The following is a 115343-nucleotide window of genomic DNA, read 5'->3' as shown; positions in this document are numbered from 1 at the left end:
CGCAATCACGGCGCTCAGCTTACCGGGCCGGTGTCGACCATCGACATGCCGCAATTGGCTGTGGCGGGAAAAGGGCCTGAAGCCGTATCCGGCGCCCCCGCCGGCCGTTTGCCGCCGGCACCACCCGGCCTGCCGCCATTGTCAGACCCCTCTTGAAAAAAACGCAGTTGGCCCCATTTGCACATCAGTGGGCTTAAGCCCGTTTCTGGCGGGCTGCGTGCCCCTTTTTTTCCAACTGTCCAAATTTACGCACCATGAGCCAAACCGAATCTCAAGCCTCTGAAACCCTGGGCTTTCAGGCTGAAGTCAAGCAGCTGCTGCATCTGATGATCCATTCCTTGTATAGCAACAAGGAAATCTTCCTGCGAGAACTTGTCTCCAATGCGTCCGACGCCTGCGATAAGCTGCGCTTCGAGGCCATTGATCACCCGGATCTGTTCGAGGGCGACACCGACTTGCGCATTCAAGTTGAGTTTGACAAGGATGCCCGTACCATCACCATTAGCGATAACGGCATTGGCCTGTCGCGCGACGAGGCTGTTGCCAATCTGGGCACGATTGCCCGCTCTGGCACGCGCGAATTCTTCTCGCAGCTGACGGGCGACAAGCAAAAAGATGCGCAACTGATTGGCCAGTTCGGGGTGGGGTTTTATTCCTCCTTCATCGTGGCCGAAAAAGTGTCGGTCAGCAGTCGTCGTGCTGGCCTGCCTGCTTCTGAGGGCGTGCTCTGGGAGTCTGATGGCCAGGGTGAATTCTCGGTGTCGGCGATTGATCGCGCGCAGCGCGGCACGTCCGTTACCCTGACGCTACGTGCCGACGAAGACGAGTTCTTGTCGGGCTGGAAACTGCGTGATGTCCTGCGTCGGTATTCGGATCACATCTCCTTGCCCATCCAGATGAAAAAAGAGGAATGGGACGCCGAAAAATCCGAGCATGTGACCCGCGACGAGTGGGAAACCGTCAACCAGGCCAACGCCCTGTGGACGCGCAGCAAGTCGGATATCACTGACGAACAATACCAAGAGTTTTACAAGCACATTGCCCACGATTTTGACGACCCCCTGGCCTGGACGCACAACCGGGTGGAAGGCCGCAGCGAGTACACCCAGCTGCTGTATATCCCCAAGCGTGCCCCCTTTGATCTTTATGATCGGGATGCCCGCCGTGGTGTGAAGCTGTACATCAAGCGTGTGTTTATCATGGATGATGCCGAGCAACTGCTGCCGGCCTATCTGCGGTTTGTGCGGGGGGTGGTGGATTCTGCCGATCTGCCGCTTAACGTCTCGCGTGAGATCCTGCAAGAAAGCCGGGATGTGCGTTCCATTCGCGAAGGTAGCGCCAAGCGCATCCTGGGCCTGCTGGATGACCTGATCAAAGACAAGCCCGAGCAATATGCCGAGTTCTGGTCGCAGTTTGGCCAGGTGCTTAAAGAAGGGATGGGTGAAGACCCCGCCAACAAAGACCGGATCGCTGGCCTGTTGCGCTTTGCTTCCACCTATACCGACAGCCCCGTCCAGACCGTGTCGCTGGCTGATTACATCGGCCGTCTCAAAGAAGGCCAGGACAAGATTTATTATCTCAGCGCTGATTCCTATGCGGCGGCCGCTCATAGCCCGCACCTCGAAGTTTTCCGTCGCAAGGGCATCGAAGTGTTGCTGTTGTCCGACCGTGTCGATGAGTGGATGTTGTCCCACCTGCGCGAGTTCGAAGGCAAGTCGCTGGCATCGGTAGCCAAAGGCGGGCTTGATCTTGACGCGCTGGCTGACGAAGACGAAAAGAAACAGCAGGCCGAAGTGGCCGAAGCGTTCAAGCCCACCATCGAGCGTCTTAAGGCGGCATTGGGTGATCGTGTCAAAGAAGTTCGCTCTACCGCCCGGTTGGTGGATTCTCCCGCTTGCGTCGTGGTAGACGAAAACGAGCTGAGCCCGCATCTGCTGCGCATGCTCAAGGCCGCCGGCCAGGAGGCCCCGGATGTCAAACCCATCCTGGAGGTTAATCCACAGCATGCCTTGGTCAAGCGTCTCGAAGCCCAGCCCGATGCCACCTTTGGCGAGTGGGCGGCATTGCTGCTGGATCAGGCCATGCTGGCCGAAGGCGCAGCCCTCAAGGATCCGGCAGCGTTTGTGAAACGCCTGAACGCGCTGCTGCTGAGCGCCTGATTTAAACCAGCGCTTGCGCAAGGCCGGGTGGGTCCTCGCGGATCAGCCCGGCCTTGTGCTATGGAGTGTTGATGCATGGCCGTGGCCCGGTTTGTCTTATCCCGAGCTTCTGGCCATAATCGGCTCTTCCCCTCGTGATGTTGAACAAACCGGAGTCTTGCTGATGAAATCCCGTGCTGCTGTGGCCTTTGAGGCCGGAAAGCCTCTGCAGATCGTTGAGATCGATGTCGAGCCGCCCCGCAAGGGCGAAGTCCTGATCAAAATCAGCCATACGGGCATTTGCCATACCGATGCCTTCACCCTCAGTGGCGATGACCCTGAAGGCGTATTTCCCGCAGTGCTGGGGCACGAAGGCGCCGGCGTGGTGGTGCAGGTGGGCGAGGGCGTCACCAGCGTGGCGCCTGGCGATCACGTCATCCCGCTGTATACCGCCGAGTGCGGTGAGTGCCTGTTTTGCAAGTCCGGCAAAACCAATCTGTGCGTGTCTGTGCGCGCCACCCAAGGCAAGGGGCTGATGCCTGACGGCACCACGCGGTTTTCCTATCAGGGGCAGCCCATTTATCACTACATGGGTTGCTCCACCTTCAGCGAGTACACGGTGGTTGCCGAAGTCTCGCTGGCCAAGATTGATCCGCACGCCAATCCAGAGCAGGTTTGCCTGCTGGGCTGCGGGGTAACCACTGGTATTGGCGCAGTACGCAATACAGCCAAGGTGCAGCCAGGTGATACGGTTGCGGTATTTGGCCTGGGCGGCATCGGTCTGGCGGTGGTGCAGGGCGCGCGCCAGGCAGGTGCCGGCCGTATCATTGCCGTGGATACCAATCCCGATAAATTTGCGCTGGCCAAGGTGTTTGGCGCCACCGATTGCGTCAATCCCAAAGACCACACCGAACCCATCCAGCAAGTTATTGTCGGCATGACGGGCTGGGGCGTGGATCACAGCTTCGAGTGCATTGGCAACGTCAATGTCATGCGGGCCGCGCTTGAGTCCGCCCATCGCGGGTGGGGCCAGTCCATCATTATTGGTGTGGCGGGGGCGGGGCAAGAGATCTCCACCCGGCCGTTCCAGCTGGTCACCGGGCGTTCCTGGCGTGGCACGGCCTTTGGTGGCGTCAAGGGGCGTTCGCAACTGCCCGGTATGGTGCAAGAAGCCATGCGTGGCGATATCGATCTGGCACCGTTTGTGACGCACACCATGGGGCTCGACGGGATTAACCAGGCGTTCGACCTCATGCACGAAGGCAAATCGATCCGTTCGGTTGTGCATTACTGATTTACCCGGCCATCAGCCCCCCCTTCAATACCGGAGGGTGCGGGTTCTTGCGCCCTTTTTAAAGGATCATCCCCTATGACCAATCTTTCGGGTCAGGAAGCCCTGCGCTGTGTCGAGCAGCATGCCAGTTTTGGTGGACGCCAGGAAGTCTGGCAACATGAGTCTGCCGTCCTGGGCTGCACCATGCGGTTTGCCGTGTATCAGCCGGCCGCCGCCCTGCGTGGTGAACCCTGCCCGGTGTTGTACTGGCTGTCAGGCCTTACCTGCACTGAACAAAATTTCATTAGCAAGGCGGGAGCCCAGGCCTATGCCGCTTTGCACGGACTGATCGTGGTGGCCCCGGATACCAGCCCGCGTGGCCAGCAAGTGGCCGATGACGAGGCGTACGACCTCGGCCAGGGAGCAGGCTTTTATCTGAATGCCAGCCAGGCGCCGTGGTCGACGCATTACCGCATGCAGGATTACATCGCCCAGGAACTACCGGATTTGATCCAGCAGCATTTCTCAACGTCTGGCCGGCGCAGTATCTCCGGGCATTCAATGGGCGGTCATGGGGCGCTGGTAACGGCCATGCGCCATCCGGGCCGATACTGCAGTGTGTCTGCGCTTGCCCCTATTGTGGCGCCGTCACAGGTGGCTTGGGGGCAAAAAGCCTTTGCCGCTTATCTAGGTGATGATCGCTCCGGTTGGGCCCAATGGGATGCAGTCGAACTGATCCAGACAGTCTTGCCTGAGCGTCTGCCCATCCTGGTGGATCAGGGCTTGGACGATGAGTTTTTAACTGCACAGCTGCGCCCGGAGCTCTTGGAGGCCGCCTGCCAGGGCAGCAACCATCCTTTAACCCTTCGGCGCCATCCTGGGCATGATCACAGCTATTACTTTATTGCCAACTTTATCGGCGACCACATCGCGCATCACGCTGCAGCACTGAAAGCCTGATTTGGCTCAATCCGGGCGGCCGCGTCAGGTGGCTGCCCTTTACCGTTTACCCTGAAACCGTGCCCAGTCAAAGGCCTCGCCCGGATCTGTCTTGCGTCCGGGGGCGATGTGCTGGTGCCCCTGTACGGCGCAGATCGGGTGGCGGGTGCGGATCACATCGGCCAATTGATCCAGGCGTGCGTATTGCGCATCGGTGTAGGGCACGGTGTCGGCCCCCTCAAGCTCGATGCCGATGGAAAAATCGTTGCAGTGCTCTCGTCCTTCGAAGACAGATACACCCGCATGCCAGGCGCGCAGCACCGTGGGCACAAACTGGACAATTGCCCCGTCGCGGCGGATCAGGAAATGTGCAGAGACATGAACGTCGCGGATATTCTCAAACCAGGGGTCGGCATTGATATCCAGGCAGTTCTGAAAAAAATCGATGATGCAGTTGCCCTGAAACACGCCGGGCGGCAGGCTGATGTTGTGGATCACCAGCAGATAGGGATCTTCGGCGTTGGGCCGTGCGTCGTGGTTGGGCGATGGCCGATGCAATACCCCCGGCCCGGACGGCAGCCAGCCGTCTGCACCGATGGCAGGCAAAGCGCTAAAAAGCTGCTTGGCTGCCGGGGTGTCCGGTGCGTTTGCCATGGCGCCCTACTTTTTTAGCCCCAGGCGGGCGTGGTCGGCACTGCACCAGGTTTTGCCCTGGCTCATGTAGGCTTCGGATCGTGGCAAAAAAATGTGGCAGTGCGCACATCGCACCATCGATTCTGCGGCCAGGCGGGTGTCGGCGTCCTGGCGGCGGCCTGCGGCTTGCCTGGCGGCGGCCTTTTGGTGACTAAGGATGCGGGATACCAGCAGGACGGCCAGGATAATGACGGCCCATAACAAGAACTTACCCAAGAGAGCCTCTGTGGAGAATGACTTCGAGAACAAAACGGCTGCCTGTGTAGGACAGCAACAAAAAAGCAAAACCGGCCAGTGTCCAGCGCAAGGCGATACGCCCGCGCCAGCCCTTGATCTGGCGGCCTGCCAGCAGCACGCCAAAAGTGACCCACGACAGCAGCGTAAACACGGTTTTGTGGTCCATGGGCAGGGCATGCCCGGTGAGACGCAGGGACACGACAATACCGGTGATCACCGTTAGCGTCAGCACGCCAAACCCGATCCAGATCAGGCGAAACAGCAGTTGTTCGAGGGTCAGCAGGGCCGGCATGGCCCCCATGGCCCGATCCAGTGCGCTTTGTTGCCCCATGGATTCGATCGGGCGGTGCAGGTGGCGATCCAGAACCGTCATCAGCATCGCATGCAGGGCCGCCACTGTGATCAGGCCGTAGGCTGTCATGGCGATCAGCAGATGAACGCGCAGCCAGTCGCTGTTGGCGTGTGGTACCAGATATCCCTGTGGAAACACACCTGCCAGCAGGCTGATGAAAGCCGCTGCCGGCAGCAGTAATAGCAGTAAGCTATCCAGGCGCAGCAGAAAGTTTTCTATCCAAAAAACGATCATGCCCAGCCAGATGGCAGCCGACAAGGCCAGTGCCCAACTTAAATACAGGCCCTTGGGCACAATAATGGCTGCCAGCAACCCTATGCCGTGCAAGGCGATGGCGCCGAGCAGGCAGCTGCGGCCCAGGGCCGAGCTGGGAGTGACGTCTTGCGCCTTGAGAATGGGCCGCCATAATGCAATGCCCAATGCAGCGTAGGCCAGCGCGGCAAGCAAGTGAAATACAATGCTGACTGACATAGTCCTGTTGGTCTAAGGTGCACGGCGTGCACCGCAAAAGCATTCATTTTATGCGCAGGCCGACAGATCAACCAGTTTTGTGGAACCAGCCATGCTTGATAACCTGACCTCCCGTCTCTCGCGCATCGTCAAGACCATGCGCGGCGAGGCCCGCCTGACCGAGGCCAACACGCAAGAAATGTTGCGAGAGGTTCGTCTGGCTTTGCTCGAGGCCGACGTCGCCCTGCCAGTGGTGCGCGAGTTCGTCAGCCGCGTAAAAACAGCGGCGTTGGGGCAAGAAGTTGCCGGCAGCCTTAATCCGGGCCAGGCGCTGGTGGGTATTGTTCATAAAGAACTCACCCGCCTGATGGGCGCCGATCTCGGCACCGAGGCCGGCGAGCTTTCTCTGGCGGCTCAGCCACCAGCCGTGATTTTGATGGCAGGCTTGCAGGGGGCGGGTAAAACCACCACCACTGGCAAGCTGGCCAAGTGGCTGTCCGAAGGCAACCACGTCCAGCAGGGCCGCAAAACCGGGCGCAAAAAGGTCTTGGTGGTCAGTGCCGACGTCTATCGCCCGGCCGCCATCGATCAGCTCAAAACCGTGGCGGCGCAAGTGGGGGTCGATTTTCTGCCCTCCGATCCTTCGCAAAAGCCGGCCGATATTGCGCACAACGCGCTGGATCATGCCAAGCGCCATCATTACGATGTCCTGATTGTCGATACTGCGGGTCGTCTGGGTATCGATCAGGCCATGATGGACGAGATCCGTCAGTTGCATAGCCAACTTGATCCCATCGAAACGCTCTTCGTTGTGGATGCGATGCAGGGTCAGGATGCGGTCAATGTCGCCAAGGCGTTTTCTGATGCCTTGCCCCTGACAGGCGTGGTAATGACCAAGCTGGACGGCGACGCCCGCGGGGGTGCTGCACTGTCCGTGCGGCAAATCACTGGTAAACCGCTTAAGTTTGTAGGGGTTTCCGAAAAACTCGACGGCCTCGAGCCTTTTCACCCTGAGCGCATGGCACAGCGCGTCTTGGGCATGGGCGATATTGTCTCGCTGGTTGAGCAAGCGCAGAAAAATATCGATATTGCCGAGGCTCAAAAGCTGGCGGCACGACTTAAATCAGGCAATCGCTTCGACCTCAACGATTTTCGCGACCAGCTCCAACAGGTCAAGAAAATGGGCGACATGGGTTCTTTGCTCGAAAAACTCCCGGCACAGTTTGCCCAGGCAGCCTCCCAGGTGCAAGGCGGGCAGGCTGAAAAGCAGCTGGCACGTACCGAAGGCATCCTCAATTCCATGACCCCGCTTGAGCGTGCCAAACCCGAACTCATCAAGGCCTCACGCAAGCGCCGCATTGCCGCAGGGTCGGGGGTGCCGGTTCAGGAAGTCAACCGCATGCTCAAGCAATTTGAGCAAATGCAGGGCATGATGAAACAGATGAAAAAAGGTGGCATGGCCAAAATGATGCGCGCCATGGGCGGCATGAAAGGCCTTGGCGGCATGATGGGTAAAGGCGGCTTTCGATAAAGCCGGTTTGCGGCTTAGCCGCCGCCCACCGCCACCACGATTTCAAGCTGGTCGCCCTCGGCCAGCTGCGTTCTGCCGTGCAGGCTTTTGGGGACAATATCGCCATTGCGTTCTACCGCGATCCGCTTGTCCTGATAGCCCAGGTGCTGCAGCAGGTTCAGTATTGTCCAGGCGGCTTCGATCTGGGTGGCTTTGCCATTGAGTTTGATCGTCATGCTCATAAAGAAACCTCGAGGCCGGGTTGCCGGATGCGTATTGCCGCATCCGGTGGGCCTATAAAAAACGGGTGTGTTTGGCTGGCTAGGCAAACTGGTCTGTGGCTGCCAGCAATTGCTTGAGGATACCCGGTTCGTCAAAGGCGTGGCCAGCGTCGGGTACCAGATGAAAACCAGCTTGTGGCCAGGCCTGGTGCAAATCCCAGGCAGATCGGGTGGGTGTGCAGGCGTCGTAGCGGCCTTGCACGATCACTCCCGGGATATTGGCCAGTTTGTGGGCGTCACGCAAGAGCTGGCCTTCTTCCATGAAGCCACGGTGCACGAAATAGTGGTTTTCGATCCGGGCAAAGGCCAATGCAGAGGCGTCTGCAGCATGGGCCTGCACGTGTTCGGGATTGGGCAACAGGCTGATGGTGTGGCTTTCCCATTGGGTCCAGGCATGCGCAGCGGCCAGCTGCATTGCGGTATCGGTGCCGGTAAGGCGGCGGTGGTAGGCCTGAATCAGGTCGTCGCGCTCAGCTTGCGGGATTGGCGCCAGGTAGGACTCCCAGATGTCCGGAAACAGCCAGGAAGCACCTTCCTGGTAAAACCAGCGCAATTCGGCCAGGCGCAGCAGAAATATCCCGCGCACAATCAAGGCCTTGACGTGTTGCGGATGCGTCTCGGCATAGGCCAATGCCAGTGTAGAACCCCAGGATCCGCCGAACACCACAGCCTGATCTGCTTGCAGGATCTCTGTGCGCAGCCGCTCGATGTCGGCCACCAAGTCCCAGGTGGTGTTGTGGTCCAGGCAAGCCGAAGGCAAGGACCGGCCGCACCCGCGTTGGTCAAACAGCAAGACCTTGTACCGTTGTGGATCAAACACCCGCCGGTGAGTGGGCGAGCAGCCCGCACCTGGGCCGCCATGCAGAAAAATGGCTGGCGTGCCATTGGGGTTACCGCACAGCTCCCAGTACACCTGGTGGCCGTATCCTACGTCCAGAAAGCCATGTGCGTAGGGTTCGATCTCCGGATACATTTATAAAGCCTCGGTTGAGTGAGTGTCTGTTGTGGCAGGCCGCCGGGTAAAGATCAAATCCCATACCCCGTGTCCAAGCCGCAGCCCACGATTTTCGAACTTAGTCAGCGGACGGTAATCGGGGCGCGGTGCATAAGCTGGATACTGATTGGCCAGCATCGGCTCGGCCGACAGCACCTCCAGCATTTGTCCTGCGTAGTGTTCCCAATCGGTGGCGCAGTGCAGATAGCCTCCCGGTGCCAGGCGGCTGACCAGCAGGCGCACAAAATCCGGCTGGATCAGGCGGCGCTTATGGTGACGTTTCTTGGGCCAGGGATCAGGAAAATAAATATGTGCACCTGCCAGTGAGGCGGGCGCAATCATGTCGCGCAACACCTCGACGGCATCGTGCTGGATGATGCGGATATTCGGGATTTCGTGATCGTGGATGCGTCGCAGCAACGCACCAACCCCTGCATTGAAAACCTCTACCCCCAGGAAGTTGTCTTCCGGCCGGGCCTGGGCAATCTGCTGGGTGGTTTCACCCATGCCAAAACCAATCTCCAGGATGGTGGGTGCCGACCGCCCAAAGGTGGCGGTCAGATCCAGTGGTGTGCTTTGATAGGAAACCGACCATAGCGGGAGCCATTGCGCGATGGCGTGCTCCTGGCTGGGCGTGATGTGGGCCCGGCGATGAACGAAGCTGCGGATATGGGTGCTGCCCGAGGGTGCCTGGGTGGTGACAATTGGTGGTGGGGATTTTGGCGAATTCAAAATGAGGTAAACTACGGGGCTTCAGGGATTTTGCTGGTGTTTCATTTTACCCGCAAATCCTTGCATGTCAGTCGAGCCTCTCGATTGCGGGTGTAGTTCAATGGTAGAACGGCGGCTTCCCAAGCCTCAAGCGTGGGTTCGATTCCCATCACCCGCTCCACGTAGCACCCCCACATAAAGGCTTTCTGGGCTTTCTGTATGGTAGATTCGAGGCCGCTGTTTCATCCGCAACACTCCTTTCGCTTATGTGGCGTCTAGCATGTTGCATCCAACGGTTGAATCCGCAGCCGAAAGCAGTCGTCCGCACGGCAGCCATCTTCTCTATGCCCTGTTTGCCGAGAACGCCCCTGCGGTCAAATCAATGTCCGCACTGCTAAGACGCATCCGGCGAGCAGCATCCTGCCAACGATCGACAACCATGACTACTTCATCCACAATTTGCCGGGCCTGCACATCGTCCAGCCCATAAAATGCGGCCGTGCTGAGGACAGTCTCCAGGCTGGGTCGATTGTCGACGTCGTCAATATTCAAGACATGCTCTACCTTGTCGATATTCGGATTAACGTCAAAAGCAGGCGCGAGTCTCCATCCGGTCTCGCCAAGTACGAATCCGTGATTGCGAAGGTGGTCGTCGCGGTTGCCGACCGCGACGTTGAATGCGAGGCGCCTAAATAGCTGTTCCAAGTCTGCATCGGCATGCTCGGCGTCGCCCTGAGCTCGAATGAACTGCGCCAATTCCAGATAGCTCGTACCTTCACTTTGAGCCTTGCGAAGCAATGTCATTGCAGAGGCATAGAAGCGTCGTGAACCGTTGGCGCGATCGAAGCGTTGGACGCAGAAGGTATGGAAGTCGTTGTTTAGCTTGATGAGCTTCGCAGGCGGCACGTCTATCCCCGCTTTTTGGGCAAGTTGATGAACGATATATTCCCAAGCTCCGATGTCTCGATCGTCATCGTGTGCAGGAAATTTTCCGATCCAGAGTGAACCATCGGCTTCGGTAAAGTTGGCTTTTGGTCTTGCTCCGCCCAGAGACGCGCCAGGTGCGACGAGCACGGCGAGCCATTTTCGTAGCGCATCTAGATCGTCGATACGCCGGTTGCTGAGCTGGTAGGCCACGGCTTCCAGTTCTCGCAGCGTCGTTACCGGTGGAGCCGCCATTTTTTCGTCGCCAAGAAACGCTTCCGTACCTGGCCGGCGAAAGCGCAGCGCGCCTTGGCGAGTGAGGTCTTGCACGCCGATCAGGAAATCCCAGGCGTACAGCGTACGAGGAGAGCGTTGCTCATCCTTTGCCTGCAGGGCCTCGCGCCGCTTCATCAGTGTTTGTCCCCATCGGTCTGGTGACGAGTCCAGGAAGACGCCGAAGTTGCCTAGCTCGGGCTTGGGGAAGAAGGGGTGTTCATCCAGAGAGAGGTCTGGGTCCAGTGCGAAGGCGCGGGGGTCTTGTAGCCAATCGCGTTCGTAATGGAAGCGGATCTGGCCGCGATCATGGGCGAGCGTGCCGACTTGGCGTGCAGGGCCGAGATCGTCATCCAACCAGACTTCCAGGGTGTTGTCCCGCGCGATCATGTCGATTCCTCGCTGTTTGGGGCTGACGAGGGTTTGGTCGCTTTGGCACGAGTAGCCGTGCGGCGCTTGGGTGTTGGTTCAAGCGCCAGGTCCTGTAATTTACGACCAACCCTGTCGTCGGCTCCAAGCTGATTGAGGTCGTCCTCAAGACCAAGCGCGGCCAGAACCCGAACATAGGATCCCAGCGTAGCTCCAGGATCACCCGCCTCAACCTTGTACAAGGTGGTCCTTGAAATTCCTGCTCGTTGCGCTACGACGGCATTGCTTAGCTTGCGTCGCTTACGGGCAAGGCGCAGCCGCTCTCCCAGAGCGGAAAGGAGACGCTGTTCTTGAGGGAAGACGATAGGCGGTTTGCGTGGCATGTTCGCTATTATGGTCTATGTAAATATAATTTGTCCATAATAGCGTGAAATAAATTTTTTTGTCAGCGCCTAAAGAGAGTGGACAGCAGCCGCCCCCACACTGCATGCGTTGTGTGTCAATAAAATCCGGCACAACAGATCGATGCATCGCTAAGTATAGTCAGACATAAAGAGCGCCCACAAATTAGAAACCGGTACGGGATTGGGATCTTGCATTTCTTTCCAGATATTAATTATTGAAATGAGAACGATTCACGTTTAGAATCTCCCCATTTGCCCAGGGGCTAATGCCTGGGTGTGATTATTGGGGAAGCGTGAAATGGGAACAACAAATACACAGACGGCACGTGTCGGGAAACCGTCCAAACGCCTCATCTCTCTCGCCTGGCAGTGTGCGGAGGCGGCATGCTGAAGCCAAGCTGCTTGCCGGTATTCCGGGATATTGCTGTTGCAGGGTGGTGTGTGGCATTTATGCTGTCGCCTGCTCATGCACAGACCACCAATGTGAGTGCTTCGCCCGGTGGCGAGGACACATCGGTTGTCTCAGAATTGGATTCGGTCACGGTTGTTGGCACGATTGGCGATTTACAGAGCCTGGATTTCTATGCACCGCACTCCAGTGCTGTGATCAGCAGCCAGGATGTCGAGATGATAGGCGCCCAGACTCTTGACCAGGCTCTGCAATATCAGTCGGGCATTGTGAGTGAGCCCTATGGCCTGGACAACAAGACAGACTGGTTCCAGATCCGGGGGTTTAATGCCTCAGTCTCGCTGGATGGCGCGCCCACCACACCCAATGGCTATTTTGTCGGTAGGCCGGAAGTGTTTGGGTTGGAGTCCATTGAGGTAATCAAGGGGCCTGATTCTTTGGCGTATGGTGCCTCAGAGACGGGGGGCGTCGTCAATCTGGTGACCAAGCGGCCCCATAAGACGGAGTCCTTGGAAATGAACCTGGGCGGAGGCACTGGCAGCCGTGCAAGCTTGGGCCTCGATTACAACGGGATTGCCAACGAAGAGGGTAATGTTTATTACCGGATTGTTGCGCAGGCGCGTCGTGAGGACGGCATGCAGTACAACACACGCATGAAGAGCTATTATCTGGCACCCAGCGTGACATTCGATTTCAGTGATCGCACCTCGCTGACACTGCTGACTAGCGTCCAGCATGAAGACGGGATTCCCACCAATGGGTTTCTTCCTGGCTACGGCACTATTATCGACACCCCCTACGGCACAATCGACCGTCGGTTGAATGCCGGCGAGCCCGATTTCGATCGGTTCAAACGCACACAGGTAACAGCCGGCTGGTTGTTGCGCCATCAGTTCTCGGATGATTGGACATTTACGCAGAACTACAAGTTTTCGCGTATGAGCATAGATCGGCAGGATGTGTATGCTTCTTCATCCGATGGCGATCGCGGGCTGACACGCTTTTACAGCTATGCAAAGGGCAGCACACGGAATAACTATATTGATAATCGCGTGTCGGGCAAAATCCGTCTGGGCGACTCTGTGGAGCTGCTGCCTGTTGTCGGCTTTGATTACCTGAAATCCGACACCAGTGGTCAGAACAACCCTTATAGTAACGCTCCAAGCCTGGATATGTTTTCGCCCGTCTACGGAAAACCGTTTGCGGTGACGTCAACGCCCTATGATCTGAATACCAAACAGCTTGGTGTGTATGCGTCCACCCAGTTGCGCGTGGGGTCGCACTGGAATTTCAATGCTGGGTTGCGACACGACAGTGCCCAAGGCAGTGGCATGTCCGGCGGGGCCGATGCGGGCTACTCTGCCAGTCAAAATAGTGTCAATGTGGGCATGATGTACATCAGCGACTTCGGTGTTTCGCCTTATGTCAGCTATTCAGAGTCCTTTAAACCGCGGCCTGGCGTAGATGCGCACGGGAACATTTATCAGCCATTTATTGGCAAGCAAAAGGAAGTTGGCCTCAAGCTTGAGCCCGCTTGGCTGGGTGGCACCGTCACACTGGCATATTTCGATATCGAAGAAAAAAACGCCTTGGTGAATGATGCATCCGGCATCCAGACGCAGAGCGGAAAGAGCACGAACAAGGGCGTAGAGCTGCAGGGTGACTTCCGTATCGGGCCAAGCACTGCGGTGAAAGTGGCTTACACCTATAACCATTCCCGTCAGGACATCGATGGTGGCAAGACCATCCGTACACCGCTTATCCCCAGAAACCAGGCAAGCCTCTGGGTCAGCCATCAGCTCAATCTGCCGCATGGCAGTGGCCTGACAGTGGCTGCCGGTGTGCGCTATAACGGCCCAACCGAGGATCAGCAGTATTACCGTGGCGTCACGATTCCTGGCTATACCATCCTGGATATGATGGCCCGCTATCAGATCGATCGCCATTGGTCCTTACAGGTCAATGCGCGCAATCTGACCGACAAAACCTATGTCAGTGCTTGCAACTTCTATTGCTTCTATGGCAGCGGCAGGGTGGTGGATGCCCAGCTCCAATATCAATGGAAATAAGCGGTGATGCGGTGGCCGGCGCCCCCATAAAGGGGCCGGCTCAATGGACTGGTCGAGGGCTCTTCACGGTGGCGTTCCTGGGGATTGCCGCTGGGCTGCAGTTGGTGGATTTCGGGCTGCAGGCCGTGTCGCTCTCGGCCATTCAGCAAAGTTTCCAGGTCAGTGATACCGCGATTGGGGCGCTGCAAGGGCTGGCGGGTGTGCTGGTGGGCAGTGCCCTGGCTATTCCGCTGGCGCGATTTGGTGATCAGATCTCACGCAAACGCATGCTGTTGTGCCTGGTTGTCGTGTCTTCGATATTGATGGCGATGAGTGGCCTGGCACCAAATTTCCCTGTTTTCTTCCTGGGGCGATCAACGGCGGGGATCGCTGAGTTTGCGATGGTGCCGCTGGTGTATTCGATGATTCCCGATCTGGCGCCCGAACACCACCGGGTTGCCGCAAACTTGAGCTTTGCCGCACTGATGGCGGCAGGCGCGAGCGGCGGCTTTTATTTCAGTGGTGCCCTTCTGGCGACAGCCAGCGATTTCTTCGCTGGATCGATGGAGCCCTGGCGCAAGGGGTTCATGCTGCTTTCATTGGCAGGCCTGCCCTTGTTGCTGTTGGGTACGATAACGGTTGATCCGCCTCGGCTGGCTGCGGTAGGCGATACGATGGCTGGGTTGAGCCTGCGTCGTTTTCTGATGCGGCGCTGGCGGGCAATCGGGCTGTTTGTGGGTGTGGCGGGCTGTCTGATGATCGCCGTCCAGGCACTCAACCAGTTGCTGACCCTCGCGTTGGAGCGCCGTTTTGATGCTGAGCCCGCCCATATCGGCTACGCCATCGGCATCATCCTATTGGTGACGAGTGTGGGATGCCTTCCCGTGGCTGGCTTTCTGGACAGATTGATGGAGCGTCATTTTGGACAGGCGGTTCGGCCTCTGATCATGGGCCTGTCGACCATGCTCGCCTTGCCCGCCATTTTTTGGATGAATACGGTGCAGACACTGGATGGGGCCTTCGTCGTGGCGGGTGTCTTCTTGTTCATGACCTGCACCGCCAATGCACTGGTGCCCACCATGCTGCAGGATCTGGCTCCGCCCTCGCTGCGGGCCCGCATCTTCGCCCTGTGGAGTTTTGTGGTTTCGGTTTTCTGTGCCGCGGGGCCTTTGTTGGCCGGTGCGCTTTCAGATTGGCTGTTTGAACAGCATCTGCTTGAGGCAATCATTGCAGAGGCTGTTCCTGCGCTGGTACTCTCCGCGCTCTGTGCAGCAGGATCGTTTTTGCAGGGCTTGCGCGCACGCCGACCGCAGTTGGTTCCTTCCGTCTGACATGCCTGCTGGGCAGGCTTATCGCGAGCAGTGCGGGGTAAGCCCGGCGCAGCGGCAGGCGAAGGCCCAAAACAGGGCGGCAGAGGCGAATGCCTGATCCTGGTCGTCACTTTCCTGGTGGCCGCTGTCCGGATTCAAAACCAATATTGCGGGTTGGTCTCCGGTTGCCCGATGGCGGATGTTGGCAATCAGTTTGGCAGGCTCCCAGTAGGGGACACGATCGTCTTTCAGGCCCGCCGTGCACAATAATGGCGGGTAGTGCACTTCCAGGACATTCTCGTAGGGCGAGATGGCGGCGATGCTGTCGTAGGCGTGCGGATCGGCCAGGGGATCGCCCCAGTCGGGTCGCAGCAGCGGCACCAGCGGGTGGTCGGCGTCGCTAAGCGTATTGAGCATATCGACAAAGGGCACCTGAGCAATGACGCCGGCCCATAGTTCGGGTTCCAGGTTCATGGCGCCGCAAACCAGCAGCCCTCCGGCAGACACGCCCTGGGCGACGATCCGGCCGGGCGCGGCATAGCCGATGTCCAGCAGGTGGTGCGCGCAGGCGATGAAGTCGGTCATGGAGTTGCGTTTCTTTTCGCGGCATCCGTCCTGATACCAATGCCAGCCATTTTCCGAGCCGCCCCGCACATGCGCGATGGCGTAGCGAAACCCGGCATCCACCAGTACGGCGGCAGGCCAGGAAAATACAGGTTCGTAGGCAATGCCATAGGCGCCGTACCCGGTCAGGAGCACGGGCAATGCCGCATTGGCAGGCACATCCTTGCGCGACAGCACAGTCAGGGGGATCTGTGCACCGTCAGGGGCTGTGGCATGGAGACGCTCGAGCCGGTAGGCCGAGGGATCGAAGCGGCCCGGCGTCTCATCTCCGATAGCGTTGTAGTGCCCATCAAGCAGATCTACCTCCAGCCAGCGAGAGGGGCGGGCGGGTGTCTGGTGCGTGAAGCGTACCAGGCGAGTTTCATAGGCCTGCAAGGGCGCCAGGGCGATACTGTAGGCGGGCTGGTCAAACGCGATGGGTGTCTCTTTTCCTTCCGGGTGCATCACCACCAGACGCTGCAGTGTTTGGTGTCGCTCAATACGGATGAGTGCATCGGCAAACGGATGAACAGCCAGCAGTGTGATCCCTGGGCGATGGGGTACCAGCTCTGTCTGGATTGAGTAGTCTTGCAGGTTTACTTCAAGCAGCTTGCGATCGAAGGCGCCCTCTGCGTTGGTGAGCATGAGCAAGCGGCCGTTCCACTCGTCCATCGTGTAATGAACTCCTCGCTTGCGGGGCTGCACCATGCGGGGCGGATCGCTTTCAGTCGCGGCTGCAATGAGGTGAACCTCGCTGGTATCAGGCCCTGCCAGGGTCAGCATCACAAAACCACCGGCGGCGCTGCGTGCGACCTGCATGAACATTGCCGGGTCGTGCTCCTCGTGCAGGAGGGTGGTGTCGCCACATTCTATGGACGTGCGGTACAGGCGCGTGGGGCGGCTGTGTGCGTCGCGCCAGATCCAGAACACGGATTGCGAGGAGGGTGAGAAGACAAAGCCGCCATAGCCGTAGGCATCGGATTCGACCAGCGTACGGATATCCCCTGTCATCATGTCCAGCACGCAGATGCGATGGCGATCGTTTCCCACGAGATCCTCGGCCCAGGCGAAGTAGTGATCATCGGGGCTTGCCTGGTGGTCGGTTGCACGATAGTACGCGTGGCCACGCGCGCGTTCTGCTTCGTCCAGAAGTGGTTGAGCCTGGCCTTGAGCGGGATGGCGGGAGAAGATGCGGTGCGATTCTCCAGTGGGCATTTCACTGGTGTAGCGCCAGCTGTTGGCGGCTATGCCTGGCCTTGGTGGTGCGCTGCTTGTGGGTGCGTGATCTGTGAGGCGATCCAGAAACCACTGGATATCGGCATGCAGCGGGCGCAGGACCTCGGTTGCGTAGGCCATCTCTGATTGCAGGTGAGTGTGCAAGGCGGGAGGTAGTCCATCCAGCGTTCGAGAACCAGAGGGCGGGATGTATTTCATCCAGGCATAGGCATCCACCCGTGTGCGTCCGATCTGCGTGATCTCCTGGCTCTGGCGCGGTGCCTTTGGCGGGAGCACCGTTGAGGGATTGAATGAAGAGGTTCTTTTTGCCATGCGGATTATTGTGGATATTGCCTGGGTACTTGTGTCCCGCATTATCCCTGATGTCGCAGCAGGCGCAGGCCGTTGCCCACCACCAGCAGGCTGGCACCCACATCGGCAAACACCGCCATCCACATGGTGCCCAGCCCGATAACGGTCAGGGCTAAAAACACCCCTTTGATCAGTAGCGCCAGCGCGATGTTTTGCACCAGTATCCGGTGTGTGGCACGGGATAATCCGATAAACCAGGGGATCTTGCGCAGGTCGTCATCCATCAGTGCGACATCTGCGGTTTCGATGGCTGTATCGGTGCCCATGGCACCCATGGCGAAACCGATATCGGCCCGGGCCAGGGCAGGGGCGTCGTTAATGCCGTCGCCCACCATGCCTACGGGGCCGTGGCTTTGGCTTAGTTGGGTAACTGCCTGCAGCTTGTCTTCGGGCAGCAGGTTGCCCTGTACCTGATCAATCCCCACTTGGGCGCCGATGGCGGCTGCTGTGTGGGCATTGTCACCGGACAACATTGCTGTGCGCACCCCCTGGGCATGCAGGCTTGCAATGGCGGTGGCACTCTCAGGTTTGACGGCGTCTGCCACGGCGTACAGGGCCAGCACCTGCTGGTTATCAGCCAGCATGACAACGGTTTTGCCCTGTTGTTCCAGGGCTCCCAGGGTGGTTTCCAGTGCGGGTGAGCACAAACCTTGTTCGTGGATCAGGCGATGATTGCCCAGCCAATAGGTTTGCAGCTCGGTGGTTGCGCGGGCGCCGCGGCCAGGCAAGGCTGCAAATGAGGACACGACAGGCAGGTTTTCTGCCGATAAGCCTTGCGCCACAGCGCGGGAAACCGGGTGGTCAGACTGGCCGGCGATGCTTGCCGCCAGATCGACACATTGCTGTGCGGGCAGGGTGCCCAGTGTGTACTGATCGGCCAGGACAGGCCGTCCGTGCGTCAGGGTGCCGGTTTTGTCCAGGGCAATCCAACGCAGCAGGCGTCCTTGTTCGAGATGGACGCCTCCCTTGATCAGCACCCCATGGCGTGCCGCTGCTGCCAGGCCGCTGACGATCGTGACCGGCGTGGAGATAACCAGTGCGCAGGGGCAGGCAATCACCAACATCACCAGGGCCTTGTAAATCCACTCGTACCAGCCTCCCAGGCCGAGCATCGGTGGCAACACCGCAATGGCCAATGCCAGAAGCACCACCAGCGGTGTGTACACGCGGGCAAAGCGGTCAACAAAACGCTGGGTGGGGGCCCGTGCCGATTGTGCCGTTTCGATCGCCCGGATGATGCGCGCCAGCGTGGAGTCGCCCGACACCGCCAGCACCCGAAACTCGAGCGTACCTGTGCCATTGATGGTGCCGGCATACACGGAATCTCCGGCGCTTTTATCGACAGGCAGACTCTCGCCTGTGATGGGGGATTGGTCGACGGTGGATTGGCCTGACTCGATCTGGCCATCCAGGGCGATGCGCTCGCCCGGCCGCACACGAACCCGTGCGCCGGTTTGCACAGAGTCTGCTGGCGTGGTGTGCCAGCTGCCGTCTGTTTGCTGCACTAGCGCCTCATCGGGGCTTAGCCGCATCAGGCTCTGAACAGCGTTGCGTGCGCGATCCAGCGAGAGCGCTTCGATGCGCTCGGCCAGGGTGTAGAGCACCATCACCATGGCGGCTTCGGCCCATTGGCCCAGCAGCAACGCGCCTGTGACGGCAATGCTCATGAGGGCATTGATGTTCATCTGCCCGTTGCGTAGGGCTGTCCAGCCTTTGCGATAGGTGACCAGGCCGCAGCCCGCCACAGCCAGTACGGACAACATGGCGGATACCCACCAGGGGGTGTTCCACCAGTGTGCGGCTTCTGCAGCCAGTGCAGCCAGCCCCGACGCTGCCAATGGCCACCAGGGATCGGGGGTTTCCGGTGTGGCAGGGCGCCCTTCGATGGCTTGTTCGGGTGTAAAACCCAGGTTCCGGATGGCAGCCAGGACGGCATCCAGGGCATCTGGCGTGTGTACGACTGTCAGCACGCGCTGGATAAGATTGAATTCCAGCCGTTGCACCTGGGGGAGCTTGCCCAGTGCCTGACGGATCAAGGCTTCTTCGGTGGGGCAATCCATCTGCAGGATCCGCAACTGTGTGCGCAGGCCGTTTCCCTCGTGCCTTGGGGCCGCCAGCGTGTCGGTGGCCGCTTGGGGGCTGTGGGCGTGGTGAGGCCTGTGACAGCAGTGGGGCTCTGTGGGCTGGGCTGCGTGCGTGTGCGTGCAGGATGACATGGCAAATGCCTGTGATGCGGATTATGATGAGATTGAACACCCTGTAGTAACTACAAGGTCAAATCCCTCGAACCCTCAGCAGCAGGCACGCAAGTCATGAAGATCGGCGAACTCGCACAAGCCACAAATTGCCCCACAGAAACCATCCGTTTCTACGAAAAATCCGGCCTGTTGCCCGAGCCTGGGCGCACCCCGGGCAATTACCGTCAATATGGTGCTGCGCATCTCGAGCGCCTGCGCTTTATTCGCAACTGCCGCAGCCTGGACATGGCCCATGACGAGATCCGGGCATTGCTGGGCATGATTGATTATCCGGCACGCGATTGCGGAGATATCAACCAGTTGCTGGATGAGCACATCGCCCACGTACAGGTGCGTTTGCGTGAGCTTGAGGATTTGCGCGGGCAGTTGCTGCGGCTGCGTGGCCAGTGTCAGATTGAGCAGGCGGTGGACAGCTGCGGGATTGTGCAGGGCCTGTCGCGGATGCAAACCCCCGAGAAGCCACCTCATGCCACACATTTGTAGGCAAGCCTGTGTTTAGGCGCCCTGTGCGCAGACCCGCGTACTAGACGTGCCAGGCATCGTTAACGGTGTCTAAACCGGATCAAAATGTGTCATGACATCCAGCACAGGCAGGTCGGCCATGACACGCTCACGGGCGGCCACAGCAATGGCATGGCCGGCCTCGATAGTCAGCTGGCCGTCCATTTCGATGTCCACCTCAACCCACACCATGTCGCCCATCTTGCGTGTGCGCAGATCGTGGATGCCGCGCACGCCCGGAGTGCCCAGAATGCGCTCGCGGATGGCCTGTTCGGTTTCATCGTCGACTGCACGATCGACTAGGTCGTTAAAGGCTTGCGATGAAAATTTCCAGCCCATGCGGATGATCATCAGGCCCACGATCAAGGCGGCCAGCGGGTCGGCCAGTGGCAGGCCGGCCAGGTTGGCGCCGATGCCCAGTGCCACCACTAAAGAGGAGGCTGCGTCAGACCGCGCATGCCAGGCATTGGCCACCAGCATGGTAGAGCGCACTTTGCCCGCCACATGCAGTAAATAGCGAAACAGCAGTTCTTTGGACAGCAGCGCCAGCAGTGCCACATAAAAAGCGGCGGCATGCACCACCGGGATGAGGTCGGGTGCCTGCAGGCGCTCGAAACTGCGCCATAGCATCCCGATCCCCACGACAGCCAGCAGTACGCCGATGCCCAGCGTGGCCGCGGTTTCAAAGCGCAAATGCCCATAGGGGTGATCGGCATCCGGCGCCTTGCCGCTGTGCTTGTTGGCAAACAGCACAATGCCATCGGAGATCAGATCCGAAAGCGAATGGATGGCATCTGCCACCAGGGCCTGGGATTGCGCAAAAATGCCAATCACCAGCTGGACGGCAGTGAGCAGCAAATTGACCCAGACGCTGACCCAGGTGCTGCGGCGCGCGGCAGCCTGGCGCTCGGGGGTCTCTACTTGGGCGGCAGAAGCGGGTGTCATGCCCGCAAGTATACGGGCGGTTCAGCCCAGCTGCTGCAGTACACTGAAAACCTTGTCGGTCATACAGGATTGGCCCCGAATGCTGGTGCCCTCACCGCCTTTTTTCAGCCGCGTATGGCGTCTGGCGCGTCAGCTTCCCTGGCATTGGCTGATCAGTGAATCCGCATGCCTGGCTGGGCACCCTCCCAGGGCTCAAGCACATAGATGCCCGGATGTGCAGACTCATCCGCGTGGCTGGCAGCCAGCACCATGCCTTCGGAGACGCCAAAGCGCATCTTGCGCGGGGCCAGGTTGGCCACCACCACGGTCAGCTTGCCGGCCAGATCGGCGGGCTGATACATCGATTTGATACCCGAAAACACCTGGCGCAGACGGCCTTCGCCTACATCCAGAGAAAGGCGCAGCAGCTTGTCTGAACCCTCTACGGCAGTGCACTCGACAATCCGGGCGATGCGTAGATCGATCCGGCCGAAGTCCTTGATGTCGATGGTGTCGGCGATGGGTTCGCCGCCGGGCTGAACCACGGGCTCTGCCGGGGGCTCGAACAGGGCATCCAGCTGGGCAGGGTCGACACGCTGCATCAGGTGCTTGAACGCGGCAATCCGGGTAGGCAGTTGATCGGCGTCCGACCACACATAGCTGCGGGCATGGCCAAAGAGCTCGTGGGCCACCCGGTGCGTAAGCGCCGGCAAGACGGGTGAGAGCATCACCGACAACGCCTGGAAACCGGCCAATGCCCGTGAGCAGACGTCCTGCAAGGCTGCTTTTTGGGCATCGTCGGCCTGAGCCAGGCCTTTGGCCAGCACCCAGGGTTGGGCGGCATCGAATGCCTGGTTGATTTTGTCGGCCAAAGCCATGATGCGACGGATGGCGCGGCCATAGTCGCGGGCTTCGAAGTCGGCCTGAACTGCGCTGGTGCATTGACGCAACTCGGCCTGCAGCTCGAGGGTGTCTCCTGCATAGCCCAGCGCGCCATCAAAGTGCCGTGTGATGAAGGTGGCGGCACGGCTGGCAATATTGACGTATTTGCCGATGAGGTCGCTGTTGACGCGGGCAATGAAATCATCCGGATTGAAATCAAGGTCTTCGACGTGGGCATTGAGCTTGGCCGCAATGTAGTAGCGCAGCCATTCGGCGTCCATGCCAATATCCAGATAGCGCAGCGGTGAGATCCCCGTGCCGCGGCTTTTGGACATTTTTTCGCCGCTTACCGTGATAAACCCGTGCACGTGCAGCATGTCGGGTACCTTTCGGCCCGAAAACTTGAGCATGGCAGGCCAAAACAGGGCGTGAAAATACACGATGTCCTTGCCGATAAAGTGCACTTGCTCGGTGTCGGCATCCGGCGACAGCAGCTGTTCGTAATCCAGGCCCTGCTTCTGGCAGTAGGCCTTGAGAGACGCCAGATATCCAACCGGCGCATCCAGCCACACATAAAAATATTTGCCCGGTGCGTCCGGGATCGGGATGCCAAAGTAGGGCTCGTCGCGTGAAATATCCCAGTCGGCCAGATTGGCTTCGGCGCCCTCTGCGGTGCCCAGCCATTCGCGGGTTTTGCCCAACACTTCGCTTTGCAGCCGTGCGGTGCCGTCCTGCCGGCGGCCGGTGGTCCATTCTTGCAGGAAAGCCACACAACGGGGATCGGACAGCCGAAAGAAAAAATGCTCGGAGCTGCGCAACACCGGGCGTGCCCGGGTAAGCGTCGAATAAGGCTCGATGAGCTCGGTGGGGCTATACACGGCCCCGCAGGATTCGCAGGAATCCCCGTATTGGTCTTTGGTGTGGCAGCGCGGGCATTCGCCTTTGATGTAGCGGTCGGGCAAAAACATGCCCTTGACGGGGTCGTAAAACTGCTCGATTTCGCGGCTGTTGATAAAGCCTGCAGCCTTTAGTGCGCGGTAGATATCCTGGGACAGCGCGATGTTCTCGGCAGAGTCGGTGCTGTGCCAGTGGTCGAAGCGGACATGGAATCCATTGAGGTATTTTGGGCGCTCGGAGGCGTAGCGGGCCACCAGGGCTTGCGGCGTGATGCCCTCGGCTTCGGCCTTGAGCATGATAGGTGCCCCATGGGCATCGTCTGCGCCCACAAAGTGCACGGTGTGTCCCGCCATGCGCATGGCCCGTACCCAGGTATCAGCCTGGATGTATTCCATGATGTGGCCAATGTGGAAAGAGCCATTGGCATAGGGCAGGGCAGTGGTAACAAATAGGGTGCGCGGCATGGCGGGCGGGCTGACTAGGGAAAAACACTGATTCTATCAGCCCGCCAGAGATCACGGGATCTCGCGCATTTCGATGTCGGTGACATCCTGACGGCGAGCCGTTGGGGCCTCTGCGGACCATCGGCTGGATCGGTTGGGCATGGGCGGGCGCCGGCGCTCGGCCCAGTAGGCCTTGACGCCGAAGGGGCGCCCTTGCAGGCGCGCCACAATGTACAGCACTGCGATGGCCAGCAGTGTAGATGCCATGAAAATCATGGCCATGATCAGGCCAAAGAAGGCCAGAACCAGAAACAGGGCGGCTCGCAGGGTTTGCTGGATGATGTTCATATGAATAAGACCTCTGTGGCCGAAAAAAGTTGCAGGGGGTGGCGGCATGCGGGCCAACCCCGGTTGGTAATGATCATATCGGGGTCAATCCGCAGATTTCCAGGGGAATCCGCTATGCTTGTGGTTTCGATTGTTTTCATCGGGACGATTCATGAGCACCCCCCAGGAAATCCGCACGGTTTTATCGCGGGTCATTAACCCGGATACCCGAAAATCTCTGGCTGTGACAGAGGCCGATCTACAAATCCGGCCTGCCGGACAAGCCTTTGATATCACTGTAACGCTGGGCTACCCAGTATTCAACGGTGAGCCTGCCTTGCGCGAAGCTATCGGTCAAGCCCTGTCAGCCGCGGGGGTAACCCTTGGCCAGCTGGATTTCCAGTCGCGCATTGATACGCATGCCGTGCAGCGGGGCTTGCGTCCGCTGGATACGGTGCGCAATATCATTGCCGTGGCATCCGGCAAGGGCGGAGTAGGTAAAAGTACCACGGCCGTCAATCTGGCACTTGCCCTGCACGCACAGGGGGCCCGTGTGGGCTTGCTCGACGCGGATATTTACGGTCCAAGCGTGCCTATCATGCTGGGCTTGTCGGGCAAGCCCAAAAGCGCCGACGGCAAAAGCATGGAACCCATGGTTGGCCACGGTCTGCAAAGCAACTCCATCGGCTTCTTGATGGATGACGAGGCACCGGCCATCTGGCGTGGCCCCATGGTTACCCAGGCGCTAACCCAGCTGCTTTCGCTTACCAAATGGAACGATCTGGATTATTTGATTGTGGACATGCCTCCCGGAACAGGCGATATTGCCCTTACCATGGCGCAAAAGGTGCCCTTGACGGGCGCCATCATCGTCACCACACCGCAAGATCTTGCCTTGGCCGATGCGCGCAAGGGTTTGATCATGTTCCAGAAAGTGGATGTTCCTGTGTTGGGGATCGTAGAAAACATGTCTGTGCACGTGTGCTCCAATTGCGGGCACACCGAGCCCATCTTCGGGCAGGATGGCGGCCGTCAACTGGCAGCCACCTATCATCTGCCGTGGCTGGGTGGTTTGCCGCTGCAAATCGACATTCGCCAGGAAACCGATTCGGGTCGTCCCAGCGTAGTGGCATCGCCAGATGGCACGGCAGCAGGCCTGTACCACGAGATCGCCCACCGGCTGGCGGTTCATGTGGCGGGGCAGCCGCTGGATGATTCCAAAACCCGGCCCCAGGTTGTGGCCCGCAAAGTTTAATGCGGATACGGCGTGCCCTGATATCGGCATGCCAGCGTGTGCTGGCAAACTGCAGGCCAGGTAGTCGATGGGCAGCCACAAATATATTGTGGGCACCGAACGCGGCTGCTTGCAGCGCGCTGGCCTGTTTGCTGGCCAGCCCCTTCGCCCTGGCCGCACCGCCACAAGTCATCATCGATCCCGGCAGTTCGCCGCCCAAGGTGTTACAGGCAATTACCGATGCAGTGGGCGCCATTACCCGCCTGGCCGACGACCAAGACCTGCGCGAGGTCTCGCGTTTGCGGCGCCGTGCCTGGGATGCAGCGCACGCCGCCTTGCAGACGCAAGGCTATTTTGATGCCAAGGTGACCCTGGATGTCACCGAAGGGCCGCCTGGGCAAGGCGAGTTCTGGGACATCACGATTGATCCCGGCATACGCACCCGGGTGCGTCAGCTGGGCTTAAGCTTTAAGGGTGCCATTGCTACGCCTGCCTACCAGGGGCGGCGTGATGCCTTGCGCTCGGATTGGCTGCTCAAGCCCGGGATGCCATTCATCAACGACGATTGGCACGATGCCAAGGCAGGTTTGCTGCAGTCTGTGGCCGAGCAGGATTTTTACTTTGCCCGGCTTGATCCCACACAGGCAGTGGTCAATCCCGAGACCTCCCAGGCTGATCTGGCGGTCAATGTCGACAGTGGCCCTCCGGTAAAAATGGGCGAACTGCAGGTGCTGGGGCTAAAACGCGTACCTGAATCCCTGATCCGGCGCTATGTGCAATATCAGCCGGGCGACCCCTATAACCAGACCTTGCTGGAAGATTGGCAGCAATCTTTGCAGTCCACCACATTTTTTCGCGGGGCGTTTGTCACCATGGTCGATGGTGACGCCGATCCCACCTCCGCAGACGCTGATAAAACCAGCGATGAGACTATCCAGGATCAAAAAAGCAAGCCGCTGCCGCCCTCCGAAACTGAGCCGGTCACCTTGCCTGTGCGGGTACGGGTAACCGAGGCGCCGGCGCGTTATGCCAGCGGGTCATTGGGGGCGGACAGTGATCACGGCGTGCGCGTTGAGGGGCTATACCGCCAGAATGTCGTCTTTGGGCTGCCTGTCTGGATAGAAACCGGTGCGGGGGTTGATCGCGACCGCCAGCGTGCCTTTTTTGATGTGCACCTGCCGCCAAGCCCCTCGGGCTATAACGACAGCTTTGGTGTTTTATATGATCACTCCGACATCGAAGGGCTGGAAACCAGCCGCTCCGGCCTGGGGTGGAGGCGCAACCAACTGCGCAAGGCGGCGGGCGACAGCCGTGTCGAATATGAAACCACCTTGGCGGGCTTGCTGGCCTACGACAAAACCCGTATCTCGGGGGCTTATAAATACGAAGTCCCCAGCTGGGCCGCCACCTGGCAGTGGCTGCGGCGTGACGTCAATAACAAATATGATCCGCGTGAAGGCAACCTGATCGAGTTTGGGGTCGGTGTGGGTACCACGCTGGATGATGGCCAACCGTTTTACCGCACCAGCCTGCGTGCGCAGCAATGGTGGACAATTGCTGATCGGGACGTGCTCACGGTTCGTGGTGAAATCGGCAAGGTGTGGTCGCACACCAATCGCCTGCCCCAGGATTTTTCCTGGCGCACCGGCGGCTCGCGCACCATACGTGGTTATCGCTATCAAAGTATCGGCCTGCAACGCGGCGACGCCGTGATCGGTGCACCGACACTGGGTGTGCTCAGTGTTGAATACACGCATTACTTTACCGAGGTGTTGGGGGCCAATGTGTTTGTAGATGCAGGGGATGCAGCGCCCGCCTTTGATCAGTTCGACTGGCACCTGGGTTATGGCGCCGGGCTGGCGGTGAGAACCCCGGCAGGCCCCTTCTTTGTCGATTTGGCTTGGGCACAAAAAGACCGGCGCTTGCGTCTGCAGTTTTCTTTGGGGATCGCGTTTTGAGCCGGCTGTTGCGCATGCGCCGTGCGCTGGCCCGGAGTCTGCGCATGTTTGGGCTTTGGGTTCTGCCGCCGCTGGTGCTGCTCTTGGCGCTGGCGGTGGGCCTGGTCTGGTGGTGTGCTGCCAGCACGTCGGGCACCCAGTGGCTACTGCGTACTGCCGTCGGGCAGCTGGACGGTCGGATCCATGGCGTGCGGGGTACTCTCAGCGAGGGCATTTATGTGGATGGCCTGCATATTGTGCTGCCGCAGGCCGACATCCGCGTCACTGGTTTGCACCTGAAGGTATTATGGCCCGAGCTTCTCAACCGCCGTTTGCATCTTAATGACCTTTCCGCGGTTCGTGTCGATGTGGTGACGCAAGCGTCAGATCCTGATGCAGCCCCTTCCGAACCGTTCAAGATGCCGGCTTTGCCGCTTACCGTGCAGGTGGATCATTTGTCGTTGGGTGGTCTGGGTCTGCGCCTGGATGGTGCCGAGCTGCCTGTCCAGATCCTGGGGGTCTCCACCGCACTGACAATCAATGCAGACACTGCCAGCCTTGCCTTAAACCAGCTGCAACTGGCCCATGGCAGCACGCTGGTATCGGCCAGTGGCAACCTTGCCTTGCGTGGCTTTGCCGCGCCCTGGCCCTTCGAACTCAATTTGCATGCGCGCGGCCAGGATCGCGCCGCGGGCTCGCCCGTGTGCGTGCGGGCTGCTCTGCAAGGCACCCGCACAGAACCAGTTAAAGACAAGCAGGCGGCCTCTGTAAAAAACGCAGCCACCCATACGGCCAAGGATGCACCGGCTGGCTCTGTTGCGGATGCCCCCGGCCAGACCCCCGGAGCGCCGGATTTCACGGGCCGACCCAGCTGCCAGCTGGATCTCGACCTGCAGCTGGCGGGCTCTCTGGATGCGATGCATTTGCAAGCCCGGGGTGAGGGCGAAGGCCTGTCATTGACGGCCGAGGCCGAGCTCCTGCCCTCCCAGGCGTTTCCGCTGGGTCGCAGCAAGGTGCATCTGGCCTTGTCCGAGAGCGAGGGCCTTGATCTTCAGGTGCTGCCTGGTGCGGCGGACAGCCAGGGCGTGCGGCCCGTGGACATGCAGTTATCTGCCCGTGACCTTGTGCTGGATCCCTGGTTGCCCAGGGACGTGGGCGCGACACGGCTTAATCTCCAATCCACGGGAACACTGCACCTGACACCCACCCACCAGTTGAAAGATGTCTCTTTGTCTGTGGATGTGGGCAAGGGCAGTCGATGGAATGGCGAGCCTTTGTCCGGCCACGTGCGGCTGGGACGGTTGGGCCGTGCGCAGGGGGTACTGCTGGATCCCGCCACCGGCCCGCTGGACTGGCTCAGTTTGCGCGCGGACGACCTGGATCTGGCCCTGGATTTGGGGCCGGATCATCTGCGGCTATCCGGTGGTCTGGCTGCCGATCAGAGCAAACTGGTGGTGGACGCAAACATCCCGAAGCTGGCAGCCATCTGGCCTGGCTTGCCCGGCACGGGCCGCCTGAAGATCGACACCTCGGGCTCTGTGGCCAAGCATCAGCTCATCTTGCAGGCACACTATCAGCCGCCTGATGCACAGGCCGATATCCCTGGCCGGGCCCCGGTGGATGTCCAACTGAAAGTCCAGGGCGGCTGGCAGGCGGATGCCGGCTGGGCGGGGCAAGTGGCCAGCATCCAAATCGATCATGCCTCGGCCCGTCTGCGCACCGAGCGGCCTGTTGCCGTGCGGCTGGACCCCCATGGGCAGTGGCAGGTGGGCCAAGGGGTTGTTGATATTGCGCTCAAGGGTGAAACCCTCCTGAAACTGCAGCATCAGGAATCTGGTGGCTTGGCCGGGCAGTGGCACACACAGGGAAAAATCAATCCGCTGGTGATTACACCCAAGCGGATCAGCCAGTTGCAGGCGTGGCTGGGCCAGGCCAAGCGTGATCAGGGCGGTATCGAGACGGCATTGGCCAAACAGGCTGAAAATAGCCAGTTGCGCATGGCGCTGGACTGGAACCTCAAGCAAGACAAGGCGCTCGAAGGTGCGATCCATCTGGTGCGTCTGGATGGCGATTTGCTGGTACCGGGCGACATCCCCATTCAGTTGGGGCTCGAGACTGCCCGGGCTGATCTCGTTATTCAGCCTGGCGGTGGTGGCAACAGCAAGGCGTCCATGGACGTGCAGGTGGCTACCCGCGATATGGGCAAGATGCGGATTCAGGCTGATACGCCCATCCGCCGCACCGCCAGTGGTGGTTTTGGCATCTCCATGCAAGACGAAAAGCACATCCACGTCCAGGCCGAGTCTGAAGATCTGGCATGGGTCAACCTCCTGCTGGACGGCTCCATGGAGATCGGCGGCACCGTCCATGCCGATATCCGCGGGCACAGCCTGCCTGGCGGGCGCTGGTTTTTTAGCGGCCCCTTGCGTGGCGAGAACATGAGTTTTCTGATGCTGGATCAGGGGATCCGCCTGATCCAGGGCACGCTGCAGGCGCATATGGACGGCACAAACGTGGTGCTGGATCAGCTGCGGTTTCCTGCGGTGCGCCGGGTAACCCCCAAAGAGTGGCGCACGGCAACATGGATCGCAGAGGATCCAGATGCGCAAAACGGCTACCTCAAGCTTAGCGGGCAATGGAGTTTGCTGGAGCAAACCGGCGCGGTACGGATACAGTTTCACCGCTACCCGCTCCTGCAGCGGGCGGATCGCTACGCGATGGTCAGTGGACAGTTGGATATCGATGCCACGTTGCCGCGTATCGGCCTTCAAGGCAAGATCGTGGCGGATGCCGGCTGGTTTGATCTGGACATGCTCAACAATATTCCGGCGCTCGACAGCGATGTCGTGATCCTGAAAGCCGGAGAAAAAGAAGCGCCCAAGCCAGCGGCGCCTTCGCTGGACATGCAGGCCAATCTGGAGATTGATCTCGGGCCGCGTTTTTATCTCACAGGTTATGGGCTGGATTCGGGCCTGGTGGGCAGCCTGCAGCTGCAATGGGCGCGGGACAAGCTGACAGCCCTGGGTGCCTTGCGCACGCGCGGTGGCGCGATCAACGCTTATGGTCAACATCTGCAATTGCGCCGTGGCCGGATTACGTTTCAGGGTGATATCGCCAATCCGGTGCTGGATATCCGGGCCCTGCGCACCGATGTGGCGGTTCATGCGGGGGTGCAAGTGGTGGGTACTGCCCGTCGCCCACGCATCGACCTCATCTCCGAGCCCGATGTCAGCGAGACAGAAAAACTGACCTGGTTGCTGCTGGGGCATGGGCCTGATAATGGTGGAGCGGACATGTCTTTGCTATTGTCTGTGGGCAGTTCGTTTTTGTCCAAGGGCGAGCCCTTTTACAAGCGCTTTGGTTTGGACGAGCTCAGTATGCGCTCGGGCGAGCTGGGCAGCAGCGGCAGCATCTTGCCGGTAGAAAGTGTGGTTCGCAGCCTGGATACAGGAGCAAGCCCCATCGAGCAGCAATTTGTGCGGGCCAGCAAAACCTTGAGCACGGATCTCACCGCCAGCCTGGAGCAGGCCCTGGCACAAACCGGCACGGTGGCCCGCTTGAGTTATCGTCTGATGCGCGGGCTTCAGGCAGAGGTGACAGCCGGTACGGTCAGTGGTTTGGCATTGGTCTATCGCTGGTTCTCCATGGATTGATAAAATGACGCAATACTGAACAGAGGATGTCCATGAGCATCAAAAACGACCGTTGGATCCGCGGTGCGGCGCAAGCCGGCATGATCGAGCCTTTCGAGCCCGGGCAAGTGCGCTCCGTCAATGGCCAGAAGATTGTCAGCTATGGCACAAGCAGCTATGGCTATGATGTCCGCTGTGCCCGCGAATTCAAGATTTTTACCAACATCAATTCCTCGATTGTCGATCCCAAATCCTTTGATGCCGGGTCGTTTGTGGATTTTGAAGGCGATGTCTGTATTATTCCGCCCAATTCATTTGCATTAGCGCGTACAGTCGAATACTTCCGTATCCCGCGCAGCGTGCTTACCATTTGCCTGGGCAAAAGCACCTATGCGCGTTGTGGCATCATCGTCAACGTCACGCCCCTCGAGCCCGAATGGGAAGGCCATGTAACGCTCGAGTTTTCCAATACCACGCCCCTGCCGGCCAAAATTTATGCCGGCGAAGGCTGCGCCCAGATGCTGTTCTTCGAAAGCGACGAGGTTTGCGAAACCTCCTACGCCGATCGGGGTGGCAAATATCAGGGGCAACACGGGGTGACGCTGCCGCGCACCTGATCATTCACATTTAAAGCCCTGGCCAGGCATGTGCCAGGGCGGTTTCGGGCTGCGCAAGCATCCCACACGGTGGTTGCCATGAAATTTCGCTTTCCCATTGTCATCATCGACGAAGACTACCGGTCTGAAAATGCGTCGGGTTTTGGTATCCGTGCGTTGGCTTCGGCCATCGAAGCCGAGGGTGTCGAGGTGCTGGGGGTTACCAGTTACGGCGACCTCAGCTCGTTTGCGCAGCAGCAAAGCCGGGCCAGTGCCTTCATTTTGTCGATCGATGACGAGGAATTTGACGAAGACTCGCCCGAGGATGTGGCCAATGCCATCAAAAACCTGCGTACATTTATTGGCGAGCTGCGTTTTCGCAACGAAGACATTCCCATCTATCTGTATGGCGAAACCCGCACGTCGCAGCATATTCCCAACGATATCCTGCGCGAGCTGCATGGCTTTATTCACATGTTCGAGGACACCCCCGAGTTTGTGGCGCGCCATATCATTCGCGAAGCCCGCGCCTATCTGGATAGCCTGGCGCCGCCGTTTTTCCGCGAGTTGCTGGATTACGCCTCGGATGGCTCTTACTCGTGGCACTGCCCGGGGCACTCGGGGGGCGTTGCGTTTCTGAAAAGCCCGGTGGGGCAGATGTTCCACCAGTTTTTTGGTGAAAACATGCTGCGCGCCGACGTGTGCAACGCGGTAGACGAACTTGGCCAGTTGCTCGATCACACCGGCCCGGTGGCCGAGTCTGAGCGCAATGCCGCCCGCATCTTTCATGCGGATCACTGCTTCTTTGTCACCAATGGCACCTCCACCTCCAACAAGATTGTCTGGCACGCCAATGTGGCGGCCGGTGATGTGGTGGTGGTCGATCGCAACTGTCACAAGTCGATCCTGCATGCCATCACCATGACAGGTGCAATCCCTGTGTTTCTGCGGCCTACGCGCAATCACCTGGGCATCATCGGGCCCATTCCCCTCGAGGAATTCGACCCCGAAAACATCCGCAAAAAGATCGAGGCCAATCCGTTTGCCCGCGAGGCTGTCAACAAGCGTCCGCGCATTTTGTCGATTACGCAGAGCACGTATGACGGCGTCATCTACAACGTCGAGATGATCAAAGAAAAACTCGGCTCGGAGATCGACACCCTGCACTTTGATGAAGCCTGGCTGCCGCATGCCGCATTTCATGAGTTCTACGAGGACATGCACGCCATCGGGCCCAACCGTCCGCGCAGCCACGACACCATGATCTACGCCACGCACTCCACGCACAAGTTGCTGGCAGGGCTGTCGCAGGCCTCGCAAATCGTGGTGCAGGATGCTGAAACCCGCCACCTCGATCGCAATATCTTCAACGAAGCCTTTCTGATGCACACCTCCACATCGCCGCAGTACGCCATCATTGCGTCTTGCGACGTGGCTGCGGCCATGATGGAACCCCCCGGCGGCACCGCCCTGGTCGAAGAATCCATCCGTGAAGCACTGGATTTCCGCCGCGCCATGCGCAAGGTCGAGTCCGAATTCGGTAAAAACGACTGGTGGTTCAAGGTGTGGGGCCCCAACCGCCTGGTGGCAGACGGCATCGGTAACCGCGAAGACTGGATTCTGGGATCCGGCGACGAGTGGCATGGCTTTGGCGATCTCGCCGAAGGCTTCAATATGCTCGATCCCATCAAGGCCACCGTCGTCACACCGGGCCTGGATATTTCGGGCACTTTTGCCGAAAGCGGGATCCCGGCTGCACTGGTGTCACGCTATTTGGTCGAGCACGGTGTGGTGGTCGAAAAAACAGGCTTGTACTCGTTTTTCATTCTCTTCACCATCGGCATCACCAAAGGCCGCTGGAACACCCTGCTGACCGCCTTGCAACAGTTCAAGGACGACTACGATCGCAACCAGCCCCTGTGGCGCGTATTGCCCGAGTTCAGCCGCTCGCACAAGCGCTACGAGCACATGGGTTTGCGTGATCTCTGTCAGGAAATCCACGAAGCCTATCGCCTGTACGATTTTGCCCGCCTCACGACGCGGGTGTATCTCAGCGACATGGTGCCGGCCATGCGTCCGGCCGATGCCTATGCCCACATGGCGCACCGTGAGGTTGAGCGCGTACCCGTCGGCCAACTGGAAGGCCGTGTCACCGGGGTGCTGCTCACGCCGTATCCGCCGGGCATCCCCTTGCTGATTCCGGGCGAGCGCTTCAACCGCGATATCGTCGATTATCTGGAGTTCACCCAGGCGTTCAATCAGCAGTTTCCTGGCTTTGAAACCGATGTCCATGGCCTGGGCTGCGAAACCGACGCCCAGGGCGAGCGCCATTACTACGTGGATTGCATCCGCGAAACCTCCTGATATGGCCTGCCGTGCGTTTTAGTGATTCCGGCGTGCCGGCAGGCGGGGCCGCATGAGCCGCGCCCCATTCGATGTTGCAGTGATTGGCGCCGGGGCCGCCGGCATGATGGCGGCTGCCGTAGCGGGCCAACGCGGCCTGCGCGTTGTGCTGGTCGATCACGCCAAGCGTCTGGCCGAAAAAATCCGCATCTCGGGCGGCGGACGCTGTAATTTCACCAATCTGGGGGCCGGCCCTGCTCAGTTCCTGTCGCGTAACCCAGATTTTTGCCGCTCGGCACTACGGGGCTATGGGCCACAGGACTTTCTGGATCTGCTGCGCACGCATGGTGTGTCCTGGCACGAGAAACACCGCGGCCAGCTCTTTTGCGACGATTCCAGTGAATCCATCATCCAGTTGCTGCAACGCGAGTGCCAGCAAGGGCAGGTGGCCTGGCGCATGCCCTGCACCGTGCAGGCGGTTCACCGTGAAGCGGCTGCCTTCGTGCTGGATACGGATAGCGGCCCGATTTCCGCCACCCAGGTGGTGTTGGCCACTGGTGGCATGGCGATCCCCCAGCTGGGCGCCACAGATTTCAGCCTGCGTATTGCCCGCCAGTTTGGCCTGAAGATCGTCGAGCCGCGCCCGGCCTTGGTACCGCTTACCTTTGATGTGGCGCACTGGCAGCCGTATGCGGCGCTCTCGGGCGTAGCCCTGGAGGTCAGCCTGTCTCACGAGATGCGCCCGGGCGCTAAAGACCTTGCGTTGCCTCCATCGGAAGACTCATCGCCAGTGGCTGCGCAAGATGGCAAGGCGGCGGGCAGGCGCTCGCAGGCGAACCGCAAGCGTCGGCGGGGTTCCGCGCGGGCAGAGTTTCTGGAAGATCTGCTGTTTACCCATCGGGGCCTGTCCGGCCCCGGTATCCTGCAAATTTCCAGCTACTGGCAGCCGGGCGACCCCATCCGGGTTGATCTTGCCCCAGGTCAGGCCATGGGTGAGGCCTTGGTGGCCGCCAAATCGGGCAGCCGCCAAACCTTGCTGACGGCCCTGTCTGCCATCTGGCCCCGGCGTCTGGCAGAGGCCTGGCTGGCGCAAAGTGATGCTGCTTGGGCGGGCAAGGCTGCAGCCATGGGCGGCGCGGGTTCCGGGGCAGATGCTGCCGGCAACCTGGGCAGCCTGCGTCTTGCCGATGTGTCCGACCGCAATCTGCGCGCCCTGGGCGAAGGCATCCACGGCTGGACACTATGGCCCACCGGGACGGCAGGCTATAAAAAGGCCGAGGTCATGCGCGGTGGTGTGGATACTGCCGAGCTGGATCAACGCAGCCTGCAGGCGCAGCGCTGCCCTGGCTTGTACGTCATAGGCGAAGCGGTGGACGTCACTGGCTGGTTGGGGGGATACAACTTTCAGTGGGCCTGGGCGTCCGGGGTGGCCTGCGGGCGCGCACTCGTGTCTGGTGCTGTCCAGGCATAAGAAGACACTGCGCTGGTCGTAGGGGCGGCATGCAGCCGCGCTAGAATCAACGGCATCTGCTTTTCAGGATCTGCCATGAACGCTTCCGCCGCTACTCCCACCACTTCGCGTCAAAAACCTCTGGCGGGTATCCGCGTATTAGAGCTCGGCCAGCTGATTGCCGGGCCCTTTGCCGCCAAGATGCTGGGCGAGTTCGGCGCTGAAATCATCAAGGTTGAGCCCCCCGGGCAGGGTGACCCCTTGCGCAACTGGCGCTTGCTGCATGAGGGCACCTCTGTCTGGTGGCAGGTACAGTCGCGCAACAAGCAGTCGGTTACGCTGGATCTGCGTCAGCCCGAGATCCAGGCACTGGTTCGGCAGTTGGTGGCCGAGTGTGATGTTGTTGTCGAAAATTTCAAGCCTGGCACGCTTGAGGCCTGGGGGCTGGGCTGGGGCGATCTGCATGCCATCAATCCACGGCTGGTGATGCTGCGGGTATCCGGCTATGGCCAAACCGGGCCTTATCGCGACCGTCCCGGCTTTGGCGTGGTCGCCGAGGCCATGGGTGGGCTACGCCATTTAAGTGGCGAGCCTGGCCGTACGCCGGTACGCGTGGGAGTGTCGATTGGCGATTCGCTCTCGGCCCTGCATGGAGTGATTGGTGTCCTATTGGCCTTGCGCGCGCGTGATCGTGACGGCGAAGGGCAGATGATTGACGTGGCTTTGTACGAATCCGTCTTTAATATGATGGAAAGCCTGTTGCCCGAATACGCCGTATTTGGCGAAGTGCGTCAGCCCGCTGGCAGCAGCTTGCCGGGTATTGCGCCCAGCAATGCCTATGCCTGCCAGGATGGTTATGTGTTGATTGCCGGCAATGGAGACAGTATTTTCCAACGTCTGATGAAGGCAATTGGCCGTGAAGATCTGGGCCAGGATCCTGTGCTGGCACACAATCCTGGCCGGGTGGCACAGATAGCGCGCATCGATGCGGCCATCGGCCAGTGGGCGGCTGGGCGCACGCAGGATCAGGCACTTGAAGTGCTGAATGCTGCGCGTATCCCAGCGGGCCGCATCTACGATATCGCCGATATTGCCGCCGATCCGCATTACCAGGCTCGCGAGATGATTCTTGAAGACACTTTGCCAGATGGTACGCCCTGCCAGGTACCCGGCATTGTGCCCAAGTTGTCGGCGACGCCCGGTGGGATTCAATCAGCTGCACCGGCGCTGGGTGCGCATACAGAGCAGCTGCTGGACCATCTGGGTGTCAGCCCCGAGACGCGGGCACGCTGGCGCGAGCAGGGATACATCTGAGCCTGCCTGAGGAGTCCTGGCAGGCCAACGTATCTTGCCGGTGGCAAGTCCTAGTCTCTATTGCGGATTGTTGACCTGGCCTGTTTCAGGGTATATTTTGCCTTTGCTGTCACCCGATGTGGGTGGGAGAGCGCCGTCTGTTGTTTAGCGGCCGCCGAAGGCGCAATTCGCCCAGAATCGCTCAGGCACCCCGTACCATCCCCATGATGCCGCACGCGCATCGCAGCATTCTGGAGAGACTCGCCCGGTTTTACCTGGGGCGGGCGCCGAAGGTGAACCCCCGCTGTGTGGGGCAACTCTCAGGCAAAAGGACAGAAGGGCGCTGCCGGCAACCCTGCCGTTCTATCGCAATGGAGCCCTTCTCACCATGTCCCGGACACCTCTGTTTGATACCCACGTTGCACTTGGCGCCAAGATCGTTGATTTTGGCGGCTGGGATATGCCACTGGCCTATGGCTCGCAACTCGAAGAACACCACGCCGTGCGTCAGGCCGTGGGCATGTTCGATGTCTCGCACATGCTCAACGTCGACGTCACGGGTGCCTCCGCCCCCGATTTCCTGCGCCATTTGCTGGCCAATGATGTGGGCAAGATTGCCGGCACACCGGGCAAGGCTCTGTACTCGTGCATGCTGCTGCCCAATGGCGGCGTCATCGACGACCTCATCGTCTACTTCTTTGCCTCCGACCGCTGGCGCGTGGTGGTCAATGCCGGCACCGCCGACAAAGACATCGCCTGGATGAAAGAGCAGGCCCAGCCATTTGGTGTCACCATCACGCCGCGCCGCGATCTGGCCATGATCGCCGTGCAAGGCCCCAAGGCGCGTGACACCGTCTGGGCCGTGCGCCCCGAGTGGAAAGCCGCCACCCAGGACCTCAAACCTTTCAATGGCACCATGGTCGACGAAAACACTCTGGTGGCCCGCACGGGCTATACCGGTGAAGACGGCTTTGAAATTGTCCTCCCTGTCACAGCGGTGCAAGCTTTCTGGGAAGCCCTGGCGTCCGCCGGCGTGCATCCCTGCGGCCTGGGTGCACGCGATACCTTGCGCCTCGAAGCCGGCATGAATCTCTACGGCCAGGATATGGACGAAACCGTTCATCCCCTAGAGTCCGGCCTGGCCTGGACTGTCTCGCTTAAAGACGAAACCCGCCGTTTCGTGGGCCGTGACGCCCTCGAGTCCGCCTCGCGTGATCACCAGCTTCTGGGTCTCAAGCTGCTTGAGCGCGGCATTATGCGCGGCCACATGAAAGTGCGCACGCCACAGGGCGAAGGCCAGATCACCAGTGGCACTATGGCGCCCACGTTGGGCTTTTCCATTGGCCTGGCACGCGTACCGGCCGGCTGCGAGCCGGGCGAGCACGTCGAGGTTGAAATTCGTGGCAAATGGCTGCCGGCCGAGCTCGTCCGCCCACCGTTTGTGCGCAACGGCCAGGCGCTGGTCTGATTCCCCGGCAGGCGTCAGGCCGGCCGGTTCATTTTTCTTGTTTGTTATCCATCACGATCACGGGGTACACCATGTCCATTCCCAACGACCGCAAATACACGGCTTCCCACGAGTGGGTCAAGGCCGACGGCGACTGCTTTCTGGTTGGCATTACTGACGATGCCCAAGACCAGCTGGGCGATCTGGTTTTTGTCGGCGATGTCCAGGTGGGTGCCCATCTGGCCGCGGGCGAAACCGCTGCTGTTGTCGAGTCCGTCAAGGCGGCCTCCGATATTTATGCGCCTATTGCCGGCGAGATCATCGCCTTCAACGAGGCCCTGAACGACGAGCCCGCGCTCATCAACCAAGGTGCATTCGATCAGTGGATCTTCAAGATCCGCCCCGATCACGCAGCTGATGTCGATGGCCTGCTGGACGCCCAGGCCTATCAGGCCCAGGCCTGATGCGCACCTGCCCGCGTGCACGTCTGTGTACCGGGCGGCAGTTTGATTTGGCGGGGTGTTAACTCCGCCCTTGTTTGTTCCCGGAGATTTCCATGTCGCGCGATGTTGCTTCGCAATCCGAATTTGTTGCCCGTCATATTGGGCCGTCCGAGTCTGATCAGCAGGCCATGTTGGCCGCCATCGGCGTATCCAGCCTGGATGCCCTGATCGACGAAGTGGTACCTCAAAATATTCTGTCCGAAGCACCTTACCTGGATCTGCCTGATGCCATGGATGAGGTTGAAGCGCTGGCGGATCTTAAAACCATTGCGTCGCGCAACCAGGTGCTGCGCAGCTTTATTGGCCAGGGCTACTACGGCACCCATGTGCCCCACGTGATTTTGCGCAACATCCTCGAAAATCCTGCCTGGTACACCGCATACACACCCTACCAGCCGGAGATCTCCCAGGGGCGCCTCGAGGCCTTGCTGATTTTCCAGACCATGATCACCGATCTCACCGGCCTGGATATCGCCAACTCCTCCCTGCTGGACGAAGCCACTGCCGCCGCCGAAGCCATGACACTGGCCCGGCGCGTCTCGCGGGCAAAATCCAGCCAGTTCTTTGTGTCGCAGCACGTGCATCCGCAAACTCTCGAAGTTGTGCGTACCCGGGCTGCCGGCCTTGGCATTGATTTGGTGGTGGGCGATGAGTCCGCGGGTCTGCCCGATTGCTTCGGTGTCCTGCTGCAATATCCGCATAGCCTGGGCGGCGTTGCCGATTATCAGGCTTTGGCACAACAGGCCCATGAGGCCGGGGCCATTGTGGCCGTGGCCACCGATCTTCTCGCATTGGCCTTGCTGTCGCCTCCGGGCCAGTGGGGCGCTGATATTGCCGTGGGCTCCAGTCAGCGTTTTGGTGTGCCCATGGGCTATGGCGGCCCGCACGCCGGCTTTATGGCGTGCAAGGATGCCTACAAACGCAACTTGCCCGGCCGTCTGGTGGGTGTCTCGCAAGATGCGCGCGGTGCGTCCGCCCTGCGCCTGGCCTTGCAAACGCGCGAGCAACATATCCGCCGTGAAAAAGCCACCTCCAATATCTGTACCGCACAAGTGTTGCTGGCCGTAATGGCCGCCATGTATGCGGTGTGGCATGGCCCAGTCGGCATCCGGAAAATTGCCCAGCGTGTGGCCACCCGCACCACCCAGCTGGCTGCTGCCTTGCGTGCCATGGGCGTGGAAGTATGCAACGACAGCTGGTTTGATACTTTGCATTTGCAGTGCGGCAGCTATACCCAGGCGGTGCTGGACGCCGCAGTGGATGGTGGGCTGAACCTGCGCCGTGTCGATGACACCCACGTGGCCTTGTCACTGGACGAAACCGTGACGCCCGATGACATCGAGGTGCTGCTCAGCGTATTTGCCGCCGGCACCGCAGAAACCCGCGTGGCCCCCGATTTTACCACAGCCGGCGATGGCATCCCCGCATCGCTGCATCGTCAGGGTCCCATCCTTGCGCATCCGGCTTTCTCGCGCGTCAAGTCCGAAACCGATATGCTGCGCTACCTGCGCGCCCTGGCCGACAAAGATCTGGCCCTGGATCGCACCATGATCCCGCTGGGCTCGTGCACCATGAAACTCAATGCCACGGCCGAGATGATTCCCATCACCTGGCCCGAGTTTGCCAATATGCACCCGTTTGCCCCGGCCGGCCAGGCCCAGGGCTACCAGGACATGATCAATCGTCTTTCCTCGGCACTGTGCGAGATCACCGGCTACGATCGCGTCAGCCTGCAGCCCAATTCGGGCGCCCAGGGCGAGTACTCTGGTCTGCTGGCCATCCGTGGCTATCACCAGGCCAATGGCGATCATCAGCGCAATGTCTGCCTGATCCCCGCTTCGGCACACGGCACCAATCCCGCCTCGGCGCATCTGGCCGGCATGGATGTGGTGGTGGTGGCGTCCGATGATCACGGCAGCATCGATATGGCTGATCTGCGCGCCAAAGTGGCCGAAGTCGGCGACCATCTGGCTGCCTTGATGATCACCTATCCCTCCACCCATGGCGTGTTTGAAACCACGGTTACCGAGATCTGCGCGCTTATCCATGATGCCGGCGGCCAGGTGTACCTGGATGGTGCCAATATGAACGCCATGGTGGGTGTGGCCCAGCCTGGGCGCTTTGGGTCGGATGTATCGCACCTTAATTTGCACAAAACCTTTTGCATCCCCCACGGTGGTGGCGGGCCGGGCGTGGGCCCTGTGGCCGTGCGCGCGCACCTGGCGCCCTACCTGCCCGGGCTGGTGGGCGAAGACGGCCGCTTGCCTGCCGGCCAATCGGGGCCGGTGTCGGCGGCCCCCTATGGCTCGGCCAGCATTTTGCCAATCTCAACCCTGTACATCACGATGATGGGTGCCAGCGGCCTGCGTCGCGCAACACAGGTGGCCATTCTTAACGCCAATTATCTGGTCACACGCCTGGCGCCGCACTATCCCATCCTGTACGCGGCCGGCCCCAAGTCGCGCGTCGCGCACGAGTGCATTCTGGATATCCGGCCAATCAAGGATGCCAGCGGGATCGGCGCCGAAGATATCGCCAAGCGCCTGATGGATTACGGCTTCCATGCGCCCACCATGAGCTTCCCGGTGGCTGGCACGCTGATGGTCGAGCCCACCGAATCCGAAGGGGTCGAAGAGCTGGATCGCTTTATCGATGCCATGATTGCCATCCGGCAAGAGATCGCGGCAGTCGAGCGGGGTGAACAGCCGCTGGAAGACAACGTACTGGTCAATGCGCCGCACCCGGCAGCAGTGTTGCTGGTACAAGACTGGACGCACCCCTACACGCGTGAGCAAGCAGCCTATCCCTTGCCCGGTATGGCAGACCGCAAGTACTGGCCACCTGTGGCCCGGGTGGATAATGCCTGGGGAGACCGCAATCTCAGTTGCGCCTGCCCGCCGGTCGAGGCCTACGCGTCACCTGTGCCGGCAACCGTCTGACTACCAAGGAAAGCACCATGCCGTATGTAAATATCAAGATTACCCGCGAGGGCGTCACCGCTGATCAAAAAGCCCGCCTGATGCAGGGTGCCACGCAGTTGCTGGTTGATGTCCTGGGTAAAAATCCCAAAACCACTTTCGTGGTCATCGAGGAAGTGGATACCGACAACTGGGGGATCGCTGGCGAGCCCGTGACCGCTATTCGGGCGCGCGCAAAGGCTGCCAGCTAAGCGGGCAAGATGCCAGCCAGTTGATCTGGCTGGCGTGCGCCTGGCGCAGGCCGCCTTTGCTTAAGGCAGCCAATACATCACGCAGGTTTTGTGCCGGGTATCCGCTGATATGTCACAAAGTCGTAGCTAAGCGGGTTCTCGCCCGCCGGCTGAGGCAGGCGTTCTGTCTCTTGCCATTGGCCTGCCGGCAGCGCCGGAAACCAGGTATCACCAGCTAAATTGGCATGGATTTCAGTGGCAATTACCTGGTCGGCCAGTGGCAGCGCCTGCTTGAAAATCTGTTCGCCGCCAATCACGCAGACAATCTGTGCGTCCTGGCAGCTTGCCAGTGCCGCATCCAGAGATTCAAAACATTCCACGCCAGGCACGCTAAACGAGGTGTCCCGGCTAAGCACCAGATTGCGTCGGCCCGGTAGCGGGCGGCCAATTGACAGCCAGGTTTTGCGGCCCATGATCACCGGATGGCCCAGCGTGCTGCGTTTAAAGTGCGCAAGGTCGCCCGGCAAATGCCAGGGCATGCCGCCATCGCGCCCGATCACGCGTTCATCGGTGTAGGCAACCACCAGCCGGATGAGGGGAGTATGAGGCATGGTCAAGGGTAGGGCAGTAGGGAAAGCGCCCAGTGTAAACCAGCTGATGCGCTTGATTGCCACCCGTGCTTACAGTGGGTGGATGTCCTGATCTGCGCAGCGTGCAAGCAGATCTGCCAGATTGCCTTGGGGCAGCACCAGATCAGGTGCCAGATCCCGCAGGGGCTGCAGCACAAAGGCGCGCAGATGCATGCGTGGATGCGGCACTGTCAAGGTTGGCGTGTCGATGGTTTTTCCGTCAAACCACAGCAGATCCAGATCCAGCGTACGCGGCGCATTACGGTAGGGACGTTCGCGGCCGTGTGCCTGTTCGATGGCTTGCAGTGCTGCCAGCAGCGCGGCTGGTTGCAGTGTTGTATGGATTTCTGCCACTGCGTTGACGTAATCGGGGCCTGTGCAGCCCACCGGTGCGCTGCCGTATAGCGGCGACAGGCGCAGGGCCTGGATGTCGGGCGTGGCCGCCAATTCTTGGGCAGCGCCCTGGATGGCCTCGGCCGCATCACCCAGGTTGGCCCCCAGGCCAATGTAGGCTGTATGGCTCATTCAGCAGTGTCGGGGGCGCTATCCTGCGCTTCTTTGTGGCCGCTGGATTTGCGCCGCCGCCGCCGTTTGCGGGTGGTGCCGGCCCCGATGCGCCGGGCACCGGCGTGCCCTGCCTGCCAGGTGTCGATCATCTGGCTGCGGTGGTCGTCGCCGCTGTTGGCCAGATCCATCCACCATTGCGCCAGCACGCTGTCCACTTCGCGGGATTCGGCGCGCAATTGCAGAAAATCCACCGAGGCACGAAACCGCGGCTGCTCCATCATGCGCCAGATCGAGCGCACGGTAGCACGCTCAAAACGTGCCTGCATCAGCCAGATTTCGCGCATGTCCGCCTGATGCCGGCGCTGGATGGCCAGCTTGTCCATCTGCTCGTCGATGACGGAGTCGGCCGCCCGGATCAGGGCCTCGTTGCGCTGTACGTCTTGTGCCACCAGCCGTACCCAGCGCTTTTGCACCAGACGCCACAGCAGTGCCGCAAACAGAAAGCTGGGGCTGACAGGCTTGCCCGAACGCACCCGTGCGTCTGTGCGTGACAGTGCGATTTCGACAAAGGCCTCGCCGCCTTCTTCTTCAAAAATGCGGTCGATCAGGGGGATCAGGCTTTTGGTGAGGCCCGAGCGCCGAAGCTCGCGTAGGCAATCCATGGCATGGCCACAGGTAAGCAGCTTGAGGGTTTCATCGAACAGGCGTGAGGCTGGCACGTGCTCGATCAGCGAAGCCAACTGGCTGATGGGAGCCTCGGTGGCGGGGTCGATGCGCGCCCCCAGCTTGGCCTGAAAGCGCAGGGCCCGCAGCATGCGGACCGGGTCTTCGCGAAACCGGGTTTCGGGGTCGCCAATCATGCGAACCACCCGGTTTTTAAGATCGGCCACACCCTGGTGGAAGTCGATCACTTCTTCTTTGAGAGGATCGTAGTACAGCGCGTTGATGGTGAAATCACGCCGCGCGGCGTCTTCTTCATGGGTGCCGAATTCGTTGTCGCGCAGGATGCGCCCGTGCTCGTCGGTTTCTTGTGTGCCCGAGGCCGGTGCGCGAAACGTGGAGGTTTCAATGATCTCCTGGCCAAACACCACGTGCACCAGCTGAAAGCGCCGGCCGATGATGCGCGCCCGGCGAAACAGCGGGCGGATCTGGTTGGGTGTGGCGTTGGTGGCCACGTCGAAGTCTTTGGGTTGCAGGCCAACGATCAGGTCGCGCACGGCGCCGCCCACAATGTAGGCGTCAAAACCGTGCTGGTTCAGGACTTCGCAGACCTTGATCGCGTGGCGGGAGACCAGTCGGCGGTCGATGCCGTGCTTGTCGTGTGACAGGCGCACCGGGCCACTGGGCGGCGCGGCGAAAAGCCGCGAGACGAAATGTTTGATGGTCTGCTTAAGCATATGGCGCGTATTTTAAGACTTTGTATCCTGCATGTCCGCAAACAGATCCAGCACACGCCAATGACGGCTTTCTGCAAGCTCGCGCAGGGCAGGGCTGGGGTTGGTGGCCACCGGGTGGGTCACCACCTCGAGCAGCGGTAAATCGTTCAGTGAATCACTGTAGAACCAGGATTCCGCAAAGTCTTCCAGCTGCCTGTCTTGGGCGGCCAGCCAGCTGCGCACCCGCAGTACTTTGCCGGCCTTGAAGCTGGGAGTGCCTTCAAAACGGCCGGTGTAGCGGCCATTGGCATCTTGTTGTGGTACGGTGGCAATCAGGTGGCTGATGCCCAGCGCCTGGGCGATGGGGGCAGTCACAAAGGAATTGGTGGCTGTCACGATGGCACACAAGTCGCCACGTGACTGGTGTTCGGCCACCAGGGCTTGCGCGGCAGGCAGGATCCCCGGCAGTACCACCGCGGCCATGTAATCCTGATGCCACTGTGCCAGCTGGGTGGGCTCTGCCAGTGTCAGCAGCCCCAGCATGAAGTCGGCGGCTTCTTCGGCCGACAGCACCCCTTCGTTGTATCGGCGCATTAGGTCATCGTTACGCGCCTGGGCGGTGGCGGGGTCGCCCGCCCGGCCGGTGCGGGCCAGGAAATCGGCCCACTGATAATCGCTGTCAAAGGGCAGGAGGGTGTGGTCCAGATCAAACAAGGCCAGATGAGAAGGTGCGGTCATGGATGGTGTGTCAGCAGTTCTTTAAGTAAGGGTAGGGTAATCGGGCGATGGTGTACCAGTGAGTATTGATCCAGGCGATCCATCAAGGCCATCAGCCGCCCCATGTCGCGGTCGTGGTGCACCAAAATCCAGTGCAGCACTTCGTCGGGCAGTTTCAGGCCGCGTTGCAAGGCCTGGTCGCGCAAGGCCTGGGCGCGCTCTTCATCAGATAGTTGCTGGATGCGAAACACCAGGTCCCAGCCCAGGCGGGTGCGCAGGTCTTCGCGCAGCGGCATGGTCAGGGGCGCGCGGTCGCCCGCTGTCAGCAGTGCAAACGCATCCGGGGTGCTGGCCGAGGCCCGCCAGCGATTAAACAGGGCAAACAGTGCAGCCTGGGCGTCTTCGCCCAGATTATTGACATCGTCCACCGCCACCAGGGTCAGGGCGCGGTCTTCGTCGGTGGCCAGTGCCTGCAGCCAGTGTGCAGGCGTGCGTGCATCCAGGTAAAGCCCCTGTTGTGCATGGGCGCTGGCCCGCAACAGATGGCTGCGTCCGGTACCCACGCTGCCCCACAGGTACACCGCGCGGCCGGGCGATAGGGCTGACACCGCGTCTACGGCAGCACGGTTGGTACCGGCCACAAAACGCTCCAGGCTTGGGAGTGCTTCTGGCAGGATGTCCAGTAACAATTGCTGCGTCATGCTCATGGGGCCGGAGTTCATCGTAAAATCAGGCCACTCTATTGTCCAAACCTGCAATTTTTGCACATTCGGCGGCTTTTCTCATGACATCAGGCAATCCCCCCTCCTTTACTTATCGCGAAGCCGGCGTCGACATCGACGCGGGCGACGCACTGGTCGACCGCATCAAGCCCCTGGCCGCACGCACCATGCGCCCGGGTGTGATGGCTGGCATTGGTGGTTTTGGAGCTTTGTTCGAGTTGCCCAGTCACCTCAAGCAGCCGGTGCTGGTGTCTGGCACCGACGGGGTGGGCACCAAGTTGCGCCTGGCCTTCGAGTGGCAGCGACACGACACTGTGGGTATCGACCTGGTCGCCATGAGCGTCAACGATATCCTGGTTCAAGGGGCCGAGCCCCTGTATTTCCTGGATTACTTTGCCTGCGGCAAGCTGTCCGTGGATACCGCTGCGCAGGTGGTGGGCGGCATTGCCCGTGGCTGCGAGCTTGCCGGCTGTGCCCTGATCGGTGGCGAAACCGCAGAGATGCCTGGCATGTATCCCGATGGCGAATACGATCTGGCCGGGTTTGCTGTGGGCGCAGTCGAAAAATCCGCCATCATCGACGGCGCTGATATTGCCGAGGGCGATACGGTCCTGGGCTTGGCCTCCAGCGGGGCGCACTCCAACGGGTATTCGCTGGTGCGCAAGATTTTGCAGCATGCTGGTGCGCAGCCCCAGCAAGAGCTGGACGGCCGCCCACTGGGCGATGTCGTCATGGCCCCCACGCGCATTTACGTCAAATCGGTGCTGGCCGCGCTGGCTGCGCACGGTCGCGCCATCAAGGGCCTGGCACATATCACGGGCGGCGGCCTGCTCGAAAACATCCCCCGCATCCTGCGTCCGGGGCTGTGCGCCCACCTGTATCGCGATGCCTGGCAATGGCCGGTGCTGTTTCAGTGGCTACAGGCCCAAGGCGGCGTGGCCGACGCCGAAATGGCCCGCGTATTCAACTGCGGCATCGGTATGGTGCTGGTGGTGGATAGCGCCCAGGCCGATGCCATCACAGCCACCTTCAGGGCCCAGGGCGAAACCGTTTATACATTGGGCCAGATCCAGCCCCAGGCAGCCGGCGGGGCGCAAACCCTGGTGGATTAAGCGGCAAGCAAACCGGTGTGGATCACCGGTTTGCAGTATTCCTGTCAGTAGGTGGCCTGCGCATTGCAGCGATTCCTTCAGGCCAAACGATGCGGGATCCCTCGGGCAACCAAGTCTGCCTGATCACACTTTCAGAACCTGTGCGCAGTGTCGCAAAACCTGCCCGGCTGCATCATCGGCCAGGCAGTCCACCGTTAGCCGCTCGGGTAAGGCGCGCAGCCAGGTAATTTGCCGCTTGGCCAGCTGGCGGGTGGCTGCAATCGCCCGCTCGACAGCCTCGTCCAGCGATGTGTCACCATCCAGGTACTCCCACAGCTGGCGGTAGCCCACGCAGCGGATGGAAGGCAGCCCCGGGTGCAGGTCGGCCCGCGCATGCAGGGCACGCACTTCGTCCAGCAAGCCGGCGCCCATCATGGCCTCGTAGCGTTGCGCAATCCGGCGATGCAGCACCAGCCGGTCGGAGGGCTCCAGGCTGATGGTTAAAAATTGCCAATCCGGCAGCACCGGCTGGGAGGCCTGCGCCAGCCAGTCGCTCATCGGGCGGCCGCTGGTGCGCCAGATCTCCAGGGCGCGTTGCAGGCGCTGGCTGTCGTTGGGTGCCAGACGGGCGGCGGTGATTGCATCCACGCGCGCCAGCTCTGCATGCAATGCCGGCCAGCCGCGCTCGCGGGCTTCTTCATCCAAGGCCTGGCGGATGGCGGGGTCGGCCGGTGGCAGAGCATGTAGCCCTTCGCGCAGCGCCTTGTAATACAGCATGGTGCCGCCGCACAAAATCGGAATCCGGCCACGCTGGTGGATGGCTTGAACCAGCGCCGCCGCATCCTGGGCGAACTCGGCGGCGGAATACGCCTGCGCCGGGTCGCGGATATCCAGCAGATGGTGAGGCACTTGTGCTTGTTCCTGGGGATCCGGCTTGGCCGTGCCGATGTCCATGCCCCGGTAGATCGTGGCCGAATCCATCACGATGATTTCGATGGGCCAGCGTGCGGCCAGGGCCATCGAGGCCGCCGATTTGCCCGAGGCTGTGGGCCCGGCCAGGCAGATCAGCAGGGGAGAGGCGTTTGAATTCATTCAGTCAGTACAGAGGCAGTCAAAATGAGGGCGGTCGTTGTCAGGAGCAGGCAGCGGTGGTTAAAAATCGGTGGGGTGGCCGTCAGCATCAGGACGGTCGTTGTCAGAAGGGAACAGTTGTTATAGGTGCCAGGTTGGTCTGGTTCTATTGGCCCCGCATAAACAGCTTGTCCAGGTCGGCCAGGCTCCATTGAAACCAGGTGGGGCGCCCGTGGTTGCATTGGTCGGCACGTTCGGTGCGCTCCATTTGCCGCAGCAAGGCGTTCATTTCATCCAGCGTCAGGCGGCGGTTGGCACGGATGGCGCCATGGCAGGCCATGGTGGACAGCAGCTCGTTGCGTTGCTCGGTGAGGCGGGCTGATTGCCCAAAGCGTTCGACATCGGCCAGCACACCGCGCGCCAGGGATTCGATATCGCCCTGGGCCAATAGGGCAGGCACCGCCCGCACGGCCAGCGATGCCGGGCCGGTGGCACGGATGCGCAGGCCCAGTTGATCCAGGGTGTCCTGGTGTTCCTGGGCAATCGCCACCTGGGTCTCGCTGACGCTAAGCACCACGGGTACCAGCAGATCCTGGGCGGGCAAGGATGCCTGATCCAGGCCAAGCTTCAGGCGCTCGTACACCACGCGCTCGTGTGCGGCGTGCATGTCCACCAGCACCAGCCCATGCGCGTTTTGCGCCAGGATATACACACCGTGCAACTGGCCCAGCGCCATCCCCAGCGGCATCTCATCGGCCTGGCTGGCGTGTCTGCCTGCTATCGCCGTTGGCACTCCTGATGATTGCCCGTCCGCGGGTGCCATCAAGCCGCTGGCTGCCTGCCCTGTCGTGGGCCTGATCAGCCCGCTTGGCCATGCGTCCCCGCCCGCTGGTGCGGCCAGGTCGCCCGCGTCCAGCGGACGATAGAGGTCTCGCCAATCAACGTTGGGTGTGGTGTCGTGCATGGCAAAGCGTTGTTGCACCGGCACCTGCCCTGGATAGCGGCCAGGCTTGCCGCCACTGACAGGCGTATTCCACGCCGCTGGGCCATGCTGCCCGCCTGCAATGCCAGATCCAGTGTGAGTGCCGGTAGCGCCTCCAGGCCGAGATCCGTTGTCATCCCCTGATGCCCCTGCTGCCCCGCCTCCCGGCGGAATACCCTCCCGGCCAGGCGCAGGCAGCGTATCTGCGGCCTCGCCGGCTGCGCCACCGCGCTGTGCCAGCACTTGCCCCAGCGATTGCGCCACATAGCGGTGCACCGCCCCGCTGTCGCGAAACCGCACCTCGCTTTTGGCGGGGTGCACGTTCACATCTACCCCGGTGGGATCCACCCCCAAAAACAGCACATACGCGGGCTGGCGGTCGCCGTGCAGCACGTCGGCGTAGGCCTGACGCACAGCGTGTCCCACCGTGCGGTCGCGCACAAAGCGGCCATTCACGTACAAATACTGGCGATCGGCCCGGTTGCGGGCAAAGGTGGGGCGCGTAATGCAGCCCTCCAGGGTGATCAGGCCCTGTTCACAAGACACCGGCAGGCTTTGTGCCTGAAACTCGGCTCCCAGCACGTCGCGGATGCGGCCCTGGATATCGGTGGCCAGCCAGTTGCGCTGTGGTTTGTCGTTATGAAACACCCGCAAGGCAATCTCCGGATGCGAGAGCGCAATCCGCTCGATGGCATCCAGGCAGTGGCCATATTCAGTGGCCTCGGAGCGCAAAAACTTGCGCCGTGCGGGGATATGGTCAAACAGCTGGCGCACGTCTACGCGGGTGCCCACGGGGCCCGCCGCGGCCGAGGGCTGCGTCTGCCCGGGGCTGAGCTGCCAGGCTTGCTCGCCATCCGCTGTGCGGGAGGTGAGTGTGAGCTGGGCCACCGACGCAATCGACGCCAATGCTTCACCCCGAAACCCCATGGTGGCCACGGATTCGAGCTCGGCCAAAGAGCCAATCTTGCTGGTGGCGTGCCGTTGCAGCGCCAGCCCCAGTTGCGCCGAGGCAATGCCATGACCGTCGTCGGCCACCAGGATGCGTCGGATGCCACCGCCGTCCAGCCGGATTTCAATGGCGCGCGCGCCCGCATCCAGTGCGTTTTCCAGCAATTCTTTAAGTACGGAGGCTGGGCGTTCGATGACTTCGCCGGCAGCAATCTGGCTGATCAGCGTGTCGGGCAGGGCAGTGATGGGTCGCGTCATGAAAACGATTATAGTGACGGTTTTGCCGCGCACTAACTTCTAGAGGTTGCACACGGCCATGGCCGAATTCTTTCATCTGCTGCTTAATATTGATCAGTCTCTGGGTGTGTGGGTGGCCCAATACGGCGCCTGGATCTACCTGATCCTGGCCCTCATCATTTTTGGTGAAACCGGCCTGGTGGTCTTGCCCTTTTTGCCGGGCGATTCTTTGCTCTTTATCGCCGGTGCATTTGGGGCCACGGGCCATCTGGATCCCGTGCTGATGGCCGGTATTTTGGTGGTGGCAGCCATTTTGGGCAACACGGTTAATTACTCGGTGGGGCGCTACATCGGGCCCAAGGTGTTTTCGCACGATTACCGCTTTCTCGATCGCAAGGCCTTGCTTAAAACCCATGCCTTCTACGAAAAACACGGCGGCAAAACCATCGTGCTGTCGCGTTTTTTGCCGCTGTTTCGCACCTTTGCCCCGTTTGTGGCCGGTGTGGCCGGCATGCGTGTGGGTCTGTTTCAGTTTTATAACGCCGTGGGGGCCGTTGGCTGGATCGTTGGCCTGATCACGCTGGGGTATTTTTTTGGCAACGTGCCCATCATCAAAGAGCATCTCAATACCATTGTGCTTATTGGTATCGGGGCGGCCGCCATCCCGGCTGTGCTGGGGGTGCTGTGGAAACTCCTGCGCGGTAAGGATTCGTCCAAGGCCACCTAGGCGCGTCGCGCCAGCGCCGGATTGGCCGCGAAGTAATCCTGTACGCCACTGAGCACCGCCCGGGCAATCTTTTGCTGGTGCGCCGGGGTGCGCAGCAGCGATTCTTCTTCGGGATTGCTGATAAACGCGGTCTCCACCAGGATGGACGGAATGTCGGGTGCTTTTAGTACGGCAAACCCGGCGCGCTCGATATGATTTTTGTGCAGGCGGTTGATCTTGCCGATCTCGCGCAGCACCCGCGTACCCACGTTGATCGAGTCGCTGATCTGCGCGCCGGTGGATAGATCCAGCAACACCTTGGCCACCTGGGCGTTGTGCGCACCCAGGTTCACGCCGCCAATCAAATCGGCATCGTTTTCTTTCTTGGCCAGCCAGCGGGCCGCCGAGCTGGTGGCGCCGTGTTCAGACAGGGCCCATACCGATGACCCGCGTGCCGAGGGCTTGATCCAGGCGTCGGCGTGGATGGAGATAAACAAATCTGCCTGCACGCGCCGGGCCTTTTGTACCCGTACGTTAAGGGGCACAAAATAATCGCGGTCTCGCGTCAGGTACGCGCGCATATTGGGCTGCGCATCGATCATTTTTTTCAAGCGCTTGGCAATCTGCAACACGATGTCTTTTTCGTGCGTGCCGCGCCGCCCCGTGGCGCCGGGATCTTCGCCGCCATGGCCGGGGTCCAGTGCAATCAACACCGGGCGATCCTGCCGCTTGGGCAGCCTGGGCTTGGGTGACAAGGCCACGGGTGGCGGTTGCTTGGCCGACGGGGGCAGCTCTTGCCCTTGCACCGAGGGCACGGGAGCCTCGGAGGGGCTGTTTTGCGCCAGGCTCTCGAGAATACCGGCCAAAGGATCGTTTTGCGCATCCTTCAGCAAGGCCATCAGCGGGTCTTGGGCAACCTTGGGGTAAAGATCAAGCACCAGCCGGTATTTGTATTCGCCAATTGGCTTAAGCGTAAACACTTGTGGTGCCACATCCTGCTTCAGGTCGAACACCAGGCGCACCACATCGGGGCGGTTTTGCCCCACTCGCACCGAGCGGATATAGGGATCGTTGGGTTTGATCTGTGAAATCAGGCGGTTGATGCCGGCATTCAGTCGCAAGCCGTCGATGTCCACCACCAGACGAAACGGGTTCTGCAGCATAAAGTGCTCGGCCTTGAGATCCGAGTCCATCTCAAGCGTTACCCGCGTGTATTCGTCTGCCGGCCAAGTGCGCACGGCCACAATCGTGGCCGCGTTGGCATGCCGTGGCATCACGGATAGCGCCAGCAGGGTGCAGCCGGCGGTAATCATCGTCCGGCGCAAAGGCTTGGCCACCGTGTTCGGGGCCGGGGGGATCAGGTTTGCAATGGGGGTAGGTGCGTCAGCCATAGCTGTCCTTTTTCGCTGCAGGCGCTTAGCCATGCACGGCGTCCCGCCCCCGCGTATTCCAGCAAAATATCCAGATCCGGAGGAGGCAGGCGGGTGCCCGCTTGTTCGGGCCATTCGATCAGAACCACTGCATTTTCGGCCAGCAGTTCGCCAAAGCCCGCGTCCCGCCATTCGTGCGCATCGCTAAATCTATAGAAATCAAAGTGATAGAAGTATAAGTTAGAAACATTATAGCTTTCAAGCAAGGTGTAGCTAGGGCTTTTGATTCGTCCGCTTACACCGCAGGCGCGCAACAGGGCCCGCACCAGGCTGGTTTTACCCGCGCCCAGATCGCCGCGCAGGTGGATTCGCCCCCCTGGCGCCCCCTGCGGGCCGCCGGGCGTGCCAGGCTTGGGCGGGTGGCCCATCAGCAGTGGCGCCAGGCGTTGTGCCAGCGCCACGGTGGCATCCTCATCCGGCAACAGAATTTCACGGGGGGCAGCGGGCAGGGTCATGGTTATATGGCAGATAGAGATCAAAAACAGGCCAGGGGTCAGCGGATGATAGCCCTACCGCATAAGCCCCAGCCAGATCGGCAGGGTGATGGCCGACAGCACCGTGCCCAGAGACATGGTTACCGCCACCAGCCGGCCATCGCCGCCCATGCGGGCTGCCAGCACGTGCGCCGCCGAGGACGTCGGTACGGCCGAGAACAGTAGCAGCACCAGGCGGGTCTCGGCTCCCAGGCCCATCATCCATGCCAGGGCCAATGTCCATAGTGGCAACAAAACCAGCTTGGCGGCAATCATCCAGGCCATCAGCGGTGCGTGCTGGCGCCCGCCCTGTAATGACAAGGTGGCGCCCACGCACAGCAAGCCCAGCGCAATGGCACACGCGCCCAGCCGGCTTAACGCCACCTCGGCCACATGCGGCACCGGGATCCCCAAGAAGTTGAACGCCAGCGCCGCCAGCGTGGCCAGGATAAACGGATTGCGCGCCATCTCCGCCAGCGCGTGCCCGCCGTTGCGGCTGGCCAGCGCATGCACCGCACCTACATTACTGATAGGGATGGCAAACCCCAAGATCACCGCCATGGTGGATTGCGCCTCGGGCCAGCCCAGGCTGGCCGCCAGGGCCAGCGCCAGATAACTGTTGAACCTGAAGGCACACTGCGCCGTGGCGGCATGCGCGGCTGGATTGGGCCGCACTGCCAGCCGGCCCAGCCAGGCCAGCGCAATCCCGCCCAGCATCACCCCTACGGTGGCGGCCAGCAATACTGTGGCGGTGTTCAACGCCATCGGCGCCTGCGTGATGGAATGAAACAGCAGCGCCGGAAACAACACAAAATAAACCAGCTTCTCGGCCTGCCTGAAAAAAGACGCATCAAAGCCAAAGCGGTGCAGCAGCAGCCAGCCCAGGGCAATCACTAAAAAATCCGGCAGGATCAGCAAAACAACAGACATAGGCACCACGCAACAGGTTGCTGGCCGCCCGGATTTACACATTGGGGCAGCCCAGCCGCGATTGTACGGTTGCCGGCGGATCTGTTGTGGTTCTGCAACGTCTTTTGGGGAAACTGAGGCCTTTGGCCCTCTCAACATGGCAATTGCGCCCGATTTTTGATGCAATACCAACAACTTCCCTTCGCGGAGTTAGAAAGAGCAGCAGCACAGGATGTTGTTGGCCTGCTCTGATTCACACAAATCTACGGAGATTTCTTACATGAAAAAGACTCTGCTCGCTGCTGCTCTGCTGGCCGGTTTTGCTACCGCTGGCGTTGCTCAAGCAGAAACGTCCGTGACGCTGTACGGTATCCTGGATACCGGCTACGGCTATCAGAACTACAAATACGACCACGATGGCGCCGATCAAACTGCCAAGACCTCCGGTCTGCGTAGCGGCACCGTCAACGGTAACCGCTTCGGCCTGAAAGGCTCCGAAGATCTGGGCAATGGCCTGCGCGCTATTTTCCAATTGGAGCAAGGCTTTGATCTGGGTAACGGCGGTTATACTGCTGCCGACAAGGAAAGCCGCCAATTCCATCGTCAGGCTTTCGTGGGTCTGTCCAGCGACAGCTGGGGTACCTTCACCATGGGCCGTCAGTACAGCGCCGGTGTTGAAGTCGGCAACCTGATCTCCAACGGCTGGAACCTGGGCGACGTGGATAAGGTCTTCGGTGGCGTAGGCTACGGCAACCGTATCGACAATTCCTTCAAATATGTCACGCCTGATTTCGCTGGCTTCAAGGCAATCGCCTTGTACGGCTCTGAAGGCGATGACACGATCACCCGTGATGAAGGTCAAGCAACGGCTCCCGCCAATGAGCGTACCTCCCGCACTTCCTTGGGTCTGACGTATGCCAATGGCCCCATCAGTGCCGGTGCCAGCTACGATCGTAGCGGCCAGACTGCAAACGACGACGCCATCACCAGCTGGAACTTGAACGCTGCCTACGACTTTGAAGTCGTGAAACTGTCCTTGGCTTATGGTCAAGACCGTCATGGCAAGCTGGGTTGGGGTGGTAAGGCCAACGGGTATATCGACGGCCTGCGCAATGCTACTTCTTACAAAGATCTCAAGTCCAACAACTACCACGTTGGCCTGAGCGCTCCTCTGGCAGGCGGCAAACTGTATGCTGGCTGGAACTACTCTACGTCCAATCTGGATGATGCCGACAAGTGGAGTTCTGAGGCTGGCAACATCAGCACCTATCAGATCAACTACTTCTACCCGCTGTCCAAGCGCACCGGTGTCTACACCTACGCTTCCTACGGCAAGAACCTTGGCTACGTCAAGGATCTGAAAGGTACCGAAGCCGGTATCGGTCTGAACCACAAGTTCTAATCGCTTCGCGTGGCTTGTCCACGCTGCGATGTGGCCCGGCTTGCCGGGCTACGCAAAACTTGGGAGGGCTTCGGCGCTCCAACAAAAAACCACCTTCGGGTGGTTTTTTGTTGCACGCCTCTCAGTGCGTCAGGGTCATCTGTGCGATGTAGCCGGATCGGGTTTCGCCTGCTGACTTTGCTTGATGATCCAACAGAGCGAGAATGCGGCGAGGCAGGGTGATGTTCACTCGTTCGATCGTATCGTCGATCAAGGCCGGATCAACCTCGGCGATCGCCCATATCCACCCATCGTATTCACCGGATTTCTGCAGATCGGTGATGCTGGAGGGTGTTGGAATGCTTTCTTTGTGGGCGATGGCGTCTTCTATCCATAAGGTGATTGCCTCTTTGGCGTTCTCGATGGCCTCGTCGATACCGTTGTCGGCAGCGGAGAAGCAACCGGGCAAATCAGGCACCACGACTCCCCAGGCGGCAGTGTCGTTGCCGGGCTCGATAGCAATGGGGTATTTCATGAGGGCCTCCTTATTTTAGGCCAGCCTGACGAAGCAACTGGATGACAAGCCCGGTACCCAAGGCTTTTTTCGTGTGTGCTATACACATTATAGCGAATGAAATCAGGAGAGCCCATGATGGCCGGAAACTCAACCTGCCGTTCGTGCATCTGGTCGGCTTTGATCCGGTTTGTCACTTGGGGAAAATCTGATCATCGATGGCTGGGGCTACCACATGTCTAGTCTGGATGGCGCTGTGCGGATCCTCACCGCATTTCAGGCGCCTGAAAGCCGATCTGTGCTTAGCTGGATTGACCCACATCAAATGTGTTTCAGACACGGGTTTTCCCTGCGGATAAGCTTGTCGAAATGATACAATCCCGTAGTTTGATCTTCTGGAGCAGGGGCCTATCATGAATCTGGAACAGTACTTTCCTGTGCTGCTTTTCATCATCGTCGCCACCTTGATTGGCGCGGCCCTGCTGGTGGCGGGGCGCTTGCTGGGCCGCAACGTGCCCGATGCCGAAAAGCTTTCCGTGTACGAATGCGGTTTCGAATCCTTTGGCGATTCCCGCATGAAATTCGACGTGCGCTATTACCTGGTCGCCATCCTGTTCATCATGTTCGACCTCGAAATCGCGTTTCTGTTTCCCTGGGCCATGGCCAACGGTGCCGTGGGCATGGTGGGGTTCTGGGCGGTGGCAATCTTCCTGGGCATCCTCACGGTGGGCTTCATCTACGAGTGGCGCCGTGGCGCACTCGACTGGGAATAATTGGGGGTAAGCAAAATGGCTGTAGAAGGCGTCATGGAAAAAGGCTTCATGACCACCAGTGCGGATAAATTCCTCAACTGGGCTAAAACGGGCTCTTTGTGGCCCATGACATTTGGTCTGGCCTGTTGTGCCGTCGAGATGATGCACGCCGGCGCGGCGCGCTACGATCTCGACCAATTCGGTATTATTTTTCGTCCCAGCCCGCGTCAGTCCGATCTGATGATCGTGGCTGGCACGCTGTGCAACAAGATGGCTCCGGCACTGCGCAAGGTGTACGACCAAATGCCCGAGCCGCGCTGGGTGGTTTCGATGGGCTCCTGTGCCAACGGGGGCGGCTACTACCACTACTCCTACTCGGTGGTGCGTGGTTGTGATCGTATCGTGCCGGTGGATGTTTATGTGCCGGGCTGTCCGCCCACGGCCGAGGCGCTGGTATACGGCTTGCTGCAGATGCAAAACAAGATCCGTCTTACCAACACCATTGCGCGCTAGCGGGTTTGCCGGCGCGTCGCCACAAGGCGGCCTGTGTTTCATCACCCGGCACTCCCATCCCTGATCCGAACCCACGATCTGCATATGACACGGCTACAGACACTAGAAACCAATCTGCGCGATGTCCTGGGGGCCTCGGTGCTGGTTACCGAATCCCTGGGCGAGCTCACCCTGCAGCTGCCCCAGTCTGCCTGGGCAGACACCTGCCGCATCCTGCGCGATCACGCCAGCCTGCGCTTTGAATCCTGTATGGATCTCTGCGGGGTGGATTACTCTGCCTGGAAAGCGCCCACTTACCACCCGGGCTACTCTGCGCAGCATCCGCACCGCTTTGCAGTGGTCGTCCATTTGCTGTCGGTTACCCATAACTGGCGGCTGCGTGTGCGGGTGTACGCCGAGCACGATGAATTCCCCGTGGTGGCCTCTCTGGTGGATGTCTGGCCGTCGGTCAACTGGTACGAGCGCGAAGCCTTTGACCTATACGGCATTGTGTTCGAAGGCCATCCCGACTTGCGCCGCATCCTTACCGACTACGGTTTTATTGGCCATCCTTTCCGCAAGGATTTCCCCATCTCCGGCCACGTCGAGATGCGCTACGACGCCGAGCAAAAGCGCGTGATTTACCAACCGGTCACCATCGAGCCCCGCGAGGTGACCCCTCGCGTGGTGCGCGACGATCACTACGGAATCGAACGGTACTGATATGGCAGAGATTCAGAACTACAACCTCAACTTTGGCCCGCAGCACCCGGCCGCCCACGGGGTGTTGCGCCTGGTGCTCGAGCTCGACGGCGAAGTCGTCCAGCGCGCCGACCCTCACATTGGTCTGCTGCACCGCGCCACCGAGAAGCTCGCCGAGACCCGCACGTTTTTGCAAACCTTGCCCTACATGGATCGGCTCGATTACGTCTCCATGATGTGCAACGAGCATGCCTACTGCATGGCCGTCGAGCGTCTGCTGGGCATCCAGATTCCGGTGCGTGCGCAATACATCCGCGTGATGTTCGACGAAATCACCCGCATCCTTAACCACCTGATGTCCTTGGGCTCGCACGCCCTCGACGTCGGTGCCATGGCAGTGTTTTTGTATGCCTTCCGCGAGCGCGAAGACCTGATGGACTGCTACGAGGCCGTCTCCGGTGCGCGCATGCACGCCGCTTACTACCGGCCCGGTGGTGTGTACCGCGATCTGCCCGACACCATGCCGCAGTACGCGGGCTCCAAGTATCGCTCCGACAAAGAAACCAAGGCCATCAACGAAGCCCGCTCGGGTTCCCTGCTTGATTTCATCGAAGACTTCACCAACCGGTTTCCCACCTGCATCGACGAATACGAAGTCCTGCTGACCGAAAACCGCATCTGGAAGCAACGCCTGGTGGACATCGGCGTGGTTTCTCCAGAGCGCGCCCTGGCGCTGGGCTTTACCGGCCCCATGCTGCGTGGCTCGGGCATCGAGTGGGATCTGCGCAAGAAGCAGCCCTACGAGGTTTACGACAAGCTTGATTTTGATATTCCGGTGGGCAAAAACGGCGATTGCTACGACCGCTATCTGTGCCGCATTGCCGAGATGCGCGAATCCAATCGCATCATCCGCCAGTGCATCGAGTGGCTGCGCAACAATCCCGGCCCCGTCATTGTGGGCAACCACAAGGTGGCACCGCCCAAGCGCGAGCGCATGAAAACCGGGATGGAGGACATGATCCACCATTTCAAGCTGTTTACCGAGGGCATGCACGTGCCCGAGGGCGAGGCCTATGCCGCGGTAGAACACCCCAAGGGCGAATTCGGCATTTATCTGATCTCTGATGGTGCCAACAAGCCTTACCGCCTTAAAATCCGGGCGCCGGGGTTCGCCCATCTGCACTCGCTCGAAGAAATGTCCAAGGGGCACATGATTTCCGACGTGGTCACCATCATTGGTACCCAGGATATTGTGTTTGGCGAAATCGACCGCTAAGGCCCGGACATCACAGGAACCATGACGATGCTGCTTTCCGAACAAGCTTACCGGGACATCGACCGGGAAATCACCAAATACCCGGCGGATCAAAAGAAATCCGCCGTGATGGCGGCGCTGACCATTGCACAAACCGAAAAAGGTTGGGTCTCCCAAGAAGTCATCCGCGATGTGGCGGCTTACCTTCAGATGCCCACCATCGCAGTGCAAGAGATTGCCACCTTTTACTCCATGTACAACACCCAGCCGGTGGGACGCTTTACGCTTACCATCTGCACCAACCTGCCCTGTGCGCTGCAAGGCAGCGGCCAGGCAGCCCAGTACCTCAAAGAGAAACTGGGGATCGATTTTCACGAGACCACGCCCGATGGCCTGTTTACCCTCAACGAGGGCGAGTGCATGGGTGCCTGTGGTGATGCGCCGGTTATCCTGGCCAACGACAAGCACATGTGCTGCCGCATGCAGCCCGAGAAAATCGATGCCCTGATTCGCGAACTCAAGGAGTCGGCATGAGCGCACAGGACGTCTTGCAGAAATTTGGCACGGATGCGCTTAACCCCGAGTTAGGACAAGATCCTTCACGCAGCATGATTTTCCACGACCGGCACATCAAGCCGCTGCTGCTGGCGGGGCTGGACGGCAACAACTGGGGGATCAACGACTACATCGCCCGCGGTGGCTACGAATCCCTTAAAAAGATTCTCACCACCGGGATGACGCCCGACGATGTGATCGCCGAGCTCAAGGCTTCCAGCCTGCGGGGCCGGGGCGGTGCAGGGTTTCCCACGGGGCTCAAGTGGTCGTTCATGCCGCGCAACCTGCCGGGGCAAAAGTACGTCGTCTGCAACTCCGACGAAGGCGAGCCAGGCACGTTCAAAGACCGCGACCTCCTGCGCTACAACCCGCACTCAGTGATCGAAGGCATGATCATCGGCGGCTTTGCCATGGGCGCGTCGGTGGGCTACAACTACATCCACGGCGAAATCTTCCAGATCCACGAGCGCTTCGAAGAAGCCTTGCGCCAGGCGCGCGAGGCCGGGTTCCTGGGCGAGAACATTCTGGGTTCGGGCTTTTCGTACCAGTTGCATGCGCACCACGGTTTTGGCGCCTACATCTGCGGCGAAGAAACCGCCTTGCTCGAGTCTCTCGAAGGCAAAAAAGGCCAGCCGCGATTCAAGCCGCCGTTCCCGGCCAGCTTCGGTCTGTATGGCCGGCCCACCACCATCAACAACACCGAAACCTTTGCCGCGGTGCCCTTTGTGTTCCAGATGGGTGCGCAAGCCTATCTAGAGCTTGGTATCGAGAAAGCCGGCGGCACCAAGATCTTCTCGGTGTCCGGCGACGTCGAACGCCCCGGCAACTACGAAATCCCGCTGGGCACGCCGTTTTCCAAGCTGCTCGAGCTTGCCGGCGGGGTCAAGGGCGGGCGGGCGCTCAAGGCAGTGATTCCGGGGGGCTCGTCCTCTCCGGTGCTGCCTGCCGACATCATGATGAACACCAACATGGATTACGACTCCATTGCCAAGGCCGGCTCGATGCTGGGCTCGGGGGCCGTGATTGTGCTGGATGACACCCGCTGCATGGTCAAATCGCTGATGCGCCTGTCGTACTTCTACATGGAAGAATCCTGCGGCCAGTGCACGCCATGTCGCGAGGGCACGGGCTGGCTGTATCGCATGATGCAGCGCATGGAGCACGGCCAGGGCACGATGGAAGACATCGAAACCCTGGATTCGGTGGCGCACAACATGATGGGTCGTACCATCTGTGCGCTGGCCGACGCCGCCGCCATGCCGGTACGCAGCTTTATCAAGCATTTCCGCGACGAATTCGTCCACCACGTCGACCACAAAGATTGTGTGGTCGCCAAGTATCTGTAGGGTCAGGACACGCCATGGTAGAACTCACCATCGACGGGCTGAAGGTTCAAGCCGAAGAAGGCAGCATGGTTATCCAGGCTGCTCACGCGGCGGGGCTGTACATCCCGCATTTCTGCTATCACAAGAAGCTCAGCATTGCCGCCAACTGCCGCATGTGCCTGGTCGAGGTCGAAAAGGCCCCCAAGCAACTGCCGGCCTGTGCGACACCGGTTACCAACGGCATGGTGGTGTATACGCACTCCGAAAAAGCCGTGGCCGCCCAGCGCGCTGTAATGGAGTTTCTTCTGATTAATCACCCCCTGGATTGCCCGGTATGCGATCAGGGTGGCGAATGCCAGCTGCAAGATCTTGCCATGGGCTATGGCGAATCCGCCTCGCGCTACAAAGAACCCAAGCGCGTGGTGTTTCACAAGCCCATGGGGCCGCTGATTTCGGCCGAGCAAATGCAGCGCTGTATCCACTGCACCCGCTGCGTGCGGGTGGGGCAGGAGATCGGTGGCATCATGGAAATCGGCATGCTCAATCGGGGCGAGTTCTCCGAGATCACCACATTTGTGGGCGAGGCGGTCGAGTCCGAACTCTCGGGCAATATGATCGACGTCTGCCCGGTGGGTGCCTTGCTGTCCAAGCCCTTCATGATGAGCGCTCGCACCTGGGAGCTCGCGCGTCGCCGCTCCGTCAGCCCGCACGACAGCGTGGGCGCCAATCTGGTGGTGCAAACCAAGATGGACCGCGTCTTGCGCGTGGTGCCCTTCGAGAACGAGCCCGTCAACGAATGCTGGATCAGCGACCGCGACCGCTTCTCGTATGCCGGGCTGTATGTCGAGGATCGCCTGCAGCACCCGATGGTGCGCGGCTGTGACGGCCAGTGGCACGAAGCTTCGTGGTCGGATGCCTTGCAGTCGGTGGTGACCGGCCTTAATCAAGTGCGCGAAGACGGTGGCGGGGCACAGATCGGTGCCTTGGGTACCGAAACCGCCACCCTCGAAGAACTCGCCCTGCTGGCGCGCCTGACGCATGCCCTGGGGTCTGACAACATCGATTTCCGTCTGCGTGGCGAGGGTGCTGCCCTGGATGCCGTACGCAGCGGCGCCCCCTGGCTGGGCATGCCCATCGCCGATCTCAACACGCTAGACCGCACCCTGGTGGTGGGTTCGTTCCTGCGCAAGGATCATCCGCTGATGGCTCAGCGCCTGCGCCAGGCTGCCAAGCGTGGCATGCAGCTTTCGCTGGTCGATAGCGTGGCAGTCGATCCTTTGGTGCCGGTCACGGGCCGCATCACGGTCAAGCCTTCGGGTCTGGTCAATGCCCTGGGCGAGATCGCCGTGGCGCTGGCCGGGCTCAAGTCTCAGCCGGTGCCTGATGCCCTGGCCGGCCTGCAAGCGGGTCAAGGCGCTCAGGATATCGCGCAAAGCCTCGCCTCCGGCGAGCGCGTGGCTGTGCTGATGGGTAATCTCACCCTTACCAGCCAAGACGTCGCCTTGCTGGCTGCCAATGCGCAGCTGATTGCGCAACTGGCCGGTGGCCGTTTTGGCTTCCTTACTGCTGGTGGCAACACCGTGGGTGGCTATCTGGCGGGTGCGGTGCCTGCCAATGGGGGCCTGGATGCCCGGGCGATGCTCTCGGGCGATCCCCTGAAAGCCTATCTGGTGTTGCATGCCGAACCCCGTCTGGACAGCGATCTGGGCGATCAGGCGGTGCGAGCCCTGCAAGGCTCGGCCATGGCCGTGGCATTTACCGCCTTCCGTTCTGCGGCAGAAGACTGGGCCGATGTCATGCTGCCCATTGCGCCGTTTACCGAAACCTCCGGCTCGTTTGTCAACGCCGAAGGCCGGGTGCAAAGTTTCAAGGGTGTGGCCGCGCCAGTGGGCGATACCCGTCCTGCCTGGAAAGTCCTGCGCGTGCTGGGCAATCTGCTGGGCCTGGCCGGCTTTGACGACGACACCTCCGAGTCCGTGCGCGACACCGTGATGGTGGGTGGTCTTGAAGGCCGCCTGTCCAACGAGATCCGTCACCAGCCGGGTGTGCGTCAGGCATCCACGTCGGTCGAGCGTGTGGCCGAGTTGCCTATCTACCGTACCGATGCGCTGGTACGCCGTTCGCAACCGCTGCAAGAGCACGTCAATTCTGCACCGCCGCAGGCGGCTGCCAATGCCGCCACCCTGCAGTCTCTGGGTGTGGCGGATGGCCAGCCGGTTACCGTGCGCTCTGCACACGGCGAGATCCAGCTGACTGCGGCCCTGGATGACACCGTGGCCGATGGCGCAGTACGGATTGCCGGTGCCTTCGAACAGACCGCTGCCCTGGGCATGGGCTCGGGCGCCATCCAGCTGGAGCAACGCTAATGGACTGGTTGAATACTCTCAACGCCTACGGCACCGGCCTGATCGGCGAGACCCCCTGGCTGGTGGTCTGGACGTTGGTCAAGATCGTCGTCATTGCCGTGCCCATCATCTTGTGTGTGGCCTATCTTACGTACTGGGAACGCAAGATGATTGGCTTCATGCACATCCGTCTGGGGCCTAACCGCGTCGGCTATCGCGGGCTGTTGCAGCCTTTTGCCGATGTGTTCAAGCTGCTCACCAAAGAGCTGATTGTGCCCACCAAGGCCAACCCGGTGCTTTATGTGGTGGCCCCAGTGGTTACCCTGATGCCGGCCCTGGCCGCCTGGGCGGTAATCCCCTTCCAGCCCGAAGTCGTGCTAGCCGATATCAATGCGGGCCTGCTGTTCATCATGGCCATTACCTCGTTGGGGGTGTATGGGGTCATTGTTGCCGGCTGGGCGTCCAACTCAAAGTATGCGCTGCTGTCGGCTTTGCGGGCTTCGGCGCAGATGGTGTCCTACGAGCTGGCCGTGGGCTTTGTGCTGGTTACTGTGCTGCTGGTCTCGGGCACGCTTAATCTGTCGGGCATTGTTCAGGGGCAGGGTACGGGCTGGTTTGCCAGCCATGGCATCAGCATTTTGTCCTGGAACTGGCTGCCGCTGCTGCCGCTGTTTGTTATCTACGTGATTGCCTCGGTGGCTGAAACGAACCGCCACCCCTTTGACATGGCCGAGTGCGAGTCCGAGATCGTGGCCGGCCACATGGTCGAATACTCCGGCATGGGTTTTGCCCTGTTTTTTCTGGGCGAATACGCCAACATGATTTTGCTGTCGGCCATGGCGGCAGTGATGTTCCTGGGGGGCTGGCTGCCACCGCTGGATGTCGCGCCATTTACCTGGGTGCCGGGCTGGCTCTGGCTGGGCATCAAAACCTTTTTCGTGGTTTCCCTGTTTATCTGGTTCCGCGCTACCTTCCCGCGCTACCGCTACGACCAGATCATGCGTCTGGGCTGGAAGGTGTTCATTCCCCTCACCGGGATATGGCTGGTAGTTGTGGCTGTCTGGATGCAGACACCCTGGAACATCTGGCAGTAAGGAGTACGACATGGAAGCAATCAAAGACTTCTTTGGCAGTCTGATGCTGAAGGAAATGCTCGAGGGCATGCGCCTGACGGGCCGGTATTTCTTCAAGCGCAAAATTACCCTGCGCTATCCGGCAGAAAAAACGCCCACGTCGCCACGTTTTCGCGGCCTGCACGCGCAGCGCCGCTACGAAAACGGCGAAGAGCGCTGCATTGCCTGCAAGCTGTGCGAAGCCGTGTGCCCGGCGCTGGCCATCACCATCGAGTCCGAACAACGTGAAGACGGCTCACGCCGTACCACACGTTACGACATCGACCTCGCCAAGTGCATCTTCTGTGGTTTCTGCGAAGAAGCCTGTCCAACCGATGCCATCGTCGAGACCCATTTGCACGAGTACCACGGCGAAAAACGCGGTGATCTTTATTACACCAAAGACATGCTGTTGGCCGTAGGCGATCGCTACGAGCCTGAGATCGCCGCCCGTCGCGCTGCCGACGCACCTTATCGCTGATGCCGGAAGACCGATCATGAGTTTTCAATCCATACTGTTTTATCTGCTGGCCATCGTGCTGGTGGTGGCGGCCTTTCGGGTCATCACTGCCACTAGCCCGGTTACCGGCGTGCTGCACCTGATTCTCACCTTCTTTACTGCTTCCATGATGTGGATGCTGATCCAGGCTGAATTCCTGGCGCTGGCATTGTTGATTGTGTATGTGGGCGCCGTAATGGTGCTGTTTTTGTTCGTGGTGATGATGCTGGACATGAAGCTTGAAGGCCTCACCTCCGGTCTCAAGGTGTATTTGCCGCTGGGGCTCACCATTGGTGGCGTGATGGTGCTGGAGATGGCGTTTGTGCTGGTGCGCTCCTGGGGTGATGCCTCGGCGCTGCCGGTACCGGCCGACGACTTCGACAACACGCTGGCGCTGGGCACCGCGATGTACACGCATTTTGCCTACGCCGTACAAATTGGCGGTCTCATCCTGCTGGTGGGCATGATTGCGGCCATCGCCCTGACCATGCGCAAACGTACCGATTTCAAACGCACGCGCCCAAGCAGCCAGGTACGCGTCAAGGCGTCTGATCGCCTGCGTATCGTCAAGATGTCTGCCGTGGTAGAAACACCCGACGCCCCGGAAACCGAAGGAGCCGAAAAATGATGGAAATCGGTCTAAGCCACTACCTGATTGTCGGGGCCATCCTGTTTGCCTTTGGCGTCTTTGGTTTTTTTCTTAATCGGCGCAATCTCATTGTGCTGCTGATGTCGATCGAGCTTATCTTGCTGTCGGCCAACATGAACTTCGTCGCCTTTTCGGTCTGGTCGGGCAATCCCGATGGCCAGGTGTTTGTGTTCTTTGTGTTAACCGTGGCGGCCGCCGAGGCGGCAATCGGTCTGGCCATCCTGGTACTGCTGTTCCGTAATCTCAGCAATATCAGCGTAGACAAACTCGACCAGTTGAAGGGGTAAGGGCGTCATGACAGCGCAAAGTCTTTATTTGTTGATCGCCCTGGCACCACTGGTGTCCGCAGTGCTGGTCGGCTTTTTTGGCACGGGCTTCATGGGCTCGTGGATTGGCCGCCGCGGCTCGCATGCCCTCACCATCCTCGGGGTGGCCATTTCCTTTATCGGCTCGCTCATTGTGCTGCAGCAGGTGCTGGATGGCCAAACCTTCGATGGCACCATCTATACCTGGTCCATGATCGGGCCGTTCAAGTTCGAGATCGGGTTCCTCATTGATTCGCTTACCGCATTGATGATGGTGGTGGTAACCGGTGTGTCCCTGATGGTGCACATCTACACCATTGGCTATATGGCCGAAGACCCCGGTTATAACCGGTTCTTCTCGTATATCTCCCTGTTTACCTTCTCCATGCTGATGCTGGTGATGGCCAACAACATGCTCCAGCTGTTCTTTGGCTGGGAGGCTGTCGGCCTGGTGTCGTATCTGCTGATCGGCTTTTATTATTCCAAGCCCTCGGCCGTGTTTGCCAACTTAAAGGCCTTCATGGTCAACCGCGTGGGTGATTTCGGCTTCGTGCTGGGCATCGGCCTGTTGTATGCCTATGGTGGCAGCCTCAATTACGCCGAGGTCTTCGCGCAAGCCGACAAACTCGGCGCCATTGTTTTCCCGGGCACCGATTGGCAAATGCTTACCGTGGCGTGTCTGTGCCTGTTTGTGGGTGCGATGGGTAAATCGGCACAAGCCCCGCTGCATGTGTGGCTGCCCGATTCCATGGAAGGCCCCACACCAATTTCTGCCCTGATCCACGCGGCCACCATGGTGACGGCCGGCATTTTCATGGTGGCACGTTTCTCGCCCGTGTTCGAGCTCAGCGAAACCGCCTTGTCCGTGATCATGGTGATCGGTGCGTTTGGCGCGCTGTTCCTGGGCATTCTCGGGGTGGTGCAAAACGATATCAAGCGCGTGGTGGCGTATTCCACCTTGTCGCAGCTGGGCTATATGGTGGTGGCGCTGGGCGCCTCCGCATACTCCGTGGCCATCTTCCACCTGATGACGCACGCCTTCTTCAAGGCCCTGCTGTTCCTGGGTGCGGGTTCGGTCATCATGGGGATGCTGCACGACCAGGACATGCGCCATATGGGCGGGCTCTGGAAACGCATGCCCATCACCTGGATTACGATGCTGATTGGCACCCTGGCCCTGGTAGGGACGCCATTTTTCTCGGGCTTCTACTCCAAAGAAAGCATCATTGCGGTGGCCCACGCGGCCAATATCCCGGGTGCCGGCTTTGCCTATGTGCTGACGCTCAGCGGCGTGTTCGTTACCTCGCTGTACTCCTTCCGTCTGTACTTCCTGGTGTTCCACGGCAAAGAGCGCTATCCGCAGGATGTCGAGCACGATCACGATCACGCCCATTGGGTCAGCCACGGTGACGGCCCGGCCATCCATGCCTTGCATGGTGCCAAGCCTAAAGAGTCACCCTGGGTAGTCACTTTGCCTTTGTCTGTCCTGGCTGTCATGTCAGTGGTGGCCGGGGTGTGGTTTGTCGATCCGCTCTTGTTCAACGGCTATTTTGGCAAGTCCATCACGGTGCTGGCCCAGCACCCGGCCATGGCCGCCCTGGCGGAAGAATGGCACGGCTGGGTAGGCTTTGGCTTGCACGGGCTTACCTCTGTACCATTCCTGCTGCTGCTGGCTGGTTTTGTGGTGGCCTGGTATTGCTGGCTGGTCAATCCGTCGGTACCGGCGGCGATGGCGCGTCGTTTGGCGCCGATCTATCGCTTGCTCGACAACAAGTACTACTTCGACTGGTTTAACGAACAGGTGTTGGCACGCCTGGTACGCGGCCTGGGCCACGGTTTGTGGCAGGGCGGCGATCGCGGCATTATCGATGGCCTGATCGTCAACGGCAGTGCGCGTCTGGTGGGGGCCACGGCCGCTACTGCGCGGTTGCTGCAGTCGGGCTACATCTATCACTACGCCTTCGCCATGATCATCGGCATCATGGTGTTTCTCACATTCTTCGTCCTGATGGTTCATTGATGGCTAGCGAAATGGCGTCTTCTACACTCCCCTGGCTGACTCTCTCGATTTTTGTCCCGATCTTTTTCGGGCTGCTGGTGTTGCTGGTTGGCCGCGACGACAACCCCGGGCCTGCCCGCGTGCTGTCGCTGGTGGGCTCGATTATCAGCTTTCTGGTCACACTGCCGCTGTACACCGGGTTCAATCCGCGTACGGCCGACATGCAGTTTGTCGAGAACACTCCCTGGATCGAGGCTTTCAACCTCAATTACCACCTGGGGATCGACGGCATCTCCGTGTGGTTTGTGCTGCTCACAGCCTTCATCACCATCATTGTGGTGCTGGCGGGCTGGGAGGTTATCAAGTCTCGCGTGGCGCAGTACATGGCGGCCTTCCTGATTTTGTCAGGCCTCATGGTTGGCGTGTTCTGTGCGCTCGACGGCATGCTGTTTTACGTGTTCTTCGAGGCCACGCTCATCCCGATGTACATCATCATCGGTGCCTGGGGCGGCCCCAACCGCGTGTATGCGGCCTTCAAGTTCTTCCTGTACACCTTGCTGGGTTCTCTGCTCACCCTGATCGCCTTCATCTACCTGTGGCATGTGTCGGGTCAGTCGTTTGATATTGCCACCTGGCATCAGGTGCGCCTGAGCTACACCGAGCAGATGTTCATCTTCGTGGCGCTGTTTGCCGCGTTTGCGGTCAAGATCCCGATGTGGCCCATCCACACGTGGTTGCCCGACGCGCACGTCGAGGCCCCCACGGGCGGCTCCATCGTGCTGGCGGCCATCATGCTCAAGCTCGGTGCCTACGCTTTCCTGCGCTTCTCGCTGCCGATCGCACCCGATGCGTCTCATAGCCTGGCAGGCATCATGATTGCGCTGTCGCTGGTGGCTGTCATCTACATTGGCCTGGTGGCGATTGTGCAAGACGACATGAAAAAGCTGGTGGCGTATTCTTCTGTGGCGCACATGGGGTTTGTCACCCTGGGCTTCTTCGTCTTTAACATCACCGGCCTCGAAGGCGCCATCATCCAGATGATCTCCCACGGCTTTGTGTCCGGGGCGATGTTCATGTGTATTGGCGTGATGTACGATCGCCTGCACACACGGCGCATTGATGCATATGGCGGTATCGTCAATCGCATGCCGCGCTTTGTCACGTATTTTGTGCTGTTCTCCATGGCCAATGCGGGCCTGCCGGGCACCAGCGGCTTTGTGGGCGAGTTCACCGTCATTCTAGGGGCTGTTCAGTACAACTTCTGGATCGGCTTGCTGGCAGCCTCGGCGCTGATCTGGGGCGCGGGTTACTCGCTGTGGATGGTCAAGCGCGTGGCCTTTGGCCCGGTGGTCAACGAACAAGTAAACGGCATGCAGGATCTGTGCCGCCGCGAGTTCCTGATCCTCGGGCTGCTGGCCATTCTTACCCTCTTCATGGGGATCTACCCCAGCTTCTTCACCGATCTGATGCACCCGTCCGTGCAGGCGCTGCTGGATCACGTCGCTCAATCGAAACTGTAGACCGGAATCACGATGCAAAATCTTTTCGACTTCGCGCTGGCGACTCCCGAGATCGTCCTGCTGGTGTTGACCGGAGCCGTGCTGCTGATCGACGCCTTTGGCAACGAGCCCCAGCGGCGCATGACCTTCATGCTCACCATGGCCACGCTGGTCATTGCGGTGCTGGTGTCCTGGGGCCAGTGGAGCGAGGGCGTGCAGGGACGCACCTTCAGCAGCCTGTACGTGGCCGATTCGCTGGGCCACTTCCTGAAAATCCTGTCGGCCATCGCTGTGGCGGTCACGCTGATCTATGGCCGTGCCTATGCCGAGAAGCGTGACATGATGGCCCGGGGCGGCGAGATGTATTCGCTCACGCTGCTGATGTTGCTGGGCGAGTTCGTCATGATCTCCGCAGGCAGCATGCTCACCGTGTACCTGGGCGTCGAGCTCATGTCTTTTGCGCTGTATGCGCTGGTGGCCTTGCGCCGAGATCATGTCGCCTCCACCGAGGCCGCCATGAAATACTATGTGCTCGGGTGCTTGGCCTCCGGTATTTTGCTCTATGGCATGTCCATGATTTACGGTGCCACAGGCCAGTTGGGCCTGGCCGAGATCGCCCAGGTGATCCGCGACGGCGGCGCTCAGCGCCTGCCGCTGGTGTTTGGTGTGGTGTTCATTGTCTCGGGCCTGGCGTTCAAGCTTACCGCCGCACCGTTTCATATGTGGACACCCGACGTCTATCAGGGCGCGCCCACCACGGTTACCCTGCTGGTTGGCTCGGCACCCAAGTTTGCGGCGTTTGCCATCACCCTGCGCCTGCTGATCGAAGCCCTGCACGGTATTGCAGTGGATTGGCAGCCGATGCTGCTGATCATGGCGGCACTTTCGCTGGCTATCGGCAATATCGTGGCCATCGCGCAAACCAACTTCAAGCGCATGCTGGCGTATTCCACCATCTCCCATATGGGCTTTGTGTTTTTGGGCCTGCTCTCGGGCGTGTTCGAGGGTCAGGCCGGTGCCAGTGCGGCGGCGTACGGTGCGTCACTGTTCTATATCGTCATCTATGTGCTCACCACGCTGTCCACCTTTGGCCTGATCATGCTGATGTCGCGCCAAGGGTTTGAGTGCGAAGAAATCGCCGACCTCAAAGGCCTGAACCGGCGCAATCCTCTGCTGGCCGGTGTGCTGCTGCTGGCGATGTTCTCTTTGGCCGGGATTCCCCCGCTGTCTGGCTTTTACGCCAAGCTGGTGGTGCTGCAGGCCCTGATCAGCGCCGGCCATGTGCCTCTGGCTGTGTTTGCGGTGATGATGTCCGTCATTGGTGCCTTCTATTACCTGCGCGTGGTCAAAACCGCCTATTTCGACGAGCCCGACGACAACGTCACTCTGGGCGCCGGCACGCTGGCTACCCGTGGTGTGATGTCCCTGAATGGCCTGTTGGTAATTGGTTTGGGTATCTTGCCTGGTGGTCTAATGGCATTGTGTATCAATGTCATCCAGCAGTCGCTGCGATTCTGACCCCCCGTAAAGGTATTCATGACCCTCACCATCTCTGTCTGGCTGGTTATCCTCGGCGCCTTGCTGCTGGCCAACCTGCCTTTCGTGCTGGATCGTCCGCTGGCGCCCTGGCCTTGGGCGCAGGCGCTGCAGGCCTGGGGTGACGGCATCCGATGGTTGTTTGGCCTGGGGTTTCTGGTGCTTCTGGCAGCGTGGTCATGGGGCACCCTGAAACTGGTGGGCAGCTCATTCGGCGGCGTCGGAGATACCCTGTTTATCTTTAAATTACTGATCAGTATCGGGTTGGCGGCAGCCTTGCTGTCCGCTGCGGGCTGGCTGGCCGCATTGCGTCAGCCGACGGCATCGGATACAGCCGCTCGTCAGGCAAAACCCGCGGGCTCCGGCAAGCTGTTCATCGACCGCTTCCTCGAGCTGCTGGTAGGCTATGTGCTGGTTGGCATGCTGGGCTTTGCCATGGAGCTAGATCTGGGCAATGCGTTTCCCCAGGGTTGGGAGTTCTATGCTGTAACGCTGGCCCTGTTTATGGTGCTGGGTTACCCGGGCTTTGTGTGGTGCTACATGCTGCAAAGACGCCGTCTTCGTTAATATCGGCCAGTGTGCGACAGCCCGTCAGGGCCATCGCCACCTCCAGTTCTCCTCTCAGTAGCTGTATCAAATGCGCCACTGCAGGTGCGCCGCCCACGGCCAGTGCGTGCAGCACAGGCCTTCCAATCAACACCCCCCGAGCCCCCAGTGCCAGTGCCTTGAGCACATCGGTGCCTCTGCGGATGCCTCCATCCAGCAACAGGGGCACGCGGCCTTTGACTGCGGACGCAATCGCGGGCAGCGCCTCCAGCGTGGCGGGCAGGGTGTCCAGGCAGCGCCCGCCGTGGTTGGAGACGATCAGGCCATCGGCCCCGCTGGCAATGGCGATGCAGGCGTCTTCGGCGTCAAGAATCCCCTTTAACCAAAGCGGTGTATCGGGCAGTTGCGCCTTGAGCCATGTGACGTCTTCCCAGGTGGGGGCGGCATCCAGCAAGCCGCTGTCAAACAAGGGGCTGCCACCGGGCGGTACCGGGCGCATAGTGGGTGGTGGCAAACCATCCAGATGCACGGAACGTATGCCGGCAGGCAGTGCAAATCCGGCCCGTTGCTGGGCATTGCGCACACCGTTTACCGGCGCATCCACCGTCAGCACCAGGGCCCGGGCGCCTGCCTGTAACGCTCTTTGCGCCAGCGCCAGGGTATCGGCCCGGCGTCGCTGGGCATACAGCTGAAACCACAAGTGCGGTGGCCCGGGCAGGGTGGCCAGTGTCTCGATGGGCGTGCCGGATTGTGTACTGACCACCAACGGTGTGCCGGTTGCGGCGGCAGCCAGTGCGGTGGCCTGTTCGGCCTCGGCGTGTACCAGCCCGTGCCAGGCCATGGGCGCAATCAGAATTGGGTGTGCAAGATTCTGGCCAAGCAGTTGGAGACGGGTGTGGGCGCCGGCTAAAGGCCTGAGCACGCGGCTGCGCAGGCGCAGAGCCGCGTAGGCCCGGTGGTTTTCCCGGGCGGTGATCTCATCGGCACCGCCGGATTGCAGCCAGACCCAGATGGCCGGGTCCAGCCGCGCCTGGGCCTGATCAGCGTAATCCTGAGCGCACAGGGGCGCCGGGGCGCGAGGGGGCTGTGTGGCAGGTAAAATAGCCGCGCACGACTGGGAGACAGGATTCATGGCACACCTTATTTTGCAGGCACCGCGCCTGGTGGCAGCGGACGTTGAACGGCTGGCAGCGGTTGCCTGCGCCGATGGAGTACAAGAGCTCAAGCCCACCGCGATTCGTCTGCTGAATGTGGATGAGTCTACCCGCGACGAGGTGCTGGCCATGGCGCAGGCTGCGCATCTGGATGCGGCGTGGCTGGCGTCCGTCCATCGCCTGGCCGAGTGCAAGGTGCTGGCCATGGATATGGATTCCACACTGGTCAATATCGAGTGCATCGACGAAATTGCAGATGCCGTGGGCCGCAAGGCCGAAGTGGCGGCCATTACCGAAGCCAGCATGCGCGGCGAAATCAAGGATTTCTCCGAAAGCTTGCGCCGCCGTGTCGCCCTGTTGCGAGGCGTGCCCGAAACCGCCCTCGAGCAGGTATTCTCGCAGCGGCTTCGGCTTAATCCAGGGGCTGAAAACCTGATTGAAACCATGCGTTCGCATGGGGTCAAAACCATTTTGGTCTCGGGCGGCTTCACCTTCTTTACCCAGCGCCTGCAGCGCGGGCTGTTGCTGGACGAATCCCATGCCAACGTGCTTGAAGTGGTGGATGGCAAGCTGACGGGCCAGGTGCTGGGCGATATCGTGGACGGGGCCGCCAAGGCGCGCCATGTGCAGGCCCTGGCACAGTCGCTGGGTGCGTCGCCCGAGCAGCTCGTTGTCATGGGCGACGGCTCCAACGATTTGCCCATGATGGCGCTGGCACATTATTCCGTGGCCTACCGTGCCAAGCCTGTGGTGCGTGCCCAGGCGCGTTTTGCGCTGGACGTCAGCCCCTTGGATGCTGTCCTGAACTGGTTTCGGCTGCAGCATTAAGCAATTGCTGCTCAAGGGTTTGCCCATTGACGCAGGAGGTTGTGATACACCCCGGTGAGTTGGCTGATGATCTCCGGGTTGGCGCCGTCCCGGATCAATCGCTGGATGGCGACATCCTGCTGCAGCAGGAGGCTGCGTTGGGTGTCGTCGCGTACCAGGCTTTGCGTCCAGAAAAACGCGGCATAGCGCACCCCACGGGTAACTGGGGTTACCTGATGCAGGCTGGTGCCGGGATACACCACCGCCTGGCCTGCCGGCAGCTTCACGCGCTGCTCGCCATAGGTGTCCTGGATGATCAGCTCTCCGCCGTCGTAATCGTCTGGATCGCTGAAAAATACGGTGGTGGAAATATCCGAGCGCAGCAGCCTGGGCGTCAAGGCAGAGGGGGCCAAAGCCTGGCTCGCATTTTCAGCAGGTAATCTGAAAATCGAATTGTCGATATGAAATCCGTAGTGTTCACCGCCTTCGTAGCGGTTAAATCGCGGAGGCAGAATCCGGGCTGGCAGCGCTGCCGACTGAAACACTGGGTGCTGGCGCAGTGCCTGGGTGATCAGCGCACCAATCTGCAGGGCAACAGGGTCATCCTGCGCCAGCTGGCGGTTGGCTTTTACATGGGCGGCCACGTGCCCGGCGCTGGCTCGTCCGTCTATCCAGGTGGCGGAGGTCAGCATTTCACGGCATTGAAGTACCTGTTCGGCCGGCAGCAGGTCGGGGAGGGTGATCAGCATGATGAGGGTGCGGCCAGGGTTGCAGTCGCGGCCGCCGCCAGGCTTTGCGGCAGGGGCAGGTCAGGAAAATGATCCTGTAACCAGGTGATGGCCTGGCGGATAAAGGCCGGGGTTGCGGTTTCGGGCACGCGCGCCAGCCACTGCAGCGCAGCGGGTGTCTGGCCCTTGGCCATCAGCAGCCGGGCCAGATTGAACTGTCCGCGAAAATCACCCGCCTGCGCTGCCTGGCGGTACCAGACCAGCGCATCCTGGCTGCTTTGTGCTACGACCCAGCCGTCCTCGTAAAAGCTGCCAATCATATTCATGGATTTGGCGTGGCCCAGTGCTGCCGCCTGCCGAAACCATGTAAGCGCCGCATCGCGGTCGATATCGGTGCCCAGGCCCAGGGACAGCGCCGTGGCGTAGTTGTACATGCCCCAGTCCAGCCCGCCCAAGGCGGCCAGGCGAAACCAGTAGGCAGCCATCACCAGGTTTACCGGTACACCCCAGCCGTGTGCATGGCACTGGCCCAGCATGTTCAGTGCCATGGGTTCGCCCTCGCGGCTGGCATGGCGAAACCATTCGTATGCCTGGGGTGCGTCTGGCACGACGCCGTGGCCATCCAGCAGCCATTGCCCATATACCAGCTGTGCCTGCACCACCCCGCCTTGTGCAGCTGCCTTGAGTGTGGCGGCTGCCGCCTCAGGCGGGCCGGCCAGCAGTTGTTCCATCTGCCTGGCCAGCGCCTGAGGCGCGCTTTGGTTGATGGTGTGACTGTCCAGCGCGCCCGCTTGCGGGCTGCGGTGTGCAGCCGTGGCAAACGATGTGTCGCTGTGCATCAGAAATGCAGGTTCAGCGTGGCCATGGCCGAGCGTCCCGGGGCAATCGAGGCGTAATGGGAGGCGTAGGCCTGGTCGTAGTAGGTTTCATCAAACAGGTTGTTGATGTTGATCTGCAGATCCACTGTTTTGTTGAATTTGTAGCCGGCCATGGCATCAAAGCGCCAGTAGGAGGGGATGCTGATAGTATTGGCTTCGTTGCCGTACTGCTGGCCTACGTAATAGGCACCCATCCCGGCGCTGAATTTGGGCGTAAAGGCGTAGGTGTTCCAGAGGCTGAAGCTGTGTTCCGGCGTATTGGGAAACACGTTGCCAGCGTAATCCTGGCTGCCCTTGGCGCTGCCATTATCCACGATCTTGCTTTTCAGGTAGGTGTAGCCGCCGTATACCTGCCATTGCGGTGTGACATTGCCCGAAAACCCCAGTTCAAACCCGTCCACATGCTTTTTGCCGGCCATGGTGTACAGGCCATTGGCGTCGGTAACCCGCGCATTGGTGGTTTCAACCCTGAACACTGCCGCTGTCAGGCCCAGACGTCCATCCAACACGTCCCATTTGGTGCCAAACTCCATCGTGCGGTTTTTCTCTGGGGCGGTGTCGGCCGCGTTGATCGGAACGCGCCTGCCTGGTACAAGGCTGTTGCCGCTGCCTTCGTTCAGTCCGGCGCCTGCCGGGGTGGACGACGTGCCGTATGAGGCATATATGCTGCCATTGGGCGCAGGCTTGTATACCAGGCCCAGTTGGTAGTTCAGCAGGGTGTCGTGGCGATCAATACGGTTTCCTCCGGTGGGGTCTACCCGGGTGGTGTAGTCGTCCAGGCGCAGGCCCAGCGTGGTTTGCCAGTGCTTGTTCCATTCGATGGTGTCAAAGCCGTACAACGATTTGGTCAGCGTGCGCGAGTAGGTGATCTCGCCCAGAGGCCCACCGCTGCCGGTGTTGACCCAGGGATCGCCTGGAGTAGGGGTATACAGGCTGGTGCAATGGTAAGCAGAGCCTGCTCCAATACCGCCCTTGCACTTGATCTTGTCGCTGTTGTCGCGATCTACATCCAGACTGTCCTTGCGCCCGTCTTCCACCGAGAACTCAATACCAGTGAGAAAACGGTGCTTCAGGCTGCCGGTGCGAAACTCGCCCAGCAGTTCGGTCTGGTTGGCCCAGGTGCTCACGCGGCTGTCGCGGGTGTTGGCACGGCGCCAGACCATGCCATTGTTGACGTAGCCCTTGCTGTCGTCTGGTTGCGTTACGACGTAGCGTTGGGTGCCGCGCGTGTAGCGGGTCTGGTTGCGTACGGCCAGGGTGTCAGCCAGGTCGTGCTCGATCAGCAGCGTTCCCATGTCATTGCGCGTGCGGCGATAGTCGCTGTCCAGCCCATAGAAATTGTCGCGATCCACATCCACCGGGCGGCGGTGGAAGCTGGGATCATTGGATCCTTTGCTGGATATCGTGTAGGGCATGCCACTGTCCGGAGTGTCGTCGCTTTCCAAGTGAAAATAGCTCAGTGTCAGGCGTGTCGGCGTGCCTAGGCCCAGCGACAGCGTGGGGGCCACCCCCCAGCGGCTGGCATCCACAGTATCGCGCCCGGCCACATCCTGGCTGTGGTTCATGGCGTTCAAGCGAAACGCAGAGGACTCTCCAAGCTGCCAGTTGCTGTCCACGGTCTGGCGAAAATAGCGATCCGTGCCAAACCCGGCCGATATATCGGTAAAGTCGCGCAGCTTGGCTGTTTTGCTGATCAGGTTGATGCTGCCGCCCGCACCGCCACGGCCGGCGTAGGCGCCATCGGCCCCTTTGATTACTTCAACCTGTTCCAGGTTGAACACTTCCCGCGAGGTGGCGCCGATGTCGCGCATGCCATCGATAAATGTGCTGGACTGCGCATCGTAGCCGCGAATAAATGGGCGATCCCCCAAGGGGTTTCCGCCTTCGCCTGCGCCAAAAGTGATGCCCGGCGAGTTGCGCAGCACGTCTGTCAGGGTGCTGGCGGCCTGGCTCTGAATCAACTCTTGCGGGATGATCTGTAGTGATTTGGCTGTGTCCAGAACCGGTGCGGTAAATTTGTCGGATGCCGAGTGCTTCACGTTGAAGGGAGCAGGACGGGTACCCTCCACCTGGATCGGCGTCAGCTGTGTGGGCTCGGTGGTTTGACCAGAAGCCGGTGTGGCCAGTAGCAACAGTGACGGCGTCGCCAGCGCGGTTGCCAGGCCGCCTGTCACTTTCATTTTGCTGCTTGAGTGTTCAGCGTGCAGATCCAAGATATCCTCTCCCAATTGATAAAGATCATGAAACTCATTCTCATTTGCTACGAATTCTAAACGAGAATAATTATCAATTCAAATGAGAAAGACCATTTTCTATTTTGAGGTGGAAAGCAGTCAAGTTGATGATGTGCACCAGACTGGCGGCTGGATCATGTCAACCGCAGTACAACTTCATCGGCAATGGCCAGCGCTGCGGTGAGGCCGGGTGACTCAATGCCGTACAGATTAACGAGCCCGTTTACCCCATGCACCCGCGCGTCCTGAATGATGAAATCGGTGTCCCCGGGGCCAGCGTGCGCCAGCTTGGGGCGTACGCCTGCATAATCAGCATGCAGGGTCCCGTCGGGCAGTTGTGGCCAGTACTGACGGATCGAGGTATAAAAGCTATCGGCGCGTGCCGGGTCTACATCGTAGGCGATATCGTCCACCCACTGCACATCTGGGCCAAAGCGCGCACGCCGGCCCAGATCCAGGGTGAGGTGCACGCCGAGGCCGCCTTTTACCGGCACCGGATAGATCAGGTGCGAAAAGGGTGAGGCAACCGAGAGTGCATAGTAGTTGCCCTTGGCCAGCTTGAGCCTGGGGATGGTGTCAGCGGGGATGCCTGCCAGCTTGGCAGAGATTGCCGTTGCCTGCAAACCTGCGGCATTGATCAGCCATCGGGCGCGGATCTCCATGGGCTGTGTGCCGCCCACCTGCAAGACGACGCCTTCTTTGCCATCTGCTGATCCGGACACTACCGGTGAGCACAAGGCCAGCATGCCGCCAGCGGCTTCCAGATCACCCTGCAATGCCTGCATCAGGCCATGGCTATCCACAATCCCCGTGGAGGGTGAATGGAGTGCAGCCACGCACTGTAATGCCGGCTCTTGTGCCTGCGCCTGGGGAGCCGTCAACCATTGCAAGTCGTCCACACCGCTAGCCTTTGCGTTGGCAGCCAGTGCCTTGAGGGAGGGCAGTTGCTGGTCGTCGGTTGCAACGATGAGTTTGCCGCAGCGCCAGTGGGGTACACCGTGTGTTTCGCAATAGGCATAGAGCGCCTTGTGCCCCTGGATGCAGAGCCGCGCCTTGAGTGAACCCGGTGGGTAGTAGATCCCCCGATGGATGACTTCGCTATTGCGCGAACTGGTGCCCGTGCCAATGGCTGATTCGGCTTCCAGGACGATGGTTTCGTGCCCTGCAAGTGCGCACGCCCGTGCAACCGCCAGCCCCACGACACCAGCGCCAATGACAATGCAATCGACTTCTTCCACGCAGCTCTCTCCTGTTACACGGTCGCATGCAGCGGCATTCTGTCGGTGTGCAGCACTTCCCAGCGCCGCCGCGTCGGCTGCATATGATCGACCACCAGGTGAGCCAGTGCGGTCCGGTCTTGCCGTTCGACAGCGCGGATCATCGCCGCATGCTCGTGCACAGCCTGTTGCAGCCAGGCAGGCTCCACAATGCCGTACGAACGGATGGGATTCGAGACCTCGGTATAGAAAGCAATCGCCTTGCACAGCTCGTGGTTGCAACTTAAGGCAAACAGCTGATCGTGGAACTCATCATTCAATTGATGGATCAGGCTGACATCGGCTTCTACCGACACAGCTGCTGCATGTTTGACATGCGTCTCCTTGAGCACCGCCAAAGCAGCCGCATCTGCAGGCAAGGGCATGATCATGGCTGCATCGCGCTGCAGCAGCTCGCGCATGTGATAGATCTCGTCCACTTCTTTGCGCGCGAAGTCTTTGACTCGAGCGGATTTTGATCGTGGTTTGACCACAATGCGCCGGCCCATAAGCTCTTGGATGACGGATCGCACGACGTGGCGCTTGGCATCGAAGCGATCCATCAGCGTGTCTTCGGTGAGTTCCTGGTTTGGGCGCAGGCGCCCAAAAATAATATCCGCCTCTAGAATCTCCACGATCTCGGCGGCAGAGGTATTGCGGGGTGGTTGGGGGGTCATCGCACAATCAACTCCAGGCGCATCGGTTCGTCCCACATCCAGCCGGTAGGTGTACGGCGCAGCTCTGGGAAATGTCCCGGCACGACGACATCGGCGTTGTCGGCAATCCAGGCAAGCGTCTGGGCCGAACGCGTTTGTGGATCAAACTCGCTGGCCGAATGGCCGCCCGCCAGTTCTCGGTAGGTTTTGCAGGCATCGCCCGCCAGTACCACCCGTCGGCCATCGTCTGCCGTGTAGTGCAGCAGGTAACTGCCGGGTGTATGCCCGGGGGCATGCCGGTAAAACAGGCCCGGAAGCAGTTCGCCTTCTGGCTGGTCAAGTAAATGCAGTGGCTGGTCTTGCAGGTAGTGGTTCATCCCGGTGCTGCAAAATGGATCTTCATCGGCAGGTTTGCGGGCGTAAGACCACTCTTCGGCGCCCAGGTAGATGTCTGCTTGTGGGAATAGGTCTACGTTGTTTGCGTGGTCGAAATGCAGGTGTGAAAGGAATACCATGCGGATATCGGCAGGTGTCAGGCCGTGCTGCTTGAGCCCAGAGAGCAGCATGAGGCGCGTGAGGTGATGACCCGTATCGAACAAAACAGGCCCGTAGCTATCTACCAGAACAAGCACCGTGGTGGAGAACCCGAAGAAGCCCTCCTTGAAACGCAGGCTGTTGCCTTCGACCAGGATGGCGTGGTGTATCGACATGGCATCCTCCTCAGTGAAATATAAAATTATCAATAACAATGTCGATACTATAACTCTAATGTGTGTTCTGGTATGTGAGTAGTGGCCATATATCGTGATGGCTAGAGTGCGTACAAGAGATGGTTACTAGGGTTTCCGCTAATTCAGCAATAAAAATTAGCCATCTAAAAACTATTGATAGTATTATCAATTTAGTAGTCAAACAGACGATTCCTTGTATTTTTATTCAAGACACCGGGGGAGACCATGGCAGCATTCAAGACAATCGCGGCAGGGCTGGCGATCACACTGGCAAGCGTAGGCGCACAGGCCGAGACGTGGCAGATGGCCACTCCCTACCCTGAGTCCAACTTTCACACAAAAAACGTATTGCAGTTTGTCCAGGACATCCAGGCCGCCACCGATGGCAAGCTGGAGATCAAGGTGCACTCCGCGGGGTCGCTCATCAAGCACCCCGAAATCAAAAATGCAGTACGCTCGCGCCAAATCCAGATAGGAGAATTTTTCATCTCCATCCTGTCTAACGAAAATCCCATCTACGCCTTGGATTCCGTGCCTTTCGTGGCTACGTCGTTTAAGGATGCCCGCAAGCTCTATGCCGCCTCCAAGCCTGAGCTCGAAAAAGAGCTTGGCAAGCAGGGCTTGAAGGTGCTCTATTCGGTGGCCTGGCCGCCCCAAGGGCTGTATGCAGACCGCCCCATCGAGAAGATCGAAGACCTGAACGGCCTCAAATTCCGCGTCTATAACTCACAGCTGGCACGCCTGGCGCAATTGGTCAATGCGGTGCCTGCTCAGGTTGAGGTTCCGGATCTGGCACAAGCCTTCACCACCGGGCGGGTTAACGCCATGCTGACAGCCACGTCCACGGGCGTAGACTCCAAAGCCTGGGATTACCTCAAGTATTTCTATGACGTAAAGGCGTATTTGCCCAAGAATGTCGTGGTTGTCAACCAAAAGATATTTGACGCGCTGCCTGCAGGCGAACAAAAAGCCATTCTGGATGCTGCCGCCAAAGCCGAAACCCGGGGCTGGGAAATGGCCGAAGCCGACCACCAGGCTAAAAAACAGGTGCTGGCTGATCACGGCATGCACGTCAGCGACGGCAGTGATGCCCTGAACAACTCATTGCACAAGATTGGCGCCCAGATGGCCACCGAGTGGAGCAAGCAAGCAGGTCAGATGGGCGAAACGGTGCTCAAGGCCTACCATGATGCCCAATGATGCGTAAATCACTGGATACGCTCTATCAAGTGACCGGCCTGCTGGCGGCCGCGTCACTTGTGGGTATCGTCGTGGTGGTGTTTGGGCAGGTGGTACTCAATATCTTCGATTACACCACCACGCGGCTGTTTGGAGTCAGCTTTGGATTGCTGATCCCCTCCTACACGGCCCTCTCCGGCTATGGCCTGGCATTTGCCACCTTTCTGTCGCTAGGCTTGGGATTACGCCAGGCCGCCCATATCCGGGTCACGCTACTTGAAGTTCGGCTGCCACACCTGCTGCAGCGCACCACCTTGACAATCATCGCGCTGATCGCCAGCGTCGTGGGCGCACTATTTACCTACGGTCTCGGGCAACTCGCTTTTCAATCCTATCAATGGGGTGATCGCGGTACGGGGTTGCTGCGTGAACCACTCTGGATACCGCAACTGGTCATGTGCGTTGGCGCCCTGGTCTTTACGATCGCCGCAATCGATACGCTTTGCGAAGTGTTGCGCCGCGGGCGCAGCGACGCACTTGCCACTGATAACCATGCCGAGGAAGCCACCTGATGTCCGCCTCCTTCATGTCACTTATATTGCTGCTTGTGCTGTTTGGCAGCCTGGCTATTGGGCTCTGGATTTCGATTGCCCTGTTTGTCACCGGGCTGGTGGGTGTGGTGTTGTTCTCTAGTGCGCCGATTGCAGATGTGCTGGGTACCAACATCTGGACATCCTCCACCGAATGGTCGCTCGCGGCTCTGCCGCTCTTCATCTGGATGGGTGAAATCCTGTTTCGGTCGCGGATGTCCAAGGATCTGTTCACGGGGCTTGCCCCCTGGATGCGTTCCGTTCCCGGCGGTTTGGGACACGTCGGCATCCTGGCCTCCGGCATCTTTGCCGCCGTCAGCGGCTCATCGGCGGCTACCTGTGCCACGGTAGCCAAGGTGGCCGTACCCGAGCTCAAAGCCCGTGGCTACGACGAGCGCCTGGTGCTGGGCACTGTGGCAGGGTCTGCCACCCTCGGGCTGCTGATTCCGCCCTCCATTATCATGATTGTTTACGGTGTGGCGGCCGAGCAGTCCATCGCGCGGCTGTTTATCGCCGGCGTGCTGCCAGGGCTGGTGGTGATTGCCCTCTACATGAGTTATGTGGCGCTGCAGTCACTCACAGGGCGTGCAAAAACGCCGCCTAAAGATCCCCCCACCACGTTGCTCCAAAAATTCCAGGCATCACGCAGGTTGCTCCCGGTTGTCCTGCTGATCGCCGGTGTTGTGGGGTCTATCTATCTGGGCCTTGCCAGCCCCACTGATTCCGCCGCAGTGGGTGTGGTGCTGGCACTTGCCATGAGCTGGTGGTTTGGCGATCTGACCTGGCAGTCCTTCAAGGAAGGGCTGATTGCAGCCACCCTGTCCTCATCGATGATTGCGTTCATCCTGGCCGGGTCTGCGTTTCTGACGCTTGCCATGGGTTATTCGGGGCTGCCCGCTACGATCGCTGGCTGGATCACCGGCATGCAACTCAGCACGTATACATTCTTGGCGGTGCTTACCGTGTTCTTCATCATCATGGGGTGCTTTTTGGATGGCATCTCCATCGTGGTGCTTACCACGGCGGTACTGCTGCCTGCTGTGCAGGCAGCTGGCATCGACACCATCTGGTTTGGTGTGTATCTCGTGCTGGTCGTCGAGATGGGGCAGTTAACACCGCCCGTGGGGCTTAACCTGTTTGTGCTGCAGGGCATGACAGGCCGCGACATCGTGTTTATTTCCAAGGCTGCGTTCCCCTTCTTCGCCATGCTCATCCTGGCAGCGGCGATCTTTACCGTCTTCCCGGATATCGTGATGGTGCTGCCACACATGATGTACGGTAGCTGATTGTCTTCACGCACCAAACGCTGATGGCACCTTGGCCGAAAGCCTGGGTGCCATCGGCGTTTCGGCTGACAGGGGTCAGGTGGGGCGTGCAATGGTGGCTTTTTAAGCGCCACCCAGGCGTTGCAGCAGGCCGCGCAGTTTTTGTACCCGGCCAGGCACATCCACGCTACCGCCGAAGGTGACTTTCAGCTTGTCCGGGCCATTTAGTTTTACCTGACGGTCCTGCTGCACGAGTTCAATGACACGGATGGGCTCGACCTTGGGTTGTGCCGAGAAATGAATAGATGCCTGGGTATCGCCGGCATCAATTTTGATGATCCCCAGGGATTCGGCCAGCAGGCGCAGGCGGTGCAGGGACAGCAGCGTGTGGCCGGCATCAGGCAGCTTGCCATAGCGGTCGATCAGTTCTTCCTGGATCAGGGTCAGGGTATCGGCATCTGCCGCATGAGCCAGGCGTTTGTAGAAACCCAGGCGGGCCTGTACATCGGCGCAGTAATCTGAGGGCAACAGGGCTGGCCCGTGCAGGTTGATCTCGCATTGTGAACCAAACGGGGCGTCCAGATCGGGTTCTTCGCCGGACTTCAACGCTCGTACGGCCGCTGCCAGCATGTCGTTGTACAGGCTGTAGCCAATTTCCTGGATATTGCCGGATTGCGATTCGCCCAGCACCTCGCCGCTGCCGCGGATCTCCAGATCGTGCATGGCCAGGAAAAAGCCTGACCCCAGCTCTTCCATCGACTGGATGGCTTCCAGACGTTTTTTGGCGTTGCTGGTGATGGCGTCCTCGCCGGGTGTCAGCAGATATGCGTACGCCTGGTGGTGGGACCGCCCCACGCGGCCGCGCAACTGGTGCAGCTGGGCCAGGCCCAGCTTGTCGGCCCGGTGGATGATGATGGTGTTGGCCGAGGGGATGTCGATGCCGGTTTCGATAATGGTGGTGCACAGCAGCACATTGCTGCGCTGCTGGTAAAAGCCTTTCATCACCTCTTCAAGCTCGCGTTCGCCCATCTGGCCGTGAGCCACGGCGATGCGGGCTTCGGGAACCAGCTCTTCAAGCCGGGCGCGGCGGTTGCCGATGGTTTCTACCTCGTTATGCAAAAAGTACACCTGGCCGCCGCGCTTGAGCTCGCGCAAAATGGCTTCGCGGATGGTGCTGCCGTCTTCGCGCCGGACAAACGTCTTGATAGCCAAGCGTTTTTGTGGGGCCGTGGCAATCACCGAGAAATCGCGGATGCCTTCCAGCGACATGCCCAGCGTGCGCGGGATGGGGGTGGCCGTGAGCGTCAGAACGTCCACTTCGGCGCGTAAGGCCTTGAGGGCTTCTTTCTGGCGCACGCCAAAGCGGTGTTCCTCATCGATGATGGCCAGCCCCAGGTGCTTGTAGCGCACCTCTTTGGACAGCACCTTGTGGGTGCCAATCACAATATCCACGGACCCATCGGCCAGGCCGGCGATGGCCTTGCTGGTTTCCTTACCGGTGCGAAACCGGGATAGCTCGGCAATCCGTACGGGCCAGTCGGCAAATCGTGTGGCAAAGTTTTGTGCATGCTGTTCGGCCAGCAAGGTGGTGGGGCACAGCAAGACCACTTGCCGGCCGTTCATCACTGCCAAAAACGCGGCACGCAGTGCGACTTCGGTTTTACCAAAGCCCACGTCGCCGCACACCAGACGATCCATGGGCCGGCCTGAGGTCATGTCCTCGATGACGGCGGTGATGGCCGCAGCCTGGTCGGGGGTTTCCTCAAACCCGAATCCTTCGACAAAGGCCTGATAGTCGCGCGTGGGAAACTGAAATTTCAGGCCCTCGCGCGCTGCGCGGCTGGCATACAGGGCCAGTAGTTCGGCGGCGGTATCCCGTGCCTGCCGTGCCGCTTTGCGGCGGGTTTTCTCCCATTGGCCAGAGCCCAGTGGGTGCAGGGGCGCCTGATCGGGGTCGGCGCCGCTATAGCGCGCAATCAGGTGCAGTTGCGACACCGGCACATACAGGGTGGCGTCGTGTGCGTACTCCAGGTGCAGCAGTTCCAGCGGGCCGTCGCCCAGATCCATGCTGACCAATCCCCGATATCGGCCAATCCCGTGCTGTACGTGTACCACCGGGTCACCGATATGCAGCTCGGCCAGATCACGCACCATGGCGTCGATATTGCTGTGCTGCTCGAATCGCCGACGCCGGCCGCGGGCGGGCCTGGATGCCTGTGCGGGGTAGAGGTCGTTTTCGGTCAGTATCGCCAGGCCTGCGGGGGGCATCAGAAAGCCGCCGCTCAGGGGAGCGACGATGACGGAAAAGCGGATATCGCTGTCGAGAAAATCCTGCCAGGTGTCAAAGGTTGCGTCAGGGGGCAATTGATAATCGGCCAGCAACTCGGAGATGGTCTCCCGCCGGCCTGCAGAATCCACACATAGCACAGTGCGCAGCCCTGGCGATTGCACGTGCTGGCGCAAGCCGGCCAGGGGATCCTCGGCCCGGCGATTGATGGCCACCACAGGGCAGGGGGCAAAATCCGTATGTGTCTGGTTGTTTACCAGCGCCAGCCGTGCCATCTCGCGCAAGCGCATATGAAACGCTTCGTCGTCCAGAAACAGCGTCTCCAGCGGCAGCACGGGGCGCTCGGGATCAGATTTTAAAAACTGCCAACGATTGTGCGCATCTTGCGTGAAGTGCTGGATAGCTGCCGGGGCATCCCCCAGGGTAATCGCCAGCGTGTCTTCGGGCAGATAATCAAACAGGGTGGCCGTCTGTTCAAAAAACAGTGGCAGGTAGTACTCCACCCCTGCAAACGCAATGCCGTTACCGATGTCTTTGTAGGGCAGGGCGCGGGAGGGGTCACCCTCAAAAATCTCCCGGAACCTGGCCCGGAAACGGTTGCGGGCGGCTTCATCCATCGGAAACTCGCGCCCGGGCAAGAGCTCGATCTCATGCACCGGGTACAGGCTGCGCTGGGTGTCGATATCGAAACTGCGGATGGATTCGACTTCACGATCAAACAGATCGATGCGGTAGGGCAGTGCAGACCCCATCGGAAACAAGTCGATCAGCCCGCCGCGGATGCAGAATTCGCCTGGAGCGCTTACCTGGGTGACATGGCTGTAATTGGCCAGCGTGAGCTGCGCCCGCAACTTGTCCTCATCCAGGGTGTCGCCTTGGCGAAACTGAAACGTATAGGCTGCCAGAAACTCGGGGGGTGCCAGGCGCACCAGCGCTGTGGTGACCGGCACCACCAGCACATCCACCTGGCCCTGGCCCAGTGCGTGCAGCGTGCGCAGGCGCTCGGAGATCAGATCCTGGTGCGGAGAAAAACTATCGTAGGGCAGGGTTTCCCAGTCGGGCATAAAGCGTACCCGCAAGTCTGGGTCAAAGAGTGCAATCTCCTCTGCCAGGCGTTGTGCAGCCAGGGGGTCGGCGCAAAACGCTGCCAGCGGGCGATGCAGCCGGCGGTTGAGGGCAGCCAGCCACAGCGCATCGCCAGAGCCGGGAGGGCGCGCCGTGACATACCGTTGGCCGGGTTTCAGGCTGGACTCGATGGTGTCCAGCGTAGCCATCAAAGGAAAAGGCGAGAGAGCAGAAAGATCTTGCATGAAGAGCGGTAAGGGCACCAGGCGGGGGGTATGCCGTCGAGGCTGGCGTGTGGCGCTGCGCAGCGTGTGTGCAGGCATGCCAGCGAAGGATCGTGTAAGGCTCACAGTATAAAGATTCAGCCGCCTCCGCGCGACTATGCTGCCCGTATAGGGTCATGGTAGGCCAGGCACAGGCGGTGATGTCCTGTTCTCTGGCCTGCTCGGCTAAAATCCGCTGTCATGGATCCTCATTTGATTGCCATTGTGCCTGCCGCCGGTGTCGGTGCCCGCGCCGCCGGTCCCGAAGGTCTGCCCAAGCAGTACCGCCTGCTGGGGGGCGTCCCTATGTTGCGCCGCTCGGTGCTGGCCTTGCTGGCCAATCCGCGGATTGCCCAGGTTCGGGTTGCCGTTGCGCCGGGCGATCCTCATGTTGCACAGGCACTGGATGGCCTTTCCGGTGTAGTCTGGCGGCCGTGCGGCGGGCCGACGCGCTCGGCCACCGTGCTGGCGGCGCTGAGGGATGCCGGCTTGCCGGCCGATGCCTGGGTACTGGTGCACGATGCCGCGCGCCCTGGCCTGGCGCCTGACGCCCTGGCGCGCCTGATTGACACCTGCCTGCAGGCTGGCCGTGGGGGCTTGTTGGCCCGCCCCGTGGCCGACACCGTCAAGCGTGCCGCGCCCGAGGCGCCTGCGCAGGTATGCGATACCGTGGCGCGCGAGCACTTGTGGCTGGCCCAGACGCCGCAGATGTTCAGGGCGGCAGAGCTGCAGGCGGCACTTCAGGCGTGTGTGGGGCTTGGCCACATCACCGACGAGGCCTCGGCCATCGAGCATCGGGGCCAGCAGCCGCTGTTGGTGCTGGGCAACCGTTTAAATGACAAGCTCACCTGGCCGGAGGACTTTGATTGGTTCGAGTCCTGCCTGCGCGGGCAGGCAGGCACACAGGTTTCGGAGATCCCATGACAGCGCAATGTCCGTTTCGAGTAGGCCAGGGCCACGATCTGCACGCTTTGGTGCCCGATCGGCCGCTGGTGATTGGCGGAGTAACCATTCCTTATTCGCTTGGCCTGGCAGGCCATTCGGATGCGGATGTGTTGTTGCACGCTGTCACCGACGCCATTTTGGGCGCAGCCGGCCTGGGAGATATCGGACGGCATTTTTCCGACCGCGACCCCCGTTGGAGTGGCGCGGATAGCCGTCTATTTTTGCGTGAGGCCGTGCGCCTGGTGCGCGAAAAAGGCTGGCAGGTAGTGAATATCGATGCCACCGTGCATGCCCAGGCCCCAAAGATTGGGCCTCATGCGCCTGCCATGGCGGCATGCATCGCCCAGGAAACCGGCGTGGATGCGGCGGATGTGAATATCAAGGCCAAGACCAACGAGGGCCTGGGATATCTGGGCCGCAGCGAAGGCATTGCTGCCAGCGTGGTTGCCTTGCTGGCCCGGATACCGGCCTGAGGCCGTTTTTGTTAAAGGGTGCTGCCGCCGATCGGGCGGTTGCAGGCGCACAGGCCTTCGGTAAGCAAAGCATCCAGGATGCGCAGGGTTTCTTCGGGGCTGCGTCCAACATTGAAATTATTGACTGACACGTGCTGGATGATGTTGTCGGGATCCACAATAAAAGTGGCCCGCAGGGCCACGCCCTCGGTTTTTTCGCGGATGCCGAGCTGATCGATCAGGGCGCCGGCGGTGTCGCTAAACTGATAATGGTTGAGCTTGCTGAGCTCGGGGTTTTCTCGCCGCCAGGCAAGCTTCACGTACTCGTTGTCGGTGGATCCCCCCATCAGGACGGCCTCGCGTTCTTCGAAGGCATCGGCCAGTGCATTGAAGCCGACGATTTCGGTGGGGCAAACCAGGGTGAAATCCTTGGGATAAAAATAAATCACTTTCCATTTGCCTGGAAAGGAAGATTCGGTGATGTCCTCGAAGGCAGAAACGCCGTTTTCCTCGTGCTGATTAAAACCGGGTTTGACACCGGTGACGCGGAAGGCCTCGAGCTTGTCGCCTATGGTTTTCATCGGGGCTCCTGAGTAATGGACGGCCAAGCGGGCCGCCCCTTCATTCTACGCTACAGATTTGTCGGCCGGCCGGGCCTTGGTCTTGGGGATTTCGATCCGTGCAAGCAACCCTTGGGAGGGTTGCGAGATGAGTTCGAATTTACCGCCTACCTGTCCCAGCAGGCGCTCGACAATCGACAGACCAAGGCCGGCGCCACTGACGCCAGTGCGGGCGGTTTCACCACGCGCAAAGGGCCGGAGCAGCCGCTGGACTTCGGCGTGCGGGATGCCGACGCCGCGATCCTGGACTTCGATGCGTAGCAGATTGCCGTTCTGATAGGCCCGTACGGTGATGTGCGGGCGGTCGTCGCTGGGGCTGTGGCCGTAGCGCCGGGCGTTTTCGATCAAATTACTGACGATGCGTTTGAGGTCGTTGGCGCTGATGCGCGCCTGCAGGCCGGGATCGATGCTGGATTTCAGCTCGCCACCCAAAGATTCAGTGTGCGAGCGCTCGCGCTCGGCGAGATCCTGCAGTACCCGGGAGACATCTATGCCGGTTTCAGGCACTTGCCCGGCCGGGCGGGCGTACTCCATCAACTGGCCGATACTGTGATTGATCTGTGCGAGGTCGTCGTCGATGGCCTGCCGTGCCTCGTCGCTCATGTGGCTCATCTCGATTTCAAGCCGAATCCGCGCCAAGGGCGTGCGCAGGTCGTGGGAGATGCCGGCCAGCATAATCTCGCGATCAGCCTCATTCTGACGAAGATCCCGGGCCATCCGGTTAAAAGCGATGTTCAGATCGCGGATCTCGATGGGGCCTTTTTCGGGCAGGGGAGTGGGCGTCTGGCCGCGGGCGAGTTCGCGCGCAACCTTGGCCAGCCGTGACAAGGGGTGGTTGATAAAGCGCACACTGATCGCTGCCCCCAGCAGAGCCAGCATCAGGGACGCGGCTACCCAGCCCAGCCACTCGCGACCCGTGGTCAAGCGCAGTTGATCGCGATCGAACACCAGCCAATACATCTGGTCGTCGATGTGAAAGCTGATCCAGATGCCCGGCACCTGATTGACTGCCCACATGATGGCTGTTTGTGATCCCAGGCGGCTACGGATCCCGCTGGAAACGTTATCCCAGTATGCGGTGTGGGGCAGGGGTTCGAGCACATCAGTGGATTCGCGCGGCTGCACCCGCAGGCTTTCCTGGGTGGCAAGATCAAGCAGCAGGGCCGGGCGCACTTTTTGGGGCGCGTACACCAGCGCCGAGCGGGTAATGCTGACGGTGGTGGAAATCCGCTGGGCCAGCTGCATGGCGCGCGGACCTTCTTCGATGTTGAACACCACCTGCAGCCAAGCGCCCAGGCTGATCAGGATCAGCAAGGCAATCAGCAGAAACGAACGCGTAAAGAGGCCCAGGCGCAGCCTGGGCAACAAAGAATGCCGCAGCCGTTTGACAAGCGTCATGAGGAAACAGGGCATGCCGGCCATGGGCCGGCATGCCGATCAGGGGTTATTGGCCACCATCGGGCACGAATACATAGCCCAGACCCCAGACGGTCTGGATGAAGACGGGCTTGGATGGATTAGGTTCAATCAGCTTGCGCAGGCGGGAAATCTGCACGTCGAGGCTGCGGTCGAAGGCTTCATATTCGCGTCCGCGGGCCAGCTCCATGAGTTTGTCCCGGGAGAGTGGAACCTTGGGGTGACGGGCAAATACCTTGAGCACGGAGAACTCGCCCGTGGTGATGGGCACGGAATCGCCGTCTTTGGTGAGTGTGCGGGTGGACAGATTAAGGATGTAGGGTCCGAACTCGACGGATTCGTTTTCCTGGCTGGGTGCCCCGGGATGTTCTTCGGTGCCGCGCCGGCGCAAAATAGCATTGACACGGGCGAGGAGCTCGCGCGGGTTGAAGGGTTTGGTGAGGTAGTCGTCGGCACCCATCTCGAGGCCCACGATGCGGTCGATTTCTTCGGCCTTGGCGGTAAGCATGATGATGGGGGTGTTATCGTGGTTGCCCCGCAAACGCCGGCAGATGGATAAGCCGTCTTCGCCGGGCAGCATGAGATCGAGCACCAGGAGATCGAAGTGCTCTCGTTGCCAGAGCTTGGCCATGTCTTTGGCGTCTTCGGCAACGTACACGTTGAAACCCTGCTCGGACAGATAACGCCGCAACAGGTCGCGCAAGCGCGGATCGTCATCAACGATCAGGATCTTGCGGGTTAGAGTCTGGTTATGAGTGTTCATGGGGAAAATGTAACAGGGTGACGGCGGCCGCACCAGTGCTTATCACAAGAAATTACATAAGATGCGTTTAGTTGTGATCTGGATGGCAGGCCAGCCAAAGTTGGCAGGGTTGGGTGCGACGGGGCAGTGGTCTCCAGTAAAATGATGCAGCCATGGACAATTTTCATATTCTAGCGTTCGAAACCTCCGGCAACCAGTGTAGCGTTGCCTTGCTCTCGCAAATCGACGGACGCGTCAGTTTGCGCGCGGCCCAGCATGCCGGTCGTCAAGACCACGCCGAGCGCATCCTGCCCTTGGCACAGTCTTTGCTCGACCAAGCCAATCTGGCTCAGACGCAACTGTCTGCGGTTGCGTTTGGCCAGGGCCCAGGCGGGTTTACAGGCCTGCGGGTGGCCTGTGGCGTGGCGCAAGGCCTGGCGGTGGCTTTGGATATCCCGGTTCTGCCGGTTGACTCCCTTTGTGCCATTGCCATGCAGCAGGCCTCGGAGAACCCCACCGGCGTGCATCTGGTGATGCAGGATGCCCGCATGAACGAACTCTACGTCGCTGCCTATCAGTGGCAAGCCCCGGATTGGCTCACTTTGCAGGCACCCGCCCTTATTGCCCGCGCCGATGTCGCGGCCTGGATGGGGGACGAGTCTGCCATTTGGGCCATGCAAGCGGGAGGCGGCTGGACTGTGCACGGAGATGCGTTGGCTGTTTTTCCTGGCTTGGCCGAAGAATCCCGCCAGTTGGGCGCCCAGGTTGCGCCTGATGCGGTATCCGACCAAGTCTGGGCACATGCCTCCACCATTGCCCGGTTGGCTGCGCGTGCATGGCAGGCGGGTCAGGGGCTGGACGCCTCGATGGCCGCCCCTGCCTATGTGCGCGACAAAGTGGCCTACACCACACAAGAGCGCACCCGGGGCCTTGGGGGCAATCCGGCCACAGATGCCACGCAATGGTCGGTGCACGACATGAGCCTCTCTGATGTCGACGAAGTGGCAGCCATCGAGCGCCAGGTGCAGTCATTTCCCTGGACAAAACAAAATTTTCTGGATGGTCTGCAGGCCGGCTATCGGGGCTGGGTGGTGCGTCGTTTGGGTGCCATGCTGGGGTTTGCATTGGTGATGGATACCCCTGATATGGCCCATTTGCTTGTGATCGGTGTGCGGCCTGATGGTCAGCGCCGAGGGGTAGGGGCGGAGCTTTTGCGCTATTGCCTGGCGCATTGCCGGCAGGCTGGCCTGTCCGCCCTGACGCTCGAAGTGCGCCCCAGCAACACGTCCGCCATCGGGTTTTACCAAAAACACGGATTTCAGCAGGTGGGGTTGCGCCGCGGCTACTATCCGGCGGGCCATGGCGCCCGCGAGGACGCCTGGATCATGACCCTCACGTACCAAGAGACGCCCGCATGAAACCGCTGATCCACCCTGCTCAGGCCGCTTGGCTGGCTGAAATCGGCGTTGATCTGCATTGGCTGGATGTGCAGGCGCCGGGCACGCATCCAACCGTATCTGCGGCTGTTCCATCGGACGTAGCCGATGTAGCCGCTCCCTTGACCACTCCAGGCGCCGGTGATTCTGCCTCCAATCGCGCGGATGCGCGGCCGGATATCCAGGCGGGAGCTTTGGCCCAGGCAGCCACCGATTCCCTGCAAACGCTGACAGCCGACCTGAAAGTGCCAGGCCGCCAATCGCGCGTTCCCTCGCCCGAGGTTGCGCCCGTTGCGGCACCCGCCCAGGATGTTGCATTGCATGAGGCTGACCTCGCCCAACAGGCCAGCCTCGTGACGGCTTGTCAGCGGTGTCCGCGTCATCTGCAGCGTCTACGGGCCGTGCCCGGCGCGGGCGCCGACAAACCCCACTATCTGATTGTGGCCGAGCAACCCAGCCTGGATGACGAAATTGCCGGCAAGCCATTTCAGGGGGATTCTGGCCGCCTGTTGGCCTCCATGCTGGCAGCGGTACAGCTGCCCGATGCGCAGTCTGTGTATCAAACCTATGTCGTGAAATGCAGGGCGCCTGGTGGGGCCGAGCCCACACCGGCCGAAGTGGCCGCGTGCGTGCCATACCTGCAGCGCGAGATCGCACTATTGCAGCCGCGATGGATTTTGACTCTGGGGCGGGTGGCTGCGCAGGCGGTGTTGTCTACACAGGCCCCGCTGGATACCTTGCGCGGCAAGCTGCATACGCTTGGTCTTGAAGGCCGAACCATCCCGGTGTGGGTGATGCATCAGCCGGCGTCTTTGCTGGTTCGGTCGGCGCTCAAGGCAGAGGCCTGGCACGATTTGCTGGCCTTGCGTACAGCAGTAAACCAGCAAGCAGCCGGCGTTTAACGCAGCGCTGTACCGTGTTCGGTCTGGCCGATCATTTGCTCGAGCTGGGGGTTGGCTTTGTGGTTCAGGTGATTCCAACGGATGAACACCAGCATCAGGCAGGCCACCAATATGCCAAACAGGGCAATAATGCCGTTGATGGGCAGGCCCAGCCAAAGCATCAGGCTGTATACCGCCAGCATCAACAGGATATTCAGTTGCTCGTTGAAATTCTGTACAGCGATAGAATGCCCCGCAGACAGCAGCACATGGCCGCGATGCTGCAGCAGTGCGTTCATGGGCACCACAAAATAGCCTGACAGCGCCCCAATCAGCAATAACAGGGCATATACGGCAAACGGGGCGTATACCAACGGCATCATCAGCACCACCAGGCCCATGATTACACCCACGGGCAGCACGGATAATGCGCGGCGCAAGGGCACGCGGCCTGCCACTACCGCGCCAATAACCGTGCCAAATGCGGCAACGCCCATCAGCACAGAGGCCTGATCCAGGCGGTAGCCCAGATGCTGGGCGCCCCATTCGATGACGATGAACTGCAAGGTGGCACCCGCCCCCCAAAACAGGGTGGTGACGGCCAGGGAGATTTGCCCGAGTTTGTCGGACCACAAAACGCGTACGTAGGTAACAAAATTACGCACCAGGGCGGCCGGATGTTTCTCTTGGCGGGGGTAGTATGCGTGGGTGTCGGGAATGAGCAAATTGCAGATTGCAGCAGCCACATACACCACCCCGATAATCAGAATCGCGCACTGAGCCGTGTTACTGGCCAGGGTGCTGACCCAGCTGACGGACATCAGCCATTGGGAGACAGCGGGGCTGATCAGTACGCCGCCCAGCACGGTACCCACAATCACTGACAAGACAGTCAGGCCTTCGATCCAGCTGTTGCCCTTGACCAGGAGCTCGGGTGGCAGCATTTCGGTGACGATGCCGTATTTGGCCGGCGAGTACGCGGCAGCGCCTATGCCCACAATGGTGTAGGCCGTAAAAATAAGCGCCAACTGGTGGCCGTGATCCAGCCCAAAGGCCCCATAGCTGAACATCAGCAGGCAGCCGCCGGTTTTGAGGGCATTGGTGGCAAACATAACCCGGCCTTTGGGGAAAGAATCCGCAAAGGCCCCCACAAACGCGGCCAGCACGACGTAGGCCAGCGCAAACCACCATTTCATCATCGGCGCCATCCAGTCGGGGCCGCTGAGGTCGGCAATCAGGCCGATGGCTGCGATCAGCAAGGCGTTGTCGGCCACAGACGACAGCGCCTGTGCAGCCATGACCATGTAAAAGCCTTTGTTCAATCGCAGACCTCAAAGGAGTGGGAGGTGAGCCGCCACGTGACAGCGCAACGGTAAAATCGAGTTGCAGTATAGCGGGTTGCGAAGCCTCACCCAGCACGTAGTCTGCAGTTTGGCGTGGTTTGGTGCGTTATCATACGCTGTTGCGACTTGCCAGCAGCTTGTCTGCCCTCCATCGTGCGCCTTACGCAGATCAAACTCGCCGGGTTCAAGTCCTTTGTGGACCCAACCGTGATTCCCACACCCAGCGAACTGGTGGGCGTGGTGGGCCCCAATGGCTGTGGCAAATCCAACATCATCGATGCCGTGCGCTGGGTGTTGGGCGAATCCAAGGCATCCGAACTTCGCGGCGCTTCCATGCAGGACGTGATTTTCAATGGCTCGGGCCAACGAAAACCCGCTGCGCGGGCTTCTGTCGAGCTCGTCTTTGACAACAGCCAGGGCCGGGCGGCAGGGCAGTGGTCTTCTTTTGCCGAGATCGCTGTGCGCCGCGTACTTACACGCGACGGTGCCAGCAGCTATTTCATCAATAATCAGGCGGTGCGCCGGCGTGACATCCACGATATCTTTCTGGGTACAGGCCTGGGGGCACGGGGTTACGCCATCATCGGCCAGGGGATGATTAACCGGCTCATCGAGGCCAAACCCGAAGAACTGCGCATTTATCTCGAAGAAGCCGCGGGGGTATCACGCTACAAAGAGCGCCGCCGGGAAACCGAGAACCGCCTACAGGATACCCGGGAGAACCTCACCCGCCTGGACGATATTCTGCGCGAACTCTCTTCCCAGCTCGAAAAACTGCAGTCTCAGGCGCAAGTGGCAGCTGATTACCGGGCACTGCAAGCTGAAGGCGAGCGCAAGCAACATGCCTTGTGGCTGCTGCGCGAACAATCCGCACGCGAGAGCCGGCAGACCCTGGCCGTGCAAACTGAGCAGGCGCAAGCCACGCTTGAAGCCTCGGTGGCCCGCATGCGCGCGACAGAATCTGCCCTCGAGGCAAAGCGCCAGCAGCATCTAGATGCCGGCGAAGCCGTGCACGCAGCCCAGGGCAGGCTTTTCGAAGCAGGCGCAGAAGTCAGCCGGCTGGAGGCCGAGATCCGGCACGTGGTGGATTCCCGACATCGTCTGCAGGCCCGCCGGGCGCAATTGCAGTCCCAGGTGCAAGAGTGGGGAGATCAGCAAACCCACAGCCAGTCGGCTATCGAGGCGCTCGAGCAGCAAATCGAGGAAGCCGAGGCGCAGGCAGAGATCCTTGCACAGCAGGCGCAAGTGGCCCTCGAAGGCTTGCCGGCGCTGGACGGGCAGTTACGCACACTGAATCAGAAACGTGAAGACGCCCGGCGCATGCTGGCTCAAACCGAGCAGGCCATTGCCCTGGCTGCACAATCACAGCGTGATGCCGATCACCAGTGGCGTGCGCTGGACACCCGCCGTGAACGCCTGCAGGCAGATCATCAGGCTCTGGATCGGCCCGACCCGGCTGCCAAAGAGCAGTTGCTGGGCGCTGCCCGGATGGCAGAATCCCGTCTCGAAGAAGCACAGGGGCGTGTGCTCGAACTCGAATCGCAGTTACCCGGGATCGACGCGGCCTTGCAACAGGCTCAAGAGGCCGCGCAGGCTGCCCGCCTGTTGCTGGAGCGCCTGGAAGCACGGCGTCAGGCGCTGGTTGCCCTGCAAGAAAAAATCCAGTCCGAGGATGCACTCGAACCCTGGCTGCAGCGCCAGGAGCTGCATGGGATGGCACGACTTTGGCAAGGCCTGCAAGTGGATGCCGGCTGGGAGTCCGCCCTCGAAGCGGTCTTGCACGAGCGCATGAACGCGTTGGGTGTGCGCACGCTGGATCATCTCTATGCTTTCGAGCAGGATCCACCACCGGCCCGGCTGGCGTTTTATCAGACGCCGCCTTCACCTACGGATGTTGATGGGGGGGCGCCGCCCGACGCCGTGCCTCTGCTGTCGCGGGTAAGCATCCGGGACGCTGCCTTGCAGCCCTTGTTGGTCCGTTGGTTGCATGGGGTGTTTTGCAGCGACAGCCTGGCCGGCGCACTGGCGCGCCGGGGCGAGCTCGCGCCTGGCGCTGTATGGGTTTTGCCAGCGGGGCATCGAGTGGATGCCGGCAGTGTGCGGTTTTATGCAGCCGATTCCGAGCAGGCGGGTTTGCTGGCGCGCCAGCAACAGATTGCTGATCTTGCCAAGGAAATCCGGGCTGCTCAGCTGATGTCCGATCAAGCGCTCGATGCCCATGCGCGCAGCGACAGCGATCACCGATCCTTGCAGCAGGCACTGCAGTCCGCGCGCCAGCAAATTGGCGAGCGCATGCAGGCTCATCATGACGCCCAGCTTCAGCTCAGCCAGTTGGAGCAGCAACTGGCTCGTTCGGATGAACAGGCCAGCCGTCTGGAGCGCGATCTGGCCGAGCTGCGAGAGCAGCAGTCCGGGCTTGAGACACGTCGGGACGAAGCGCAGGCCCGGTTTGAAACCCTGGATGAGCAACTGGCCGTGCAGCAAGAAGCACAGGCCGGACTCGATCTGCAGGCCGAGGCCTTGTTTGGACAAGCCGAAAACGCCCGCCAGCAGGGCCGTCAGCACGAGACCGCGGCGCAAGAGGCTGGCTATACCGTACGCACCTTGCGTCATCGCCTCGAAGAAACCCATCGCACGCTGCAGTTGGCCGCTGAGCAAGCGCGCCGTTCGGGTGCCGAGCTCGAATCCTTGCAAGGCGAGCTCTTCGATCTGGACGAATCCGTGGCGCAAACCGGCTTGCAAGATGCACTAGAATCGCGGGCCGCCTGCGAAGAAAGCCTGCGCGAAGCACGGATGCGCCAGGATGAATTCGCCGCGACACTGCGTCAGGCGGATGAAAGCCGTCTGACGCTTGAGCGCGAGCTTGACCCATTGCGGGCACGGATCACCGACTTACAGCTCAAAGAGCAGGCCGCCCGTTTGGCTGTCGAGCAATATTCCGAGCAACTGGACGCCCAGCAGGTGGATCGGCTGGCACTACAGCGCTATGTGGCCGAGCAGCCGGCGCAGTGGCAGCAGCTGGGCTGGCTGCAGGCCGAGGTTCAGCGGCTGTCCAGGCAAGTGGATGCCCTGGGCGCAGTCAACCTGGCGGCGCTCGACGAGCTCAAGGCGGCCCAGGACCGCAAAGGTTTTCTGGACAGCCAGCGGGCCGATCTGCTCTTGGCCATCGACACCCTGGAGACTGCGATTCGCAAGATCGACCGCGAGACCCGAGAGCTTCTGTCGCAAACCTTTGATGCAGTCAATCAGCACTTTGGCGAGCTTTTTCCGCAGTTGTTTGGAGGTGGCGAGGCTCGCTTGACCATGACGGGCGACGAAATCCTGGATGCGGGTGTCCAGGTGATGGCACAACCGCCGGGCAAGCGCAACAGCACCATTCATTTGCTGTCTGGCGGCGAAAAAGCGCTGACTGCCACCGCATTGGTATTTGCTTTGTTTAAACTAAACCCGGCGCCATTTTGTCTGCTGGATGAAGTCGACGCCCCGCTGGATGATGCCAATACCGAGCGCTATGCACGCCTGGTAAGCGGCATGAGTCAACAAACCCAGTTTCTTTTTATTTCGCATAATAAAATTGCCATGCAGATTGCCCGTCAGCTGATTGGTGTAACCATGCAAGAACAAGGGGTGTCACGCATCGTGGCGGTCGATATGGATTCTGCCTTGCAGTGGGCTGCAGACGCAGCCTGAGCACAGAATGAGGTCTTTATGAGTGATTTGCAGGTATTACTGATTTCTATTGGCGCGGCTCTGATCGTGATTGTGCTGCTGTATAACGGCTGGCAGGAATGGCGGGCCCGGCGCAGCATGCGTGCCACTGTGCCCGAGACCGATCACGATATCCTGCTGCAGGATGCGCCCTCGCGCCGCGAGCCAGGCCTGTTCGATGCCGAGCCTGCTTCGGCGACGGCTGACGATCTGTCCGACATCGACGCCACTTGCGAGGCCGTCATTGATATCGCTTTTGCCCATCCGGTCGCCGGAGACTCCCTGACTCAGGTGGCTGCGTCCATTACTCGTGCCGGTAAAAAGCCTGTGCGCGTCTTTGCGCAGCGCGAGGGCGGTGGTCATCGCATGGTGATTCGTCCCGACGAATCCTATGTCGCACTGCAACTGGCCGTGGTGGTGGCCAACCGGTCAGGCCCACTGACCGCAATCGAATGGTCCAACCTCTGGACGCTTGCGCAAAATGTCGCCGAGCGGTTTGATGGGCAGATCGAAGCCCCCGAGCAAGAAGCCGTACTGCGGCAGGCGGTGGATCTTGATGCCCGCTGTGCTCCGATGGACGCCCAGGTGGGGTTGATTTTGCAGTTGTCGGCGCCACAATCGCCGCAAGCAGTGGCTGATGCGGCCGCCGAGGCTGGCTTTGTACCGTCGCGCGGGTTGTGGGCCTGGATGGCCGAAAACGGCTTGCCGCGCTTCGTGCTGCAGATCGAGCAACCCGCATCCGATGCCGGGATTCACCGGATTGATCTCGTGCTGGATGTCCCCAACAGCATCCCCGATGATCAGGCCTTCAGCCGGATGGTGGCGGTAGGGCGCGATCTCGCGCAGCGCCTGGATGCCCATGTGCTGGATGATCAGGGCCGCACGTTTCAGGATGCCTCCGCGTCGCCCATCGACCAGCAAATCAGCTCGCTCTACGACCAACTGGATCAAGCCGGGTTTCTGGCAGGCACCGAACGCACCGCCCGAGTATTTTCGTGAGCCTGGATCCACTGTTTGAGCGGCTGCAACAGCTGCGGGAAGACATCCGTTCGGCCAATCAGCAGTATTACGTTCAAGACAGCCCCAGCTTATCCGACGCCCAATATGATCGCCTGATGACAGAGCTGCAGGCGATTGAAACTGAGCACCCTCAATGGATTACTCCAGATTCTCCAACCCAGCGGGTGGGCGCCACGCCATCCGGGCATTTTGCCCCTGTGCGCCATGCCGTGCGTATGTTATCGCTGGGCAATGCCTTCGAAGCGGCAGATATCGAGGCCTTTGACGAGCGCGTGCGCGCGACGCTGATAGAGGCAGGCCTGTTGGCGGCTGCTGGGCCGACAGCAGCTCAGGCCAGCCTTTCTTTGGATTCAGATGCTGCCGCCGTGCGGGATGCATCCCTTGTGGAGTACGTGGCCGAGTACAAATTTGATGGCTTGGCGGTCAACCTGCGCTATGAGGCCGGTTTGCTGGTGCAGGCAGCCACCCGGGGCGATGGCTCCAGTGGCGAAGACATCACATCCAATATCCGCACCTTGCGGTCTGTGCCGCTGCGCTTGCGTGGTACCGAAGTGCCGGCCGTGGTGGAAGTGCGGGGCGAAGTGTTGATGAACCGGGCCGACTTTGAGCGCCTGAACCAGCAGCAACAGGCCCGTGGCGACAAAGCTTTTGTCAATCCGCGAAACGCGGCAGCGGGTAGCTTGCGGCAGCTCGATCCCCGGATTACCGCCCAGCGCCCCCTGCGTTTCTACGCTTATGGCTGGGGGCAAATCCGGGATGAGGCCGGCCGCGATCTCCAGCCCCATGACACGCATGCGGCGATGCTGGATTGGCTTGGTCAGTTTGGCTTCGCCGTTAGCCCGGGCCGCCAGTGTTGCCGGGGGGCCGGCCAATTGCTGCAGTTCTATGAAGCAGTGGGTGTACACCGCAGTCAATTGCCCTACGACATCGATGGCGTGGTCTACAAAGTCAATCATCTGCGTGCGCAGACTGTGCTGGGATTTGTGGCACGTGCGCCGCGCTTTGCCATTGCCCACAAGTTTCCGGCACAAGAAGAAACCACGCGGCTGCTGGGCATTGACGTGCAGGTTGGGCGCACCGGGGCGCTAACCCCTGTGGCACGGCTGCAACCTGTATTTGTAGGCGGCGTGACGGTTACCAATGCCACCTTGCACAACGAAGACGAAATTCGCCGCAAGGATATCCGCATCGGTGACACCGTCATTGTGCGGCGGGCGGGCGATGTGATCCCCGAAGTGGTCGGCCCGGTGCTGGATCTGCGCCCGGCTGAGGCGCCGGTGTTTGATCTGCTGGCCGTGTGCCCCGTGTGCCCCGAGTGCGGCTCGGCTGTCGAGCGGCCTGAAGGCGAAGCCATTACGCGTTGCACGGGCGGCCTGTTTTGCCCGGCGCAGCGCAAGCAGACCCTGTGGCATGCGGCCAGCCGCAAGGCCCTGGATATTGATGGCTTGGGAGACAAGCTCATCGAGCAACTGGTGGATGGTGGCCGCGTGCATACCTTGGCCGATCTCTACACGCTCACGGCGCTTGAACTCTCCACTTACCCGCGCATGGGTATGAAATCCGCCGAAAACCTCGTCCAGGCCATAGATGGCAGCCGGCGCCCGCCTCTGTCGCGTCTGTTGTATGCACTGGGTATCCGCCATGTGGGTGAAACCACTGCCCGAGACCTTGCCCGCCATTTTGGCAGTCTGCAGGCGGTGGTTCAGGCCGATGAGGATGCGCTGTTGCAAGTGCCCGATGTTGGGCCTGTGGTTGCGGCATCGGTCAGCCGTTTTTTTGCTGAAACGCACAACCGGGATGTGTTGGCCGCATTGCAGGCGGCTGGAGTAGAACCGCAGCAAGAGGCGGCACCAGCAGGTGCCCGTGCCCTGGCCGGCAAAACGCTGGTGCTTACAGGTACATTACCCACGCTCAGCCGCGACGAAGCCACGCAAAGAATCCTGGCGGCAGGCGGTAAGGTAAGCGGCTCGGTGTCTGGCAAAACTGCATGGGTAGTGGCCGGCGAGGACGCCGGCAGCAAGCTGGCCAAGGCCAGATCGCTGGGCGTGCCCGTGATTGATGAAGCGGCTTTGCTAGCCTTGTTGTCCTGATTTTGCCCGAGCAATAAAGTTGAGGATCCAGTGGGCCAGCAGTTGGTCGTGCACGGCCAGTTTCAGGCTGTGCCGTGCCGCCAGTACGCGTTCGGCGCCAATGCGGTCGCGCCGGAAATTGGCCAGATCAGACACATAGGCACGGGTGAACTCGGGGTGGCCCTGGATGCCCAGAAAATGCCGGCCAACCTGCATCATGTATATCGGACAAAAGCTGCTGCCCGCTAATATCTGGCCCCCGGGCGGCAGCTCGGATACCTGATCCTGGTGGCTGGCCAGCAGCTGCAGATCTTCTGAGTACCAGGGGCTCATCCAGGGTTGTTTCTCTTGCACGGTGGTGGCATAGGCACCCAGGCCCCAGCCCATGGGGCTGCGCGCCACCTGCCCACCCATGGCGCGGGCCATCAGCTGATGGCCAAAGCAGATACCCACCAAAGGTTTGTCTGCCTGCCAAAGCAGGCGCATGAAACCCGACAAGGTACGAATCCAGTCGAAGTCGTCGTTGGCGCTGCATTTTGAGCCGGTGGTGATCCAGCCGTCGTGTGCGTCTGTGGAGGAGGGGGTTTCGCCCTGGTGGCAGGCATATACCGTGAAGTGTGTCCTGGGGTCTGCTGCCAGTAGCAGGGTCTGGATCATGTCCGGGTAGTTGCCATGCCGTGGCTGGAGTTCGGGGGCAACGTCATCACATTGCAGGATGCCGATATTCATGCCGCGCCTCCGGCGGAAGCGCTTGTTGCGGTATTGGTGGCCGCCCAGCGCCGGATTATGTCAAAGTGATCAAACCCCCAGAAAGGCTCGTCGTCGATGATGATGAAGGGTGAGCCAAATACCCCGCGGGCCAGTGCCGCCTCATTGGATTGTCGCAGCAGGGTCTTGATGGCGTCCGTGGCGATCGCATCGGCGATAGGAGTGGGGTCTTCACCCAGATCGGATGCCAGCTGCAAGGCGCTGCTGGCGTCGCTGATGTCCATGCCCTGGGTGTAGTACGCCTGAAATACTCGGTGCGCGTAGCGGACAGCCAGTTGCGGATCGGACTTCTGCAGATGCAGCATGATGCGTGCCGCCGCCACGGTGGCAACCGGAAACGGACTGGGCAGCTGAAACGGAATTTGGTGCAGGCGTGCCGTGCGGTGCATGTCGTGTCGCGAGTACTCGCCCTTTAGGGGGATCTGCACCAGTGGCGCCGAGCCCATCGCCTTGAACATGGGGCCCAGCAGCACGGGATGCCAGTGCACCGAGCGTTTCAGGTCGTGTGCAAGAGCCTCTATTTGCGTGCTGGCAAAGTAGCCGTACGGCGATGAGAAATCGAAATAAAAATCGATAGGAGCCAGTGTGTCCGCCATCAGTAACCCTCAAATTCTTCTGTCCGGATATTGTCTTCGTCGCTGCCCAGCTCGATGAGCAGCGCCCGCATGGCCTTGACCATCCCTTCCGGCCCGGCCAGATAAAACCGCGGGGAGTGGATATCCGGCACGTGTTTGCGAATCAGCGTGGCGTCGACGTGGCCGTGCTCGGCCGCTTCTGCGGAGGCCTGGGTGTACACCGGCACAAAACTGAAATTCTTGTGTGCCTGTGCCAGTTGCTGAAGCTCTTGCGTATAGGCGGCTTGTGCCGGGGTGCGGTTGGCATAGATCAGTGTCAGTGCCTGCTCTGTGTGATCGTGCAGGGCCTGCACGATCATGCTACGTACCGGCGTGATGCCGATGCCGCCAATGATAAAGACGGCGGGTACGGTTTGGGCTTTGTGCAGGGTGAAATCGCCAAAGGGCGCAATCAGCTTGAGCGGTGTGCCGTCCGGGGTGGCCTTGAATGCATTTTTAAACGGGGTGCCCCGCATCCGGGTGGCCACCACGATGTGGGGCTCGTAGGCGGCATTCACAAACGAAAACCCGTGGATGCGGTCTTGTTTTGGGGTGTCATCCGCACTGGGGAGTTTAACGTCACAAAACTGCCCGGCGCGGATCTCTAGCCCCGCGGGTTTTTCGAGCGTGAATTCCATCGTGCCCTCAGCAATCTCTTTTTTGCCGAGCAACTTGACGTCGTAGGTCGTCATGGCTTGCCTCTTGTCGATAAGGTCGATCACAGTCTGTGTTCTCGTCGTACTGGGCGGAACGTCCAGAAACAGTATAGGTCGATGACAGCCAACGGGTGCGCTTGCTGCGGATGGCACCGGGGTTATCTTGCGGATGCCGGGCAGCAAGGCGACGGTTCAGTCACGAAAGTTTTGATATTGCAGTGGGAGGTCGACGTCGGTCTTGCGCAGCAGGGCGATCACCTGCTGAAGATCGTCACGCTTTTTGCCCGAAATCCGCAGCTTGTCGCCGTTGATCTGTGACTCGACCTTGAGCTTGGCCTGCTTGATGGCTGCAATCAGTTTTTTTGCGGTGGCTTGCTCGATCCCCTGGCGAATGGTGACCTTTTGCCGGGCGCCACCCAGGTTTTCGAGGGGATCGGCGGGTTCCATGCAGCGCACATCAATACCACGGGCCGACAGCCGGCCGCGCAGGATATCCAGCATCTGCTTAAGCTGGAAAGCACTGGGGGCCGATTGCGACACCACGTATCCGTCCAGTTCAAAGCGTGCATCCGTGCCCTTGAAATCGAAGCGGGTAGAGAGTTCACGATTGGCCTGATCCACCGCGTTGGTGAGTTCGTGTGTGTCTACTTCGGAGACAACATCAAAGCTGGGCATAAAAGCATCCTCGAAAAACGGTGATTCCTGGATTGTATCGGTGTGCGGAATTGGCAGGAATGTTGCCAGGGCCGCAGCATTGCGGACTCACAGTGCGCGCAACACCATATAGGCGGCGGTGCCTGCTGCAATGCTGGTCAGGGCGTGCCGGGCACGCCACTGCAGGATGATCACCACCAGCACTGCACAGGCTTCTTGCCAGGGCCAGGGCCCTGCAGGATTATGACGCGCCTGACCAACCATGGTGTCCAGCAACAGCAGGGCCATGATAGAGAGTGGCAGCGTATTGCCCAGTTTGTGCACCCAGGGCTGACGCCGCAGCCATTGGCCTCCGATAAACGGCAGGGCGCGCAGGCCCACTGTGATGGCTGCCATGGCCACAATCGCCAGCACAACGTAAACCGTATCAGCCATGAGAATGGCCTGAAGGATGCGTAGACGGTGTTGCTGTGCGCGGCCGGCGCCAGGCGGCCACGATCAGGCTCAGGGCAATGGCCACGGCCAGCGCTTGTGCGGGCATCAGCAGCCAGGCAATGCCGTATGCCCCCAGTGCCGTCCATAAGGGGATGATATCCCGGCGCGTGCGCCATTGTTCGACTGCCAGGACGGCAAACAGGGCCGCCAGGGCAAAATCCAAGCCTTCCAGCCCCAGTTGCCCGCGTGCGCCCAGGATGGCGCCTATTGTGGTTCCCAGGATCCACCATCCGTGGTTGAGTGCACACACCAGCGCCATGCGCTGCGCCTGTTGGGGCCCTGGCAATGCTGTCAGCACCGAGTAGGTCTCGTCAGTGAGCGCAAAAATACTGTACCAGCGCTGCGGGCGCGAAGCGGGCATGTGATTGAGCAGCGACAGCCCGTAAAACACGTGGCGCAGGTTGAGCACCAGGGTAGCCAGCGCGATGGTGCTTAAGGGCAGGCCGGCGACCAGCATGGGCACCATCATGAATTGCGCAGCACCCGCATAGACCAGCACGCTGGATGCAATGGCTAGCCAGGCCGGCCCGCCCGCCTGGACAAACAGAAATCCAAACACGGCACCCAACGGCACATAGCCCATTGCCACTGGCGTGGTGAGGCTGGGGACAGACAAGGAAGAGGGAGTAGGTGAGGATGAAGCCATACGTTTTGGGAAATACGGTTTGCACCGCATCAGTTGCCGGGGCCTGAGGTTTTCGGCCTCGGGCTTGGGGATAACACTCAGAAGCCGATCCGCCGAAAAGGGGACGGCCAAGCAGCGAACCGATATCATAGCGGTTACCACGTATTTCAAAATTATTCAGTGATGTAATGCGGGCTTTGTTTTAATCATGCACTTTGACTCAGCAACTCTGCTGCTTGTTTCTGCCTTCATCCTGTTTCTGCTGGGTGGGCTTATGTTCCTGGCCGCTTTCCAGGGGCGTCGAGAGCCAACTCTTTGGTGGGTGGGTGCCAGCATGTGGTTGTCGTGCGGTGCCTTTTTGCTGGGAATCACCCGTCAGCATCCAGAATATCTGGCCTGCTCGGTCATTGTAGCCAACACCCTCCTGATTTTGTCTCATGCCGGCCTCTGGACGGGTTTGCGGCTGTTTCGTGGCCGCAAGGTGCTGTGGTTCGCCTTGCTGGCAGGGCCTGCTATTTGGCCGATCCTGGGCTTATGGCCGATGTTTATGCAGGATGTCGGCCTCCGGGTGGCGGTGTATTCGGTTTTATGCCTGGTGTATCTGCTGGCTGCTATCCGCGAAATCTGGCCAGAGTGGCGTGAACATCAGTCAGCCATTTCACCCTTGTTGGGGTTTCTGGTGTTGCATGCTTTGTTTTACGCCTACCGGATCCCTCCTCGTACCTTTCAAGATCATATCTGGGCAAACTGGCCGGAGTTTGCCTTGGTGATGTTTGAAGGCATCTTTTTTGTCGTGGGCCTTTCCTATAGCGTGCTGATGGCGGTGCGGGCCCGGGCCGAAGACAACTACCGTTACGCAGCCTTGCATGACGTCTTGACCACGCTACCCAATCGTCGGGCACTGTTTCATCAGGGGGCCGTGCTGCTGCAAGAGGCCAGTGCCCATCACGCGGATATCGCTGCCCTGATGTGTGATCTCGATCATTTCAAGCTGATCAACGACCGCTTTGGTCACGAAACCGGAGACCAGGTGTTGATCCGCTTTGCCCGGGTGCTGCGTGAGGTGGTTGGTGAAGAAGGTTTTTGCGCCCGGCTGGGCGGCGAGGAATTCGTCGTTTTGGTTCCTCACACGGGGCGTCTGGGTGCAGAACAATGGGCGCAGAAGATTCGATCCGGCCTGGCGGCATGCAGTGCACAGCTGCCCAGCCCTCTGACGGTCAGTGTAGGAATCGCCTGTGCTTCGGGTATGCCTGTCAGCCTTGATCGCCTGCTGGCGCAGGCAGATCAGGCCCTGTACCTGGCCAAGGCGGCTGGGCGCGACTGCATCCGCGTGTGGCCGTAACCCTGATCCTAGTATCCCGTCCGGCTAGCCGCCGTAGCCAGGCGCTGCCTCTGGTGTCTTTTGCAGTTGCCAGTTGATTCCGGGCTCTCCCTGGGCTTGCAGCCAGGTGTTGGCATCACGAAAATGCTGACATCCAATAAAAGGTCGGGGTGGCCGCATGGCTGATAGCGGCGAAGGATGGTTGGCAGTCAGTACCTTCACCGGCCCGGCAGGTGCCTGCATTTCCAGTAGTTTCTGGCGTGCCTGGGCGTGGGCCCCCCACAGTAAAAGTACTTTTGGACGAGGTTCGCGCAGCGCCCGCATGATCAATGCGTCGGTGATGTGCTCCCAACCTTTTTTGGCATGCGAGCCCGGTTGGTGCGCCTCTACGGTCAAGGATGTGTTCAGCAATAAAACGCCTTGGCGGGCCCAGCGCACCAGACTATTGCGCGGTGGCTGCTCTGGCACGCCATATTCCAGCGCCAGTTCTTTAAATATATTGCGCAGGCTGGGGGGTGTAGGGCAAAAATCGGGCACCGAAAACGCCAGGCCTTGCGCCTGATTGGGCCCATGGTAGGGATCTTGTCCGACGATGATGACCTGCACCGCCTCGGGTGGGGTTTCGATCAGGGCCCGAAACGGCCGCAGTGGAAAAATCTGTGCGCCGTCTGCCAGGCGTTGCGTCAGAAGCGTATCCAGTTGCGCCACAATCCGGTGCAGATGAGGTGCCAGCAATACCGTGCGCCATTCGGTGGGCAGTGCTTGTATCTGTTCGTCCAGGCTGCCCTGGAAGGCATTCAGAACATCGGTGTTAGGGGCGGGTGTGCTCATGCGGTTTTTTTGTGGCCTGATGTGGCAACATGCAGGAATGCTTGTCAGGCTGAGGTTTCCAGATCGCTTAAAGCAGTACAGTTTACGCTGCCCCTGCCCAATAACACTGGTGATCCCGCCGTCCGGCGCGTATGGTGTCACCTTTGTCCAATTATCCTGGTGTGGAGAGCCTTCCTTATGCAGCAATCAAGCCGTGGCTGGATCAATGGGGCCCTTGGGGTGGCTATTTTTAGCGGCTCTTTGCCTGCCACACGTGTGGCGGTGCTGGGCCTGGATCCCTGGTTTCTCACTGCCGCGCGTGCGGCGCTGGCCGGGATCCTGGCCTTGATCTTGCTGGCGCAACATCGCCAGCAACGGCCTACTGCTGCCGAGTGGCGCACGCTGGTATTGGTGGCACTGGGGGTAGTGGCAGGCTTTCCCCTGCTGTCTGCCCTGGCGCTGCAAACCATTACCTCAGCGCATTCCTTGGTCTTTATTGGCTTGCTGCCCTTGTCCACGGCCTTGTTTGGCACCTGGCTGAGCCACGAGCGCCCCTCGCGGGCTTTCTGGATGTTTGCCGTGCTGGGTGCGCTGGCGGTGATGGGGTTTGCCTTCAGTCAGGATGGTTCAGGTTCATTGCTGGCAGATGCTTGCATGGTGGGTGCCATCGTCAGTTGCGGATATGGCTATGCCGAAGGCGGACGGTTGTCACGCCGGCTGGGTGGCTGGCAGGTCATCTGCTGGGTGCTGGTGCTGTCACTACCCATCAGCATCCCGATGGCGTGGATCTGGGCGCCGGTGCAGTGGGCCAGCGTGCCGTGGTCGGCCTGGGGCGGGCTGGGGTACGTGGCGGTATTCAGCATGCTGGTTGGCTTCATCTTCTGGTATCGCGGCCTGGCGTTGGGCGGCATTGCGGCAGTGGGCCAATTGCAGTTGCTGCAGCCGTTTTTAGGTCTTGTGCTGTCAGCCTGGTTGCTGGATGAGTCGGTTACGCCGGCAATGGTGGGTGTCACTGCGTTTGTGGTGGTGTGCGTGGCGGGTGCCAAATATACTGCTGCGGCGCCTGTGGCGGTTGAAACCAACGCCTGAAACGCTGAATACATAGGTCAGATATGTGGACTGCATAAGGGCCGCATATAAGTCCATGCTTTAAACGTAATGTACTTGCCAGTGACCAAAGGTATCAGTACAGTGGCCTGTCTGGTCAACCACTGGCAATGTCCTTGATCCATCCCACCTACCAAAAAGAGTTCCGGCGTGCGATCGGTATCGTCAGCCTCTTGACGGTGCTTTTGTTGATGGTGGCTGTGGTGCCTATGCCGGCCGCCTTTCACGATGTCGCCCACTACCTGGCATTGCATACGGTAGTCGAAACCTTGTCGGTCATCACGGCTTCGGTCATTTTTGCTGTGGTCTGGAGTAGCCGGCAAGAGTCATTGCCGCGGCCGCTGGTCTTGCTGGGCAGCACCTTTCTGGGTGTTGCCTTGTTTGATTTCCTGCACCTGCTGTCTTACCAGGGCATGCCGTCGTTTATTACCCCCAGCAGCCCTGAGAAGTCCATCTACTTCTGGTTGCTTGGCCGATTGCTTGGCGGCATGGGTTTGCTGGCGGCTGGTTTGGTGTCCTGGCAAAAACGGCGAGTTTGGGTGCCATTGGGCCTGCAGGTATTGGGTGTTTTGCTGTTTGTGTCGGCACTGTCCATCCTTTATTTTGGCTGGCCGGGGTGGGTACCCCGTATGTTTTTGCCCGGTCAGGGCCTCACTCCCTTCAAGGTGGGCGCCGAGTACATACTGATCTTGCTGTATTTGGTGGCAGCGGGTTTGTTTGTGTGGCGCATGCGGCAAGAACGCCGGTTTAACGCACCGGATCTCTTCATCGCGGTGTGCGTAATGGCACAAAGCGAGTTTTTCCTGACGATGTATTCCAGGGTAACTGATGGCTATAGTGTCCTTGGCCATCTTTACAAGATTGTTGCCTATATTTTTCTGTACCGGGCCGTGTTCTCAGAGGCCGTGCAACATCCCTATGACTTGCTGCAAGACTCCCGCGAGCAGATGCGTGCGACGCTTGATGCCTTGCCTGATCTGGTGCTGGATATGGATCTCGATGGCCGCTACCTCAGCATCCATACCAGCAAAGTCGACACCCTGGCGGCGCCGCCCGAGCGCCTGCTGGGCCGGCCCGTGGATGAGTTCCTGTCTACGCGCAACAGCCAGATCGTGCGTGGGGCCTTGCACGAGGCCTATGCGCATGGGCAGTCGCGGGGCAAGATATTGGCGTTGGTCAGCAAGCAGGTGGTTCGGTACTTCGAGCTCTCGGTTGCCCGCAAGACCACAGTGCGTGGCCAGACTCCTCAGTTTGCGGTGATTTCCCGCGATGTGACCGATCGCATGAAAAGCGAGCAGGCCCTGCGCACCTTGTCCATGGCAGTGCTGCAAAGCCCCCAGTCCATCATCATCACGGACCGTCGCGCGTGTATCGAGTTCGTCAATGAGGCCTTTACCCGGATCAGCGGCTATACCGCCGCCGAGGTCATCGGGCGCAATTTGCGCCGGCTCAAGCCGGGACGTACCCCGTCCGCCACGTTTCGAACAATGTGGGCGCAATTGGCGCAGGGTAACGCTTGGCGTGGCGAATGGATCAACCTTGCCAAGGATGGTCACGAGTACATCGAGTCGGTCCTTATCTACCCGGTGCGCAATGTTCAGGGAGAAGTCACCAACTATCTGGCCCACAACGAGGACATCACTGAAGCTCGACGGGCCGCTGAGCAGATTCGCTCACTTTCCCATTACGATCAGCTCACGGGCCTGCCCAACCGTCAGCTGTTGCGCAAGCATTGCCAGGGTGCACTGGATCGCGGCGACCCGCTGGCCGTTCTGTGGATCGACCTGGATCACTTCAAGGCGGTCAACGATACGCTGGGACACCATGTGGGTGATGTGCTTTTGCAGGAGATGGCACGGCGTCTGCGCAAGGCATTGCCCGAGACCGCTTCTGTCTCGCGCTATTCGGGTGATGATTTTGTGGTGATCCTGCCGATGTCTTCCCAGGATGACGCTGCCCGGCAGGCAGAAGCCCTGCTGGCAACACTGTACCAGCCCATGCATTTGGCCGACCAGGAGATCTATACCTCTGCCTCTATTGGAGTGGCCCTGCATCCGGATGATGCAGTCGAGTTCGATATGCTGCTGAAGCACGCGGAAACTGCCATGTACCGCGCCAAAAGCGACGGGCGTCATTGTGTGGGGTTCTTTACCCGTGAGATGCAGACTCATGTCAGCCGAGAGCTGCTGTTGGGCAATGCCTTGAAGCAGGCGCTGCAAAACCAGGAGCTCTTTTTGGTGTACCAGCCTCAAATTTCCTTTGAGAGTGGTGCTGTGCTGGGCGCGGAGGCTTTGTTGCGCTGGCGGTCGCCCCAGTGGGGGCTGGTGCCACCCAGTGAGTTCATTCCTATCGCTGAAAGCAGCGGCCTGATCGCGCCTATTGGCGAGTGGGTGCTGCGCACGGCGTTGCGGCAATTGCGCCAGTGGCAGGTGCAGGGTTTGCCGCCGATGTGCATGGCGGTCAATTTGTCGGCAGTGCAGTTTAATCGGCCGGGTCTGGGCAAGCAGATTCAGGCGATTTTGGCGGAGGCTGAGGTTCCCGCTGGCTTGCTCGAGCTTGAAATCACCGAAGCGGTCGCAATGAAATCGCCCGAAATAGCTGCCTTGCGCATGGAAGAGCTCGCACACATGGGTGTGCGCTTTGCCATCGATGATTTTGGCACCGGGTATTCGTCTTTAAGCTATCTCAAGCGTTTTCGCCTGCATAAGCTGAAAATCGATCAGTCCTTTGTACGGGACATCAACCTTGATCCCGACGATCAGGCTATTGCCACCGCCATCATTCAGCTGTCCCGCAGCCTGGGGCTACGCACCATCGCCGAGGGGGTCGAGACTTTCGAGCAGCAAGAGTTCCTGCGTGCCAATGGCTGCGAAGAAGCACAGGGCTATTTTTACAGCAAACCCCTGGAGGCGAAAGCATTTACAGCTTTTGTGCAGCAAATGCCTTCGCCGAGCCTTGCCCGACAAGCCCATGCATCCGAACTTAAGTGACCGAACAGACCACTCAGGACACTAGCGCCTTTCCCAGATCGTCATTTCTGACAACGTGTGCTGAAACTTGTGCCGGGTTTCGCGGATCACAAACGGCACATCAAGTGGCTCGGCAATCAGCTTGAAGTGCGCCTGAAGGTGCTCTTTAAGGCCGTCCAGTGTGGTGTGGTTTTCGGCGTCCTTCTTGAAGCCGCCAATCCAGGCCGCCCGGGGAGTGTGTTCTTCGAGCCAGGTGTAGGGCGACGCAATCATCAGCAAGCCGCCCGACACAATGCGCTCGTGGATGGTGTCGAGAAACCGGGCGGGGTCGTACAGACGATCGATCAGGTTGGCGGCCAGCACCAGGTCGTAATTGCAAAACTGTGGTTTCAGGTTACAGGCATCGCCCTGATAAAACTCAACCCGGCCGACTGTCTCTGACAGATTGAGATCGGACAGGCTGCGTGATTTGTAGGACACCAGCTCGCCTTCGTCCGTCAGGGTATAGCGCAAGTGTCCGGTCTGGATCAGCTGCACACCCTGGTTGATGAAGCGGGCAGAAAAGTCGACCCCTGTCACATGATCGAAGTGGCGGGCCAGCTCGAAGGTAGCCCGGCCCGACGCGCATCCAAGGTCCAGCGCATGGCGATGGGGGCGGTTGCCTATGGCTGCAATCGCATGCTGAGCCAAGGCCTGCGGGAAATTGGGCACATCGAAATAGGTGTCGCCGTAGTGGAACTCGGCGTATTCGGACATGAGCTTGTCGGTTTCGTAGTAGGCGGCCGGTGCCTCGGCCGGCGCATGAGACACCACATAGCGGAACCCTGCGTGCTGAAAGAAGTGGCGCCGGAAGGCGTAGCGCGCTGATCGCGCGGCCTCGTTGCCGCTGGAGATCCAGGATCCGCCTTTCATCAGGTTGTGACGGCCATCAAATGTGGGGGTGGTGAAATCATCGTAGATGGGATGGACGTCAAAGCCGTTGAACGGGTATGTGGGGGTTTCCGTCCATTGCCAGACGTTGCCCACTACGTCAAACCAGTCGCCATGGGCGTATTGGTCTACCGGGCAGGATGAGGCACCATGGTCAAGATGCAAATTGGCTGCGCAGCGCTGGTCGGTGGGGTCTGCCAAGCCGGCGGTGTCGTACAGCCGGTACCATTCGTCTTCGGTGGGCATGCGCACCGGCTGGCTGGTTTCGGCTGCCTTCCAGTTGCAAAATGCCTTGGCTTCCAGATAGTTGACTTCTACTGGCCAGGCCCAGGGCATGGGGATTTCGTGCGTCATCAGGCGCAAATACCAGCCCTGCGGCTTCTTTACCCAAAAAGTAGGGTGGCTGGCCTGGCTGAAGGCCAGCCATTGCTGACCTTCTTCTGTCCAGTTGTGATGGTTGCGGTAGCCGCCTGCCTCTACAAACGCCAGGAACTCCTGGTTGCTGACCAGATAGCGGCTGGCCTGGAAGGATTCGACACTGGCTTCGTGGGTGCCGTATTCGTTGTCCCAGCCATATTGCGGATTTGAAAACGCCTTGCCCAGGCGCACGACGCCTGCTGGTACCCGCGTCACGGTATTTTCAGGGGCTGTGTGTGGCGTATTGGCCAGTGGCTCCCAGCCTGTGGCCGGACGCACGTATTTAAGGGCATGCTGGCGAATCAGTACAGATGAGGTTTCCAGGTGGATACGCTCGTGCTCGACCCCCATGATCAGTGCCCACCAGGGGTTTTGCCAATCAATGGGCGATTTCAGGGGGGTGCGGTCGATGACGTCGCACACCAGTGCCCTGACCTTGTTTCGGTAGGCATGCACTTCGGCCACCGAGGGCCACTGGTAATTATTGTCGTCCAGGTCGTCCCAGCTCATTTCGTCCACACCCACAGCGAAGGTGGATTCGAGCTGCTGGTCTACCCGCCGGTCGATCAGGCGGGCCAAAAGCATTTTGTTGATAAAAAATGTGGCCGTGTGTCCGTAATAGAAGAGCAAAGGGTGCCGCAATGAAATGGATTTGACGAGATAAGCCTCATCGCTGGCCAGACACCGGAACAAAGATTCGTAGCGATCAAAGGTTTCCAGAAAATATCGCCGGATGGATGCCCTGAGTATATTGGTATCGGGTTCTGCCAGGTTGGGAGTACGCATAAACAGCGCCTGAGCCTCAGGATTTTCGGTGGGCGACAAGGGAGCGGCAGGAGTGGACATGAACAAATCCGTGCGAAAAATTGATGAATCCTGGAAACTCTTTAGCCTAACATGCGACTTGATGTATCGTGCCAGAGACGGTTCCCATGCATAATGCTTTGATGCAGCATACCCCTGTTCTGTTTCAAGGAGCATCGTTGACCACCTGGCTGCGTGTGTATTTCACAGGGCTGTTGCTGGCCTTCTCGGGGTTGCTTGTTTCTGGTGCCGCACTGGCCCAGCCGCTGGCTGCGGTCTGCCCGATCCGCAATGTGTCTGCGGTTCAGCCACAGATTGCCTCGTTGTCCCAGGTGTGCTTTGCCCAGGACGAAAAACAAGCCCTCAGCCCCCAGGATTTTCTCAGCGGCCGTTGGCCTATCCAGCGCCGTGATGCAGATCAGTTGGTTTTTACACATACCAAGACGGCGTACTGGGTATACGTGCCCCTGCGTAACACCGACCCCGTGGCACGCAGCTGGTTTCTGCAACTGGATTATCCCTTGCTGGATAACGTGGATGTCTGGGTGTACCAGCTGGATCCGGGATCCGACGCGCCTCCCGTTCTGGTGGGTGCCCGGCAGATGGGTGATGCCCGCCCTTTTGACGCACGGCCGGTTGCCCATCATCTGTTGATGTTGCCATTGGACTTTTTACCCGGAGAATCGCTGGGCGTGGTGATTCGGGTGCGCAGCAACGGTGCCATCAATATTCCCTTGTCGCTGTATACCGCCGAGGCCGCACTGGCCCAGACCCAGGATCAAAGCCTGGCATTGGGCATGTTTATCGGCGCTGTGTTGTTGCTGGCCATGTTCAACCTCACGCTGTTTGTGCGCCTGAAGATCCCGCAACCGCTGTTCAATGCGCTCTACATCATCTGTGTGGGGCTTTTCCTGGCGTCCATGTCGGGCCTCAGTTTTCAGTACCTGTGGCCGGCGTCGCCCTGGCTGGCTAATGTCGCGGTGCCGGTTACCGAGGTTCTTGCCCTGCTCAGCCTCTTGCTCTTTACCCGATGCTTTCTGGGCGTCACGGCTCGGTCGGGATGGCAGCACTACTGCATTTGGGGGTTGGCAGGCATCGGTCTGGTGCTTCTGGTAGCCAGCTTCTGGGTGGCTTATCCGGTCATCATCAAGGTCAATACCGCATATGCCCTGGTCAGCATGCTGGCCATGCTGGGGGTGGGTGTGGCACAGGCCAGATTGGGCCATCAGGATGCGCGTTGGTATGTGGCCTCCTGGCTGGTACTTTATGCCGGGTTCCTGTTTTACGGGCTGGCTGTGTTTGGCTATATGCCCGGCTTTATGGCACAACAGCGCTGGGTGCAGATTGCCGCCGGCAGCCAGGTTTTTTTGCTGACGTATGCCGAGGTCATCCAATTGCGCGGGCTGTTGGATCATGCCCTGAAGATCGAGTCTTCGGCCCGCAGCTCCCTGCAGCAGGAAGTCCAGTCCAGAACCGCCGATTTGCGCTCTACGATGGTGGCCTTGCAGCAGGCCAACCGCCAGCTGCGCGAGCTAGCCCGCATTGATCCGCTGACAGGGCTGCTCAATCGCCGCGGGCTGGATGAGTCTCTGGATGAGTTGCTCAGCCATGTTAAACCGACACCAGAGCCGCAGATCACCTTTGTGGTGTTTGACCTCGATCACTTCAAACGCGTCAACGACCAGCATGGTCATGATGCCGGCGATGAGGTGCTGAAGTGGGTGGCCGAGGTGTTGCGCAACCTGCTGCGACGCCAGTCTGATGTGCTGGCGCGGTTTGGCGGCGAAGAGTTTGTTGCGTTGTTGCCCCATACGACAGTGTCTGATGCCCAGGCGCTGGTGATGCGGGTGCTGGCACATGTGCACGCACAGACCATCGCGCTACCTAATGGCGCGACGATTTCGCTCACACTCAGCGCGGGGCTGGCCAGCTGGCAGCCTGGTGACACAGCAGTCAGCCTCTTTCGGCGGGCCGATGAGAGCCTCTATCAGGCCAAGGCACAGGGTCGAAACCGGCTGGTTATCGCCCCTTCTGCCATCATTTGACCCTGCTTCCATCAGGGATGACCCTGACGGCTGCGTGGAAATATCGCACAATGGATGTTTTTCATTGCTTGAGAAGGATCAAGATGGCACGCATCGTTCTGTTCGAAAACATCCATGCCAGCGCCAAAGAAGTCTTTGTGGCCGCGGGTTTTGACGAAGTCATCACCCATACAGGCGCACTCACCGGAGACGCTTTGCACAACGCGCTTCAAGGCGCACAGGTAGTGGGCATCCGGTCTCGGACGCATCTCGATCAGGCTGTGCTGTCCGCACTTCCCGAGCTTCGTGCCATTGGCTGCTTTTGTATCGGCACTAATCAAGTAGACCTCGAAACCGCCGCTATGCGGGGGGTTCCTGTCTTTAATGCACCGTTTTCCAATACGCGCTCGGTGGCCGAGCTTGTCTTGGGCGAGGCCATTTTGTTGCTGCGCCGTATCCCCGAGAAAAATGCACGTGTCCACGGGGGCTTCTGGGACAAAACGGCCGAAGGTGCCTACGAGGCCCGTGGCAAGACATTGGGTATTGTCGGCTATGGCAATATCGGTTCGCAAGTAGGCATCCTGGCCGAGTCCTTTGGCATGCGGGTGCTGTATCACGATATCGAAGCCAAGCTTCCCTTGGGGAATGCTCACGCCACCACTTCCCTCAAGAAATTCCTCGGTCAGGCAGATGTCGTCACCTTGCACGTGCCGGGTGGCAAAGACACCACCAATCTGATGAATGCCGAGGCCATTGCCGCCATGAAGCCAGGCAGCATCCTGATCAACGCCTCGCGCGGCACAGTGGTCGATATTCCCGCGCTGCAAAAGGCGCTTAAGT

General features: G+C 60.1%; 97 protein-coding genes, 1 tRNA gene and 2 riboswitches (2 of these 100 only partly in view). Of the genes, 54 read left to right on the top strand and 44 right to left on the bottom strand.

What is annotated here, in order from left to right:
* The 4 genes from WA928_RS02715 to fghA all read left to right on the top strand — a co-directional run.
* Nucleotides 1-156, top strand: partial view of a mechanosensitive ion channel family protein gene (locus tag WA928_RS02715; protein ID WP_424299187.1) — the final stretch only. Its footprint begins 1029 nt before the window's first position; only the last 156 of its 1185 coding nucleotides appear in the window; its start codon lies beyond the left edge, outside the window; the stop codon is at nt 154-156.
* A 98-nt stretch (nt 157-254) separates the two neighbouring features.
* Nucleotides 255-2159 (top strand): molecular chaperone HtpG, encoded by a 1905-nt coding sequence (htpG, locus tag WA928_RS02710; protein ID WP_424299184.1) that lies wholly within the window; start codon nt 255-257, stop codon nt 2157-2159.
* A 163-nt stretch (nt 2160-2322) separates the two neighbouring features.
* On the top strand, nt 2323-3432 hold the full coding sequence (locus tag WA928_RS02705) for an S-(hydroxymethyl)glutathione dehydrogenase/class III alcohol dehydrogenase (protein ID WP_350379698.1): 1110 nt from the start codon (nt 2323-2325) through the stop codon (nt 3430-3432).
* 75 nt (nt 3433-3507) lie between these two features.
* Nucleotides 3508-4371: an S-formylglutathione hydrolase gene (fghA, locus tag WA928_RS02700; RefSeq protein WP_424299181.1), complete on the top strand. Its 864-nt coding sequence runs from the start codon at nt 3508-3510 to the stop codon at nt 4369-4371.
* A gap of 39 nt (nt 4372-4410) precedes the next feature.
* On the opposite strand, the gene ampD is transcribed toward fghA, so the two are convergent.
* Genes ampD through WA928_RS02685 form a run of 3 tightly spaced genes read right to left on the bottom strand, consistent with a single transcriptional unit; the run spans nt 4411 to nt 6103 of the window.
* Nucleotides 4411-5004: a 1,6-anhydro-N-acetylmuramyl-L-alanine amidase AmpD gene (ampD, locus tag WA928_RS02695; protein ID WP_424299178.1), complete on the bottom strand. Its 594-nt coding sequence runs from the start codon at nt 5002-5004 to the stop codon at nt 4411-4413.
* Nucleotides 5005-5010: 6 nt separating this feature from the next.
* Nucleotides 5011-5259: a PP0621 family protein gene (locus WA928_RS02690; protein ID WP_424299175.1), complete on the bottom strand. Its 249-nt coding sequence runs from the start codon at nt 5257-5259 to the stop codon at nt 5011-5013.
* Nucleotides 5252-6103 carry a cytochrome C assembly family protein gene (locus tag WA928_RS02685; protein ID WP_424299172.1) on the bottom strand — a complete coding sequence of 284 codons (852 nt, stop codon included), beginning with the start codon at nt 6101-6103 and terminating at the stop codon, nt 5252-5254. The genes WA928_RS02690 and WA928_RS02685 overlap by 8 nt, the downstream gene beginning before the upstream one ends.
* 91 nt (nt 6104-6194) lie before the next feature.
* On the opposite strand from WA928_RS02685, the gene ffh reads away from it, so the two are divergent.
* Nucleotides 6195-7613, top strand: a complete 1419-nt coding sequence (gene ffh / locus WA928_RS02680; protein ID WP_424299169.1) for a signal recognition particle protein — start codon at nt 6195-6197, stop codon at nt 7611-7613.
* A 14-nt stretch (nt 7614-7627) separates the two neighbouring features.
* On the opposite strand, the gene thiS is transcribed toward ffh, so the two are convergent.
* The 3 genes from thiS to trmB all read right to left on the bottom strand — a co-directional run bounded on the left by thiS (nt 7628) and on the right by trmB (nt 9599).
* Nucleotides 7628-7828, bottom strand: a complete 201-nt coding sequence (gene thiS, locus WA928_RS02675) for a sulfur carrier protein ThiS (protein ID WP_424299601.1) — start codon at nt 7826-7828, stop codon at nt 7628-7630.
* A gap of 85 nt (nt 7829-7913) precedes the next feature.
* Entirely contained in the window at nt 7914-8846 is a 933-nt protein-coding gene (gene pip / locus WA928_RS02670) for a prolyl aminopeptidase (protein WP_424299166.1), read from the bottom strand.
* A complete protein-coding gene (gene trmB, locus WA928_RS02665; RefSeq protein ID WP_424299163.1) occupies nt 8847-9599 on the bottom strand; it encodes a tRNA (guanosine(46)-N7)-methyltransferase TrmB in 753 nt (250 codons plus the stop codon).
* Between the two features lie 86 nt (nt 9600-9685).
* On the opposite strand from trmB, the gene WA928_RS02660 reads away from it, so the two are divergent.
* Nucleotides 9686-9759 (top strand) — tRNA-Gly (locus WA928_RS02660).
* 161 nt (nt 9760-9920) lie between these two features.
* Here WA928_RS02660 and WA928_RS02655 read toward each other — a convergent pair.
* Both WA928_RS02655 and WA928_RS02650 read right to left on the bottom strand, forming a co-directional pair.
* Nucleotides 9921-11165, bottom strand: a complete 1245-nt coding sequence (locus WA928_RS02655; protein WP_424299160.1) for a type II toxin-antitoxin system HipA family toxin — start codon at nt 11163-11165, stop codon at nt 9921-9923.
* Complete coding sequence (locus WA928_RS02650) at nt 11162-11527, bottom strand: helix-turn-helix domain-containing protein (RefSeq protein WP_424299157.1); 366 nt, start codon at nt 11525-11527, stop codon at nt 11162-11164. The genes WA928_RS02655 and WA928_RS02650 overlap by 4 nt, the downstream gene beginning before the upstream one ends.
* 405 nt (nt 11528-11932) lie before the next feature.
* Here WA928_RS02650 and WA928_RS02645 point away from each other — a divergent pair, with 405 nt between their 5' ends.
* Both WA928_RS02645 and WA928_RS02640 read left to right on the top strand, forming a co-directional pair.
* Nucleotides 11933-14026 (top strand): TonB-dependent siderophore receptor, encoded by a 2094-nt coding sequence (locus tag WA928_RS02645; RefSeq protein WP_424299154.1) that lies wholly within the window; start codon nt 11933-11935, stop codon nt 14024-14026.
* On the top strand, nt 14017-15336 hold the full coding sequence (locus tag WA928_RS02640) for an MFS transporter (RefSeq protein ID WP_424299151.1): 1320 nt from the start codon (nt 14017-14019) through the stop codon (nt 15334-15336). Before WA928_RS02645 ends, WA928_RS02640 begins: the two co-directional genes overlap by 10 nt.
* Nucleotides 15337-15354: 18 nt before the next feature.
* On the opposite strand, the gene WA928_RS02635 is transcribed toward WA928_RS02640, so the two are convergent.
* Both WA928_RS02635 and WA928_RS02630 read right to left on the bottom strand, forming a co-directional pair.
* The gene (locus WA928_RS02635; protein WP_424299148.1) at nt 15355-17466 is read right to left on the bottom strand and encodes a S9 family peptidase; all 2112 of its coding nucleotides are present in this window, start codon (nt 17464-17466) and stop codon (nt 15355-15357) included.
* A 41-nt stretch (nt 17467-17507) separates the two neighbouring features.
* The gene (locus WA928_RS02630; RefSeq protein ID WP_424299145.1) at nt 17508-19721 is read right to left on the bottom strand and encodes a heavy metal translocating P-type ATPase; all 2214 of its coding nucleotides are present in this window, start codon (nt 19719-19721) and stop codon (nt 17508-17510) included.
* Nucleotides 19722-19817: 96 nt separating this feature from the next.
* Here WA928_RS02630 and cadR point away from each other — a divergent pair, with 96 nt between their 5' ends.
* Entirely contained in the window at nt 19818-20246 is a 429-nt protein-coding gene (cadR, locus tag WA928_RS02625; RefSeq protein ID WP_424299142.1) for a Cd(II)/Pb(II)-responsive transcriptional regulator, read from the top strand.
* 69 nt (nt 20247-20315) lie between these two features.
* Here the strand turns inward: cadR and WA928_RS02620 are convergent, their stop codons facing one another.
* From WA928_RS02620 to WA928_RS02610, 3 genes are all read right to left on the bottom strand, one after another.
* Entirely contained in the window at nt 20316-21209 is an 894-nt protein-coding gene (locus tag WA928_RS02620) for a cation diffusion facilitator family transporter (protein ID WP_424299140.1), read from the bottom strand.
* Between the two features lie 152 nt (nt 21210-21361).
* Nucleotides 21362-23431, bottom strand: a complete 2070-nt coding sequence (metG, locus tag WA928_RS02615) for a methionine--tRNA ligase (RefSeq protein WP_350379659.1) — start codon at nt 23429-23431, stop codon at nt 21362-21364.
* Between the two features lie 51 nt (nt 23432-23482).
* Complete coding sequence (locus WA928_RS02610) at nt 23483-23758, bottom strand: hypothetical protein (RefSeq protein ID WP_350379656.1); 276 nt, start codon at nt 23756-23758, stop codon at nt 23483-23485.
* A gap of 151 nt (nt 23759-23909) precedes the next feature.
* Between WA928_RS02610 and apbC the strand changes: the two genes are divergently transcribed.
* From apbC to WA928_RS02555, 11 genes are all read left to right on the top strand, one after another.
* Complete coding sequence (gene apbC, locus WA928_RS02605) at nt 23910-24992, top strand: iron-sulfur cluster carrier protein ApbC (protein WP_350379654.1); 1083 nt, start codon at nt 23910-23912, stop codon at nt 24990-24992.
* A gap of 119 nt (nt 24993-25111) precedes the next feature.
* Nucleotides 25112-26929, top strand: coding sequence for an autotransporter assembly complex protein TamA (locus WA928_RS02600; protein WP_417251826.1), 1818 nt, complete (start codon nt 25112-25114; stop codon nt 26927-26929).
* Nucleotides 26926-30561, top strand: coding sequence for a translocation/assembly module TamB domain-containing protein (locus WA928_RS02595; RefSeq protein ID WP_424299135.1), 3636 nt, complete (start codon nt 26926-26928; stop codon nt 30559-30561). Before WA928_RS02600 ends, WA928_RS02595 begins: the two co-directional genes overlap by 4 nt.
* 32 nt (nt 30562-30593) lie before the next feature.
* Nucleotides 30594-31157 carry a dCTP deaminase gene (dcd, locus tag WA928_RS02590; RefSeq protein ID WP_350379649.1) on the top strand — a complete coding sequence of 188 codons (564 nt, stop codon included), beginning with the start codon at nt 30594-30596 and terminating at the stop codon, nt 31155-31157.
* A 78-nt stretch (nt 31158-31235) separates the two neighbouring features.
* Nucleotides 31236-33500, top strand: coding sequence for an arginine/lysine/ornithine decarboxylase (locus WA928_RS02585; protein WP_350379648.1), 2265 nt, complete (start codon nt 31236-31238; stop codon nt 33498-33500).
* Between the two features lie 52 nt (nt 33501-33552).
* A complete protein-coding gene (locus WA928_RS02580) occupies nt 33553-34950 on the top strand; it encodes an NAD(P)/FAD-dependent oxidoreductase (RefSeq protein WP_424299131.1) in 1398 nt (465 codons plus the stop codon).
* 75 nt (nt 34951-35025) lie between these two features.
* The gene (locus WA928_RS02575; protein WP_424299128.1) at nt 35026-36243 is read left to right on the top strand and encodes a CaiB/BaiF CoA transferase family protein; all 1218 of its coding nucleotides are present in this window, start codon (nt 35026-35028) and stop codon (nt 36241-36243) included.
* 113 nt (nt 36244-36356) lie between these two features.
* Nucleotides 36357-36451, top strand: a riboswitch (glycine riboswitch).
* A gap of 12 nt (nt 36452-36463) precedes the next feature.
* Nucleotides 36464-36568, top strand: a riboswitch (glycine riboswitch).
* 42 nt (nt 36569-36610) lie between these two features.
* On the top strand, nt 36611-37690 hold the full coding sequence (gcvT, locus tag WA928_RS02570; protein ID WP_350379641.1) for a glycine cleavage system aminomethyltransferase GcvT: 1080 nt from the start codon (nt 36611-36613) through the stop codon (nt 37688-37690).
* Nucleotides 37691-37761: 71 nt separating this feature from the next.
* The gene (gcvH, locus tag WA928_RS02565) at nt 37762-38133 is read left to right on the top strand and encodes a glycine cleavage system protein GcvH (RefSeq protein ID WP_350379638.1); all 372 of its coding nucleotides are present in this window, start codon (nt 37762-37764) and stop codon (nt 38131-38133) included.
* A 92-nt stretch (nt 38134-38225) separates the two neighbouring features.
* Nucleotides 38226-41111, top strand: a complete 2886-nt coding sequence (gene gcvP / locus WA928_RS02560) for an aminomethyl-transferring glycine dehydrogenase (RefSeq protein WP_424299123.1) — start codon at nt 38226-38228, stop codon at nt 41109-41111.
* Between the two features lie 17 nt (nt 41112-41128).
* A complete protein-coding gene (locus WA928_RS02555; RefSeq protein ID WP_350379634.1) occupies nt 41129-41341 on the top strand; it encodes a tautomerase family protein in 213 nt (70 codons plus the stop codon).
* 77 nt (nt 41342-41418) lie between these two features.
* Here the strand turns inward: WA928_RS02555 and WA928_RS02550 are convergent, their stop codons facing one another.
* The 5 genes from WA928_RS02550 to hda all read right to left on the bottom strand — a co-directional run bounded on the left by WA928_RS02550 (nt 41419) and on the right by hda (nt 45250).
* Nucleotides 41419-41931, bottom strand: a complete 513-nt coding sequence (locus WA928_RS02550; RefSeq protein WP_350379632.1) for a dihydrofolate reductase — start codon at nt 41929-41931, stop codon at nt 41419-41421.
* Nucleotides 41932-42000: 69 nt separating this feature from the next.
* The gene (gene folK / locus WA928_RS02545) at nt 42001-42474 is read right to left on the bottom strand and encodes a 2-amino-4-hydroxy-6-hydroxymethyldihydropteridine diphosphokinase (protein ID WP_350379630.1); all 474 of its coding nucleotides are present in this window, start codon (nt 42472-42474) and stop codon (nt 42001-42003) included.
* Nucleotides 42471-43853: a polynucleotide adenylyltransferase PcnB gene (gene pcnB, locus WA928_RS02540; RefSeq protein ID WP_350379628.1), complete on the bottom strand. Its 1383-nt coding sequence runs from the start codon at nt 43851-43853 to the stop codon at nt 42471-42473. The genes folK and pcnB overlap by 4 nt, the downstream gene beginning before the upstream one ends.
* A gap of 12 nt (nt 43854-43865) precedes the next feature.
* Nucleotides 43866-44570: an HAD family hydrolase gene (locus WA928_RS02535; protein WP_417251686.1), complete on the bottom strand. Its 705-nt coding sequence runs from the start codon at nt 44568-44570 to the stop codon at nt 43866-43868.
* Nucleotides 44567-45250 carry a DnaA regulatory inactivator Hda gene (gene hda / locus WA928_RS02530; protein WP_350380201.1) on the bottom strand — a complete coding sequence of 228 codons (684 nt, stop codon included), beginning with the start codon at nt 45248-45250 and terminating at the stop codon, nt 44567-44569. The genes WA928_RS02535 and hda overlap by 4 nt, the downstream gene beginning before the upstream one ends.
* 83 nt (nt 45251-45333) lie before the next feature.
* Here hda and purM point away from each other — a divergent pair, with 83 nt between their 5' ends.
* Nucleotides 45334-46383, top strand: coding sequence for a phosphoribosylformylglycinamidine cyclo-ligase (gene purM / locus WA928_RS02525; protein ID WP_424299118.1), 1050 nt, complete (start codon nt 45334-45336; stop codon nt 46381-46383).
* A gap of 123 nt (nt 46384-46506) precedes the next feature.
* Here purM and miaA read toward each other — a convergent pair whose 3' ends face one another.
* The gene (gene miaA, locus WA928_RS02520; RefSeq protein ID WP_424299115.1) at nt 46507-47454 is read right to left on the bottom strand and encodes a tRNA (adenosine(37)-N6)-dimethylallyltransferase MiaA; all 948 of its coding nucleotides are present in this window, start codon (nt 47452-47454) and stop codon (nt 46507-46509) included.
* 145 nt (nt 47455-47599) lie between these two features.
* On the bottom strand, nt 47600-49621 hold the full coding sequence (gene mutL, locus WA928_RS02515; protein WP_424299112.1) for a DNA mismatch repair endonuclease MutL: 2022 nt from the start codon (nt 49619-49621) through the stop codon (nt 47600-47602).
* Between the two features lie 58 nt (nt 49622-49679).
* Here mutL and WA928_RS02510 point away from each other — a divergent pair, with 58 nt between their 5' ends.
* Nucleotides 49680-50327, top strand: a complete 648-nt coding sequence (locus tag WA928_RS02510) for a VTT domain-containing protein (protein WP_424299109.1) — start codon at nt 49680-49682, stop codon at nt 50325-50327.
* Here WA928_RS02510 and WA928_RS02505 read toward each other — a convergent pair.
* The 3 genes from WA928_RS02505 to WA928_RS02495 are packed head-to-tail and all read right to left on the bottom strand — an operon-like array spanning nt 50324 to nt 53139.
* On the bottom strand, nt 50324-51619 hold the full coding sequence (locus tag WA928_RS02505) for an N-acetylmuramoyl-L-alanine amidase (protein ID WP_424299597.1): 1296 nt from the start codon (nt 51617-51619) through the stop codon (nt 50324-50326). The genes WA928_RS02510 and WA928_RS02505 overlap by 4 nt on opposite strands.
* Nucleotides 51620-51663: 44 nt before the next feature.
* Nucleotides 51664-52191, bottom strand: coding sequence for a tRNA (adenosine(37)-N6)-threonylcarbamoyltransferase complex ATPase subunit type 1 TsaE (tsaE, locus tag WA928_RS02500; RefSeq protein ID WP_424299106.1), 528 nt, complete (start codon nt 52189-52191; stop codon nt 51664-51666).
* A gap of 54 nt (nt 52192-52245) precedes the next feature.
* Entirely contained in the window at nt 52246-53139 is an 894-nt protein-coding gene (locus tag WA928_RS02495; protein ID WP_424299103.1) for an AEC family transporter, read from the bottom strand.
* A gap of 259 nt (nt 53140-53398) precedes the next feature.
* On the opposite strand from WA928_RS02495, the gene WA928_RS02490 reads away from it, so the two are divergent.
* Nucleotides 53399-54520, top strand: a complete 1122-nt coding sequence (locus WA928_RS02490) for a porin (RefSeq protein WP_424299100.1) — start codon at nt 53399-53401, stop codon at nt 54518-54520.
* Between the two features lie 121 nt (nt 54521-54641).
* On the opposite strand, the gene WA928_RS02485 is transcribed toward WA928_RS02490, so the two are convergent.
* The gene (locus WA928_RS02485; RefSeq protein ID WP_424299097.1) at nt 54642-55034 is read right to left on the bottom strand and encodes a type II toxin-antitoxin system HicB family antitoxin; all 393 of its coding nucleotides are present in this window, start codon (nt 55032-55034) and stop codon (nt 54642-54644) included.
* A 392-nt stretch (nt 55035-55426) separates the two neighbouring features.
* Here WA928_RS02485 and WA928_RS02480 point away from each other — a divergent pair, with 392 nt between their 5' ends.
* From WA928_RS02480 to WA928_RS02410, 15 genes are all read left to right on the top strand, one after another.
* Complete coding sequence (locus WA928_RS02480; RefSeq protein ID WP_424299094.1) at nt 55427-55786, top strand: NADH-quinone oxidoreductase subunit A; 360 nt, start codon at nt 55427-55429, stop codon at nt 55784-55786.
* A 15-nt stretch (nt 55787-55801) separates the two neighbouring features.
* Nucleotides 55802-56278: a NuoB/complex I 20 kDa subunit family protein gene (locus tag WA928_RS02475; RefSeq protein WP_066457841.1), complete on the top strand. Its 477-nt coding sequence runs from the start codon at nt 55802-55804 to the stop codon at nt 56276-56278.
* 84 nt (nt 56279-56362) lie between these two features.
* Entirely contained in the window at nt 56363-56980 is a 618-nt protein-coding gene (locus WA928_RS02470; protein ID WP_417275978.1) for an NADH-quinone oxidoreductase subunit C, read from the top strand.
* Between the two features lies 1 nt (nt 56981).
* Nucleotides 56982-58235 carry an NADH-quinone oxidoreductase subunit D gene (locus WA928_RS02465; RefSeq protein ID WP_350379600.1) on the top strand — a complete coding sequence of 418 codons (1254 nt, stop codon included), beginning with the start codon at nt 56982-56984 and terminating at the stop codon, nt 58233-58235.
* 27 nt (nt 58236-58262) lie between these two features.
* Entirely contained in the window at nt 58263-58748 is a 486-nt protein-coding gene (nuoE, locus tag WA928_RS02460; RefSeq protein WP_350380199.1) for an NADH-quinone oxidoreductase subunit NuoE, read from the top strand.
* Nucleotides 58745-60115, top strand: coding sequence for an NADH-quinone oxidoreductase subunit NuoF (gene nuoF, locus WA928_RS02455; RefSeq protein WP_424299090.1), 1371 nt, complete (start codon nt 58745-58747; stop codon nt 60113-60115). Before nuoE ends, nuoF begins: the two co-directional genes overlap by 4 nt.
* Before the next feature lie 14 nt (nt 60116-60129).
* Nucleotides 60130-62460: an NADH-quinone oxidoreductase subunit NuoG gene (gene nuoG / locus WA928_RS02450; RefSeq protein ID WP_424299087.1), complete on the top strand. Its 2331-nt coding sequence runs from the start codon at nt 60130-60132 to the stop codon at nt 62458-62460.
* The gene (gene nuoH, locus WA928_RS02445; protein WP_350379593.1) at nt 62460-63533 is read left to right on the top strand and encodes an NADH-quinone oxidoreductase subunit NuoH; all 1074 of its coding nucleotides are present in this window, start codon (nt 62460-62462) and stop codon (nt 63531-63533) included. The genes nuoG and nuoH overlap by 1 nt, the downstream gene beginning before the upstream one ends.
* Before the next feature lie 10 nt (nt 63534-63543).
* Complete coding sequence (gene nuoI / locus WA928_RS02440; RefSeq protein ID WP_350379591.1) at nt 63544-64032, top strand: NADH-quinone oxidoreductase subunit NuoI; 489 nt, start codon at nt 63544-63546, stop codon at nt 64030-64032.
* A 16-nt stretch (nt 64033-64048) separates the two neighbouring features.
* Nucleotides 64049-64678, top strand: a complete 630-nt coding sequence (locus tag WA928_RS02435) for an NADH-quinone oxidoreductase subunit J (RefSeq protein WP_350379589.1) — start codon at nt 64049-64051, stop codon at nt 64676-64678.
* Nucleotides 64678-64986 carry an NADH-quinone oxidoreductase subunit NuoK gene (gene nuoK / locus WA928_RS02430; RefSeq protein WP_350380196.1) on the top strand — a complete coding sequence of 103 codons (309 nt, stop codon included), beginning with the start codon at nt 64678-64680 and terminating at the stop codon, nt 64984-64986. The genes WA928_RS02435 and nuoK overlap by 1 nt, the downstream gene beginning before the upstream one ends.
* A 7-nt stretch (nt 64987-64993) precedes the next feature.
* Entirely contained in the window at nt 64994-67024 is a 2031-nt protein-coding gene (gene nuoL / locus WA928_RS02425) for an NADH-quinone oxidoreductase subunit L (RefSeq protein WP_350379586.1), read from the top strand.
* Nucleotides 67025-67035: 11 nt separating this feature from the next.
* Nucleotides 67036-68523 carry an NADH-quinone oxidoreductase subunit M gene (locus WA928_RS02420; RefSeq protein WP_350379584.1) on the top strand — a complete coding sequence of 496 codons (1488 nt, stop codon included), beginning with the start codon at nt 67036-67038 and terminating at the stop codon, nt 68521-68523.
* Nucleotides 68524-68535: 12 nt separating this feature from the next.
* Nucleotides 68536-70020, top strand: a complete 1485-nt coding sequence (gene nuoN, locus WA928_RS02415) for an NADH-quinone oxidoreductase subunit NuoN (protein WP_350379582.1) — start codon at nt 68536-68538, stop codon at nt 70018-70020.
* Between the two features lie 18 nt (nt 70021-70038).
* Nucleotides 70039-70605 carry a DUF2818 family protein gene (locus tag WA928_RS02410; RefSeq protein ID WP_350379581.1) on the top strand — a complete coding sequence of 189 codons (567 nt, stop codon included), beginning with the start codon at nt 70039-70041 and terminating at the stop codon, nt 70603-70605.
* On the opposite strand, the gene WA928_RS02405 is transcribed toward WA928_RS02410, so the two are convergent.
* Nucleotides 70541-71716, bottom strand: coding sequence for an alpha-hydroxy acid oxidase (locus tag WA928_RS02405; RefSeq protein ID WP_350379579.1), 1176 nt, complete (start codon nt 71714-71716; stop codon nt 70541-70543). The genes WA928_RS02410 and WA928_RS02405 overlap by 65 nt on opposite strands.
* Here WA928_RS02405 and serB point away from each other — a divergent pair.
* Nucleotides 71715-72566 (top strand): phosphoserine phosphatase SerB, encoded by an 852-nt coding sequence (gene serB / locus WA928_RS02400; protein WP_350379578.1) that lies wholly within the window; start codon nt 71715-71717, stop codon nt 72564-72566. The genes WA928_RS02405 and serB overlap by 2 nt on opposite strands.
* A gap of 11 nt (nt 72567-72577) precedes the next feature.
* Here the strand turns inward: serB and WA928_RS02395 are convergent, their stop codons facing one another.
* From WA928_RS02395 to WA928_RS02370, 6 genes are all read right to left on the bottom strand, one after another.
* Nucleotides 72578-73294 (bottom strand): Fe2+-dependent dioxygenase, encoded by a 717-nt coding sequence (locus WA928_RS02395; RefSeq protein ID WP_350379576.1) that lies wholly within the window; start codon nt 73292-73294, stop codon nt 72578-72580.
* Nucleotides 73288-74004, bottom strand: coding sequence for a tetratricopeptide repeat protein (locus tag WA928_RS02390; RefSeq protein ID WP_350380194.1), 717 nt, complete (start codon nt 74002-74004; stop codon nt 73288-73290). The genes WA928_RS02395 and WA928_RS02390 overlap by 7 nt, the downstream gene beginning before the upstream one ends.
* Nucleotides 74005-74111: 107 nt before the next feature.
* The gene (locus tag WA928_RS02385; RefSeq protein WP_424299078.1) at nt 74112-76331 is read right to left on the bottom strand and encodes a TonB-dependent receptor; all 2220 of its coding nucleotides are present in this window, start codon (nt 76329-76331) and stop codon (nt 74112-74114) included.
* A gap of 188 nt (nt 76332-76519) precedes the next feature.
* Nucleotides 76520-77623 (bottom strand): NAD(P)/FAD-dependent oxidoreductase, encoded by a 1104-nt coding sequence (locus WA928_RS02380; RefSeq protein ID WP_350379572.1) that lies wholly within the window; start codon nt 77621-77623, stop codon nt 76520-76522.
* Between the two features lie 14 nt (nt 77624-77637).
* Entirely contained in the window at nt 77638-78318 is a 681-nt protein-coding gene (locus WA928_RS02375) for a GntR family transcriptional regulator (RefSeq protein ID WP_424299075.1), read from the bottom strand.
* Complete coding sequence (locus WA928_RS02370) at nt 78315-79007, bottom strand: MBL fold metallo-hydrolase (protein WP_424299072.1); 693 nt, start codon at nt 79005-79007, stop codon at nt 78315-78317. The genes WA928_RS02375 and WA928_RS02370 overlap by 4 nt, the downstream gene beginning before the upstream one ends.
* 246 nt (nt 79008-79253) lie before the next feature.
* Here WA928_RS02370 and WA928_RS02365 point away from each other — a divergent pair, with 246 nt between their 5' ends.
* Genes WA928_RS02365 through WA928_RS02355 form a run of 3 tightly spaced genes read left to right on the top strand, consistent with a single transcriptional unit; the run spans nt 79254 to nt 82083 of the window.
* On the top strand, nt 79254-80228 hold the full coding sequence (locus WA928_RS02365; RefSeq protein WP_424299069.1) for a TRAP transporter substrate-binding protein: 975 nt from the start codon (nt 79254-79256) through the stop codon (nt 80226-80228).
* Nucleotides 80225-80779: a TRAP transporter small permease gene (locus WA928_RS02360; RefSeq protein WP_424299066.1), complete on the top strand. Its 555-nt coding sequence runs from the start codon at nt 80225-80227 to the stop codon at nt 80777-80779. The genes WA928_RS02365 and WA928_RS02360 overlap by 4 nt, the downstream gene beginning before the upstream one ends.
* Nucleotides 80779-82083 carry a TRAP transporter large permease gene (locus WA928_RS02355; protein WP_424299063.1) on the top strand — a complete coding sequence of 435 codons (1305 nt, stop codon included), beginning with the start codon at nt 80779-80781 and terminating at the stop codon, nt 82081-82083. Before WA928_RS02360 ends, WA928_RS02355 begins: the two co-directional genes overlap by 1 nt.
* A gap of 102 nt (nt 82084-82185) precedes the next feature.
* Here WA928_RS02355 and mfd read toward each other — a convergent pair whose 3' ends face one another.
* Nucleotides 82186-85659, bottom strand: coding sequence for a transcription-repair coupling factor (mfd, locus tag WA928_RS02350; RefSeq protein ID WP_424299592.1), 3474 nt, complete (start codon nt 85657-85659; stop codon nt 82186-82188).
* 219 nt (nt 85660-85878) lie between these two features.
* Here mfd and WA928_RS02345 point away from each other — a divergent pair, with 219 nt between their 5' ends.
* Together WA928_RS02345 and ispF are read left to right on the top strand one after the other, a co-directional pair.
* Nucleotides 85879-86601: a 2-C-methyl-D-erythritol 4-phosphate cytidylyltransferase gene (locus WA928_RS02345; RefSeq protein ID WP_424299060.1), complete on the top strand. Its 723-nt coding sequence runs from the start codon at nt 85879-85881 to the stop codon at nt 86599-86601.
* The gene (gene ispF, locus WA928_RS02340; RefSeq protein ID WP_424299057.1) at nt 86598-87095 is read left to right on the top strand and encodes a 2-C-methyl-D-erythritol 2,4-cyclodiphosphate synthase; all 498 of its coding nucleotides are present in this window, start codon (nt 86598-86600) and stop codon (nt 87093-87095) included. The genes WA928_RS02345 and ispF overlap by 4 nt, the downstream gene beginning before the upstream one ends.
* Before the next feature lie 11 nt (nt 87096-87106).
* Here the strand turns inward: ispF and WA928_RS02335 are convergent, their stop codons facing one another.
* From WA928_RS02335 to ompR, 3 genes are read right to left on the bottom strand one after another with little or no spacing between them, the layout of a single operon-like run.
* Nucleotides 87107-87655 carry a peroxiredoxin gene (locus WA928_RS02335; protein ID WP_424299054.1) on the bottom strand — a complete coding sequence of 183 codons (549 nt, stop codon included), beginning with the start codon at nt 87653-87655 and terminating at the stop codon, nt 87107-87109.
* Nucleotides 87656-87700: 45 nt separating this feature from the next.
* Nucleotides 87701-89092 carry an ATP-binding protein gene (locus WA928_RS02330; RefSeq protein WP_424299051.1) on the bottom strand — a complete coding sequence of 464 codons (1392 nt, stop codon included), beginning with the start codon at nt 89090-89092 and terminating at the stop codon, nt 87701-87703.
* Between the two features lie 46 nt (nt 89093-89138).
* The gene (gene ompR, locus WA928_RS02325) at nt 89139-89873 is read right to left on the bottom strand and encodes a two-component system response regulator OmpR (RefSeq protein ID WP_424299048.1); all 735 of its coding nucleotides are present in this window, start codon (nt 89871-89873) and stop codon (nt 89139-89141) included.
* Between the two features lie 152 nt (nt 89874-90025).
* On the opposite strand from ompR, the gene tsaB reads away from it, so the two are divergent.
* Both tsaB and WA928_RS02315 read left to right on the top strand, forming a co-directional pair.
* Nucleotides 90026-91270 (top strand): tRNA (adenosine(37)-N6)-threonylcarbamoyltransferase complex dimerization subunit type 1 TsaB, encoded by a 1245-nt coding sequence (gene tsaB, locus WA928_RS02320; RefSeq protein WP_424299046.1) that lies wholly within the window; start codon nt 90026-90028, stop codon nt 91268-91270.
* Complete coding sequence (locus tag WA928_RS02315) at nt 91267-92190, top strand: uracil-DNA glycosylase (RefSeq protein ID WP_424299043.1); 924 nt, start codon at nt 91267-91269, stop codon at nt 92188-92190. Before tsaB ends, WA928_RS02315 begins: the two co-directional genes overlap by 4 nt.
* Here WA928_RS02315 and lplT read toward each other — a convergent pair.
* Nucleotides 92187-93491 (bottom strand): lysophospholipid transporter LplT, encoded by a 1305-nt coding sequence (gene lplT, locus WA928_RS02310; protein WP_424299040.1) that lies wholly within the window; start codon nt 93489-93491, stop codon nt 92187-92189. The two genes, WA928_RS02315 and lplT, sit on opposite strands and share 4 nt — an antisense overlap.
* A 174-nt stretch (nt 93492-93665) precedes the next feature.
* On the opposite strand from lplT, the gene smc reads away from it, so the two are divergent.
* From smc to ligA, 3 genes are read left to right on the top strand one after another with little or no spacing between them, the layout of a single operon-like run.
* Nucleotides 93666-97202, top strand: a complete 3537-nt coding sequence (gene smc / locus WA928_RS02305; RefSeq protein WP_424299589.1) for a chromosome segregation protein SMC — start codon at nt 93666-93668, stop codon at nt 97200-97202.
* An 18-nt stretch (nt 97203-97220) separates the two neighbouring features.
* Nucleotides 97221-98219 carry a cell division protein ZipA C-terminal FtsZ-binding domain-containing protein gene (locus tag WA928_RS02300; RefSeq protein WP_424299037.1) on the top strand — a complete coding sequence of 333 codons (999 nt, stop codon included), beginning with the start codon at nt 97221-97223 and terminating at the stop codon, nt 98217-98219.
* Nucleotides 98216-100330, top strand: a complete 2115-nt coding sequence (gene ligA / locus WA928_RS02295; RefSeq protein WP_424299035.1) for an NAD-dependent DNA ligase LigA — start codon at nt 98216-98218, stop codon at nt 100328-100330. Before WA928_RS02300 ends, ligA begins: the two co-directional genes overlap by 4 nt.
* Here ligA and WA928_RS02290 read toward each other — a convergent pair.
* The 6 genes from WA928_RS02290 to WA928_RS02265 all read right to left on the bottom strand — a co-directional run bounded on the left by WA928_RS02290 (nt 100313) and on the right by WA928_RS02265 (nt 104142).
* Nucleotides 100313-101038: a type 1 glutamine amidotransferase gene (locus WA928_RS02290; RefSeq protein ID WP_424299032.1), complete on the bottom strand. Its 726-nt coding sequence runs from the start codon at nt 101036-101038 to the stop codon at nt 100313-100315. The two genes, ligA and WA928_RS02290, sit on opposite strands and share 18 nt — an antisense overlap.
* On the bottom strand, nt 101035-101673 hold the full coding sequence (locus WA928_RS02285) for a 2-hydroxychromene-2-carboxylate isomerase (protein WP_424299029.1): 639 nt from the start codon (nt 101671-101673) through the stop codon (nt 101035-101037). The genes WA928_RS02290 and WA928_RS02285 overlap by 4 nt, the downstream gene beginning before the upstream one ends.
* Nucleotides 101673-102383 carry a ferredoxin--NADP reductase gene (locus WA928_RS02280; protein WP_424299026.1) on the bottom strand — a complete coding sequence of 237 codons (711 nt, stop codon included), beginning with the start codon at nt 102381-102383 and terminating at the stop codon, nt 101673-101675. Before WA928_RS02280 ends, WA928_RS02285 begins: the two co-directional genes overlap by 1 nt.
* 156 nt (nt 102384-102539) lie before the next feature.
* A complete protein-coding gene (locus WA928_RS02275) occupies nt 102540-103022 on the bottom strand; it encodes a YajQ family cyclic di-GMP-binding protein (RefSeq protein WP_350379525.1) in 483 nt (160 codons plus the stop codon).
* 87 nt (nt 103023-103109) lie between these two features.
* Nucleotides 103110-103436: a branched-chain amino acid transporter permease gene (locus WA928_RS02270; protein WP_350379523.1), complete on the bottom strand. Its 327-nt coding sequence runs from the start codon at nt 103434-103436 to the stop codon at nt 103110-103112.
* Nucleotides 103429-104142 (bottom strand): AzlC family ABC transporter permease, encoded by a 714-nt coding sequence (locus WA928_RS02265; RefSeq protein ID WP_424299021.1) that lies wholly within the window; start codon nt 104140-104142, stop codon nt 103429-103431. Before WA928_RS02265 ends, WA928_RS02270 begins: the two co-directional genes overlap by 8 nt.
* Before the next feature lie 187 nt (nt 104143-104329).
* Between WA928_RS02265 and WA928_RS02260 the strand changes: the two genes are divergently transcribed.
* The gene (locus WA928_RS02260; RefSeq protein ID WP_424299018.1) at nt 104330-105463 is read left to right on the top strand and encodes a GGDEF domain-containing protein; all 1134 of its coding nucleotides are present in this window, start codon (nt 104330-104332) and stop codon (nt 105461-105463) included.
* 24 nt (nt 105464-105487) lie between these two features.
* Here WA928_RS02260 and WA928_RS02255 read toward each other — a convergent pair whose 3' ends face one another.
* Entirely contained in the window at nt 105488-106273 is a 786-nt protein-coding gene (locus tag WA928_RS02255; protein WP_424299015.1) for a uracil-DNA glycosylase, read from the bottom strand.
* Nucleotides 106274-106450: 177 nt separating this feature from the next.
* Here WA928_RS02255 and WA928_RS02250 point away from each other — a divergent pair, with 177 nt between their 5' ends.
* Together WA928_RS02250 and WA928_RS02245 are read left to right on the top strand one after the other, a co-directional pair.
* On the top strand, nt 106451-107341 hold the full coding sequence (locus WA928_RS02250) for a DMT family transporter (RefSeq protein ID WP_424299012.1): 891 nt from the start codon (nt 106451-106453) through the stop codon (nt 107339-107341).
* Between the two features lie 134 nt (nt 107342-107475).
* Nucleotides 107476-110349, top strand: coding sequence for a bifunctional diguanylate cyclase/phosphodiesterase (locus WA928_RS02245; RefSeq protein WP_424299009.1), 2874 nt, complete (start codon nt 107476-107478; stop codon nt 110347-110349).
* Between the two features lie 21 nt (nt 110350-110370).
* On the opposite strand, the gene ovoA is transcribed toward WA928_RS02245, so the two are convergent.
* Nucleotides 110371-112521, bottom strand: coding sequence for a 5-histidylcysteine sulfoxide synthase (gene ovoA, locus WA928_RS02240; RefSeq protein WP_424299006.1), 2151 nt, complete (start codon nt 112519-112521; stop codon nt 110371-110373).
* Nucleotides 112522-112607: 86 nt separating this feature from the next.
* On the opposite strand from ovoA, the gene WA928_RS02235 reads away from it, so the two are divergent.
* Nucleotides 112608-114524 (top strand): sensor domain-containing diguanylate cyclase, encoded by a 1917-nt coding sequence (locus WA928_RS02235; RefSeq protein ID WP_424299003.1) that lies wholly within the window; start codon nt 112608-112610, stop codon nt 114522-114524.
* An 83-nt stretch (nt 114525-114607) separates the two neighbouring features.
* Nucleotides 114608-115343: the 5' portion of a phosphoglycerate dehydrogenase gene (serA, locus tag WA928_RS02230; RefSeq protein ID WP_424299000.1), read on the top strand. The gene runs 464 nt beyond the window's last position; 736 of the gene's 1200 nt are visible here — the first part of the coding sequence; it begins with the start codon at nt 114608-114610; the stop codon falls past the right edge of the window.

It is taken from the genome of Castellaniella sp. (assembly GCF_049651205.1).
In the GTDB taxonomy this organism is placed as follows: Bacteria; Pseudomonadota; Gammaproteobacteria; order Burkholderiales; family Burkholderiaceae_B; genus Castellaniella.
This window is presented reverse-complemented; position numbering and strand designations above follow the sequence as displayed.

Excerpts from the sequence above, each read along its gene's own strand:
- htpG (WP_424299184.1), top strand. The coding sequence starts at position 255 with ATGAGCCAAACCGAATCTCAAGCCTCTGAAACCCTGGGCTTTCAGGCT.
- WA928_RS02705 (WP_350379698.1), top strand. The coding sequence starts at position 2,323 with ATGAAATCCCGTGCTGCTGTGGCCTTTGAGGCCGGAAAGCCTCTGCAG.
- fghA (WP_424299181.1), top strand. The coding sequence starts at position 3,508 with ATGACCAATCTTTCGGGTCAGGAAGCCCTGCGCTGTGTCGAGCAGCAT.
- ampD (WP_424299178.1), bottom strand. The coding sequence starts at position 5,004 with ATGGCAAACGCACCGGACACCCCGGCAGCCAAGCAGCTTTTTAGCGCT.
- WA928_RS02685 (WP_424299172.1), bottom strand. The coding sequence starts at position 6,103 with ATGTCAGTCAGCATTGTATTTCACTTGCTTGCCGCGCTGGCCTACGCT.
- ffh (WP_424299169.1), top strand. The coding sequence starts at position 6,195 with ATGCTTGATAACCTGACCTCCCGTCTCTCGCGCATCGTCAAGACCATG.
- thiS (WP_424299601.1), bottom strand. The coding sequence starts at position 7,828 with ATGACGATCAAACTCAATGGCAAAGCCACCCAGATCGAAGCCGCCTGG.
- pip (WP_424299166.1), bottom strand. The coding sequence starts at position 8,846 with ATGTATCCGGAGATCGAACCCTACGCACATGGCTTTCTGGACGTAGGA.
- WA928_RS02655 (WP_424299160.1), bottom strand. The coding sequence starts at position 11,165 with ATGATCGCGCGGGACAACACCCTGGAAGTCTGGTTGGATGACGATCTC.
- WA928_RS02650 (WP_424299157.1), bottom strand. The coding sequence starts at position 11,527 with ATGCCACGCAAACCGCCTATCGTCTTCCCTCAAGAACAGCGTCTCCTT.
- WA928_RS02645 (WP_424299154.1), top strand. The coding sequence starts at position 11,933 with ATGCTGAAGCCAAGCTGCTTGCCGGTATTCCGGGATATTGCTGTTGCA.
- WA928_RS02640 (WP_424299151.1), top strand. The coding sequence starts at position 14,017 with ATGGAAATAAGCGGTGATGCGGTGGCCGGCGCCCCCATAAAGGGGCCG.
- WA928_RS02635 (WP_424299148.1), bottom strand. The coding sequence starts at position 17,466 with ATGGCAAAAAGAACCTCTTCATTCAATCCCTCAACGGTGCTCCCGCCA.
- WA928_RS02630 (WP_424299145.1), bottom strand. The coding sequence starts at position 19,721 with ATGTCATCCTGCACGCACACGCACGCAGCCCAGCCCACAGAGCCCCAC.
- cadR (WP_424299142.1), top strand. The coding sequence starts at position 19,818 with ATGAAGATCGGCGAACTCGCACAAGCCACAAATTGCCCCACAGAAACC.
- WA928_RS02620 (WP_424299140.1), bottom strand. The coding sequence starts at position 21,209 with ATGACACCCGCTTCTGCCGCCCAAGTAGAGACCCCCGAGCGCCAGGCT.
- metG (WP_350379659.1), bottom strand. The coding sequence starts at position 23,431 with ATGCCGCGCACCCTATTTGTTACCACTGCCCTGCCCTATGCCAATGGC.
- WA928_RS02610 (WP_350379656.1), bottom strand. The coding sequence starts at position 23,758 with ATGAACATCATCCAGCAAACCCTGCGAGCCGCCCTGTTTCTGGTTCTG.
- apbC (WP_350379654.1), top strand. The coding sequence starts at position 23,910 with ATGAGCACCCCCCAGGAAATCCGCACGGTTTTATCGCGGGTCATTAAC.
- dcd (WP_350379649.1), top strand. The coding sequence starts at position 30,594 with ATGAGCATCAAAAACGACCGTTGGATCCGCGGTGCGGCGCAAGCCGGC.
- WA928_RS02585 (WP_350379648.1), top strand. The coding sequence starts at position 31,236 with ATGAAATTTCGCTTTCCCATTGTCATCATCGACGAAGACTACCGGTCT.
- WA928_RS02580 (WP_424299131.1), top strand. The coding sequence starts at position 33,553 with ATGAGCCGCGCCCCATTCGATGTTGCAGTGATTGGCGCCGGGGCCGCC.
- WA928_RS02575 (WP_424299128.1), top strand. The coding sequence starts at position 35,026 with ATGAACGCTTCCGCCGCTACTCCCACCACTTCGCGTCAAAAACCTCTG.
- gcvT (WP_350379641.1), top strand. The coding sequence starts at position 36,611 with ATGTCCCGGACACCTCTGTTTGATACCCACGTTGCACTTGGCGCCAAG.
- gcvH (WP_350379638.1), top strand. The coding sequence starts at position 37,762 with ATGTCCATTCCCAACGACCGCAAATACACGGCTTCCCACGAGTGGGTC.
- gcvP (WP_424299123.1), top strand. The coding sequence starts at position 38,226 with ATGTCGCGCGATGTTGCTTCGCAATCCGAATTTGTTGCCCGTCATATT.
- WA928_RS02555 (WP_350379634.1), top strand. The coding sequence starts at position 41,129 with ATGCCGTATGTAAATATCAAGATTACCCGCGAGGGCGTCACCGCTGAT.
- WA928_RS02550 (WP_350379632.1), bottom strand. The coding sequence starts at position 41,931 with ATGCCTCATACTCCCCTCATCCGGCTGGTGGTTGCCTACACCGATGAA.
- folK (WP_350379630.1), bottom strand. The coding sequence starts at position 42,474 with ATGAGCCATACAGCCTACATTGGCCTGGGGGCCAACCTGGGTGATGCG.
- pcnB (WP_350379628.1), bottom strand. The coding sequence starts at position 43,853 with ATGCTTAAGCAGACCATCAAACATTTCGTCTCGCGGCTTTTCGCCGCG.
- WA928_RS02535 (WP_417251686.1), bottom strand. The coding sequence starts at position 44,570 with ATGACCGCACCTTCTCATCTGGCCTTGTTTGATCTGGACCACACCCTC.
- hda (WP_350380201.1), bottom strand. The coding sequence starts at position 45,250 with ATGACGCAGCAATTGTTACTGGACATCCTGCCAGAAGCACTCCCAAGC.
- purM (WP_424299118.1), top strand. The coding sequence starts at position 45,334 with ATGACATCAGGCAATCCCCCCTCCTTTACTTATCGCGAAGCCGGCGTC.
- miaA (WP_424299115.1), bottom strand. The coding sequence starts at position 47,454 with ATGAATTCAAACGCCTCTCCCCTGCTGATCTGCCTGGCCGGGCCCACA.
- mutL (WP_424299112.1), bottom strand. The coding sequence starts at position 49,621 with ATGACGCGACCCATCACTGCCCTGCCCGACACGCTGATCAGCCAGATT.
- WA928_RS02510 (WP_424299109.1), top strand. The coding sequence starts at position 49,680 with ATGGCCGAATTCTTTCATCTGCTGCTTAATATTGATCAGTCTCTGGGT.
- WA928_RS02505 (WP_424299597.1), bottom strand. The coding sequence starts at position 51,619 with ATGATTACCGCCGGCTGCACCCTGCTGGCGCTATCCGTGATGCCACGG.
- tsaE (WP_424299106.1), bottom strand. The coding sequence starts at position 52,191 with ATGACCCTGCCCGCTGCCCCCCGTGAAATTCTGTTGCCGGATGAGGAT.
- WA928_RS02495 (WP_424299103.1), bottom strand. The coding sequence starts at position 53,139 with ATGTCTGTTGTTTTGCTGATCCTGCCGGATTTTTTAGTGATTGCCCTG.
- WA928_RS02490 (WP_424299100.1), top strand. The coding sequence starts at position 53,399 with ATGAAAAAGACTCTGCTCGCTGCTGCTCTGCTGGCCGGTTTTGCTACC.
- WA928_RS02485 (WP_424299097.1), bottom strand. The coding sequence starts at position 55,034 with ATGAAATACCCCATTGCTATCGAGCCCGGCAACGACACTGCCGCCTGG.
- WA928_RS02480 (WP_424299094.1), top strand. The coding sequence starts at position 55,427 with ATGAATCTGGAACAGTACTTTCCTGTGCTGCTTTTCATCATCGTCGCC.
- WA928_RS02475 (WP_066457841.1), top strand. The coding sequence starts at position 55,802 with ATGGCTGTAGAAGGCGTCATGGAAAAAGGCTTCATGACCACCAGTGCG.
- WA928_RS02470 (WP_417275978.1), top strand. The coding sequence starts at position 56,363 with ATGACACGGCTACAGACACTAGAAACCAATCTGCGCGATGTCCTGGGG.
- WA928_RS02465 (WP_350379600.1), top strand. The coding sequence starts at position 56,982 with ATGGCAGAGATTCAGAACTACAACCTCAACTTTGGCCCGCAGCACCCG.
- nuoE (WP_350380199.1), top strand. The coding sequence starts at position 58,263 with ATGCTGCTTTCCGAACAAGCTTACCGGGACATCGACCGGGAAATCACC.
- nuoF (WP_424299090.1), top strand. The coding sequence starts at position 58,745 with ATGAGCGCACAGGACGTCTTGCAGAAATTTGGCACGGATGCGCTTAAC.
- nuoG (WP_424299087.1), top strand. The coding sequence starts at position 60,130 with ATGGTAGAACTCACCATCGACGGGCTGAAGGTTCAAGCCGAAGAAGGC.
- nuoH (WP_350379593.1), top strand. The coding sequence starts at position 62,460 with ATGGACTGGTTGAATACTCTCAACGCCTACGGCACCGGCCTGATCGGC.
- nuoI (WP_350379591.1), top strand. The coding sequence starts at position 63,544 with ATGGAAGCAATCAAAGACTTCTTTGGCAGTCTGATGCTGAAGGAAATG.
- WA928_RS02435 (WP_350379589.1), top strand. The coding sequence starts at position 64,049 with ATGAGTTTTCAATCCATACTGTTTTATCTGCTGGCCATCGTGCTGGTG.
- nuoK (WP_350380196.1), top strand. The coding sequence starts at position 64,678 with ATGGAAATCGGTCTAAGCCACTACCTGATTGTCGGGGCCATCCTGTTT.
- nuoL (WP_350379586.1), top strand. The coding sequence starts at position 64,994 with ATGACAGCGCAAAGTCTTTATTTGTTGATCGCCCTGGCACCACTGGTG.
- WA928_RS02420 (WP_350379584.1), top strand. The coding sequence starts at position 67,036 with ATGGCGTCTTCTACACTCCCCTGGCTGACTCTCTCGATTTTTGTCCCG.
- nuoN (WP_350379582.1), top strand. The coding sequence starts at position 68,536 with ATGCAAAATCTTTTCGACTTCGCGCTGGCGACTCCCGAGATCGTCCTG.
- WA928_RS02410 (WP_350379581.1), top strand. The coding sequence starts at position 70,039 with ATGACCCTCACCATCTCTGTCTGGCTGGTTATCCTCGGCGCCTTGCTG.
- serB (WP_350379578.1), top strand. The coding sequence starts at position 71,715 with ATGGCACACCTTATTTTGCAGGCACCGCGCCTGGTGGCAGCGGACGTT.
- WA928_RS02405 (WP_350379579.1), bottom strand. The coding sequence starts at position 71,716 with ATGAATCCTGTCTCCCAGTCGTGCGCGGCTATTTTACCTGCCACACAG.
- WA928_RS02395 (WP_350379576.1), bottom strand. The coding sequence starts at position 73,294 with ATGCTGATCACCCTCCCCGACCTGCTGCCGGCCGAACAGGTACTTCAA.
- WA928_RS02390 (WP_350380194.1), bottom strand. The coding sequence starts at position 74,004 with ATGGAACAACTGCTGGCCGGCCCGCCTGAGGCGGCAGCCGCCACACTC.
- WA928_RS02385 (WP_424299078.1), bottom strand. The coding sequence starts at position 76,331 with ATGAAAGTGACAGGCGGCCTGGCAACCGCGCTGGCGACGCCGTCACTG.
- WA928_RS02375 (WP_424299075.1), bottom strand. The coding sequence starts at position 78,318 with ATGACCCCCCAACCACCCCGCAATACCTCTGCCGCCGAGATCGTGGAG.
- WA928_RS02370 (WP_424299072.1), bottom strand. The coding sequence starts at position 79,007 with ATGTCGATACACCACGCCATCCTGGTCGAAGGCAACAGCCTGCGTTTC.
- WA928_RS02365 (WP_424299069.1), top strand. The coding sequence starts at position 79,254 with ATGGCAGCATTCAAGACAATCGCGGCAGGGCTGGCGATCACACTGGCA.
- WA928_RS02360 (WP_424299066.1), top strand. The coding sequence starts at position 80,225 with ATGATGCGTAAATCACTGGATACGCTCTATCAAGTGACCGGCCTGCTG.
- WA928_RS02355 (WP_424299063.1), top strand. The coding sequence starts at position 80,779 with ATGTCCGCCTCCTTCATGTCACTTATATTGCTGCTTGTGCTGTTTGGC.
- mfd (WP_424299592.1), bottom strand. The coding sequence starts at position 85,659 with ATGCAAGATCTTTCTGCTCTCTCGCCTTTTCCTTTGATGGCTACGCTG.
- WA928_RS02345 (WP_424299060.1), top strand. The coding sequence starts at position 85,879 with ATGGATCCTCATTTGATTGCCATTGTGCCTGCCGCCGGTGTCGGTGCC.
- ispF (WP_424299057.1), top strand. The coding sequence starts at position 86,598 with ATGACAGCGCAATGTCCGTTTCGAGTAGGCCAGGGCCACGATCTGCAC.
- WA928_RS02335 (WP_424299054.1), bottom strand. The coding sequence starts at position 87,655 with ATGAAAACCATAGGCGACAAGCTCGAGGCCTTCCGCGTCACCGGTGTC.
- WA928_RS02330 (WP_424299051.1), bottom strand. The coding sequence starts at position 89,092 with ATGACGCTTGTCAAACGGCTGCGGCATTCTTTGTTGCCCAGGCTGCGC.
- ompR (WP_424299048.1), bottom strand. The coding sequence starts at position 89,873 with ATGAACACTCATAACCAGACTCTAACCCGCAAGATCCTGATCGTTGAT.
- tsaB (WP_424299046.1), top strand. The coding sequence starts at position 90,026 with ATGGACAATTTTCATATTCTAGCGTTCGAAACCTCCGGCAACCAGTGT.
- WA928_RS02315 (WP_424299043.1), top strand. The coding sequence starts at position 91,267 with ATGAAACCGCTGATCCACCCTGCTCAGGCCGCTTGGCTGGCTGAAATC.
- WA928_RS02300 (WP_424299037.1), top strand. The coding sequence starts at position 97,221 with ATGAGTGATTTGCAGGTATTACTGATTTCTATTGGCGCGGCTCTGATC.
- WA928_RS02290 (WP_424299032.1), bottom strand. The coding sequence starts at position 101,038 with ATGAATATCGGCATCCTGCAATGTGATGACGTTGCCCCCGAACTCCAG.
- WA928_RS02285 (WP_424299029.1), bottom strand. The coding sequence starts at position 101,673 with ATGGCGGACACACTGGCTCCTATCGATTTTTATTTCGATTTCTCATCG.
- WA928_RS02280 (WP_424299026.1), bottom strand. The coding sequence starts at position 102,383 with ATGACGACCTACGACGTCAAGTTGCTCGGCAAAAAAGAGATTGCTGAG.
- WA928_RS02275 (WP_350379525.1), bottom strand. The coding sequence starts at position 103,022 with ATGCCCAGCTTTGATGTTGTCTCCGAAGTAGACACACACGAACTCACC.
- WA928_RS02270 (WP_350379523.1), bottom strand. The coding sequence starts at position 103,436 with ATGGCTGATACGGTTTACGTTGTGCTGGCGATTGTGGCCATGGCAGCC.
- WA928_RS02265 (WP_424299021.1), bottom strand. The coding sequence starts at position 104,142 with ATGGCTTCATCCTCACCTACTCCCTCTTCCTTGTCTGTCCCCAGCCTC.
- WA928_RS02260 (WP_424299018.1), top strand. The coding sequence starts at position 104,330 with ATGCACTTTGACTCAGCAACTCTGCTGCTTGTTTCTGCCTTCATCCTG.
- WA928_RS02255 (WP_424299015.1), bottom strand. The coding sequence starts at position 106,273 with ATGAGCACACCCGCCCCTAACACCGATGTTCTGAATGCCTTCCAGGGC.
- WA928_RS02250 (WP_424299012.1), top strand. The coding sequence starts at position 106,451 with ATGCAGCAATCAAGCCGTGGCTGGATCAATGGGGCCCTTGGGGTGGCT.
- ovoA (WP_424299006.1), bottom strand. The coding sequence starts at position 112,521 with ATGTCCACTCCTGCCGCTCCCTTGTCGCCCACCGAAAATCCTGAGGCT.
- WA928_RS02235 (WP_424299003.1), top strand. The coding sequence starts at position 112,608 with ATGCATAATGCTTTGATGCAGCATACCCCTGTTCTGTTTCAAGGAGCA.